This is a genomic window from Dickeya zeae NCPPB 2538 (assembly GCF_000406165.1).
Classification (GTDB): domain Bacteria; phylum Pseudomonadota; class Gammaproteobacteria; order Enterobacterales; family Enterobacteriaceae; genus Dickeya; species Dickeya zeae.
This window is the reverse complement of sequence record NZ_CM001977.1, coordinates 954,789-1,065,040: the sequence shown is the minus strand read 5'-3', so window position 1 is coordinate 1,065,040 and position 110,252 is coordinate 954,789. Positions and strand designations below refer to the sequence as shown.

The following is a 110,252-nucleotide window of genomic DNA, read 5'->3' as shown; positions in this document are numbered from 1 at the left end:
TATAACCAGCCAGACCATGGATTCGAGGGGAAGCTTACGCTTACGTAGCGTCACGGTATCCGTGAGGGTAAAGGCCTGCTGAATAAGGTCGGGGGAAAGGAGGTCGGCAAGACTCTGAACTTCATCGGGAGCGGTAAGGTTGATAATGCCGAGGGCCTGTGAAAGTTCCATTAAAAAGGGTCCATGTGAAGACATGAACCCTTTTTACATCAGCCACCGGATCGGTCAACCGATCCTTAAACGATCGGCATTAGCCGGACGGCGGGTTTTTCGTTACCAAAGCGCAAGTGCAAACAGGGTTACGGCAACAGCGACGGCTGATCCGCACCTTCTTTTTCCACTTTCTGTACCAACATGTGCTCACGCTTCATACCCAGCTTAAGCGCCAGCGCGGAAGCCACATAGATGGAAGACGCCGTACCGATGGTCACACCGATCAGCATCGTCAGCGAGAACCCTTTCAGCATCGCGCCACCGAACAGGTACAACATCAGGATCACCACCAGGGTGGTTCCTGATGTGATTAAGGTACGGTGCAGCGTTTGGGTCAGTGACACGTTGAAGATTTCGTAAGGCGTTCCACGACGAATTTTGCGGAAGTTTTCACGAATACGGTCAGACACCACGATACTGTCGTTCAACGAGTAACCGATGACCGACATTAACGACGCCACAATGGTCAGGTCGATTTCAATATTGAATAACGACAGCACCCCCATCGTGATGATCACGTCATGCGCCAACGCGATAACCACCCCTGCCGCCAAACGCCATTCGAAACGGAAGCCGACGTAGATAAGGATACAGATTAACGCCGCCATCAGTGCCATCGCACCGGTCTGCGCCAGATCCGCCCCCACACTTGGCCCAACGAACTCAATGCGTTTAACGACCGCATTCTGGCTGGTTGACGCGTTGATGACGTTAACCACCTTGCTACCCAGAGCCTGGCCGCCAGATTCATCGTGAGCAGGCGGCATACGCACCATGATGTCACGACTGCTACCGAAGTTCTGCACCAGTGGATCGGCAAAGCCAGCCTTTTGCAGCGCTTCTCGCATCTGCTCCAGATCGACCGATTTCTCAAGCGAAATCTCAATAACCGTACCACCGGTGAAATCCAGCCCCCAGTTGAAACCGCGCACGCCCATCACGACGATAGACAGGATCAACAGCAGACCGGACAACGCGAAGGCCCAGTAGTCCCAGCGCATAAAGTCATACACTTTACGGCCGTAGTTCAATTGTTCAACAGTATATTCCTGTGCCACAACGCACTCCTCAGATAGACAGCTTTTTGATGCGCTTGCCGCCGTACAGCAGGTTTACGATGGCACGGGTTCCAACGATAGCGGTAAACATGGATGTCGCTACACCAATACCGGTCGTGATAGCAAAGCCTTTAATCGAGCCGGTGCCCACCGCATACAGGATAATGACTTTAATCAGCGTCGTGACGTTGGCATCAAAGATGGAGCTAAATGCCCCCCGGTACCCTTCATCGATCGCCTGCTGCACAGAGCGTCCGTTGCTGAGTTCTTCTTTGATACGCTCGTTAATCAGTACGTTGGCATCCACCGCCACCGCAAGGGTTAACACGATACCCGCAATACCTGGCATGGTCAGCGTTGCCCCTGGCAACAGCGACATCACCCCGACCACCAGCACCAGGTTCAGCAACAGCGCAGAAGTCGCAATCAGGCCGAACTTCTTATAGAAGAAGATCATGAACAGGATAGACACCGCCAGACCTGCCAGACAGGCTTCCAGCCCCTGAGTGATGTTTTGCATCCCCAGCGTCGGGCCGATGGTACGTTCTTCTACAATCTGAATCGGCGCAATCAGCGCACCGGCACGCAGCAGCAGTGACAGCTGGCGCGCTTCGTTCGGGTTGTCGATACCAGTAATACGGAAGCTATTGCCCAGACGTGACTGGATAGTGGCGACGTTAATCACCTCTTCCTGTTTTTCCAGAATCGCGCGACCGTTGGCGTCTTTCTTACCACTATCCTTGTATTCCACAAACAGGGTCGCCATCGGTTTACCGATGTTGTCCTTGGTGAAATTGGACATCATGTTGCCGCCAGCGCTATCAAGCGAGATATTGACCTGCGGACGGTTGTATTCATCATTACCGGAGGTAGAGTCGGTAATATGGTCGCCGGTAAGAATCACGCGTTTGTACAAGGCGATCGGGCCACCGTCACGCATGTTCATGACTTCGGTATCGCCCGGCACACGACCGCTGGCTAACGCCGCTGGGTCAACATTGCTGTTTACCAGACGGAATTCCAGTGTGGCGGTCGCGCCCAGAATTTCTTTCGCACGCGCCGTGTCCTGAATACCCGGCAGCTCTACCACGATACGGTCAGCACCCTGACGCTGTACCAGTGGTTCTGCCACACCAAGCTGGTTGACACGGTTTCGCAGGATGTTGATGTTCTGCTGTACCGCGTATTCGCGGGCTTCGCTCAGCCGCGCATCACTCATCACCGCACGCAGCGCATCACTGCCGCTATTGTTGAACACCAGATCGCGATGGCGCGGAGTCAGGTAGTTCACGGCGTTGTCACGCAGTTGACCGTCGCGGAACAGAATTTCCACGCCATAATTATCTGCTTTACGAACAGACGCATATTGGATGCCTTTCTCGCGCAGATCGCTGCGCAGGGAATCCATGGTCTGTTCCTGCAACTTGCCTAACGCGGTATCCATATCCACTTCCATCAGGAAGTGCACACCGCCACGCAGGTCAAGACCCAGTTTCATCGGTTCCGCTCCCAGCATTCTCAGCCAGGTAGGCGTAGCAGGCGCCAGGTTTAGGGCAACCACGTATTTCTCGCCCAACGCACTCACCAGCACTTCACGAGCACGAAGCTGGATGTCCGGTGTAGAGAAGCGTGCGAGAATAGCACCGTTTTCCAGCGCAATAGATTTGCTGGCGATATGTTGTTCTTGCAAAACATTCTGGATCTGGACCAGCGTAGATTCACTGGCGGCGGTTCCTCGCGCGCCAGTGACCTGAATTGCCGGATCCTCACCATACAGGTTAGGAAGTGCGTAGAGCAGACCGACGACGATCGTCACGATCAGCATCAGGTACTTCCACAGAGGATAGCGGTTTAACACGGTAGTTCCCTTCGGGAAAGTCGAAAAATTACAGGGCCTTCATGGTACCCTTCGGCAGTACGGACGTCACGTAATCGCGCTTGATCACGACTTCGTTGGTGTCGTTCAGGGCAATGGTGATAAATCCGTTATCAGCCACTTTGGTCACACGCCCAACCAGACCGCCGTTAGTCAGCACTTCATCACCTTTGCCGATCGAATCCATCAACTTCTTGTGTTCCTTGGCACGTTTTTGCTGAGGGCGCAGGATCATGAAGTAAAAAATCAGACCGAACACGGCCAGCATAATCACCAGAGAGTACGGGCTTCCTTGAGCCGGAGCACCTGCAGTTGCTGCCACAGCGTCGGAAATGAAAAAACTCATTTAAATGTCCTCTTTAGTTATCAAAACAACAGTTATCTATAAAACGTTCATGCCACGCAAACGTGCTTATTGCGGTACATGACCTTCATGGTCATTTCCCGCCGCGCTATCGGCCAACGGCGGAACCGGTTTACCGATGCGCTGGTAAAACTCAGCCACAAAGCTCTCTAATCTACCTTCCCCGATAGCCTGGCGTAAACCCGCCATCAGGCGCTGATAATAGCGCAGGTTATGGATGGTATTGAGGCGCGCGCCGAGTATTTCGTTACAACGGTCGAGGTGGTGCAAGTAGGCACGGCTATAATTGCGACACGTGTAGCAATCACAGTGCTCATCCAGCGGTCCGGTGTCGTCTTTATGTTTGGCATTACGAATTTTGACCACGCCGTCCGTCACGAACAGATGGCCGTTACGAGCGTTGCGCGTCGGCATTACGCAGTCAAACATGTCGATACCGCGGCGAACCCCTTCCACCAAATCTTCCGGTTTGCCTACCCCCATCAGGTAACGGGGTTTATCCGTCGGCAACTGAGGACAGACATGCTCCAGAATACGGTGCATATCGGCCTTCGGCTCGCCGACCGCGAGGCCGCCCACAGCGTAACCATCAAAACCGATGTCCACCAGCCCTTTTACCGACACATCACGTAAATCTTCGTAAACACTGCCCTGAACGATGCCGAACAGCGCGTTTTTGTTGCTTAATTCGTCAAAACGCTGGCGACTGCGCTTCGCCCAACGTAACGACATCTCCATCGACCGTTTGGCATAGTCCCAGTCTGCGGGGTAAGGCGTACACTCGTCGAAAATCATCACGATATCGGAACCGAGATCGTACTGAATTTCCATGGATTTTTCCGGGCTCAGGAAAATGGCGTCACCATTGATCGGGTTGCGGAAATGTACCCCCTCTTCGGTAATCTTGCGGATATCGCCGAGACTAAATACCTGAAAACCACCGGAATCGGTCAGGATCGGGCCATGCCACTGCATAAAATCATGCAGATCGCCATGCCGCTTCATAATTTCCTGCCCCGGGCGTAACCACAGGTGGAAGGTGTTACCTAAGATTATCTGGGCACCGGTCTCTTTAACTTCTTCCGGCGTCATCCCTTTGACGGTGCCATAGGTCCCGACGGGCATAAATGCCGGGGTTTCCACCACACCACGTTCAAAAACCAGACGACCACGGCGCGCGCGGCCGTCCGTTTGCAACAGTTCGTACTTCACTTAACCTCCAGCATCAGAAAACAGTCTGATGGCATCATTGATATACCCACAGAACCTGGCCTGCGGTATGAAAAAGTTAGGCGGCGGATTATCCCACTTGTTCCTGTTCCGCCGACGGGTTACGGGTGATGAACATGGCATCACCGTAACTGAAAAAGCGGTATTGCTCAGCCACCGCCTGATGGTAAGCATCCATCGTATGGCGGTAACCCGCAAACGCCGACACCAACATAATCAACGTCGATTCCGGTAAATGGAAATTGGTCACCAGCGCATCCACCACCTGATAGTGATAACCGGGATAGATGAAGATGCGGGTATCGCCGAAAAACGGGGCGATCACAGCTTCCGCACTGGCCTGAGCCGCACTTTCCAACGAGCGCACCGACGTGGTACCGACGGCGATTACGCGATTGCCGCGCGCTTTACAGGCCAGTACCGCATCCACTACCGTCTGCGGCACTTCGGCATACTCGGCATGCATCACATGGTCTTCGATAGACTCAACCCGCACCGGCTGGAAGGTACCGGCACCAACATGCAGAGTCACGAAGGCCATTTCCACGCCTTTTTCTTTCAGAGCAGCCAGCAACGGCTCATCAAAATGCAGACCCGCGGTGGGTGCTGCCACCGCACCTGGGCGCTGACTGTACACAGTCTGGTAAAGCTCACGGTCTGCGGCTTCATCCGGACGGTCGATATAGGGTGGCAGCGGCATGTGCCCGATGTCATTGAGAATGGTCAACACATCGCGCGTATCATCGAACTGAATCTCAAACAAGGCGTCATGGCGCGCCAGCATGGTCGCTTTCACGCTCTCGTCTTCGCCGAGCAACAGCGCTGTACCGGGTTTAGGTGCCTTGGAAGCGCGTACATGCGCCAGCACACGCTTATCATCCAGCATGCGTTCTACCAGCACTTCCAGCTTGCCGCCGCTGGCCTTACGGCCAAACAGGCGCGCTGGAATCACCCGGGTGTTGTTAAACACCAGCAGGTCACCAGGCTGGAGTTTATCGAGCAGATCGGTAAATACGCCGTGCGCGACCGCGCCTGTCGGGCCATCCAGCGATAACAGTCGGCAACCGCTACGTTGTGCCTGCGGATAGCGGGCAATCAGGGATTCAGGCAATTCAAACGAAAAATCGGCAACACGCATGACTATTCACTTACATTTCGGCACAGTGGAACAAACGAAGCGGCTTAGTCTAGAGCCCGTCGGGACCGGCTGCAAGAAATAAGCGGGACATCCCCCCACCTTCCTCTATACTTGCCGCACTCATCCTATTTTTTATGCCTTGTGGGAGTGCGCGTCGACGCCATGAATTTTCTTGCACATCTGCATCTCGCCACGCTGGCGCAAAGCTCGCTGACCGGAAACCTGATGGCAGACTTTGTGCGTGGTAACCCCGATGAGCTTTACCCACCCGAGATGGTCGCCGGTATTCGCCTGCACCGGCGTGTTGATGTACTGACCGACAGTTTGCCGGAGGTGCGCACGGCCTGCCGCCATTTCAGCGCGGACTATCGCCGGGTCGCGCCCATCGCGCTGGATGTGCTGTGGGATCATTTTCTGGCTCGCCATTGGTCGATGATAGAACCGGCAACACCTCTGACGCACTTCGTCAGCGAGGCAGAACAGCAAATCGCCCCCCACCTGCCTGACACCCCGGAGCGCTTTCGTAATCTGAATCATTACTTGTGGCCGGAACGCTGGCTGGAACGCTATGCCGAGTTGCCGTTTATCGCCGAGGTGCTGCACCGTATGTCAGTGCGAAGGCCGAAGCTGGCAACGCTTTCTGGCTCATTTATCGATATTGAGCGTGGCTACCATCAATTTGAAACATTATTCTGGCAGTTCTATCCTCGTATGATGCATCTGGCAAAAACAGGTCAGTTGGATGGCCCGGCTAACGCCGCACAGTAACACAGGATAAAAGGAGGGACAGCGCGCCAGGCTGTTCCCACGTCAGTGAAAAGGATCATCAATTGTTCCGATAGGCAAAAGCTATCTTATTGATTGGTCGCTTTTGCTTTATTCACTGGCAGGCTGTACCTATACTTACGGCGTTTACTACATTCACCTATCATTAACAGCTATTTACAGGAGTAATTATGGTCCTGGTAACTCGTCCTGCCCCTGACTTCACTGCCGCCGCCGTACTGGGAAGTGGGGAAATCGTTGAGAATTTCAATCTGAAGAAACACATCAACGGTAAAGCGGCTGTGATCTTCTTTTGGCCGATGGACTTCACTTTCGTATGTCCGTCTGAGCTGATCGCCTTCGATCACCGCTACGAAGAGTTTAAGAAACGTGGCGTTGAAGTGGTTGGTGTGTCTTTTGACTCTGAATTCGTACACAACGCCTGGCGTAAAACCCCAGTCGACAACGGCGGTATCGGCGAAGTGAAATACGCGATGGTCGCTGACATTAAACGCGAAATCCAGAAAGCCTACGGTATCGAACATCCGGAAGCGGGAGTGGCGCTGCGCGGTTCTTTCCTGATCGACAAAAACGGCATCGTGCGTCATCAGGTCGTGAACGATCTGCCGCTGGGTCGTAACATCGATGAAATGCTGCGTATGGTCGATGCGCTGCAATTCCATGAAGAGCACGGCGAAGTGTGCCCGGCTCAGTGGGAAAAAGGTAAAGCCGGTATGGGCGCTTCCCCGGACGGCGTAGCAAAATACCTGAAAGAAAACGCCAACAACCTGTAATCAGCTCTCGCTATTCAGGCATCAGCCAGCGGTCTTGCCGCTGGCTTTTTTATGCCCGTCATCCTGTAATGAGGGGCAATCCACGACACGACGACTCAGCGCCGACGGCGAAGGGCGTAGCTTGCCAGCAACAGCAGGATCCACACCATCCCTGCGTACAGCGCAATGCGCGTATCCGGGAAATAACCAATCAGGCCGATGATAAAGACCAGGAACACCACGCCAACCACTGCGGTCGCCGCACCGCCCGGCAGAGGAAACGCCAGCGCGTTCACCTGCTCGCGGTTCAGTTTGCGGCGAAACGCAATCTGTGAGCACAGGATCATGATCCATACCCATACGGTGGCAAAGGTGGCTAGCGACGCAATCACCAAAAACACTTTCTCCGGCATGATGTAGTTGAGGTACACCGCCACCAGCAACGCCAGCACCATCACCACCACCGTTACCCATGGGGTGCCACGACGGGACAACCGGGCGAACACCTGTGGTGCATGGCCTTGCTCCGCCATGCCGTGCAACATACGCCCCACGCCAAACACATCACTGTTGATGGCAGACAGCGAAGCGGTGATTACCACGAAATTCAGGATACCGGCTGCCGCCGTGATGCCCATGTGCTGGAAGGTCAGCACAAACGGACTACCGTTGGTCCCCACCTGATTCCACGGGTAAATCGACATAATCACGAACAGGGTGCCGACGTAGAATACCAGAATACGCCAGGGTACAGAGTTGATGGCGCGCGGAATGGACTTGTGCGGTTCTTTAGCTTCACCCGCGGTGATCCCGATGATCTCGACACCACCATAGGCAAACATCACCATCTGCAATGACAGGATCATTCCCATCACACCGTTACTGAAGAAACCGCCGTTACTCCATAGATTATGGATACCAGTAGGCTCGCCGCCGTTGCCAATCCCCCAAACGATGATGCCAACCCCGGCCACGATCATGACCACAATGGTCGCGACCTTGAAAAACGAAAACCAGAACTCCAGTTCGCCAAACACTTTCACATTCATCAGGTTGATGGCACCGATAATCAGCACCACGCTTAATACCCAAATCCAGTGCGGCACCTCCGGAAACCAAACCCCCATGTAAATGCCGAAAGCGGTCACATCGGCAATCGCGACGATCAGCATCTCAAAGCAGTAGGTCCACCCGGTGATATAGCCAGCCAACGGGCCGAGATAATCGCGGGCATAACGGGAAAAAGAACTGGCTTGCGGATTGCTAACAGACATCTCTCCCAGTGCCCGCATAATGATATAAGCGAACACGCCACCAATCAGATACGCCAGCAGTACGCTAGGACCAGCCATCTGAATAGCGCTGGCCGAGCCGTAAAACAATCCGGTACCAATAGCGGAGCCCAGCGCGATAAAACGAATATGCCGCGTACTTAAGCCACGCTTGAGTTTGGATTGTTGTTCCATAGGTTTGGATTGTTGTTCCATAAATGAGCAACCCTGTCTTTATAAACGAAAAAACCACAGGCAAACGCCTGTGGTGAAAAGCATCCGTTCCACTGCCACTCAGGAATGTGCCGTGACTTCCTGACGACCGGTGATGCGGTCATAAATCCCTACTACCAGCAGAATGAGTAAGGATGGCGGCAACCAGGCCAGCCCCTGCTCGCTCATCGGCAGGCTCTGTGTCCAGCCGGGCAGTAATGACTGAAAAGCCGACGACTTGACGCCGTCCAGCAGGCCAAAGACCAGACTGACCAGCATCACAGGAGCAATAACATGCGTGCTGTTATTCCACCAACGACGGGTAAAACTCAGCAGCACCAGCACGATGCACGGCGGATAAATAGCGGTCAACACCGGCACAGACAGTTGAATCAGGTGGCTCAGCCCGAGATTGGACACCACCATCGAGAACAGCCCCAGCACAAACACCAGTGCACGGTAAGACAATGGCAGGTACTGCGCGAAGAATTCAGCACAAGCGCAAGTCAACCCGACCGCAGTGACCATACAAGCAATGAAGATCAGCAACGCCAGGAAACTGCTGCCCATGTTACCAAAGGTGTACTGTACATACGCATGCAGGATTTCAGCACCGTTTTGCGCGTTCGGCACCAGCGAGCCGCTGAAAGAACCGAGGTGGAACAGGCTCAGATAAACCAGCGTTAATCCCAGCCCCGCAATCAGACCGGCCAGAATGGTGTAACGGGTTAACAACCCAGCATCACTCACGCCACGGGAACGGGCCGCATTGACGATGACGATACCGAACACCAGCGCGCCCAGCGTATCCATGGTCAAATAGCCATTCACGAAACCGGTGGAAAATGGCACCTGCTGATAGGCTTCCGCAGTCGGCGCTGGCGTGCCTGCCGGCCATACCAACGCGGCAATCCCCAGCACCGTCAGGGCGATAATTTTCACCGGTGCCAGAATGTGGCCAACGGTATCCAACAGGCGGCCGGGATAGAGCGAAATCGCGATCACGATAGCGAAGTAGATCAGGCTGTAAACCAGCAGAGGCGTCGCGCCCTCACCCACCAGCGGCGCAATACCGACCTCGAACGAGACCGTCGCGGTACGCGGCGTAGCAAACAACGGCCCTACCGCCAGATAGCAGACCGTCGCCAACAGTACACCGGCTTTCTTGCCGATCGGGCTACTGAGCGTATCAATACCACCACCTACACGCGCCAGTGCTATCACCGTCAACACCGGCAAGCCGACAGCGGTAATCAGAAAACCGAGTGCGGCGACCCACACGTGTTCGCCAGCCTGTTGACCGACCATCGGTGGGAAAATGATATTCCCGGCACCGACGAACAAGGCAAAGGTCATGAAGCCCAATGCCACGATATCTTTGGAAGTTAAACGATGACTCATAATGTATGTTGTTGTTGCCTGTAAAAATGGTGTTGCCGGCATAAACCGGGCGCGTAAAGCGGCGCACGCAAGAAGCGGGAGCCGTGCGATGTGCAGGATTATGATGTGAGGTTTTATTGCACAGCGTTAATGGGGGCTAAGTAAAACGTTTATAGCAATAAAAGGCAATACGTGATCGGTAAACCAGAACATTAATCTGATCTTCAATATAAAGTCAGCATTAGAATTTATATTTTCACCCACAGACTATACATGATTTGTGCATGAAAATAGTTTTCAGCGCGAAAGATAAGCTCAAATTTCCAACAAAGAGCAACAAATAACCATATTAAAAACTTATGGGAATAAAAAACGCCGATAGGGCATATCGGCGTTATAAAAAAGCACAGCGCACTGACTAACAGCAATGACAGACGTGGTTAGCGATATTCACGACCAGTTTGAGTTTTTCCCATTGCTGCTCTTCCGACAACGTATTGCCCTCTTCGGTCGAGGCAAAGCCACACTGTGGGCTCAGGCACAGTTGGTCCAGCGCTACATAACGTGTTGCTTCGGCGATGCGTTTCTGTACGTCATCGGCGTTTTCCAATTGCCCGTTTTTGGTGGTGATAAGCCCCAACACCACTTTCTGATGACCTGGCTTGATGAAGCGCAGCGGCTCAAAGCCACCCGCCCGCTCGGTATCGTATTCGAGGAAAAAAGCATCCACATTCACTGTCCCGAACAGGGTTTCCGCCACAGGTTCATAGCCCCCTTCGGAAATCCAGGTAGAGCGGAAATTACCACGGCAGACATGCAGGCCCACCACTAAATCGTCCGGTTTGCCTTCCAGCGCTTTATTAAGCACTTGCGCATAGGTACGGCACAGATAATCCGGGTCATCACCACGCTCGCGAATCTGGCGTCTCTGGTCTTCAGAGCACAGATAAGCCCACACCGTATCGTCCAGTTGCAGATAACGGCAACCGGCGTCATAAAAGGCACGGATGGCATCACGCCAGGTCAGCGCCAGATCGTCGAAGTAGTCGGCCAGATCAGGATAAACAGTACTATCAATCACTTTACGACCGCCACGGAAGTGCAACACACTCGGGCTGGGGATCGTCATTTTGGCAACGGCGTCGCCAGACACACGTTGGAGGAAACGGAAATCCTCCAGCATCGGATGCTGGGGATTAAAGCTGACCTTGCCGGTAACTTTTACGCCACGGGCTTTCGTCTGTACACCCGTGAACTGGATGCCCTGCTCCGCTTCATAACGCTCCACACCATTGAGGCTGTCGAAAAAATCAAAGTGCCACCAGGCACGACGGAATTCGCCATCGGTTACCAATTGCAGACCTGCGGCACGCTGCAATTCCACAGCACGCTGGATTTCCTGATCTTCGACATGGCGTAACGCGGCGGCATCGATCTCACCGGCCTGAAACTGTAAACGGGCCTGCTTGATAGCCGCCGGACGCAACAAACTGCCGACCACATCGGCACGAAACGGAGGAAGGGCTTGTGTCATGTTTTGCTCCCGCACGTCTGACCCCGAATAGCCGATTTCAGGCGTTTGGTTTCAGACAAGTCGATTTTTAGATGAATTAGTTTTCAGAAGAAATAGTTTTTAACTAAAATAATTTCGCCACTGAATTTTATAGCCATCCAGACGGCTAAAAGTAAAACTATCCTGTCATGCATTTTTCTCAACGACAATGGAGGAATTTTCACGACACATGAAATATATTCATCTTTATCATCAATTTGTTGCAGAAGTGCTCATTGACGCCGGCGTCAGGTCATCAAGACCGAGCGATCGTCTGGTTTGCTCACGCACCATTTCTGGCAATGGCAGGTAGCCGTCCTGGCTGACCAACGCCTGCCCTGACACTGACAGCACCCGGTCCAAAAACGCGGCTGTCAGTGGCTCCAGCGGCTGGCCCGGCGCTTTATTCACGTAGATATAGAGATAGCGGGTGTAAGGATAACGTCCGCTACGGATAGTGTCGGCGGTCGGTAACACGTAGTCGTCTTTGTCGCTGGCAGCCAGTGCCAGCACCCGCACCCCGCTGGCGCGAAAACCAATACTGGCGTAACCGATGGCATTCACCGATGCTGCCACCGCCTGCACTACCGATGCAGAACCGGGAAGCTCATTGACCTGCGGCAGAAAATCACCACCACACAACGCCTGTTGTTTGAAAAAACCATATGTGCCAGACGCGGAATTACGCCCATAACGCAGTAACGAACGCTGTTGCCAGACGCCGCTTAGCCCCAACTCCTGCCAGCGCTGTACCGTTTTCCCCGCGCCACAGCGGCGGGTTATGGAGAAAATGGCGTCCAGTTGGCGCACCGTCAACCCGGTTAACGGGTTATCCTGATTGACCAATACCACCAGTGCATCCAGCGCAACCGGCACCGCGGTCGGCGCATAGCCATAATGCTGCTCGAACGCTTCGATTTCGCTACTTTTCATGGGTCGGCTCATCGGCCCCAGTTGCGCCGCCCCTGCTGCCAGCGCCGTTGGCGCTGAGGATGACCCCGCCGCCTGAACCTGAAGATTGACACCAGGATGATGCTGGCTGAAATCCGCCGCCCAAAACGTCATCAGGTTCGCCAGCGTGTCGGAACCCGCACTGGAAAGGTTACCTGCCAGCATCGCCTGCGGCGCAGCAGCAAGCTGACCAGACAGGCACAACAGCAAAGCAAACAGGTAATAGATGGGTTTCATGTGCGTTTTCCATCGGAGTGAAAAGTGAAAGAAGTGAAAAACAAGAGCGCACTATTCTCGGCACTGCGGCGGGGACAATCAAGCCCCGCCGCATGGCTTAGCGCAGCGGATTCACAGCATTCTGACTTAATACTGAGCGGACAATAAGCCGATTTGGCAAGGTAAACATAAAGCGGGATCCCGCCCCTTCTTCGCTGAGGATCTCCAGACGAGAGTCATGATGACTGAGTGCGTGTTTGACGATAGCCAGCCCCAGTCCACTGCCGCCAGTCTGGCGCGAACGGGCTTTGTCGACACGATAAAAACGTTCCGTCAGACGGGGAAGATGTTCTGCGGCAATGCCCGGACCGTTATCGCTAACCTGGAACTGCGCGCCCTGCGGCGTTTGCTGCCAGCACACCTCAATACGCGTGCCTTGAGGCGTGTGGTTCACCGCGTTATACACCAAATTCGACACCGCACTACGCAACTGCTCCTCGTTGCCGAACACCTGTAGCTGTTCATTGACGCGAAACACTATCTCATGACGCCCCTGACTCAAGGTATCCGCTTCGCGTTTGAGCACTCGCAACATCAGCGGAATATCCACCTTCTCGCTAAGATCGATAGCCGCGGCGGCTTCAATACGCGACAGCGTCAGCAGTTGCCGCACCAGCCCATCCATCCGGCGGGTTTGTTCCTGCATGGTGTGCAACGCCTTAGCCTGCAAAGCACCATCCAGCGATTCGTCGTTCATCATTTCCAGATAGCCTTGCAACACCGTCAACGGCGTGCGCAGCTCATGGCTGACGTTGGCGAAAAAGTTACGCCGTGCCCCTTCGAGTTGGTGCATTTGGGTGACATCACGCGCCACCATCAGCAACTGCCCTTCGGAATACGGCATCACCCGGAATTCGACATGGTGGGCGTTTTTCAGCGTCAGCGTCAGCGGGCGGCTGAAATCTTGCTGTTGCATATACTGGGTAAATTCCGGGTAGCGCAACAAGTTGAGGATATTCTGACCATTATCTTCCGGCCAGCGAAAACTCAGCAGGTGCTGCGCCAGCCGGTTACACCAAATGATGACGCCCTCTTCGGTGGTGATGACCACCGCATCCGGCAGCGATTCAGCCCCACTGCGGAAACGTTTGATCAGCAGTGCCAGTTCGCGCCGACGACGGCGATTACGCAACTGCATTTGGTACAAACCGTAGAACAAAGGCTCCCAGCTCCAGCGGCCGGGCGGTGGGGTCATACTGCGGTCGACCCACAGCCAGTAGGACAAGCGCAGTTGGTTATAGAAGTTCCAGCACAGCGCCGTCAGTACCGACGCCAGTAGAAACCAGGGCAGATAACCGATAATCAGCCCCAGTAATAAGCCGGGCAAACAAAAAAAAGCCAGCTCCAGCGCCAGCTTTTTCCAGGACAAACGTTCTAGCACGTCAGATTTTCTCCGGGACTCACGCTATCAATAACGTGTTGAGAAACGGTATCCAGTTCCCCGAACGGTCTGAACCATCTTGTCGTGTCCACTGGTCTCCAACGCCTTGCGCAGACGGCGGATATGGACATCCACAGTACGATCCTCAACATAAACGTTAGTGCCCCACACGTGATTCAGCAACTGCTCACGACTATATACCCGTTCAGGGTGAGTCATAAAGAAGTGCAGCAGTTTGAACTCCGTCGGCCCCATGTCCAGCGCGTGCTCTTCCGTGGTCACCCGGTGAGAGGAAGGATCCAGGCTTAAGCCACGCATTTCGATCACTTCTTCCACCGCCATCGGCGAAATCCGACGCATTACCGCTTTGATGCGCGCCACCAACTCTTTCGGTGAAAACGGTTTGGTGATGTAATCATCGGCACCGACTTCAAGACCGCGCACACGATCTTCTTCTTCACCACGGGCCGTCAGCATCATGACCGGAATATCCCGCGTCAGTGCTTCACGTTTCATGTGCTTGATAAACTGTAAACCGGACCCGCCGGGCAGCATCCAGTCCAGCAGCACCAGTTCAGGATAAGGTTCAGCCAGGCGGTTCACCGCGCTGTCGTAATCCTCGGCCTCAACCGGCTGATAGCCGTTCTGCTCAAGCACGAAGCACACCATCTCGCGAATCGGCGCTTCATCTTCCACCACCAAAATACGTCTTGCCATATCAATCCTGCCGTTAATCGTCACGGTTAGCGTGCGGTGTGCATTATGCGTCAGTTTTATGACAGATTTATGAAAAATCCCCCGACAAACCACGCCCCTGACGCGGCCTTACCAGCACCTCCACCCGGCTGATTTTCTCCGCCCTACCACGCTATGTTGCCATGTTCATACAGATATTATGGGACATGCCCTAAACTGCACGCCTATAATCGCCGATGATAAAGACGCGGCGTTTCGCCATTAACTACGGTGCCCGCCTTGTGCCGTTGTCTGAACACCGCCAAAAACAACATCTCGTTTGCACTCACCTGCAGGGAGTCTCATGCGAATTATTCATACGTCTGACTGGCATCTCGGTCAGTACTTTTATACCCGTAGCCGTGCGCCTGAGCATCAGGCTTTTTTGCACTGGCTGGTGCAGCAGGTTGAGCAATATCAGGCCGATGCAGTAATAGTAGCAGGTGATGTGTTCGACAACGGCGCACCGCCCAGCTATGCCCGAGAAATGTATAACCAGTTTGTGGTGGCGTTGCAGCGTACCGGTTGCCAGTTGGTGGTACTCGGCGGTAATCATGACTCCGTCGCGACCCTGAACGAATCCCGCGCGTTGCTGGCCTGCCTGAATACCCAGGTGTTCGCCGGTTTTGACGGCGATATCCATGAGCAGGTACGGATCCTGAATAACCGTGACGGCGAGCCCGGTGCGATGCTATGCGCTGTTCCGTTCCTGCGTCCACGCGATGTGCTCACCAGCCAGGCGGGGCAGTCTGGTGCGCAAAAACAGCAGGCGTTACAGGACGCAATCGCCAGCCATTATCAGCGCTGCTACCAGCTCGCCTGCGAGCAGCGTGCGGCACTGGGGAAAGAACTGCCGATTGTACTCACCGGGCACCTCACCACCGTGGGCGTCGCCACCTCGGATTCCGTGCGCGATATCTATATCGGCACGCTGGATGCCTTCCCGGCACAGGCTTTCCCACCGGCTGACTACATCGCACTTGGGCATATTCATCGTCCACAGCGTGTGGCGCAATGTGAACACATCCGCTACAGCGGCTCACCGATCCCACTGAGTTTTGATGAGCTCAATCATGAGAAATCGGTCTATCTGGTGCACTTTGAGCAGGGAAAATTGCAGGAAGTCACCGCGCTGACGATACCGAGCGAACAGCCGATGCAACTGGTGAAAGGCAACCTACCGGAGATAGAACGCCGTCTGGCCGGGTTTCGCGATTATCATGGCGACAAACCGGTATGGCTGGATATTGAAATCGCCACGCAGGACTACCTGAGCGATATCCAGCAACATATTCAGGCACTGACCGAGCCACTCAATGTGGACGTGATCCTGCTGCGTCGTGCCCGGGAACAGCAGCAACAAATGCTGGTGCAATTGGAAAAAGAGACGCTGGATGAGTTACAACCGGCTGAGGTATTTGAACGACGACTGGCGCTGGAAGACGGTCTGGATGAGGCGCGCCAGCAACGTCTAAAGGGATTGTTCAATCGGGTTATGCAGGAGATTGACGCACAGCGACAGGAGACGTCCGCATGAAAATTCTTAGCCTGCGCCTGAAAAACCTGAATTCATTGCAGGGCGAGTGGAAAATCGACTTCACGCGCGAGCCGTTTGTCAGCAATAGCCTTTTCGCCATCACCGGGCCGACCGGTGCCGGGAAAACCACCTTGCTGGACGCCATCTGTCTAGCGCTCTACCATCAGACGCCGCGCCTGAAAGTCAGCCCCAGCCATAACGAATTGATGACCCGCCACACGGCCGAATGCCTGGCCGAGGTGGAATTCGAGGTAAAAAACGTCGCGTACCGTGCGTTCTGGAGCCAGCGTCGCGCCCACAACAGTCCGGAAGGCAATCTGCAGCCCCCCAAGGTTGAGCTGGCACTGTGCGCCGACGGCAAAATCCTGACCGACAAAGTAAACGACAAGCTGACGATGATAGCCGACCTCACCGGGCTGGATTTCGATCGATTCACCAAATCAATGATGTTATCTCAGGGGCAGTTCGCCGCGTTCCTCAACGCCGATGCCAATCAACGGGCAGAATTACTTGAAGAACTGACCGGTACCGATATCTATGGGCTGATCTCCGAGCGCGTCTTTGAGAAACACAAAGAAGCACAAACCCAGTTGGAAACCTTACGGGCGAAGGTCGCTACGCTGGAACTACTGAGTGACGAGCAGCGTCAGGCGCTGGAACAACAACTGGACGCTATCCGCCAGCAGGAGCAATCCCTGTCGATACACCGGGAAGAAGTCCTGGCGCATCAACGCTGGTACGACACGCTATTACAGCTCCAGCAGGCGCAAAAACACGTACAGCAACAGCACGTCGCACAACAGCAATTACAGCAACAGTCCCAACCGCAACTGGATAAACTAGAGCGCGGCGAACCCGCAGAAAAACTACGTCCCCGCTTCGACGAGCGTGGGCGGGCGCAGCGGGAAAAACAGCGGCTGAGCCAACAGTTGACCAACGTGCGCCAGCAAATCAGCCGCCAGCAGGAAGCCCAGAACCAGTTGAAGACACAGCTGGAAAAAGCGCTGTCTGCACGCCAGCAACATGCGGACTACCGTCAGCAACAAGAAACACTGATTAACGAGCGGATTTTGCCGCTGGATCATCACATCGCCACTCTGCAAACACAGCGCAACCAGCAACAGCAAGCGTTGGATAATCTGGTTGAACAGCAAAAAATGCTGATAACCTCGTTGGCCAGATTGCAGCGCCAGCAAGAACAAACGCGGCAACGGCTGGAAGATATCGATACCTATCGCCAGCAGCATAGCCGTCACCAGTATCTGGGCAGCCATATTCCACTGTGGCAGGCGCAATTCCCGCAACAGCATAAATGGCAGCAGGACCTGCACGTCGTGCAGGAAAAAGTGGCACAGCAGCAGATTCAGGCTGAATACCTCGACCAGCAGCGCGCTTCGCTGGTTGAGAAACAGCAGGCGCAGCAAAATGCCACTGAGCGCGCCCAACAACTGCTGAATGACCATCTGAAGCAGGATGAACAGATGGAGGCGGAACACCCGCTGGCAGGCTTGCGCCAGCAGTTGGCACGACGCATGGCGGAACGCCCGGAGCGTCAGCAACTGGCTACCAGCGCAGCGGTACTGCAACGGTTGATTAGCCAGCGCACCCTACTGGAAGCGCAACAGCTAGAGACGCTACAACGGATTCAAACGCTGGAAGAACTGCAAGTGCAGCAACGTCGGGATTATCAAAATCAGGCCAGCCATCTGGCGGATCTCGATAAACGCCACGAACTGGAACTGCACATCGTTAGCCTGGAAAAAGAACGCCAGCAATTGCAACCGGGCAAAGAATGTCCGCTGTGCGGTTCAACCCACCACCCGGCGGTGGAGCTTTATCAGGCGTTGCGCCCCTCAGAAACCCAGATTCGGTTGCACGCACTGCGTCAGGACGTCGAGACGCTGAAAGCCAACGTCGTGCAAACCGAAACCCAGCTTCAGTTGCAAAAACAGCACCGCCAGCAGCAACAAAACGCGCTTGAGAGCGTCCAGCGCGATTACGAGTCGCTGCGGCAACAGTGCCAGTCGGTGAGTGAGCGTTTACTGGTGAGCTTCGATCCACTTCAATTGCCGACGCTACACCAGTGGATTGAATCCTGCGATGCACAAGAACAGTCGCTGCAGGCGCAAATTGCCAGCCGTGAGCGCAACCAACGCCACATTCAGGAAAGTAAGGATTTACTCACGTCTGCCCAGCAACTGCTGGCGCAAACCGTGCAGCAGTTGGCGCTAAACAGCCAGCAGCAGGCTGCGTTGCAGGCATCACGGGATGAACAGCAGCTATTACTGGATAAAACCGAACGTGAATTGGCACGCCTGCACGACAGCCTGAGCCAAACGATGGAAACCTTCGGGTTGACTGCACCAACACTGGCACAGCAGGAAGAATGGTTACGCCAACGCCAGACAGAATGGTTACGCTGGCAGGAAAACGAGCACGAACAGAATCAGTGTCGGCCGCAACTGGCCGCGCTGGAAGCGGAAATCATCGCCAGCCAGCGACGGCTGGAAGAAACCGAAAACGCCATCAAAACTGGCCAGTTGCAACTGACTGAAACCCAACGCACGCTGGAACAGGCGCAGCAACAACGCTGGCAATTGATGGGCAATCAGGCGGTCAACGACGTGCTCAAGCAATTGCGGCAGGTCAGCCAGACACTGGAGCAGGAAGGCCAGCAAGCACAGCAGCAGTGGCAACAAGGCCAGTCACTGCAAAGCCGTCTTAGCGGGGAAGTCGACAGTCTGGAGCAACAAAGCCAGCATGCCGATACGGCGTTACAACAGCTTCAGGCTCAGTTTGCCGAAGAACTGGCCGCGGCCGGGTTCGATGACGAAACCGCGTTTCGCCAGGCCTTGTTGGATGAAACGGAACGCCAGCAGCTCGTCACCTTAAAAGAGCGTCTGAACCAGCGCCAGCAGCAGGTAGAGGCTTTGCTGCAACAGGCGAATAGCTCGCTGGAAAACCATCTGGCGTCACGCCCAGAATCCATGCCGGAAGGCATCAACGACTGGGATATCCGCCAGTTGCTTTCCGGACTCGGCGATATGGTAAAAGTCGAAGCCGAACGACAAGGCGAGTTACGCCAGCAACTGGTCAGTGACCAGCAACGCCGCGATAAGCAACGTCAGTTACTTGAGGCTATCGAACGTGGTCAGCACGTGTGTGATGACTGGGGTTATCTCAATCAGTTAATCGGTTCGCAAAAAGGCGATAAATTCCGCCGTTTCGCACAAGGATTGACGCTGGATCACCTGGTATTCCTGGCCAATCGTCAGCTCTCGCGGCTGCATGGGCGCTACCTGTTGCACCGCAAAGCGTCTGACACGCTGGAGTTGCAGGTGGTCGATACCTGGCAGGCTGACGCGGTACGCGACACCCGAACCTTGTCCGGCGGCGAAAGTTTTCTGGTCAGCCTGGCGCTGGCGCTGGCGTTATCCGACCTGGTGAGCGCGAAAACCCGTATCGATTCGCTGTTTCTTGATGAAGGGTTCGGCACACTGGATGGCGAAACGCTGGATACCGCGCTGGACGTGCTGGACAACCTCAATGCCTCCGGCAAAACCATCGGCGTTATCAGCCATGTGGAAGCGATGAAAGAGCGCATACAGGTGCAGATTCGGGTCAAAAAGCGCAACGGCCTCGGCATCAGCCAGCTCGACAGCGTCTACGCAGTAAAATGAGTCATGCCGTGAAATGAGTCATCAGGGGACGTCGACGACGTCCCCTGTCATCGTCATCTTGCTCGGTTATGATTCTCGCGGCCACAGCCAGGCTGCACCGCGCACACCGCTGGAGTCGCCGTGCATCGCCTGTCGAACCGGTGTGTCGCACTCGCCACCAAATACCCATTGTTTTAGCAGTGCGGGGACGGTGTCATACAGCCGCTTCACGTTACTCATTCCCCCACCTAGCACAATCACATCGGGATCCAGCACATTAACGATGTGCGCCAGCGACTTCGCCAGTCGCTGTTCATAGCGCTGCAATGCCTGCTCCGCCAGTTGGTCGCCCTGTTCAGCCAACGCAATAATTTCATGACCGTGCCGCGCATGACCGCTCAGACGTTGATAATCCATGCCAAAGCCAGTCCCGGAAATAAAGGTTTCGATACACCCGGTACGGCCGCAATAACAGGGCATGGCCTGCTGGTCGCGCCATTCATCCTCATCCATCCACGGCAATGGGTTATGACCCCATTCACCCGCGACACCATTGCGCCCACTGTGTACCCTGCCATCCAACGCCATACCCGCGCCACAGCCGGTACCGATAATAACCGCGAACACTTTACTGGCTCCTGCCGCGGCACCATCCACCGCTTCGGATACCGCAAAGCAGTTGGCGTCATTCGCCACCCGTACCGGTCGGCCCAACAGTTGCGCCAGATCCTGATCCAGCGGCTGCTGATTCAACCAGACCGAGTTGGCGTTTTTAACCCGCCCAGTTACCGGTGACAATGTCCCGGGAATACCAATACCCACACTGCCGCCTTGCCCGGTGGCCTGTTCCGCCATCTCTACCAGGTTGGCGATAGCAAGCAGGGTTTGACGATAATCGTGGCGCGGCGTCGCCACACGATGGCGAAAGGCCTCCTCACCGTCATTTGTCAACGCGATCACCTCGATTTTGGTGCCGCCCAAATCAATACCTATTCGCACGTTGTCTCCTGTTTATCTACCGAGCCCATTAGGTAGATGTCGATAATGGTCTACCGAACTCACGTCTGACTGACGATGACATTATCGTAATCGTACCGCCTCTCACCACAATTCGTTATTATGCCCGCTGCGATTAACCCTCGCGTCTTGAAACTCGCTTCGTGTTATCACGAGAAAGCACGCCAGAGACGCGCCAGTCTGGGAAAAAAAATGCTGTGGTTTAAAAATGTGATGATCTATCGCCTGAGTCGCGATATCAGCCTCTCTGCGGATGCCATGGAGACACAGCTGGCCTCCTTCGCGTTCACCCCCTGCGGCAGTCAGGATATGGCCAAAACCGGCTGGGTGTCGCCGATGGGCCCTCACGGTGATGCCCTGACGCACGTGACTAATGGTCAGATTCTGATCTGTGCGCGCAAAGAAGAGAAAATTCTGCCGGCTCCCGTCATCAAACAGGCACTGCAAGCCAGAATCGACAAACTGGAAGGCGAACAGCACCGCAAACTGAAGAAAACCGAAAAAGACGCGCTGAAAGACGACGTGCTGCACAGTCTGTTGCCTCGCGCCTTCAGTCGTTTTAGCCAGATTTCGCTGTGGATAGACACCGTCAATCATCTGATTATGGTAGATGCTGCCAGCGCCAAGAAAGCCGAAGATACGCTGGCGTTGCTGCGTAAAACGTTGGGGTCACTGCCGGTGGTCCCACTCACGATGGAAAACCCGATTGAACTGACGTTGACCGAATGGGTCCGCTCCGGTCAGACGCCCGCCGGTTTTACCTTGCAAGACGAAGCCGAGCTGAAAGCAGTGCTGGAAGATGGCGGCGTGATCCGCTGTAAGAAGCAGGAACTGGTTAGTGATGAGATAGCCACCCACATCGAAGCGGGCAAAGTGGTCACCAAACTGGCGCTGGACTGGCAGGAGCGTATCCAACTGGTGCTGGCGGATGATGGCTCGCTCAAACGGCTGAAATTCGCTGATACGCTGCGTGAACAAAACGACGATATCGACCGGGAAGACGTGGCTCAACGCTTTGATGCAGATTTTACGCTGATGACCGGTGAAGTTGCCGCATTGATAACCAGCCTCACCGACGCCTTAGGGGGCGAGGCACAACGTTGACCGGTCATCACCGTTGGCCTCTGGCGCCGGGTTTCCCGGCGCCTTGTTGATTTACAGCTTGAAGTGACTGATGGACGAGTGCAGTTCTTCAGATTGCGATTGCAACGACGCGAACGCAGATGCCGCTTCCTGCACCATAGCCGCATTCTGCTGCACCATCGAATCCAGTTGTGCGACCGCCTTGTTGATCTCCTGAATCCCTCGCATCTGCTCTCCCGATGCATGCGTGATTTCCGACATGACCGTCGTTACCGACGATACACCGCCGACAATCTCATTCATGGTGTTTCCGGCCTGGCGAACCTGACGCGAGCCGACATTCACGCTATCAACGGTAGATTCGATCAACGACTTAATCTCTTTCGCCGCCTGTGCACTGCGCTGCGCCAGATTACGCACCTCACCGGCCACCACCGCGAAACCGCGACCTTGCTCACCCGCACGGGCCGCTTCCACCGCCGCATTCAGCGCCAGAATGTTAGTCTGGAAGGCGATACCATCGATAACCCCGATGATGTCGCCAATCTTGCCGGACGCCACCTCAATCTCTTCCATGGTATTGATGACCTCAGAGACCACTTTGCCCCCAACACTGGCATCATTCGCCAGCGCCAGCGCCCGGTCATTCACCTGCTGGGCAGAACCGGCCGACTGTGTAACGGTGGCGGAAATCTGCTCCAACGCGGCAGCAGTCTGTTGCAGGCTGGCAGCGGCAGCCTCGGTACGGGAGGCCAAATCATTGTTGCCGGTCGCCACTTCATCGGTCGCCATTTGCAGCGACGCACTGATATCGCGAATCTGCAGCATGATCATGCTGAGCTTATCGACAAAGCTGTTGAACGAACGGGCGATCTGCGACACCTCATCATGACCTTCATCCGGCAGACGCTGGGTCAGGTCGTTATTGCCGTGGCTGATGTCGTCCATGGCGTCACGAATCTGCAGCAGGCGACGCAGCGACGCGCTGATAAGCAGCCCCAGCACCACCGAACCCAGAATACTGATGATTACCAGCGCGATAACCGATGTCCACAACAGCGACCCCATCCCTGCCGTGGCCTCCGCTTTATCCAGCGCCACCAGCACATACCAGTCGGTACCGGCTACTGACTGCGTTCTCACCAGCATGTCACGTCCACTGATATTCAGTGGTACCGGGCTACTGGATTTCAGCACCTGTGCCAGGTTCAACTGTGGGGCTATCTCAGTCAGCTTTTTCAGCGTCAGTTTGGCATCCGGGTGGGCGATAATCGTGCCATCGGCTTGAATCAGAATGCCGTAGCTGGACGGTGTCGGATGAATGGCTTTGACGTTGGCGATGACGCTATCCATCGTCACATCACTGCCCAGCACACCTTTGACGCTACCGCCATCCAGTACCGGAGCAACAAACGACACCACGATGGTATTGGTTGCCATGTCCAGATAAGGTGCTGTCGCGACAGCCTTCCCTTCTCTCACCGCCTGCTGATACCAGGGGCGAACGGTCGGGTCATAAGTCGGCGGGATACCGCCAGGGTCTGAAAATTTCGCCGTGTGATTGGCATACCCCATGTACACATTGATGAAACTGCCTGCGGCCGCCATCTGTTTGAAGACCGGGATGGGGTCGTCATTGGTTAACGCAACGGCGTTGAGTGAAGTAATAATTTGTTTTTTAGAGGCTACCCAATCACTGATCGCCAGACTATGACCAGCGGTTACGGCAGCAAGCAGATTATTGATAGATTCATCGTTATATTTATCGGTTACCCGGTAATTTAAAAACGTATTAATTACCAAAGCAACCACAATGATAGCCGTACACACGGCCAGAATTCGAGCGCGAATAGTTTTGAGCATAATGACCACGTTATTATTAAAATGCTTCCCTAGATAACTACACCGATCGCCTCATTGGTGACGAGGCATTCCATTCGAAGAAAAAAGGAAACCATCAGCCATAAGTATCACTTACCATCACGCGGACTCACGACATCGGAGTCCAAAGCAAGGTCTCCTCACAGGAAAATACAATGGCTGATACCAGATTTACAGACTTATCTGAAATTTTTTCTATAAGAAAAAAATATTAATTTTCCAATTAATAACAAATCAACAATATAGGCAAATATATATTCTCACTATCACCATCGGTTTTTCTGATAATTACCAAACGTCACTATCACTATAAAACGAAATAGCAAAACGTTTCGACGAAAATATGACAACAAAATGATCAGCAGATTACACCGATACTGAATGTGCAAAATACACGATTGGCGCAAAGAAAATGGCTGCCAGTCACGGCAGCCGATTATCACGCAAGGAAACGAGTGGGGATTACAGATAGCGGCACAGATAAGAGGATGGCTCGGATACTTTCAGTTTAAATTCGCTTTTTTCTGGCACGTTGAAAACCGCACCAGCTTCGAACAACTGCCATTCCTGTGCCCCCGGCAGCAACACATTCAACGCACCGCTGACGACCGTCATTTCTTCCGCCTGGCCGGTGCCAAACGTATATTCGCCTGCTTCCATCACCCCGACGCTGGCACGGCCAATGCGGCTACCGTCAAACCCGATGGATTTTACTTTTCCTTCAAAATACTCATTTACATTCAGCATAATGCCAACCCTTCTGTTAAAAAATCAGTTGTCCGTCAGGCCGCAGGCAAGCGCAGCGTCTGCATCAATTCGCAGACAATTGCGGCGGGCGGTTGGGTCGCATCGACCACATAGTGTGCCACGTCCTGATACAACGCTTCGCGTTCACGGAGCACCGCCTCCATTTCCTCGGCGATAGGCCGCCCGGTCAGTGTCGGTCGCTGGTGTGCCTGTGGGCTGGCCTGCAAACGTAACGCCAGCTCCTGGGCTGGCGCGAACAAATAAACGACCGTTCCGTGCGTGCGCATAAACTGGCGGTTTTGCTCCAGCAACACCATGCCGCCGCCGGTCGCCACCACGCGATTCGATGTCGCGACAGCCTGCAAAGCCTCACTTTCCCGGCGACGAAACCCAGGCCAGCCTTCCGCTGCCACCACGTCCGCCACCGTCATGCCGCTGGTGTGTTGCATAAAAATATCCGTATCGACAAACTCATAGCCAAGCGCCCGCGCCAGCTCACGGCCGACGGTGGTTTTTCCGCACCCTCTGGCGCCGACCATAAAAATGGGTTCTGTCATGTCACGACCTGTCCTTCTTTTTCTCAGGCCAGCTCCCCGCAGCAACGTTGCCGTCAGCCAGCGCCTGTCGTACCAAGAGCAGAATCATACAGGCAATAATCCTCATTAAGAAAGCCTCCGTACGGCTCTGGTACGGGGAAAGCCACTTCACGCCAGCTTTCCGCACAAATCCAGCACAACACGCCACGATTTACACCAGACATGGCTAATCTTCCCATGAAACATCGGCTGCTATTGATGGTTCTGTTACCAACAATAAGGCCGCCCAAAGGCGGCCTGCGTCTATCAAACAGCACTCACGCGTCAACGCGACGTTAATCAACGCGACAGCTATCGACGCGAAGGCAATCAACACAAAGACAATCAATAAGTATGGAAATACTCTTGAATGACTTTCGGATCACTAGTGCGAGTCAATGCCAGCATCAACAGAATGCGCGCATGTGCCGGGTTAAGAGAGTCAGAAACCAGACCTGGCAGCTCTTCATCCGGCGGCACAATACCATTGCCTGTGCGGGTAGAACGGATCACAACAACGCCTTTCTCCATCGCCTTGCGCATACCGGCGATACCGCGAACCGACACTGAGCCCGCGCCCATACCGGCATAGACGATACCTTTTACGCCATGCTGGATAGCCGCGTCATACAGATATTCCGGGTCATCCTGATAGCCATAAAGAATGTCGACTTTCGGCAGCGAGGTCAGGCCACGCACGTCGAACACAGACCGGGTGGTATGCAGCTTGTCGATACGGTTTTGGTAGTAAATGCGGTTACCAATGATGACGCCCAGGTAGCCTTCTTCATTCGCCTTGAACGTATCGAGCGTAGAGGCGTTGGTCTTGGTGATGTAGCGGGCAGAGCCGATACGATCATTGATCACCACCATTACGCCACGACCGCGAGACTGCTTGTCACCCGCCACGCGTACCGCTTCCAGCAGGTTCATCGGGCCGTCAGCACTGATGGCCGTTGCCGGACGCATCGCCGCGACAAACACCACCGGCTTGTCACTTTTTACCGTCAGATGAAGAAAGTAAGCCGACTCTTCCACAGTGTCGGTCCCGTGGGTGATCACCACACCATCCACATCATCCCGTGCCAGCAGTTCATTTACACGCTGGCTCAGTTTGAGCACCACATCACCGGTCATGTTTTCGCTGGCCATGTTGGAGAATTGCTCCCCCTTCACATTAGCCAGTTTCTTCACCTCAGGCACAGCGTTGATGAGCGTATCCACGCCAAGCGCGCCAGCCTTGTAACCCGTGGTTTGGGTACCCGTTGCCGCTGAGCCGGCAATTGTACCGCCGGTCGCCAGGATAACGATATTGGGCAGCTTATCTGCCGCACTCGCCGTAAAAACAAAAAATAAAACCAGAACAAACAGAGATTTAAACCATCTTTCCATAACAGATTCTCTTTATTTGGTCAGAGGATGATCGGTCTGTTTTGCCATAACACCGGCACCAGCCGATCATTTTTTCTCGTGAAACGCATTAGCTGCCAGTCTGCAGGACTGGCATCGGCGGTTATGTTGCAGTGCCATAAGAATTATGTATAGCACCTGATAATCAACAGGAGAGCCAGATCACTGAATGACCTAACTATTTTCAACCAACACGTTTCAGGGGGAGAGACGAACCGCTGACGAACCCGCGTCACGCGCATGCCATCAACGCTGACGCAACATCACAGAACTGTTTCACCAGGCAGGCTATTCCGGCAAGGTCCAGACGTTATGAGCGATATTCACCATATGCCGCAGCTTGGCCCATTGCTGTTCTTCCGTGATCCCGTCCTGCTCGCCGTGCCCAAAGCCACACTTCGGGCTGATGGCTAACTGTTGTAACGGTACATACAACGATGCGGTATTGATGGCCATCTTGACTGATTGTGGCGCATCCAGCTCAGCGCTATGGGAATCGATGACACCCAGCACCACCTTTTGGCTACTCACCTGGCGCAACGGTTCCAACCCAACCGGACGGCGGTCATCGTACTCGATAAACAAGCTGTCTACCGACAGGTTCGCCATCGCATGCCCCATGACTTCCCGACCACGGCCATGCACCCAGTTGGGTGAAAAACGACGACAACACATGTGCAGGCTGATAAACATATCCTGCGGACGTTGCGCCAGTGCCTGATTCAACGTGCGGGTGCAGCGCTCCAGTAACTCAGATAATTCAAACCCGGCGGCATTTTCTCGCGCCATCATTTGGCTGTCGCACAGGCGAGCCCAAAACAGATCGTCGAGCTGGATATAACGGCAACCCTGGCGGTAAAACGCCTGGATAATTTTGCGATACACCGCGGCCAGATCATCGCAAAATGCATCCAGTAACGGATAAACTTCATTGGTGCGAATGGCCGGGTACATCAGCATATTCGGGCTGGGTAGCGTCTGTTTCGCCAGGTTTTCCCCACCCTCGCCCACCGCCTGATGCAAAAAACGATAATGGGTCAGAAACGGATGGCTGTCGTCAAAATCAAGTTTGCCCACGATTCGCAATGGGTGGGGCATATCACCGTCAGAGGAAACGGCGTCATCAACGTCGACCCCTGCCAGACAAGAGAAAAAATCGGTAGTGCCATTGCGAACGCGCAGTTCACCGTCGGTAATCGCGTGCAGACCGCACGCTTTCTGGCGCTCGACCACATTCAGCACTTCTTCATTTTCGATTTCAGTTAACCGATCACGGGTCATGAGCCCTTGCCGCCACGCCAGCCGAGCCTGCTTTAAACGAAGCGGCAGCACAAAACTGCCTACATGTTCGGCATGAAACGACGGGTAAGGTTTTTTTACTGTGCGCATCTCACGCGTCCTTTTGGTTTACACGACACTGTTGGCTTATACGAGGGTTTACACAACACTGTCAGCGCTTCAATGCGCTTTGGTTTGTTCAGATTATCATTAAGGTGGCGAACTGTTACCGCTCCGCCCACCGGCGTCAATAGATGAAAGCGGGTGATTGTCGCATTGATTACTTACTGATAACAAATAACAAATTTAATTATTTTTATGCTATCGATTAACCCGATGGAAGACATGATGACTGTCTGCCACCACGGGCGGCCAAACCGCTGGTTCGTCCACAATAAAAATGTCCATAAACTAACCGCCATCTTTATGATTCAACGGATGATTCTCGTCAATCAGCTTGTTATATCTCATTGCGATTGTGCGCGCTTGCTCGCAAGGTTGAAGTTATCGCCATACGCTACAGGCTGGTCGTATTCATGCCGGATGCCTTTTGTTGACGCGCCGTTGTCATCATTCGCTGATAAACTGGGGTCAATGCGAATGCCCGCAATACCGACAGTCCGATACGCTCTGTTTTGACTATCCGTTCTGATTTCCCCGGAGGACCCCGATGGATTTAGCCCTGTTTGATCTGGACGAAACCCTGATCTGCGCCGACAGCACCGGCTTGTGGTTACGCTGGCTCGAATCACAGGGATTCGCTGGCAAAGAGCTGCTGCAACGGGAAAAACACCTAATGCAGAGCTACTATGAAGGTACATTGGCGATCGAGGATTATATGTATCTCTCACTGTCGCCACTGATTGGGTTGACGACAGAGACCGTGTCCGGCTGGATAGAACGCTTTATCCAGCGCGATATTCTGCCCCGCCTCTACCCGGCAGCACGCGAACAGATGGCATGGCACCGCCAGCGCGGCGATACCCTGGTAGTCATCTCCGCCAGCGGCGAACATCTGGTTGGGCCGATTGCGCGTCACCTGGGGGCCGATCACGCGCTGGCGATTGGTGTAACCCTGGAAGACGGCCGCTTTACCGGCGATATTCACGGGGTGCCGACTTATCAGCACGGTAAGGTTACCCGCATCCGTGAATGGCTGACCCAGCGTGATGCCGAGCCTTTTGGGCAACTTTACGGTTACAGCGACTCGCTTAACGACCGCGCCATGCTGGAATTCGTTGATCAGGCTTATGTCGTCAACCCGGTGCCTGAACTGGCGGAATTAGCCCAAGAGAAAGGCTGGCGTATCTGCCGCTGGGAACGGTAGATCAATCTAGAGCAGTAGTTCATTTGAAGGATGCTCAGTCTGAATGTGCGAGTTGAGCAACCGCCATACTGATTCTGCAATAGCAACATTGTCAAAATCTCTGCTACCCACGCTCCTCAGTCAGACGTGGACTCACTGTTTTACCCTAGCCAGCCCTGAGGGACTGATATACGTGGATAACAACATTATCCACATCAACAATAGTTATAATACGCAACGCTGGCTGGAAACCAAGCCAACGTTCAGGGGTATTTAAACCTGTTTACTCGTCGTGGGCGAATCACATAAAGGCAGTTGTGGTCGGTATAACCCAATACACAGAACCATCAGTGCAGTTCGATGTGGAAACAGCTGAGACGGTGTATCAATTTATGGCATAGGCCGGGCCATTTCCCGGCCATAAGGATGGACTAGCTAAAATTTAGCCGCATCAAAAACAGCTATTTAGAGAAAAAATTCCACTATTTAAAACAGCACCACCACATCGGATAGACGAATTACTTTAATGCAACATACCTATATATCACGGGTTTTATTGCTCTCACTGTAAAACCTAGCATCAGAGAGATAAAACAGACTCCAGTTATTGTCAATAATGTCTCACTAATTCCTAGCGGTGGATGCCCTACTACTTTTCTCACAATGAGAAATAATGGAAAGTGAAAAATAAACAGATCAAAAGAGGCACTCCTCCAAAATGTAAATCTTTGACCAAGAGATGAAAGAAAATTCGAAACCAATCCTTGATTGGATACTAAAAAATACAAAAACAAGAAGCCCAGCGGTAAAAAACTAGTGTCCATCTCCACACTAGCCGGATGCTTTAAAAATATATAAAAACACAGAAAAATGATTACAATTTCAAAAATTGAAATTATTGACCTTTTTAGTTCTATTCTTGGTAAATGTCGATATGTGGCGTAAAGAGCAATACCTAACCCAATACCTGCCATTGCTCTTATTATTGATGGTGGCAGAAAGCCGATTATCACCTCTGTTGTATAGTTAAGCCCTTTCGCTGGAGTTAATGAATACAGACAGACATACCCAACGATAGCAGAAAATATACTAAAAGCATATAAATCCCTATCTGAGATACGTGAGTGTAAAAATGAATAAAAAAACCAAACCCACAAATAGCAAGTCAAAAACCAAGCTGGGATATTTATTAATTTTTCATTTAATCCGATAGCCTGCAATAATGAAAAGGAAAGTATTACATCATGTAACCTTGCCGGCGATACCATTAACATTAATAGTATCGACAAAAAATATGATGGATATATTAATGATATATTTTTTAAAAATCGAAAAAAAACACTTGATGTATCTTTTTTGCGAGAAGCAATTAAAAATCCACTTATCATGAAAAATAGTTCTACAGCTAGATATCCTTGGGGGGCATATTGAAAATTCGCATGCAATACAACCACTATTATTGCCAATAAAACACGAACAGGTTCAATTCCTGGCCAATATGTTACATTTACTTCCACCGCGCTGGCCGAATATACACTCTTGGTCACAAGCAATTCCTTTATTTGATGTATAATCATTCTTATGCTTTACATTTTTATAGCGTTCAATAATAACATTTTTAAAGACAAATCAACAATGGGTAACCAATAATTATTATTAAAAAATAAAGATATGAAATTAGTATACGCTCACATCGAGTTGGATTCAGCACACCGATATGCAACGGCAGGCTCTACTAAGTGCAGATTGTGAGAAAATTCACGATAAACATGCTGGCAAGAGAAAAACGAACAACCTCGTATTGAAAAAACTGCTCAATGATCAACAACCAAGCGATGAACTGGTGGTTTACCAATATCAGATGCCGCTATTTAGGTTTACCCGCTACTCCAGTCCGATATCTGCCGCCAGTCTCGCGTGCTCGCGGCCCAGTTCGTCAATCACAAAAGTGATAAAGTGGCTTAATGCGGCAGAACGGTGCTTACCTGCAAGTGTCTGCACCTGCAGGCTGCGTTGAGTCAACGGCTCGCTGTGTACCGGCTTAAGCAACAAGCCGTCTTCTCTGGCACGATACAGTACCGAGAAATGGCTACAGGCGGTGACGGCATCCGGCGTTTGCTGCATAAAGTAGTACAGCGCGGAGAAGTTGTTGCAACTGAGTGTCGGCTCCAGAAACGTGCCACTCATCCGGCAAGAGAGATCGAACAATTGGCGGATAGTGGTCCCCTGCTGCGGCAGTACCAGCGGAAACCCATGCAGGTCCGGTAGCTGGATAGATTTGTTCGCCAGCGGATGATCAGGCCGCATGAGCAATAGCACCGGTGCGGGGTAAGACGCCATGACTTCAACACCGCGATCCGGGGACAAACTAAACTGTAGCGCCACATCGCATTCGCCGTTGCGTACCATTTCTGATACCTGTATCGCGCTGCCGACTTGCAGGAAAAACGTGACCGCCGGGTTATCCCGCCGAAAACGGGCAAATAACCCCGGTAGCAGATCAAATGCCATCCCGTCAGTACAGGCGACCCGGACAAACGTGCGCCGTACCGCTTTTAACCCTTGAATCTCCGCGATGGCGTATTCCATGTCCATCATGCTTTTACGCACATGGTTTTCCAGTATTTGCCCGGCATCGGTCAACACCATACCGCGAGCGTGGCGCTCAAATAGCGGCGCGCCGATGCGTTCCTCCAGTTTATGAATCTGTCGGCTGATAGCGGATACCGCCACAAACAGCTGCTGGCTGGCGGCGCTCAACGAGCCAGTATTGGCCACCGCCAGAAAATACCTGATTTCACTGTTATGCATCGCCTTTTTGTCTGCCTCGTTTTTGTGCAATCTAGCTTTATATTAAAAGCAAAGCTCGCTTGCAATTATTATTATTGTGGCAATGCTGGTGATGATTTAGAACAGGATGAATAGAACGATATAGAACAGTACGACACGAATTCGTTCGATAAAAATCAGTTCAAAAAAGTTATCCGACATAAAAAACACAACATCAAACATCATCACAGACAGGCATCACATGACAACACCACAGGTTATTCAACATGCTCTGGCGTACTTCGATAGCGGTCGCTTTCGCGACGTTTTAGCCCGCCGCGTCGCCATTGCCAGCGAAAGTCAGCGAAACGACCGGGACGCCGAGCTACACCACTATCTCACCGGGGAAATCATACCGGCACTACAGGCATTAGGTTTCGAATTACAGCAAATCGATAACCCGACAGGCGCTAACCGTCCGTTTTTAATCGCCTCTCGTATTGAAGACGACAGCCTGCCCACCGTGCTGTGCTACGGCCACGGCGACGTGGTATTCGGTGATGATGAGCACTGGAGTGAAGGGCTTTCCCCGTGGCAACTGGTGGAGCGGGAAGGCCGCTGGTACGGTCGCGGCAGCGCCGACAACAAAGGCCAGCACTCCGTCAATATAGCGGCGCTGGAGCAGGTATTTCAGGCTCGCCAGGGACTACTAGGCTTTAACTGCAAATGGCTGTTCGAGATGGGCGAAGAAATAAGCTCACCAGGCCTGGCCGACGTATGCCGCCAACATGCGCAAGCGCTGCAAGCCGACCTGTTCATTGCATCAGACGGCCCACGCCTGAACGCAGAACGTCCGACGCTGTTCCTCGGCTCACGCGGCTGCGTCAATTTTCGACTGACCATCCACGCCCGCGAGCGAGATTACCACTCCGGCAACTGGGGCGGATTACTGAGTAACCCCGGGACGCAACTGGCCAACGCGATTGCCTGTCTGGTCAATCAGCACGGTCAGATGCAGGTAGAGGCACTGAAGCCGCCGCATCTGACGCCAGCCCTGCGAACTATCCTCTCGGATATTACGCCCGGCGGGCAAACCACGGATCCGGCTATCGACCCGAACTGGGGTGAAGCTGGGTTAAGCGCATCCGAAAGGCTGTTCGGCTGGAATACGTTGGAAGTACTGTCGTTTCTGACCGGTAACCCACAGCGGCCAATGAATGCCATTCCCGGCCACGCCACTGCAGTCTGTCAGTTGCGTTTCGTGGTCGGCACCGACTGGCAACAACTGACACAGCATTTACGTCAGCACCTCGACACTCACGGTTTCACCATGGTGGAAATCAGTGACGTGCGTGGCACACCAGCCACCCGCCTTGACCCTACCGACCCGCTGGTCAACTGGGCGCTCGACCTGATGCGCCAGACCAGCGATAAAAAACCGGCGTTGCTGCCCAACCTCGGCGGTTCGCTGCCCAATGAAGTGTTTGCCGATATCCTCGGCCTGCCGACACTGTGGATCCCTCACTCTTACCCGGCCTGTGGCCAGCACGCCGTAGATGAACACATGCTGATCAGCGTCGCCCGCGAAGGCTTGCAGATCATGACCCGCCTGTTCTGGGAACTGGGTGAACAAGGCCATACGGTTCTGGCTGCGCATCGCGCACACCGTGACGCCAATACACCACGCTGAGGGAGACATCTATGACGACTGCATCGGTTTCACACCACAGTACCGCGCGCCCCAGCCTGTATAAAACGCTGTTTGCCACCTGCATCGGCAACGCGCTGGAGTGGTTTGACATCGCGGTATACGGCTTTTTTGCCAATTACATCGCCCATGCGTTTTTCCCTACGCAGGATCCAACCGTATCCCTACTGCTGGCTTTCGGCAGCTTCGGCGTTTCTTTTCTCATTCGCCCGCTGGGTGCCATTGTGCTGGGTGCTTATGCGGATAGAGCCGGACGCAAAGCCTCTTTGTTGTTGTCCATCAGCCTGATGCTACTGGGCGGCGCAATGATAACCCTGATGCCCACGTATGCCAGCATCGGCGTAGCCGCACCGATCCTGATTATGCTGGCGCGACTGATTCAGGGGTTTTCCGCCGGTGGTGAGTTCGGCAGTTCCACCGCGTTTCTGGTGGAGCATTTCCCTGAACGTCGCGCCTTTATCGCCAGTTGGCAGTTTGCCACCCAAGGGGCAAGTACTCTGATGGCATCGGCATTCGGCCTGGGATTATCACAGTCATTGAGCGAAGTCCAGATTCAGGACTGGGGATGGCGTCTTCCGTTCGCTTTCGGTTTGTTGATTGGCCCGGTGGGGTTGTATATCCGCCGTCATGTGCATGAACCGACGAACTTTGCGCAGGCAGAGAAAACGCAGGCACCGATCAAAACCCTGTTCACCCGACAGAAAGCACTGTTCCTGATTGCCGTCGGCCTGATGGTGATTTCCACCGCCATCAACTACATGCTGAATTATGTCCCTACCTATGCCACCAAAACGTTGCATTTGCCGTCAGGCGCAGCGTTTAGCGCCACGCTGATTGCCGGCATTATCCTGACGGTGATTACGCCGCTGGTGGGACTGTGGGCGGAAAAAATCGGACGCCTGCCGCTGATGTGGGGATCACTGCTGTTGCTGGCGGTGACTATCTATCCGGCATTCTGGTTGATGACGCAATATCTGTCGGCCATATCACTGATTATCGTTGTCGGATGGATGGCGTTGTTGAAGTCGGTGTATTTCTCCACCGTGCCGTCGATGATGGCCGATCTGTTCCCAATCTCGACCCGTGCCAGTGGCATGGCGATCAGCTATAACGTAGCTGTCACCGTGTTTGGCGGCTTTGCCCCATTCATCTGTACGTTGTTGATCAGCGCCACCGGCAGTAGCCTGGCACCGAGCTACTACCTGATGATCACCGCGTTGGTGAGCGTGCTGGCGCTGTGGAAAGCCCAGTTACATCATCGTTGATGACTGCCGATCCCCGTCAGAGCTGCCACGCTGTTCTGACGGGCTCCACCACCGTTATACGTTAAGCGAACTCGCTCACACCGTTCAGGCCAGTGGCAATGAACTGTCGCCTTCGCCTAACGTACGCTGCAACAAGGCCGTATCCAACCAGCGCCCGTGCTTCATGCCCACGGAACGTAACGTACCAGCCAGTTCGAACCCCAGCGACAGATGCAATTTCAGCGAGGCTTGATTGCCGCTATTAGCCACGACCGACACCACCTGACGGTATCCCTGCTGCTCTGCCCGTAATAAGGCTTCGGATAGCAAGCGTTTACCTAAACCTCTTCCCACCTGATCCGGGTGCAAATAGATAGAATCTTCCAGTGTAAAACGATACGCGTAGCGAGGGCGATAAAACCCCAGATAGCAGTACCCTAACACCTGTTGATTTTCCGTTGCCACCAGCCAGGGCAAGCCAGCGTCATGAATTTTTCGCCAGCGGGCCAGCATCTCCGCCTCATCGGGCGCTTCAGTTTCAAACGTAGCGGTACCATGTAAAACATGATGGGTATAAATATCCCTGATAGCAGCAATGTGTTCTTCCCTGGCATCCTCAATGAGAATCGTGGTCATTCTTGTATCCTTGTCAGCACAGCGAGCGAGATTAAGCCTGGTGTTGTTGCCCCATAACTCACTGAAGGGTCAACCAATAACCTCTAGCTTAACCAACGCCCGAACGGAGCAACAGAAACAATTACTTATATCGATAATGAGAACATCTTATTGCAACCGACGATGGAAATAAGCGCGATGAGGCCATCAGAGATAAGAACGCACTGGGATGGGATAAGGCTGAGCAAACAGGGGAAACCGGTGTTCATGAAAAACCGATATCCATGAAAAACCAGTGACATGAAAAAGCGTTGTTCATGAAAAAGCATGAACCTTGGTTTTGGAAAGACCAAAGGAATAAAATTTAAAAATAGATAACCACCTGATAATAAATCAGGCTATTAATGCTATTTAATATAGAATAAAGCGTCAGCAATACGTTTGCATATCAACTGGTTCGCGGCAATTCGCTGCTGCCCGGCAATTTCCAGGCAGCGTCACCGGAACCCGAGTTCAATAGCTGCTGTATTTTCTCATACACTTCCGCTGCCGACATGCCGCTATATAAGCCCTGGCTATAATAACCAAACTCTGCCGCACTCGCTGGCGCACGCTCGCCACTTAGAGTGGGATCCGTAGATGAAATACGTTTCCCGGTAAATACATTATAACTTTCACTTTGACCATCAGGATATTTCACGACAGACACCAGCACACCGCCATATAGCGGGATACCCGTCATCCGCAATGAGCGCTCCACAGAGGATTCATTTTGCTGTTTCTGTAATTTTTCTTTAGCTAAACGCTCATCCAGTGATGATGCACTGCGATCACGCGTATCGGTAACATCGCCGGAATTATTATCCTGAAACTGATTATTTAGCGAATCATTTGTTTTCCCTGTTTTCAGGGAAACAGATTGATTAGCGCCGAGCGTATCGGTGCTGTCGCTTGAGTTACTATTCGCAACATAAGTCTGCTGTGGATAGGAAGACGATGTAATGTTTTGATTCTGAATGCCTGATATAACCACGATATCACTCCTTTTTTCTAACGAAAACATGCCTCTAAGGGCACTGATTTACTACCGCGACGTAACACCAACACACCGAAAAAAAACAACATACCTGCCAAAGCATGTATCAAACAGGCGGCTTAACAGATTTACCCCCTTATACGTCAAGTGGTATTGACCTTCACTCACGTTATTTAGGGCAGTGCCGTCTAAAACTATCAGGAAATAGAAAGAGTGGTTTACAAACCACACGGTGCCGTCTCATTTTTCGCACCGCGTGAACGAAATAGAAAAGACAGATCCACTCCTAAAATATATCGGCCATTTTATTTTTCATTAATACGAAAAAAGCATAAAAACGCTCAGGAAACGAGCACATCAGAAATATTTAGCCATGACTGTAAAGAGAAACCTGACAGTTCCTTAGCATTTCAGCGCGCTGTCATGTTCCCGTCATCTGCGGCTGCTACCGTGACGATAGCCTATTTCCCCAGAAAGACAAGACAATGAGCGCCTTACCGCCACAGGAACATCGGTTACATTTCGTTTCCTTTCCAAGCGCACGCGACTTGTGTATCACCACGCCGGATGTCTCTCCCTCCACCGATAACGCCACTGTATTGCAGTTGTTCAGCCGCCACAAAGACCTGGTTAGCCTGCCAGTCGTGGAAGACGGACGTCCGTTTGGCCTGATCAACCGCCATAGTTTCCTGTCGCAAATGGCGCGACCTTATTACCGTGAGCTGTATGACCGGAAAAGCTGCATCGCGTTTATGGATAAAACGCCGCTTATCGTCGAGGCCTCAGCCTCGTTGAGCGATGTCGCGGACAAGGCGGTCATCAGCGGTGAACGCTTTCTGGCTGACGGCTTCATTATTACCGAAAACAGTCGCTACCTCGGCATCGGCCTGGGTATCGATTTGTTCCGCATTGTCTCAGACACCCATGTGCGCCAGCACCAGCAGATCGTCCAAAGCATAGAGTACGCCAGCGTCATTCAAGGGGCGATGCTGACCCCATTCCGTCAAACGCTGGAAGCTACCTTGCAGGATTGGTGTCTGGTGTGGGAACCGCGCGACTGCGTCGGGGGTGACTGCTATGCCTTCCGGCGATATGAACAGGGCTGGCTAGCCGTACTTACCGATTGCACCGGGCATGGCGTACCGGGTGCCTTTATGACATTGATATTCAATTCAGCGCTGGAGCAGGCCCTGGCGCAACACCGTCCGGACCAGACAGGGCAATTGCTGGGCAGCATCAATCGATACATCAAAGACACATTGGGTCAAAAGAGCAGCTACCCGGGACAGATGTCCGCTTCCGATGATGGGTGCGATGCGCTGGTGGTCTACGTGAATACTACCGAACAGACCCTTAACTGGGCCAGCGCGCGTATGACCGCATTCGTGACCGATGCGCAAAGCGGTGACCTGCTGACGCTGGATAGCGACCGGATGGGCGTGGGTTATACCAACACGCCATATGACTACAGTTGGCCGGCGTTTCAGCGCCCGTTGTCAGCGCAGGATCTGTTCTTTGCCGCCACCGATGGTTTACTCGACCAGATAGGCGGCGAACGACAGATAAAATTCGGCAAACGCCGTCTGCAAAATCTGCTGCAACGCCTCGGGGAATTGCCGATGAGTCAGCTTGCCACTCAACTCTTACAACACCATCGCGCCTGGCAGGGAACGCAGGCTCGACGAGACGATCTTACATTTTGGGGCTTCAGGCACCATGAACACGCTTAACCAGGTAAAACCGGAACATGTCTGAAACGAAGTACGCTGAATTCTTTGACCTCACCCAACAGCAGGATATCGCGCTGTATTATGTGGGGTACTTTTCACAAAACATTATCTGCTCGCTGGCGGAAACAGTGCGATTGCAACTGGAAAAAAGCCGGGTGCCGCCCAGCGTGCGCCGCAAACTGTTTTCCAGTTTTGTCGAAATGGTGCAGAACATCATCCACTATTCTGCCTCAGCGCTGACGACAGAAGAGCAGACCAATGAAATCCGTCATGGCTCGGTGTGTATCGGCGTTGAAGCGGGGAAATACTTTTTATTGAGCGCCAATCGGGTATACCCGGCAGATGCGGAGATACTGCGCCAGCGGCTGGAACCGTTGTGTACGATGACACTTGATGAAATCAGACTTGCCTATAAGACCTCGCTGCGTGAAGACATTCCGGCTTCCAGCAAAGGGGCGGATATCGGCCTGTTGACCGTAGCCCGCGACGCCAGCGAGCCACTGCAGTTCACCTTTCGTAGCGACGACGCCACCGGGCTCTCCACGTTTTATCTGAAGGCGGTGATTTAACCATGACAGACATAATAACAACGAACAATCTCCATATTACCGGCACAGCCAGCACGCCGACGGTGGATTTTCGCTTTGATACACATCAGCTTTCACTTTCCGGCGAGTCTTACCCGGAAAACGCGGCGGCATTTTATGGCCCGCTGATTGAACGGGTACAACATTACCTGCAGACGTGTCTTGCCGCCCTGCCCGCTTCGCCAACGCGCATTGACGTGCATGTATCACTGCCTTACTTCAACAGCTCCAGCACCAAGATGCTCTTTAGCCTGTTCAATATTCTCGATAAAGCCGCCCAGCAGCAGCTTCCTATCGCATTGCACTGGTACTACGACCAGGACGATGACATCGCCGAGGAGTTTGGGCAGGAACTGCATATCGACTTTTCGGCACTCGAATTCCACCCTCACATTCTGGAGTAACGGCATGAGTAGCTACGAACTGTTCACCCCCGAATATGACATCCTGCTGTCGGCGCGTAATATCGCCGCCCAGGCCGACATGCCAGCGGAGGTGTACCGGGAAAGCCTGATTATGCTGGCAGAACACTACCAACGTCTGGTACGTGAAACCCACCGGTTGATCACCCGTAGCGATCGGGCGGAGCGCGAGCTGACCCGCCTGAATACCCAATTGCATCAGTTGGCGGTAGAGCTGGAGTACAAAGCCACCCATGACCCGCTGACCGACGTCTTCAACCGCAGCGCAATCATCGACCTGGTCGATCACGCACTGGAGCAGGATCAGGCCGCATTGATCGTGCTGGATATCGACCATTTCAAACAGGTCAACGACGCCTACGGCCACCCAACCGGTGATGCCGTCATCTGCTCGCTGATTGCTCGTATTCGTGATGTATTACAAGGGAAAGGCAGTATTGGCCGCGTCGGCGGCGAGGAGTTCACCATCCTGCTGGATGGCTACACGCTGATGGCGGCGGTGGATATCGCCGAGCATATCCACGCCAGTCTGAATCACACACCACTGGAGCCGCTGCCTGACCATCAGGTCACCGCCAGCTTCGGCGTCAGTTGGGCGCCGCCACACACCGGATTCGATACGCTGTACGGCACGGCCGACGCCGCGTTATACCGGGCCAAGCATCAGGGCCGTAACCGGGTGGACTATATACCGATCGATACTGCCAGCTAACTCACGGGTAGCCCGCAGTACCTCACCGTAATATCCCACACAATGTCAGGCAGCACGCCCCGCCGGATGAGGCGGGGAACGGCTTAGTTTTTCTTCACGAATTCAGATTTCAGTTTCATTGCGCCAAAACCCTCGATCTTACAATCGATGTTGTGATCGCCTTCCACCAGACGAATCCCTTTCACCCGGGTGCCGATTTTCAATGTCGATGAACTTCCTTTAACCTTGAGATCCTTGATGACGGTAACGGTGTCGCCGTCTGCCAGCAGGTTACCGTTGGCGTCACGCACCACCAGCCCTTCCTCCTGCGCCCCCGCGTCACCGTCCATCGACCATACATGCCCGCATTCCGGGCAATTCAGCATCGCATCATCCTGCCAGGTGTATTCAGACTGACATTTAGGGCAAGCAGGCAACTGTTGCATAATAATCCTCATTAATACCAAATAAGTTAGATAAATTTTAAATATATCAATGCATAATAAATCTCGTGTTTATTATTTTATCGCCTTTTACTCAACACTGTCAGCAAAAAGAGCCGGACAAACTGATATTCGTTCGCTATTTTCATAAAAGTCACTCAATTTATTCACTTTTCTCACTACCACAACGCGCCATGAAAGACATGGATCATTCGTTATCTTTTCCTTACATCTGTGGAGTAAACTTCAGTTTAATAAAACAATAAGTTGGGTAAACTGAACACTTCTCATTACAACAACTGGCATGGATAACACCCTGTGGAAATCGCGTCCCCACTCAAAAACCCCACCTTTCTGTGCTTTTGGTTAGGACAAATTGCTTCCTCTTTTGCATTTCAGATGCTGGTGGTCGGGATTGGCTGGCAAATGTATGACCTGACCAACAGCGCGCTGAATTTGGGTCTGGTCGGGCTGGCGCAGTTCCTGCCACAGTTGGCGCTGACGCTGGTTGCCGGTCATACCATCGATCAGTACAACCGCCGGGTGATTATCCTTTGTTGCCGCTTGTTGATGGCAGCCACCATACTGGTGTTGGTGCTGGGCAACGTCACCCACACCATCAGCGCCACCATGATTTATGCGTGTTCCGCGCTGCTGGGGGCGACACGAGCCTTCGAAATGCCAGCCACCCAAGCGCTCTTGCCTAATCTGATCGCCCCCAACCAGTTGTCCCGCGCAGTGGCGTTGATGGCCTCGGCCCGTGAAGCAACGGTGATCGTCGGCCCGGCGCTCGGCGGGGTGATTTACCTCATCGGCGCTACCACGCTGTATAGCGCCAGCGTAGCCTGCTTTCTGATGTCATTTCTGGTGTTGCTCAACCTGCGCTATGAATACAAAGCACTGGCTCGCACACCGGTAAGCCTGGAAACGCTGTTTGGCGGCATGAATTTTATCCGCCGTAATCCGGTGATTCTGGGGTCTATCTCGCTGGACATGTTTGCCGTGTTGCTGGGTGGCGCTACTGCGCTACTGCCAATCGTCGCCAAAGATATCCTGCATACCGGCCCGTGGGGATTAGGGTTGCTGCGCTGTGCGCCCGCGCTTGGTGCCGTACTGATGTCGGTGTACCTGACCCGACGCCCGCTAACCCGTCATGTCGGAAAAATCATGTTTTCCGCCGTCGCGATGTTTGGCATCGCCACCATCGCCTTTGGCCTGTCCACCAATCTGTTGGTGTCGTTGCTCGCTCTGCTGTTGTTGGGCGCATCCGACATGATAAGCGTCGTCATTCGTTCAACGCTGGTGCAACTGGAAACACCGGACGAGATGCGTGGCCGGGTAAGTGCCGCTAACTCCATCTTCATTGGCACATCGAATCAACTGGGGGAATTCGAATCCGGCGTGACGGCGGCCTGGCTGGGGGTCGTACCGGCTATCGTCGTCGGGGGAATTGGCACCTTGCTGGTCGTCGCGCTGTGGATGAAATGCTTCCCCACACTCACCCAGCGCCAAACGCTTGAGGCCGGAGAAAATGCCTGAGACCGGCCGTAGAAGGGGGGATTATCCTCTTTCACGGCCGCTCTTTAACCTGTGGTTTTCAATCAGGGATGACAATCTCAGGTGCGCCAGGGTGTTGGCTCCAGCATCGCTTTGAGTATATTAACGAACCGTTCCATACGAGCCGCCCGGCCAGCACGTGGCCCCAGTAACGCAACAACATCGGCGTTTGGCAGGCCCCACTCTGGCATGACTTCAACCAGCCGCCCGGCGTTTAAATCATCCGCGACGGCCCACTCGGAACGCTGAATCAGGCAAAGCCCGGCAACAGCCCAATGCCTGACCACTTCGCCGTCATTACTGGTGAAAGCCGGTCTGATACGCACCGTGTTCGTTTCGCTACCATCACGGCGGACAAAACCCCACAACGACGCATCCGCACGGTCTTCACGCAACACCCCGCAGACATGATGGTGCAGATCCCGCGGATACTCAGGCCAGCCGTATTTCGCCAGATAGTCCGGTGCGGCACACAGAATACGGCGGTTGGGTGCCAGTGACCGCAATGCCAGACTGGAATCCGTCAGCGGGCCGACATGGATCAGCACATCCCAATCATCGGTATCCAGCGTACCCATCGGCGCGTCTGACAGCATCAGTGAAGGTTGAATCGTCGGAAACTGTTGGCACATGCGTGCCACGGCTTCGGCCACATAAGCTCGCCCAAATCCCAACGGGGCCAGTACCCGTAGTGGGCCAATCACCTCATTTCGACGCTCGGCGAGTAAGGCGGCAATTCCCTCAATCTGATCAAGCACATCGGCCCCTTTCTCCGCTAATAGAGCGCCTTCTGCGGTCAGGTGATAGCGGTGACTGGAGCGATCGACAAGCTGGACGCCTAAACGCTGCTCAAGCGCTTGCAGCCGTTGTGTAACGGCCGGTGCCGTAACATCAAGCGCCCGTGCAGCCGCCGCCAGAGACGGCGAATTGGCCAGAATAGAAAAGAAATGCAGGTCTCGTGAGGTGATCATTAATACTCATCTTAATGATGGATACAGTTTTGATAAATTCCATTCTAAATGCCAACACAGTAAAAATCTCATACCGACAGAACAAAAATGAGAGCCGCATTTATGACGTGGGACGAAAAACCAACACGCACCGAACAACTGGCGACATTACCGACACCGTCGCTTATCCTCGACGAAAGCATCATGCTGTCCAACATCGCCCGACTGCGACATCGCCCGGAACTGGCTGGTATCACCCTGCGCCCCCACCTGAAGACGGCAAAATCGCCAGAGGTTGCCCGTCGTCTGCTGACTAACGGCACCGGACCGGCAACCGTCTCGACGTTACGTGAGGCCGAGGTTTTTTTTGAATCCGGCATTAACGACATTCTGTACGCCGTTGGGATTGCACCGCAGAAACTCGCTCGCGCCGCACACCTGATAAAAGCCGGTTGTAACCTGACCGTATTGCTGGATTCCATCGAACAGGCGCAAGCTGTCGTTGTGGCCTCTCAAGCCTACGGTGTCAGCATTCCGGCCTTACTGGAGATCGACAGCGACGGTCACCGCAGCGGTTTATCGCCAACATCACCGGCGCTAGTTGAAGTAGGCCGTGTACTGCATGAAGGCGGTGGGTTGCTGCGCGGCGTTCTGACCCACGCAGGAGAAAGCTACAACGTAGCCGGTGCCAGCGCCCACGCCGCCTTTGCCGAGCAGGAGCGTAGCGCTGCCGTGACGGCGGCCGATAAGCTGCGTCAGGCTGGGTTGCCTTGCCCTATCGTCAGCGTCGGCTCCACGCCGACCGCACATGCCGCCCGCAATCTGGCTGGTGTGACCGAAGTCCGTGCCGGTGTCTACGTCTTTTTCGATCTGGTCATGGCCGGGATTGGCGTATGCCGCACTGACGATATCGCCCTGTCGGTACTGACCACCGTTATCGGCCATCAGGCGGCGCGTGGCTGGATTATGGTCGATGCAGGCTGGATGGCGCTCTCACGCGATCGCGGTACCGCCAATCAGGCGGTCGATCAGGGCTATGGCCTCGTCTGTGATAGCAATGGACAAATAATCCCCGACCTTATCGTCACGGCAGCCAATCAGGAGCACGGCATCATTGCATTACGCCCCGGTAGCAACGCTGCGTTGCCACATCTGCCAGTCGGCACACGACTGCGTATTCTGCCGAATCACGCCTGTGCGACGGCAGGCCAGTTCGACACCTATCATGTCATTCCCGCTCAGGCCGATGCGCCGCTGGCGCAATGGTCACGTTTTGGTGGATGGTGAGGACATCAGCATGCTTATGATTAACGAAAAAACCAGTGCCGCATTAGCCAGCCATGCGATGGCTTATGAAGCGGTGCGCGCCGCACTGATCGATGCGGTACACCCTGCTACCACCCTTTTTCCCGTCGTTCACGGCCATGGTTCCAATACCGACAACCGCTTTACCGTGAAGTCAGGCGCAACGCCGGATCTGGCCGGGCTCAAAGTGGGTTCTTACTGGCCGGGTAATGCCACTGATGGCCTGCCGTGCCATAACTCAATCATTTTCCTGTTCGACCAGTCTCGGGGGGTTATTCATGCGGCAGTTGAAGCCGGTACGCTAAACGCTTACCGCACCGCGGCAGCCGATGCGGTTGCCACCGACGTGCTGGCGCGCGACGACGCCTCAGTACTGGCGGTTTTCGGTACCGGCCATCAGGCTCGTTACGATGTTGAGGCAGTGGCACGCCTTCGCCCGATTACAGAGATTCTTGTCGTCGGTCGTTCCGAAGCCGCCACGCAACGTCTGGTGGATACGCTGCGCGCCAGCGCCCTGCCAGCGCGAGCGAGCCTGCCAGAGGCGGCCTGCCGGGCGGCGGATATTATCATCACCGCCACCACTGCCAGAGCACCGCTTTTTGATGCCGCCTGGGTTCGCCCCGGCACCCACATCTCCTCAATGGGGTCGGACGCGGTCGGCAAACAAGAACTGCCAGCAGGCCTGCTGGCAACCGGCCGATTGTTTTGCGATCTTCCGGTACAATCCCGCCGTATCGGTGAATTCCAGCATGCCGATGACGATAAAACTGTGTTCGCTATTGGTGATGTGCTGGCCGGTAAAATCAGCGGTCGGGAAGCGGCATCAGATATCACCGTTTTCGACAGTTCAGGCCTGGCGATTCAGGATTTGTATATTGCGCAAGCAGTGATTAACGCCCACCGTCATCAAGGTGGCGGGTTCGCTCGACTAGTAGAGCCCAAAATGCCCGGGTCGCCGCCGTCATCGCCTGACTACCGGGATGAATAGCAAAAAAGGTGACGGACTCAGGACGCCACGACGTTAACACCTGTGTCAGGTTGCCTTTTTTTGCAGGTCATCCTGACACAGTAAAGTGGATAACGAGGCAACCCCCAGCCCTTGAAGCGCAGCCTGTAACAGTGCGGTCGGTTGGGTAGAGGTGAAAACTGTTTTCACCAGGCTCGATAATCCTCTGAACATCAAACATAATGAAAAACCAGATAGCCATTTCAGAATATGACCTAATAAAAATAACGGACCTAAATAAAAAGCATATTCAATCTAAAAAACCCACCCAATAAATAATACCTTAACGTAATTATATCGCTATAAAAACCAAGAGAATGAGTAACTACCACACATTTTTAGACAAAAAATATAATCATGATAATTATTTTATTTGATATTTTGGCTTAGTATTTAATTACAAAAATAATTAAAAATAAAAGTTATTATTTTGTATAAAGAAGAGATTAACCTCTGATTTTCAGCCCAGAAAAGACACAAACACTTCGTTAACCATATCAACACCAGTCGAACAAGATTTTATCCCAAATTAAAAAACATCATTTAACATTATTGACACAATTATTCATTGTAAATAATATTTGTTACGCAGAATAAACATGCTCTGCGTAATTCAAAAAAATCAATGTGCAACTATAAGGAAAGTTATATGGATAAGGCTCAAGAATTAGAGTTGGCTGTTGCTGAACTGAATGCAGAAAATGCTGAAGCAGAAAATGAAATTCTGCTGGATGTAACTTGCACTGTTTCTAACAAAGAGTGGCAAGAGTAAGAAAAAGTGGCCGCAATGCGGCCACCTTTCTTTAATTTCTTATCTAAACATGACATCAAAATTACACCTCACTTTCAACAATCGAAAGGTATTTATTTATGAACAACATAGTCGATGGAATTGACAGTATCCGTTCAATATCTATAGATGAGTTGAAAGACAACACTGGTTTTCTTTTGATTGATGTAAGAGAAAGCCATGAATATCTTGATGGTACTATTCCCCAGGCACTGACTATAGGTCGTGGTTTTTTAGAAATAGAACTAAAGAAGAGAAAAATAGAATTAGATAAACCAATAGTCCTCTTTTGTGCCAGTGGCTTACGCTCCCGATATGCAGCATTAAATTTAATGCTACTTAATTACTCTAACATTTATTCCCTCCAAGGTGGCTTTGAAGCCTGGAAAGCCCAGGGGAATCCCATCGAGTATCCACTGAGTCTGAGCGAAAATGATAAAAAGCGTTATGCAAGACATTTGTCCCTGCAAGATATCGGTACCGATGGCCAGTTAAAAATCATGCAAGCGAAGGTATTGGTTATTGGTGCAGGTGGTCTCGGCTCATCATGCCTGCTATATCTCGCAGCAGCTGGTGTTGGTGAAATTGCAGTCGTCGATCATGACATTGTCGATCTAAGCAATTTGCAACGACAGGTTATTCATAACGAAAAAATGCTTAAAAAGAAAAAGGTTGATTCTGCATTGCATACGCTACGGGCACTAAATTCAGAAATCACAGTAAATACTATCGATGATCGAATCACACCAGACAATGTTGATGGATTAGTAGACGGTTACGATATCATCGTCGATTGCACAGATAACTTTAACGCCCGGTATATTATCAATGACTCAGCTGTCAAAGCAGGGAAACCCGTAGTCTCTGCAGCTGTGTTTCGCTATTCAGGGCAAGTCATGACACGTTCTAATAACCAGGCCCCCTGCTATCGTTGTGTCTATCCTGAAGCCCCTCCAGCAGAACTTGCCCCATCCTGCACTGAAAATGGTGTTATTGGTGTTATCCCTGGAATGCTCGGGATATATCAAGCAAATGAAGTACTGAAAATTATTCTTGGGATTGGTGATTGTTTGAATGGGAAATTATTAAAAATAGACATGCTTAACAATCAACATCAGTTATTGACTACAAAAAAACGCCCTGGATGCCAATGCCATAATCATTAATGGAGCCGCACAACAATGATTGAGATATCACTGCCCGAATCATTAAAAATCACGAGCAAGATAAAAACGGAAGCTAAAAGCATTAATGAAGTTTTATTTGAAATCAGGAGCATACATCCAGAGGCATTCAAATTAATAGCCATTGAGAAAGATGAAAGCTGTAAGTTAAAACCTTTCATTACACTTTTCATTAACAACATAATGTCAGTTGATAGTAATCCAGTCCTAGCCGATGGCGATCATTTGACATTCGAAGTCGCTATTTCGGGGGGTTAATCTTGGACGCAAAAAAATTACAGAAAGCCTATGTATCAATGCTATATAGTGACCGCTATCGGATAAAGGATGCAGATAAAGAATATCAATATCTTGCTAAAACCATGGACGGCGAAAGACTGCTCGTTGAACGCGCGGCAAGGCAGCGAAATTTACGAACAGTGCTTTATTCAGATATGCACTTTTCCCCACGTTTTTTTAGCAAAGAACAGTTTCTTTCTTTGGTAAGAGCTTATTGTGAATCTGACAGCTTCTGGAACTGGAATAGCCGAACCCTCATCGAAAGTTTTTGCTCATTTGTTGTCGAAAAATCCGATTTGACTGAAGAAGAGAAAACGATATTCCTGATTGATGGCATTTACTCTGGCATATCAACAAACTCAAAAAACTCACCATGGCAATCGGATATAAATCATATTAACGGTAAATCCATAACTGAAGAAATTACTCTCGATAAATATTTTTCATTATCATCATTGAGCAAAGCAGCTCATCTTTCCGACATCAAATTTGAAAATAAAGCAGCGTGTTTACGATTGCACAATGAAAATGGGAAGGTAGCAATTTCACTTAAGGAGACAGCATGAGCTCACTTGTAGGATTAGGCATTGATTATACCCACAGCTATGGTCATAAATTAAGTGAGTTATTGCTATTATCTAAAAAGGGTATTAGTCATCTATCCGTTGTCGCCATTCCAGACATTGCGGTAGCCAAAGCATTTCGCCAGAGCTTCATCGACTATCCCATCATTCACCATTTTTCAGGTATGGAGCCTGCTGGCATTGATGGACTACGGCCTGATGTATTGGAACATCAGAATGGCATCAGTAATGCGCTGAATGCTGCGTGGTGTCTGGAGGATATTGGCATCTGGAACATCGGTCCTTATAACCTCCCCTATTTTGCAGCGCCGGTACTTTGTGAGCCAGTCCTTACCATGGCAATCGACGGGGTCAATCGCATCCAACAAGTCTCCAGCATTCCATTTAGTGCTGAAATACCCTCCTTCAGTATTGCTGCTGGTGATATGACATTAGGTGAGTTCTTTCATCGACTGGTTGATGCTACCCGGTGTGGTGTCGTTCTCGATATCAGCCATGTATTTTCTTATGCCATCTATTGTGGTCTTAAGCCGGAAGATGTCCTGAATAGTTTGCCACTTCACGCTGTCAATGAAATTCATATTGCCGGTGGCAGCGTTCACCCGACACATCACTGGCGATACCGTGACACTCACTCAGAAAAAATTGTTGATGGCGTTTTCCCGCTGCTAGAACAGGCACTAGAAAAGTGTACCAACCTTAAGGCTGTCACCTATGAATTAGGCGTAGGCATCTCATCTGAAGTCATCGTGGCAGATTTAGCAAATATAGAAAATTCCTGTCAAAGAATGAACTTCACCCCTTCATTTTGACTTTAAAAATATAACAACACCGGTTGATGAGGCAATATATGGACATTAACAATACGAATATCCTTCTATTTGATAGTGCAATAAAAAATGAAATCGCACGATTGGCTGAAGTATCGAATAAAGAGATATTAAACCCTCACACCGTCAAAATCGCCAGTTTATTAACGAGTTATCTTTTTTCTTACTCTGGGGAGGATTTCTCCCGCATTATTTCTGCCAGCTACCTTGATGCTTTCTCCCAAGGTTATGACAGCGTAAGACATCGTGCCGCTAAGCAATTTGGACACTGCCATATTGAAGCTCACGCGTATTCTTCTGCTGAAACTGAATTTTCTCATGCACTGCATGCGACGTTGTCCACGTTTTCCGACAGCGCTGAAAAGCCTTATATCCTGGCATCAGTAGGCCATGATTTTGGTCGTCAGCGTTTTCCTGGCTCTTCACCAGCTGTGATCGGTGTCGCCCTATTGTTAACAAACAATACGATCCCAGGAAAAACCCCCATCGGTAATGGCAATATAGAGTTTATTGTCAGAGAATTTGACTACCCAACCCATAATCACACGGGCGAGACCGATTCGGTAAAAGGAACGTCTGCTGCTGTTGTTTACCTCGCGGGGCTGGCAGCCAATCTACGCGACAGTCTTATAAAATCGGGAAGTACGCACGATCACCTTGCGCTGCACGCCGGTATGATATCGCTCAGTGAGAACTATCACGGGTTGTACTTATTTGCGAATGAGCCACTTTCTTACCTGATGCCGCATTGTTGGCATCTGAATGTAGAGAGATCGACGCACATAGAACTCAGGCTCACATTGCCCCAGGAAAACACTGGAGCAAAAATCGGTCTGGTCGCCAGTTTTCAGGGAAGCATCGCACGCACCACCCAACTGACGGCAATCATCGATGGCCAGAAGATTGTCGGAGAAAACGGAACACTGCTCATTTCGCCCGATAAACTAAGTCGTACCAACGAACAGACACTCTATCTTCAGGCTGACGGATTGTTCGATCGGATCACCGTTGCTTCTCAAGCAAGCATCACCACAGACATTACATCCTCAGTCCCCCTTATTAGACCTGATGATGATGTGATTGTCGGTATTTCCGCCAGCCATGACGCATCAGCATGCCTGATGGTCAACGGTAAAATTCGTTATGGTATTCAGCTAGAGCGCCTGACACGGATTAAACATGATGGCAGAAGCATCCTCGATAGTACCCTTGCTGTCGATTATTGCCTTTCAGCGGCTGGTTTGACTTATCATGACGTGAATTGCTTTGCCTATAATATCCAGTCTGCGACGCCTGAATATATCGGCCTTAATCAGCCAGTCCATGCAGCTGATTTCACGCTGTTTGATCCATTCTCTGCCAACGCGGTATTTGCCAGTCATCATCTATGCCATGCCTTTGCAGCCTGGTCTGGTTCAGGATTCGACCAAGGTAATGCCTTGGTCGTTGATGGTTCAGGTGGCACCGTCGTGGGCTGCGACGATCTTCTGTGCAGCGGTCAAGAGTTTGCTGCGTACCTCAATGCTGGTCTAAACGGTATTAAGCCACAATTACATGTCGTATCGCACTATGCTTTTGATCAGCAGGGTTATCGATTGGTCAATAGGGAATACAGCCCATCGTTTAATATAAGAAACGGCAGTTTTTCCCTTGGCGAAGCCTATGCGTCGGTAAGTCAGTTCGTCTTTAACTCCTGGCAGGCCTCCGGTAAGTTGATGGGATTAGCGCCGTATGGCATCCCCGAGTATGCAGATGAAATCGCTATTGAAACACCTTCAGGTATCTCATATGGCTATTCGTGGAAGCAAAAATTCACTGAAAAGAAATCCAATCCTATGGATTATGCCAATCTGGCCGCATCGGTACAGGCAGTGTTGGAAAAAGGCATATTTTCTCGCCTCGAGCGTTACCAGATTACAAATAGCACGCCGTTGGTCATGACTGGCGGAATAGCCTTAAATTCCGTTGTTAATTTCAAAGTCCGTCATCACCTTAAATTAAAAAATTTCTATCTATTCCCAGCACAGCACGATGCCGGTATTTCAATCGGAGCAGCCAGCGCAGCTTATTATAAAAGGCATGGAAGAATCCTGAACGATGCGTTTAGCCACGACTATCTGGGTAAAGTGTACCATTACCGGGACATCGCTTTTGCCACCAACCGCGTTGCCGACAGAATAACCGTTACGCCGATTGACACTACCGCATTAGCGGAACGATTAAACGCCGGACAAATCATTGGGTATTTTTCCTGCAGTAAAGGTTCTGAATTTGGTCCACGCGCCCTTGGCGCTCGTTCATTGCTGGCAAGCCCATGCTCTATCGATACCTGGAAGTTTATTAACAAATGGGTGAAATTCCGTGAAGATTTCCGCCCATTTGCTCCAATGGTCGCCGCTGAACACCTTAACCATTATTTTGAAGGGGATGGTGAACATAAATATATGCTCGAAGTACTGCCAGTGAAGCAAGCATATCGCGACAAGCTCGCGGCAGTCACCCATGTTGATGGTACCGCGCGGGTACAAACAGTCTCAGAGCATGACAATAGCGAAATCCATACATTGTTGAATGCTTTTGGCAAACTCTCTGGTTTTCCCGTTCTACTCAATACTTCATTCAATGTGCGCGGGCAGCCAATCGTTGAAGAGCCACAACAAGCAATAGAGATGTTGCTTTCAACACATATTGATGCCGTCGTCTTTGGTGACCATATCGTTGAACTTCGCCAGTGGGAATTAGATGAAACAAACCTGCAAGGGTTGTTACGTCTTAGCCCTGGTTGCAAGCTACACAGTGCACTAGAAAAAAACGAAATAAAGTACTGGCTTACTCATGACTATCAGGGAAAGTCACAGTTAATTAGCGCACAACTTTATCATTCACTAACAGAGTTGGTCAGAACCCATAGTTTAGTCGATGCACAGAAAATCTACGCCGACCTTCCTTTAACAGTCAGAAAACAGATAAACAAATATATTCAATTGAAGTGTCTGAACCTTGCCCATGATTTTTTAACTGGGAGGAATGATTGTTGAAGACAGCATCCCATCCCAGTTTAAGACGTTATACAGAAAAAGAAGTATTAGCGCTTGCGCTACCATTGCGTAAACGTTTAGGTATTTCAAGACTCACGTCAGTTGGCGAGTTCATTAATCTTCCTGGAATATCCATCGTTAATGCGGTGAGAACGGAGATAAAAAGAGGTCAGATATCATCCACACAAGGTAAAGGTCGTAGCTTAACTGCAGCAACCTGCAGCGCATTGATGGAGGCGTATGAAAGGTACTGTGCTTGCTGGTGTGAGCAGGCTATTTTTAACCATCAGGCAACCGAGGATGATAAAAACACACTACAGCAATTAGGTTTTACGCCAGAGTGCGCCATTGAGCAATGGATAAAAGGGTATGAGTATCATACGGGCCGTGAACGGCTTATCCCGGCTATTGAGGTTCAATTTCCCTATCATGGTCCTGACAGACATCACTCTACTATACAGGCTCATACATCCGGACTGGCCTGCGGAGGAAGTCAGGAAGAGGCCATCTGTTTTGCGATCATGGAATCAATCGAGCGTAATACGACATCCTTGTTCTATAAAAACTGCTTGTCCCAGATATGTGCCGACTTTGTTGACCTCTCGACTATTTCCAGACAATCCACCATGACACTGTGGGAAAACCTTAACAATAAAGGGTACGAAAGCTTCGCGTTGCGTATACACGGCCCCTTGCCAACTTACTATGTCGCACTGTATGACCCCGTCAGTATGGGGCCGAAATTTATGATTGCGGGTTCTGCCTCAGGTTTTACAGAATCTGAAGCGCTGGATGCCGCGATGATGGAAGCGGTTCAGGGGTTGGTCGTAGCTCTACAGGCATCCCGAGAAGACCTAAATCGGCAGGAAAAAAAGTACCGTTCTCAGTCTTTGTTTGATACCTCTAAATTTAGCAAATTGAGGACGTTATTCCACAAACACTATGCTGGTGTCACGATGCCACCATCAGAACAGCCTCCTGCCAACCTGACAGTAGCGACGCAATTTCTTACTGACGCACTCAAAAAGCAAGGGTTAGACGATGTTTACATTGTGGATTTATCGCTAAACGACCTGCCTTTTCATACAGTTAAAGCCATTATTCCTGGCCTCTATGACTGGCACGTGAATCCAGGCCGAGTGGGGTAATTTATGCTTTTTTCACCGAAACGGAAACCGATCGTATTTGGGGGTCCGTCAGTTTCTGCAATTAAAAAACATGATGATGTTATCGAGTATCGCCCGCCGATCCAGGGTGGGGAATTAGCGGCATTGGCGGGCTGTGGTCGCCCGGTATTAATCGCTGATGGTTTATTCGGCACTAAAATGTCTGTAACGGTAGTTGAGTGCCTGGAATTTATTCAGGCAGGTGGTTTATTACTGGGTTGTTCCAGTATGGGGGCACTGCGCGCAGCTGATTGTTATAACGTAGGGATGGTAGGCGTAGGGCAAATTTTTCATGGCTATATTATGGGGTATTACCACTCTGATGCTGATGTGGCAGTACGCTATCACTCAGGAAGTTATGAGGAAATAACGCTTTCATGGGTACATATAGACCATATTACTCGCCATCTTGTGATGCAGAAAAAATTCTCATCACTGACTGCCAGGCTCATTTTGGCAAAAATCCGTGCTATTAGCTGGTATGAGCGTTATATCGACCAGGTGATAGAAATCATTCGCTCTTTTTCACCACAGCTCATAGAAAGTGAATTAAGGTCATTGTTTCATGACAATGCTCTGCATCCGAAGAAACATGATGCGCAACTCGCTATTAACTACCTAACTCAATTTTATCTGGCAAGACGTGAGCAATAAAAATGAAGAATAGTCATTGGTTAAAAGGCATCGGTTATCTGGATAGTACTTTCCGTGCGATGCAATCGACATCAAATCAGTTAAGCCATCTCTTGGTTGGTGCTTTAGGAGGGATGTTTAACTCTGCAGTATCACTACGCGTTTCTATCGCATTCTACTCCTCCATTCTTCTTGAAATTCCTTCAGGCTTACTCGCCGATAAGCTAGGGCATTTTAAAAGTGTTGCACTGGGTAGCTATTTTACTGCCTCCGCACTGCTCACACTATTTTTCTCTCTGACGAGCACTCACGATGCCAGCTTGCAGATATCGCTGTTGATCCTCAGCTCATTTCTCAGTGCTATTGGTATGAGTCTGATTTCAGGGGCCTATCAGGCCATGCTGCAAGATATGATAGATAGTCAAATAATTAAACACGGAGAGGAAAGTAGTCTACGCACCAAAGCGCTTCTGCTTTCTCAACGCTATGGTAAGGAAATTGTATCTATTGTTCCAATTATCTTCCTCCTCATTTTACTTATCATGTATCGTACTATCGGATATGCAGAAGCGATGCTGTTTATTCCGGCAATTATGTTTATTGCCTTAGGTCTCTGGTTATGGCGTTATCCACAGAAAAATAAAACTAAAGAATCAGATAACCAATACCACCATACAAAGGCAAGTAATAAAAACACACTTAAGACATTTATTTACCATCTCAAGGCAATGAGTCGAGAACAGTTGATCATGTTAATGAAGATATCATTGATAATTGTTTTACTTAATTTCTCAATGGTACATGTTCATACTTATCTGATGGTGGCAGAGTTCAGAGAGTATAACATTATGGATATCAGCATTATCTATCTAATTCCATTATTCTTGTTTATTGCCTCTTTTGATGCGGCTCACTATGTTAAAGGCATCATTGTTCCTCGTGCCGCAGCGAAGTTCAATGATAAGACTCTGGTTATGTTATCTTTTGGTAGCCTGGCGTTATTATCTGCTGGTTGTTACCTACTTTATATACATGTGGATGGAATATTTTCACTCATCTTATATGTTTTATTTTTCCGCGCCTGTGTGACAATGGGACAAGATGTGGCCATCAGTAACTTACTGGCTCGTCTTCCTGAAGAGATTCGTGCATTTACGCTTAGCCTGGTAATGAGCTCAGTCATTGTGTTATACGGGGCTTACTCTGTCTATTTAACATTTATCGGCATTGGTGCGGAACCCGCACAAAATGTTTTGATAGAAATCCTTGCGATTGCTTTAATTGGTGGGATTTTTGCCCTGTCGCTAAAAATAGTGCCATTAGATGAACCTGATGCTTCTGAGTTGCAGCCATCTAACTAACAATTGATCGGAAAAAGAACCATGAGTACAGAAAAAGCCAAGTTATTCTCTACCGCCAGAACCGATGTATACCGTCTTACTGAGGATTTTTCCGAGCAACTCCAATGCTTCTTAATTGAGAATAGGGAAAATTTCGCACCGTTTGAGCCATTGCGTACAGAAGACTACTTCTCACTTGAGAATATTCGGCAACGTATTATTGACTCTCAACCTGATTTTAAAGCCAAAAAATGCCTGCTGCTCGTGTTCACGGTTAAGGGAGAATACAAAATCATTGGGAGTATTAATTTCACTAACTTTGTTTATGGTGTATTTCAGGCGGGATATTTAGGTTTCTCCATCGATAAGTCCTATCAAGGAAAAGGGTTGATGCGTGAAGCGCTACAAAGTGCAATTGCCTACGTCCATGAGAACTATGGTCTGCATCGTATTATGGCGAATCATCTCCCCGAGAATATACGCAGCCAGAATATATTGGCAAGCCTGGGGTTCGAGAGAGAAGGATTCGCAAAATCCTACTTAAAAATAAATGGGAAGTGGCAAGATCACGTTCTGAACTCATACATAACCGCTGAAAAATAGAGGGATAAACAACATGGACAAGCGCGAATTAAGCCAATATCTCAGAAAATCCTTTTCCGAGATATTGGCAAAGGTATCTGATATCTATGGACTTAACTCAACAGAGCGATTATCAGATTTTATGGCCGGCATATTGGGTGAATCACACCATAAGCCATTGCATCCTTTACAAAAACCGCGTTTACTATTTTTCCCCGGACTGAGCAATGGACCATGGATTGACGAGTGCGCCAGTGACAAAACCGCGTCAATCGCCAGGCTATTAGCCGAAAATTTTCAGGCAATTAAAGATGAGTTCACCGCTGCAACAGATCAGCTTAAGGTCTATTCCTCCAGTAATCTTTTCAAGAATCTCTCAGAGAAAGATTGGTCATCCATTTCACTCTGGAGTCGTGGAGAGTTCAGTGAAAAAATAATTCACTTTCCCCATTTAAAAAAATTAATTGATAGGGTTGAAGAGAGTCTCTTTCCATGGCGTGGAGAGGTCACTTTTATGCGACTAAAAGGCGGTGCCTGGCTTCCTGAACATTATGACTGGACCAATGCACAAATAACTTGCCACTTTGGCATTAATATTCCAGAAGATTGCGGCCTGGTTGTGGCCGGCGAGGAGCGTCGTTGGGAAGAGGGAAAGTCTATTTTCTTCGATCATAGTTTTCTCCATCACGTCTACAACCATGCGGATGAAGACCGGGATATTCTATTGATAAATTTTTTACATCCTGAACTTACTGACGCGGAAGTACACGGTATTAGATTATTAGGTCCGGTTCTGGCAAAAATAAGCGATTCCGCTCAATAGTACAGCGGTCGGCAAACGAGACAACCACCGTCTCTCAGTGTAAGCAAGTTGGGTAGTAAACGGTGATTATCGTCAAAGGATAGACTGGCCCATTCCTTTTCAAAATCTCGCATCACAGGTTCCCCCCCAATAAATATCCCCGCCTTCTGACGGGGAAAACCGGATAGCCATTATTGCGCCGGACGGCCGTAGTAAGCCGTGAAACTGGCTTTGGCCAGCGTATTGGCGTTGATCATAAAGCCGCCAAGTGCCGGATTCGCGTCTTTAGGCACATCCAGCGTTTTGGTTTTCAGTGCGTACACGGTGAAAATATACCGATGCGGTTTATCACCTGCTGGCGGGCAGACACCACCCCATGCCGCCACCCCGTAGTCAATACGCACCTGGCTGGCACCGGTTGGCAAGTGCTTACCGCTAATCTCGCCTGCGTTAGTGGCAAGGCTTTGTACATTCGCGGGAATATTGATAACCATCCAGTGCCACCAGCCAGACCCTGTCGGTGCGTCCGGGTCATAAACGGTAACGGCAAAACTCTGGGTACCTGCTGGTGCGCCATGCCAGTTCAGCGCAGGGGACTGGTTCTGCCCGCTGCAGCCAAAACCGTTAAATTCAAAGCTGGCAGGCAGCGTACTGTTCGGCGCGATTGCCGGGCTGGACAACGTCAGCGTATCCGCATGGGCTGCGGCAGCAGTCATGATGGCACCAGCAAATAACGAAACGCAGGAACGGGTCATCCGCAAACCGGTTTTCATATCGATACTCCTGTTATTCATGGTAGGCTTGGGCCGTCACTCACCGCGTTTTTCAAACGGCAACGCCTTGACGATGAGTGTCAGCACACACTAAAAACTGTGATAACAATAGTAGCGAACCACCCTTGTTCCCGTTGTTCCGGTTCGTGCAATCTCTACTCCATTTTCACCACGGATAACGATACGGGATGACGCTCACCCACCATCATGCTGCCTTGTCCCTGACGAATCCCGTCGAGCCTATCCCTCGACACGCTGCAACCAGCCCGCTGCTTTTACATCAGATTATTGCCCGTAGCCAATACGCATTGCGCACCGTGGTCATTCGGGCTGACCTGATTGGGCTAGTCGTTTCCGGCACCAAGCAGCTGCTGGCACCGGAAGGCCGCACTGATTTTGCGACGGGAGAAATATTCATCTTGCCACGCGGCACCCAATGGGATGTTGTCAACGACCCCGCGCCACAAGGGCGCTATGTGGCGCAGATCCTCAACCTGCAACCCGAGACGATAACCCATTTTTACCAGTCTTTCGGTCAGTTTGCCGCACTGGAACCGCTACGCCGTGTTGCCAGAGTGGCGGATAACGCCGCTATCAAAACCGCATTTTTACGCACTGTCGATGCACTACGCGATGTAGGCGGTTCAGCCACACTGAGCGAACACCGAATGCTGGAGGTGTTGTTACTACTGGCTGAGCACGCTGGCGTGGTACTGGCCCCGCCAGTGACGATGAACTGGAGTGAGCGCGTGCGTCGGCTGGTGGCACAACGCCCGTATGATGACTGGTCGGCTGGTCGGGTAGCACAGGCGCTCTCTACCACCATCAGCACCCTGAACCGCCGACTGGCGCAGGAAGACAACACCATTACCCGCTGCGTACGCGAAACCCGGCTGGAAACCGCCATGGTGCTATTACAGTCATCCGAACGCTCGGTTGCCGCCATCGCCCTTGATGTCGGTTACGAATCTCACAGCAAATTCACTGCCGCTTTCCGCCGCCGCTTCGGCATCGTGCCATCGGCATTACGCAGGTGAATGACTTTAGACAGATTTTTATTATCTGGAATACGGTAAAATTATTTCACCCACCCAATAAATAAATTACCCATAATAGTAGGATGTTTTATGAAATCTCTATTCGCTCTGGTCGTAGCCGTAACCACTATAGGAACGGCCCAAGCCAAGACGCTCCCAGAAAGCCTTCTGCACTGTGACAGTAATTTTTTCAGCGAACTCTATAGCCAGCAGTCCACGTTTAAAAATGTTGTACCACTAACCACCGACAAATCACAGCACGCCTGGTTCACACCCCCCAAAGGTGGCGGCGATATGCTGTGGTTCTCGCAACCGGTTCGTGTAGGGCAATTAACACTCTCCGGTTATTGGTCGGAAAAGAGTGACCTTGCAGAGCTAGGGAAATATTATTTCTGGGGATTAATTATCGAGGAATCACCGAAAGCAGTGATGGCGGCATTACCGGAAGCTAACTGGCAGAAAGCGGGCGACGAATATATCTCTAATCCAATGATTAAACGTCCTGATGATCATGAATGGCGATCAAATCTAGGTGCAGCCAGTGGCATTGCTCCGGCCAAAGGCAGCATAGAAAAACTTGCTCTACTGGACACGAATAATGGCAAAACCCGGTTACTCTGTTCGGTGCAAGGCAGCGTAACCCAAGGTGATTTACTTCCACTGCGACCGGACCTGGCTGGAAACAAATAATGAAATACTTAATTCTATGTACTGCATTAACGCTACTTGCGGGCTGTTCCAGCTCTAATAAAGTACCTACTGTTGGTCCACGCCCTGCGGGGCTACTAAAGATGCTTGAAGACAGTACGGGAGGCACGTATGCCGACATGCGTAGTATTTCAAGCTATCAGAACAACACACATTTGCGCCGTTTCTTTCTCATTAATAACTATATAGGGCCCAAACGAGTGCAAACCGAGCCACCTATTTATGTCTCCAGCTCGCGTGTAATTAACGTTGTTAACTGCGATACTCAAGAGCGTGCACAGTTTGAGCGCATCTACTTTTCTCAGTATTGGGGGCAAGGTGATGCCATCTTAAAGCGAGAGACTGTCGGGCAATGGGAAAAATATCCAAAAGAGTCATTAATCGGTATCGTCGCTGATAGCATTTGCAAGATTGATCCAACCCATCTGAAGCCAGAACCACCAAAGGATACACGCGTCCCTCTACTCGGCAATATGTTATAAATACGCCTATTTTTAATTCTGCGTACCTTTGGAAATTCTGGAGTTTCAGTTATTCGCTGAGACTCACCTGGCTCCGGGCTATTTAGGGTTCATAGGGCGCTTGTGCTCCTCTAACAAGCGCCCCATGATTCCCAGTCCAATGCTTAACAGGTAATTATCCAGTATTTCTTTCATCTGATTAAAACGTTCAACAAGCACACCTGTACCAACGCTACCCAATTGCGCTCGACGATGACTACCGGCACACTGGTGATGAATTAGTCAAATCCGGAGAGACAAGATGCCAGACCATCCTTCAATTGCGCTTATTGGCCCCGGTGCTATCGGCACCACTATCGCGGCGCTACTGCATGACGTTAACCGTACGCCAGTCCTTTGCGGGCGCACCGCGCATCCTCAGTTAGTTCTGCGCCACGATGACGGTGAAGTGGTGGTGCCGGGCCCGGTACTGAGCAACCCTGCGACGATCAATCATCCATTCGATTTGGTGTTTCTGGCGGTGAAAACGACCCAGGTGGCTGACTGCACCGACTGGCTGGCGACACTGTGCGATGAAAATACCGTCGTGTGTGCACTGCAAAATGGCGTCGAGCAGAAAACCCAACTGACTCCTTTGGTCAACGGCGCACAGGTACTGCCATCAGTCGTCTGGTTCCCGGCACAACGCGAGCCAGATGCCTCTGTCTGGCTGCGCGCCAAACCACGTCTGACACTGCCGGATGTGCCTCAGGCACAACGAGTCGTTGATGCGCTCAACGGCACACGCTGCGCAGTGGAATTGTCATCGGACTTTACCTCGGTAGCCTGGCGCAAACTGCTGCAAAATGCCGTCGGCGGCCTGATGGTTCTGGCGAATCGCCGTGCCGGGATGTTTTCACGTGACGATATTACTGAGCTGGCGCTGTCCTATCTGCGTGAATGTCTGGCGGTCGCACGTGCGCAAGGCGCGGTACTTGACGATAGCGTTCCTCAGGAGATCGTTGATGTTTTCCATCATGCTCCTGCGGATTTAAGCACCTCAATCCTCGCCGACCGCCAGGCTAATCGCCCGCTGGAGTGGGATATCCGCAACGGCGTGATCCAGCGCTACGGTCACCTACATGGTATTCCCACCCCCATCAGCGATGTACTGGTCCCTTTGTTGGCAGCAGCAAGCGAGGGGCCGGGTTGACGGCAGGCAGACCACGTATACGGACGTACCCAGCTCAGCCTATTTCAGGGCAAGGCCAAAGTCATTAGCAGACATTACTGATTCTGGGCTGCATTAATCGATGGGAAGCAAATCGATATAACCAGCCCACGGTAGTGGACTGGAATCTTTCTGACAACAACCCTCTGACAAAAATATTGTTTTACAAAAATAAAATCCTCAACCAAGCAGATCATCCCCCTTAAAAATAACCTGAAATGACCGATTATCATGGCTGTTGCCCAGAGCAATATATGCCAGAACGATTACAATTATTTTAGGAATTCATGAGCCGCATTCAGGAATGACGAGCAGGATGATGAGTCTGCTATTTGACCATGTGTGCTTAGTCAGCCACGAACCTCTCGCTGGCAACGAATTCGGGTGCAGAAAAACTCTCTGCCAGGACGCTACTCAGAGGATGTCCCCATGAAATCGATAAGATCCATCCTGCTTTTTTTGCTGCTTGTCGGTCTAGGATCTGTATTAACGCAAGGTGCTGTCAATTGGTGGTCAGGGCAGCAGATGCTCAAGCAGGCCAACAAAATCTTCACTGCCAAAGACATCACTGCGGATATCCTGCCACCGCCGCTATACCTGATTGAGGCCCGGCTGACGTTATCGCAAGGGCTTGATGGCTCGCTATCACCGGGCGAAGCGACAAAAACGTTCGACAAACTGGCCCAGGACTATACAACCCGCGTGGACTATTGGCGCAAGACGCCGACCTTCGGTATTGAGCAATACCTTTTGGGAGAACAACATGATGCCGCGCTGAAATTCCTTGAGGCCGCACGCCGTGACGTACTGCAACCGCTGGCCGCCGGCAATAACGCAGCCGCGCGCGCGGGACTGGCTGGCGTACACAAGCTCTATGAAGCGCATCGCACCGCGGTGGACAAGACGGTGGAGGTTTCCAACGCTTTCGCTGATAAAAATTTAGCGGCCTTTGATGCCATCGAAGCATCAAACGCCAGAACAAGCATGGGCGTACTCATCGGTGCGCTATGCGTGTGTTTAGCCCTTTACATCGGTGCACGCCGTCGTCTGCACACCGCAGTCGCCTCACCGTTATTGAATGCCTGCGAAACTGCACAGAAGATTGCGGGGGGTGACCTGACCTGCCACATCCACGTACATGGCCGCGACGAAGCCCGGCAGATGCTCAACGCGTTGGCAGAAATGAAGGATAGTCTGCTGAGTATCGTCTCTATGGTGCGTACCAGTTCCGACGCGATTTTCACCGATTCGATGCTGATATCCACAGGCAACGTTGATCTGAGCAAACGCACGGAAGAGCAGGCTTCCAGCTTGCAGCAGACTACAGCTTCAATGATGGAGATTCGCTCTGCGGTACAAAAGAATGCGGAAACAGCTGAGCAGGCCACCATGCTGGTGTCATCAACCCGTGATACGGTGCAACAAGGTGGCGACGTGATGCATCAGGTAATATCAACCATGCAAGACATCACTACCAGCGCCCAGCAAATCACGGAGATCATCGCTATCATCGACGGCATCGCCTTCCAGACTAATATCCTGGCCCTGAACGCTGCGGTTGAAGCGGCTCGCGCCGGTGAACAAGGACGCGGTTTCGCCGTTGTTGCGGGCGAAGTTCGCTCACTGGCCCAACGCAGTGCAGAAGCTGCTAAGGAAATCAAAAAACTGATCAGTTCCAGTATGGAAAAAGTCGAAAACGGCTCGCATCTGGTTGAAAGCGCTGGCGCATCAATGGACAGCATCGTTTCACAAGTACGCACAGTCTCGGACTTCATCACAGAGATCAGTTCCACGGCAAAAGAACAGGTCTCCGCCATCAGCCAAATCACCGATGCCGTAGGGCAGCTCGACCGCGTGACACAACAAAACGCATCGCTGGTCGAAAAAGGTGCAACAACGGCGAAAAACCTCACCCACCAGTCGCAATTGCTTGCCGGGTTGGTGGGACGATTCCAACTGGAAAACACGACAACGCTGGCCAATACCGAACATGGATACCTGACAGTCGTGGATCAGGCAACGCCTCTGTTGACGTCCAGCCAGAGCTCTTCAAGGGGAAGAAACGCTACACGCAAACACTCAGAACCTGCGGCCGAACATTGGTCAACATTTTGATACAGACGCCACTGAGACGGCATCACGTTCAGAACGTCATATTTGATCATTGAGGTATAGCTGGCAACAATGGGAGAAGTGTTGCCAGCTATGCAGTCCAGGCCTCGATTTGCATCGATAACCACGTCACCGCCATCACCAAACGCGATTGTTTCGAGCACGCTCGAAGAATGCGGCGTCCCCTCTTGTTTTCCTGCCTCGAAGACTCCGTTATCATGCAGCCTGCATACGAATGAAAGCCACGCAGGTCGGCTATGTGCCCAATCACCGGGTGATAACCAAACCGGCCAGCAGTACAACACAGGATTTCATGCGCGCTAATGAGCATCGCCGGTATCATTAACGCATTAAAATTTAAGAAGATGGACATCACAACGCGATGAGTACACCAGAGAGTTTAGACGCCCACACCCCCATGATGCAGCAGTATCTGAAGTTGAAAGCCCAGCATCCCGATATTTTGCTGTTTTACCGTATGGGCGACTTCTATGAGCTGTTTTATGACGATGCCAAACGCGCGTCACAATTGCTGGATATCTCGCTCACCAAACGTGGCGCGTCAGCGGGTGAGCCGATTCCAATGGCCGGTGTCCCTCATCACGCGGTAGAAAACTATCTGGCCCGGCTGGTGCAGTTAGGCGAATCCGTAGCCATTTGCGAACAAATTGGCGACCCGGCGACCAGCAAAGGGCCGGTAGAACGTAAAGTGGTGCGTATCGTTACCCCCGGCACCATCAGTGACGAAGCGCTTTTACAGGAAAAACAAGATAACCTGCTGGCCGCTATTTGGCAGGAAAACCGGGGATTTGGTTACGCCACGCTGGATATCAGCTCCGGTCGTTTTCGTCTGGTAGAACCGGTTGATAAGGAAACCATGGCGGCTGAGTTGCAGCGCACCAACCCGGCGGAACTGCTCTATCCGGAAACGTTTGAAGCGATGTCCCTGATTGAACACCGCCACGGGCTGCGTCGCCGTCCGTTGTGGGAATTCGAGCTTGATACCGCACGCCAGCAGCTCAACCTGCAATTTGGCACCCGTGACCTGACCGGTTTTGGCGTAGAGCAAGCCCGACTGGGCCTGCGTGCTGCGGGTTGTCTGTTGCAGTACGCCAAAGATACCCAGCGCACATCGCTGCCGCATATCCGTGGCATCACCATGGAACGCCAGCAGGACGGCATTATTATGGATGCGGCAACCCGCCGTAATCTGGAGCTGACGCAGAACCTGTCTGGTGGGGTCGACAACACACTGGCCTCCGTTCTCGACTGTACCGTGACCGCGATGGGCAGCCGTATGCTTAAGCGTTGGTTGCATGCCCCTATTCGCGATACTCAGGCGTTGCTGCAACGTCAACAGGCTATCGGCGCGCTGCAGGATACCGCCGCCGAACTGCAACCGTTTCTGCGGCAGGTCGGCGACCTGGAACGTATTTTGGCGCGTCTGGCGTTACGCTCCGCACGCCCGCGTGACTTAGCCAGAATGCGCCATGCGTTTCAGCAACTACCGGATATCCATGCCCTGCTGGAAACCGTCAACGCCGAAGCCGTACAGCAGCTGCGCGCCTATGTCGGCCATTTCGATGAACTGCGCGATCTGCTGGAGCGCGCCGTGGTAGAAACACCGCCGGTGTTGGTGCGCGACGGTGGGGTTATTGCCAGCGGCTACAACGACGAGCTGGATGAATGGCGCATGCTGGCTGACGGCGCCAGCGATTATCTGGATAAACTGGAGATCCGTGAACGTGAGCGGCTCGGTATTGATACGCTGAAAGTCGGCTTTAACGGTGTACACGGTTATTACATTCAGGTCAGCCGTGGGCAAAGCCACCTGGTACCGATGAACTATGTCCGCCGCCAGACGCTCAAGAACGCCGAGCGTTACATCATTCCCGAGTTGAAAGAATACGAAGATAAGGTACTCACCTCAAAAGGCAAGGCGCTGGCGCTGGAAAAAGCGCTGTATGAAGAGCTGTTCGACCTGTTATTGCCGCATCTGGCGGAACTCCAGCAAAGTGCGGCAGCACTGGCGGAACTGGATGTGCTGAGCAATCTGGCCGAGCGTGCCGACACACTGAATTACGTCTGTCCGACCCTGAGTGACAAACCGGGGGTCAGAATCAGCGGCGGCCGTCACCCCGTCGTCGAGCGGGTACTGAGCGAGCCGTTTATTGCCAACCCCTTGTCACTGTCACCCCAGCGTCGACTGCTCATCATCACCGGCCCCAATATGGGCGGGAAAAGCACTTACATGCGCCAGGCGGCGTTAATTGTCTTACTGGCACATATTGGCAGTTACGTCCCGGCCGAACAGGCCGTCATTGGCCCGGTTGACCGTATCTTTACCCGCGTTGGTGCTGCTGACGACCTCGCGTCTGGCCGATCCACCTTTATGGTGGAAATGACGGAAACCGCCAATATTCTGCATAACGCCACCGAACACAGCCTGGTTCTGATGGATGAAATCGGGCGCGGCACTTCCACCTATGATGGTTTGTCGCTGGCCTGGGCTTGTGCCGAAGCGCTGGCAAACAACATCAAAGCCATGACGTTGTTCGCCACCCACTACTTCGAGCTGACCAACCTGCCGGAGAAAATGGAAGGGGTGATCAATATCCATCTTGACGCACTGGAGCACGGCGACACGATAGCCTTTATGCACAGCGTACAGGAAGGGGCGGCCAGCAAGAGTTATGGACTGGCAGTGGCCGCACTGGCTGGCGTCCCCAAAGAGGTCATCAAACGGGCCAGACAAAAGCTGAAAGAACTGGAGTCACTGGCTGGTCATGCCTCCGCCAGCCATGTTGATGGCTCGCAACTGGCGCTACTCACGCCGGAAGAGCCGTCACCAGCGCTGGAAGCGCTGGAGTCTATCGACCCCGATGCGCTGACGCCGCGACAGGCGCTGGACTGGTTATATAAATTAAAAGGCATGCTGTAACGGTAACACACCGAGCGGAGAACTGTGCGACTCGGGTTCTCCGCTCACGCAAGCCGACTCATTCGGCTCACGTCGTTGTTTAAAAAATAAAATTAAAACAATGAGATTAAGACGATGAAACAGGATAAGCGATCACACGGGAGTGGGAGTAATAGCTCACGCGGATAGCTGCTACCCCTTGCGTGGTCGTCACCGAAAGCACATACCCATACGGCTGTTTCGTTATAGGACGCTCTGCCACGGTAGTCCCCGCCCTCGTGTCGACATTCGAAAGCCAGCTAATGCAGTCGGGTGCGGCCAACTTTTCCTGCTTATCTACCGCCAAAAGCCGGTAACGCGCAGCCGTCGCCAGCGGATGACCATCATCACCCAACACTTCCAGATCATTGTTCGATGGGCGGAAATAGCGCTTCTCACCATGACTATCGGTCAACACCAGGCGCTCGGCAGTGCGACTCCAGCGACCGGACTCTGCAACCGTCGTCTTACCATCAGCCCCGGATGGATAGCTCTCCTGCATAACAAAACTGCCATCCGCACTCAAAAAAAGCGATGTGTCCGCCTCGCCGCAGGTACCACAAGGCAGCTTACCGCGATAATACTGCGCCATCGGGCGTAGCGGCTCATCCTGAACCTGAGAACGGGAATGACATCCCATCAGCCCCGATAACAAAACAACAAGCATCACCCCTGTCGCCAGTTTTTTCATCCTTATTCTCCTGCTGTGTTGTGCTGGCATGCCGTCAGATCATCCCTAACCTTGTGCAATTTGCCAGTCACTGAACGACAATTCCAGATTATTCTGATCGTCGGACAGCCAAATAGTTCCCTCCTGCAACGTCGCTTGTAACGTCATGGTGCGTCTGGCTAACGCGGCCAGGCTCGCCAGTTGCTGATCATCCAAAAAACGTACCGTCAGGTTAGTCAGGGCTCGCGCTTTATCGGCCATGCTTTGCCACCACACCCGGGCAGCACGCTCACCGTAAGCATAGAGCACCACGTCAGGCGACAGACTGCAGGCTTTTTTCAGACGCTTCTCGTCCGGCAACCCTAGTTCAATCCATAACATCAATTGACCGTCGTCGCTGTGTCGCCAGATTTCTGGTTCGTCATCCGCGCACAATCCTTTAGTAAAACGCAGTTGCTCATCAGCATGACAGATCCATGCCAACAGTCGCAGCATCATGCGTTGGTCGGTTTCCGAAGGGTGCTGAGCCAGCGTCAGGCTGACATCCTGGAAAAACGCGCGATCCATATCGGCGATGTTAACACTGGCTTTATAAACCGTTGCTTTTAAGGCCATTCTCTACCCCTTGTCACAGAACCGGTAGTCTACCCCAGCAGCGACCGACATCACAGTCGCGCGCGTCAAACCGGTGGTAACGGCAGAATATGCTGTTGCATTATGCTGATAACCTGCCGGGGCCTATGCTATAGTCGGAAAGAAGAGGAGAGTTTATCTTCGTAGAATTACATTGCAGTCGCGATAACAACGAAGGGTGCATGAATCTCTACCGGGTTAAGCTCTAAGGGAGGATATTGTGCAACAATACAGTGAATTAGTACGCCGTCTGTACGCGGAGATCGCCAGTGGTGATCTGGGGTATATACCCGACGCGCTGGGTTGTGTGTTGAAAACCCTGGATGGCATCGCGACAAACAGCGAGTTACCATCCTCTGTCAGGGAACAGGCGGCCTATGCCGCCGCTAACTTATTGGTGAGCGATTATGTCAATGAGTAATGAATATCAACCCATTAATTGTGATGACTACGATAACCTGGAAGCCACCTGCCAGCAGCATTTGACGTTAACGGTAGAACTGCGTAACGGCGAAGTCGTGGTGGGTAAAGCCAGCGATATGATCTCTCGAAAGAACATCGAATATCTGGTGATTGATGACGCGGGCCAACAACGCGAACTCCGTCTCGACCATATCCTCAGCTTCAGTCACCCAGAGATTGGAAAAGTTGTCGTCAGTGAACCCTGACCCCCTTCCTCGCAACACGAACGGACAACCTTAGGTTGTCCGTTTTCATTACGCTTTGCACCAGTCGATAAACCATTCGCCATCAATAAACAGCTTGCCGTCATCCGGCATTGCCTGCCCATCACGCGTCACGAACCGCCCCACCGCGGCAATCAACTGCTCGTTGTAAAATATCAGCGGTGTACGATCGCGCAACCACGGCGGTACACCCAGCTCCTGCCACAACTTCTTTATCGGACGGCCGTGCTCGCGCCCAACTATCTGTACATAGCCCTGAAAACCAAAACGTACCGTCACACTTTCATCGCGACGCGGCTGCCGCACCCGGGTCCCTGATGTCGAGAGCGTCAGTTGCCCGAGACCATCCGGTAGGGATAACGGCGCGACGGTCGGTTGCCACGGCAACACATAATCGGTTACCGGCCGCATTATCGGCAGCCAATAAAGATAACGACGAAATCGTCTGACCTGCCATGGGCCAAGTTGTAACTGCGGGTTGGCATCATCACGGCTGAGTGCCACCTCGTGCCATAATCGCATCAATTGCTCGCGGGACGGCATACGCGCCCCCTGCTCAGACAGCCAGCGACGCAGCAACGCAAATCGCCGGGTCGCGCTCATGGGGATCAGAGCATCCACACTTAATGCGCCATCGGCATTACGCAACGTTGCCAGCGACTCCGCCAGCAATTCATCCAACAGTTGTTCCTGCTCGGCACATAATGCCGCACTGCGCGCTACGGCAGAGGGGAAATGGGGCCAGCGCTGCCTGAGCACCGGCAGCACTTGCCGACGCAGAAAATTACGGTCGTAACGCTCATCGGCATTACTGTCGTCCTCCACCCAAACCAACTGCTGCGACCTGGCATACCCCTCCAGTTGCTCACGACTGATTCCCAACAGCGGTCGCAACAACGACACACCGTTCAGGGTGGCGCTTGCCGCCATCGACGCTAATCCCGCCGGGCCGCTGCCGCGTTTAAGCGCCAGCAGAAAGGTCTCGCTCTGATCATCCTGATGCTGGGCTGTCAGCAGCGTTTCCCCTTCACACAGATGTTGATGCAAAACCTGATAACGCGCCGTTCGGGCCGCCGCTTCAATACCGCCATCTCGTGCATCCACCTTCACAGCCAGCACATCAAACGGCACCTGCCAGTTAATACACTGAGTACGACAATGCTCGGCCCACGCATCAGCATTCACACTCAAACCGTGATGCACGTACACCGCCCGTAACGACAGGGCGTGAGGCAAACGCAGGCGTATCATCACATGTAGCAGCACAGTGGAGTCCAGACCGCCACTGTAAGCCACCAGATAACGGCCGCCGGTAGCGAGCTGTTCGCCAACGGTGGCCAACAGTGTGGAGGAAATATCGGTCTCAGCGTTCATACAATTCGAGCGGTAACCCATCAGGATCAGCGAAAAACGTAAACCGACGCCCGGTATACTCGTCCGTCCGTACCGGCTCGCAATCTACGCCTGCAACGTGCAATGCAATTACCGCCTGTTCGATATCGTCAACCGCAAACGCCAGATGGCGCAGCCCGCAGGCTTCCGGTCGGCTAACCCGTACAGGAGGTGAGGGAAATGAAAACAGTTCGATCAGGTAGCAGTCATTGAGCGCCAGATCCCCTTTCCAGGAATCACGGGCTGCCCGGTAAACTTCTTGTTGCAGCGTAAAACCGAGCACATCGCAATAAAAACGCTTACTACGCTCATAATCCGAGGCAATAATCGCGATATGGTGAATATCCAGCAGTGTCAGCATAAGGTTGGTTCTCCGAAAAGGCGTACCACCACGCTTGTCGATACGATGCCATGAAACAAGGGGAAAGGGTCTAATCAGGTAATTCGAGCAATCACCTTAATGGAAATCAGGCATCGCCTAAAACCGTTACTAACATAACAAAAAGTCCGCGATCGTTCCCAATCGCGGACTTTTCTGGCGTCAAATGAGCTAAATCAGCAGTAGCCGTAGTTCATCAAACGCTGGTAACGACGGTTCAACAGTTCCTGTTCGCTCAGTGTATCCAGTTCTTTTAAGTCAGACAGTAACTGAGACTTCAGAGACGCCGCCATCGCAACCACATCGCGATGAGCAGAGCCCAGCGGTTCCGGGATAACGGAATCAATCAGCTTCAGCTCTTTCAGGCGCGGTGCGGTAATGCCCATGGCTTCTGCTGCCAACGGCGCTTTATCGGCGCTCTTCCACAGGATCGACGCACAGCCTTCCGGCGAAATCACCGAATAGGTACTGTATTGCAGCATGTTAACTTTATCGCCAACACCGATGGCCAGTGCACCGCCGGAGCCACCTTCCCCGATAACAGTACACACGATCGGCACACGCAGACCAGACATTTCACGCAGGTTGCGGGCAATCGCTTCAGACTGACCGCGTTCTTCCGCGCCCACGCCCGGATAGGCGCCAGGGGTGTCGATAAAGGTGATGATCGGCATTTTAAAGCGCTCGGCCATCTCCATCAGACGCAGTGCTTTACGGTAGCCTTCCGGAGCCGGCATACCGAAATTGCGGCGAATTTTTTCTTTGGTTTCGCGGCCTTTCTGATGACCAATAATCATCACTGGCCGATCATCGAGACGGGCAATCCCGCCGACGATCGCTTTGTCATCGGCATAAGCGCGATCACCTGCCAACTCATCAAAGTCGGAGAAAATATGCTGAACGTAGTCCAGGGTATAAGGACGCTGCGGATGGCGAGCCAGTTGGGCAATCTGCCAGGCACCCAGATCGGCGAAGATTTTACGCGTCAGTTCTACGCTCTTTTCACGCAGACGCTTTACTTCCTCGTCCAGGTTAATATCCAATTTTTCATCTTGGCGACTGACTGCGGTCAGGGAATCAATCTTCGCTTCCAACTCTGCAATCGGCTGCTCAAAATCAAGAAAATTCAGACTCATAGTATTCCTATTTTAGTCAAATTCCAGCTCAACCTGTTCATTACCAACCAGGGTGCGTAAATCATTCAGCAACACGTCGGTAGGCGTCACACGCCATGCGGCACCAAAACGTAGCCGGGCGCGCGCATCCTGACGCTGGTAGTAAAGATGCACCGGAATCGTCCCCGATCGATGGGGTTCCAACGACTGACGAAGACGGTTTAACAACTGGTCATCAATTTGCCTGTCAGTCAGCGAGATAGCAAGCCCACGCGCATATTTTTCACGCGCTTCGCTGATATCCATTAACTCTCTGACTGTCATTTTAAGTCCACCGCTGAAGTCATCAAAGCTGACCTGTCCGCTGGCTATCAAAATGCGATCCTGTTCCAGCAGGTGCTGATATTTTTCCAGCGCATCGGTAAACAACATAACTTCCAGACGACCGGAACGATCATCCAGCGTGCAGACCCCAATGCGGTTACCCCGCTTGGTCACCATCACCCGGGCGGCAAGCACCAGCCCAACGGCAGTGGTCATTTTTCCCCGCTCCGTGGGATGCATGTCTTTCAAACGCACGCCCCCGGCGTAACGTTCGATTTCCTTCAGATACTGGTTGATGGGGTGGCCGGTCAGATATAACCCCAGCGTTTCCCTTTCCCCATCCAGCACCACCTGTTCTGGCCACGGCGGCACGGTACTGTAGGATTGCTCTACCTGTTCGGGGGTTTCCGCCAGTACGCCGAACATATCCGCCTGACCGATAGCCTCCGCCTTCGCATGCTGATCGGCGGATTTCATGGCATCTGCCAGCGAATTCATCAGCGCCGCCCGATGGGGACCAAGACGGTCAAACGCGCCGGACATAATCAGCTTTTCCAATACTCGTCGGTTCAGCTTCTTAATATCCGTACGAGCGCACAGATCAAATAAATCGCGGAAATAACCGCCATTGTTGCGCGCATCGATAATCGCTTCGATCGGCCCTTCGCCCACCCCTTTGATGGCGCCGATGCCATAGACAATCTCGCCGTCATCATTAACGTGGAAATGGTACAGCCCACTGTTAATGTCTGGCGGCAGGATCTTCAATCCCATACGCCAGCATTCATCCACCAGCCCGACTATCTTATCGGTGTTGTCCATATCAGCGGTCATCACCGCCGCCATGAACTCTGCCGGGTAGTGCGCCTTCAGCCATAGCGTCTGGTACGATACCAGCGCGTAAGCAGCCGAATGCGATTTGTTAAACCCGTAACCGGCGAACTTTTCCACCAAATCGAAGATCTTCATCGACAGTTCACCGTCGACGCCCATCTTCTCAGCACCCTCTTTGAATACCGAGCGCTGTTTGGCCATCTCTTCAGGTTTTTTCTTACCCATCGCACGGCGCAACATATCCGCACCACCGAGGGTATACCCCGCCAGTACCTGGGCAATCTGCATCACTTGTTCCTGATACAGAATAATACCATAGGTCGGTTCCAGCACGGGTTTCAGCGTTTCATGCTGCCACTGGATATCCGGGTAGGAGATTTCTTCACGCCCGTGTTTACGGTCGATGAAGTTATCCACCATCCCCGACTGCAGCGGCCCCGGACGGAACAGCGCCACCAGCGCTATCATGTCTTCAAAACAGTCCGGCTTGAGACGCTTGATCAGGTCTTTCATGCCGCGCGATTCAAGCTGGAATACCGCTGTGGTTTCCGAACGCTGCAGCATATCGAAACTTTTCTTGTCGTCCAGCGGAATGGCGGCGATATCGACCGGTTCCAGTCCTTGTTTTTCACGCCGGGCGTTGATCATCTCCAGCGCCCAGTTAATGATGGTCAACGTGCGTAAGCCGAGGAAGTCGAACTTCACCAGACCGGCGTATTCTACGTCGCTCTTATCAAACTGGGTAACCGGGTGATTGCCTTCCTGATCGCAATAAAGCGGCGCAAAATCGGTGATTTTGGTCGGCGAAATCACCACCCCACCGGCGTGTTTACCAGCGTTACGGGTCACCCCTTCCAGCTTGCGCGCCATATCGATCAGCGCTTTGACTTCCTCATCCGCCTCGTAGATCTCACCTAATTGCGGCTCGGCCGCAAAGGCTTTCTCCAGCGTCATCCCCGGATCAGGCGGCACCAGCTTGGAAATTCTGTCGACAAAACCATACGGATGCCCCAACACGCGGCCCACATCGCGGATTACCGCCTTGGCCGCCATGGTACCGAAGGTGATGATTTGCGACACCGCATCACGGCCATACATATCCGCGACGTGGTCTATCACCAGATCGCGTTTTTCCATGCAAAAGTCGACGTCGAAGTCAGGCATCGACACACGTTCCGGGTTGAGGAAACGTTCGAACAGCAGGTCAAACTCCAGCGGATCCAGATCGGTTATTTTCAGTGCATACGCCACCAACGAGCCTGCGCCGGAGCCTCGTCCCGGTCCTACCGGTACGTCGTTATCCTTTGACCACTGGATAAACTCCATCACAATCAGGAAGTAGCCGGGGAACCCCATCTGGTTGATGACGCCGAGTTCGATATCCAGACGTTCATCGTATTCCGGGCGGCGCTGAGCGCGTACGTCTTCATCCGGGAACAGAAACGCCAGTCGCTCTTCCAACCCTTTTTTGGCGCACATCACCAGATAATCTTCGGTCGACATGTCACCCGTCGGGAATTGCGGCAGGAAATACTCACCGAGCCGGATAGTCACGTTACAGCGTTTGGCGATCTCTACCGTATTAATCAGCGCCTCAGGGATGTCGGCAAACAGCTCGCACATCTCGTCTTCGCTACGCATGTACTGCTGCGGGCTGTAATTGCGGGGGCGCTTAGGGTCATCCAGCGTAAAGCCGTCATGAATCGCTACGCGGATTTCATGTGCATCAAAATCATCCTGGCTGATAAAGCAGACGTCGTTAGTCGCAACGACCGGCAGGCCATGCGCGGTCGCCAGTTTTATTGCCGCATGCAGGTAGCTTTCTTCATCCGGTCGACCGGTACGCGTCAGTTCGAGGTAAAAACGCTGAGGAAAATGTTGCTGATAAAACGCGACGCACTGCTCCACCAGCACCTGATTACCGCGCAACAAAAATTTGCCGATATCACCATGACGCCCACCGGACAGCAGCAGTATCCCGGCCTGATGTTCCACCAGCCATTCACGGTCAATAGTCGGGCCATCAGCGCCATACCCGCGTTGATAAGCCCGCGAAATCAGCAACGTCAGGTTCTGATAACCTTCGTTATTCATCGCCAGAACGGTGAGATGCGCCAGTTCATCACCTAACTCTTCGCTCTGCAGATAAAAATCTGCCCCGATGATCGGCTTGATACCGGCGCTATGCGCGCCACCATAGAACTTCACCAGCCCACACAGGTTGGTAAAGTCGGTGATAGCCAGCGCTGGCATCCCCAGCGCAGCGGCTTTTTTTACCAACGGGCCGGTCTTTGCCAGCCCATCGATCATGGAATAGTCACTGTGAACACGCAGGTGAACAAAACGTGGTTCGGCCATTTCCGGATCCCATAATCTTTTCAGTAACTCGCCTGATGCATACTCTCAGGCACACGATGCGTTTACGTTACAGGCGCTTGTGTTACATACGGTTGCGTTACGCCAGACCCAGCACCCGCTTAACCGGGGCAAAACTGCGCCTGTGGTGAAGGGTGGCGCCCAACGTCGCCAGCTTTTCAAGATGATATGCCGTAGGATACCCTTTGTGCTGCGCAAATCCATACTCTGGAAATTGCTGGTCCAGCACTTCCATTTCACGATCCCGCGTCACTTTAGCCAGAATCGAGGCCGCACTGATTTCCGCCACTCGACTATCGCCCTTAACCACCGCCTGCGACGGCATCGGCAAAGCCGGACAACGGTTGCCGTCTATCAGCACAAAATCTGGCGTAACAGGCAACGCAGCCACCGCACGCTGCATCGCCAGCATGGTAGCGTGCAGGATATTAAGCGTGTCGATCTCTTCCGGCTCGGCACGACCCAGACTCCAGGCCAGCGCCTTTTCGCGAATCTCATCATATAACGCCAGACGACGTTTCTCGCTGAGCGTTTTGGAATCTGCCAGCCCGACGATCGGCCGACTCGGGTCCAAAATCACCGCAGCCGTTACCACTGCGCCAACCAGCGGGCCACGCCCAACTTCATCCACACCGGCAATACAACCTGCCGGTGGATAAACAAAAACTTCACTCATGACCGCCACAGCTCCAGTACTGCTTGCGCCGCCTGTTCATCGGCGTCGCATCGAATCTGCTCATGCAAATGTAAGAATGTCTGCTGCAAGTGTTGCGCCTCATCGCCGCCTTCAAGCCAGGGCAATAACGCCGCCGACAGTTTGTCAGGCGAACAATCATCCTGCAGTAATTCTCTGACCAGTTCGCGTCCTGCCAGCAAATTGGGCAATGAAACCCACGGTGTTTTCACCAGTCGTTTCGCCAGCCAATAGGTAAAGGGCTTCATGCGGTAACCGACGACCATCGGGCACTTCGCCAGCATACACTCCAACGCAGCCGTACCGGACGCCAACAGCGTGGCATCACAGGCTATCATCGCTTCACGCGCCTGCCCATCCAGCAGTCGAACTGTCATATCGGGTGCAACGTCAGCTTTGATTTTTTCAAACTGCTCACGGCGACGCGAGTTAACCAGTGGTACGACAATCTCCAGTTCCGGATAGGTTTGCCGCAGCATCTGCGCTGTTTTCAGGAAATCCGCACTCAGCATGTCCACTTCGGCACCACGACTGCCTGGCAATATCGCCAGACAACGCCCCTGCTCCGGCAATCCCAGCGCACGCCGGGCCGCCGCTTTGTCCGGATGCAACGGCATCGCATCCGCCATGGTGTGACCAATAAAACGGCAAGGGACATTGAAACGGTCATAAAAGGCTTTTTCGAACGGCAGAAACGCCAGCACCAGATGTGTCGCTTTACCTATCGTGAAAACGCGCTTTTGTCGCCACGCCCATACCGACGGACTGACATAGTGGATGGTTTTAATACCATTGCGCTTGAGGCGGCCTTCCAGGGTGATATTGAAATCAGGCGCGTCGATACCGACAAACACATCGGGTTGCAGTTCGCTGAAACGCTGCGTCAGGTCACGACGGATTTTCAGCAAGCGGGGCAGGCGCTCCAGCACTTCAACTACGCCCATTACCGCCAGCTCTTCCATCTCATACCAGGCTTCGCAGCCTTCTGCCTGCATCAGTGGCCCCGCCACACCGACAAAGCGGGCATCAGGCACGTGCGCTTTTAGCGCACGAATCAAACCGGCACCAAGAATATCGCCGGAGGTTTCTCCGGCGACCAGTCCGATAGTCAAGGGACGTTGAGTCATGTCTTATCGAATAATGCCGCGCGTTGAGCGGGTAAAGAAATCAAGATAGGCCTGTACCGCTGGATGCTCTGCCGCCAGAGCCTCAAGGTCAGCTTTTACCTCATCCAGCGTTTTACCGCTGCGGTAGATCAACTTGTAAGCATTGCGGATAGCGTGCAAAGTCTCTTTCTCAAACCCACGACGCTTAAGCCCTTCAATATTGATACCAAATGGCGTGGCATGATTGCCTTGAGCTATCAGATACGGAGGGACATCCTGCGCTACGCCAGAGCAACCGCCCACCATTACGTGCGCGCCGATGACGCAGAACTGGTGCACCGCTGTCATACCGCCGATAATCGCGAAATCATCAACGCTGACATGACCACCCAGCGTAGCGTTATTCGCCAGAATGCAGCGATTGCCGACAACACAGTCGTGAGCAATATGGGTATTGATCATCAGCAGGTTATCGTTACCGACTTTAGTCAACCCACCGCCTTGCGCGGTACCACGGTGAATGGTCACACTCTCACGGATACGGTTACGATCGCCCACTTCAACACGGGTCGGCTCACCGGCGTATTTCAGGTCCTGATTGACCTCACCGATCGTGACAAACTGATAAATCTCGTTGTCACAACCGATTTTGGTAATGCCGTTAACAACGACATGGGACTTCAGTACCGTACCTGCACCGATCTCAACCTGCGCACCGATATGGCAAAATGGACCAATATGCACACCGGCACCAATAACAGCGCCGTCTTCAACAATGGAACTGGGGTGAATAAAGGCGGTTTGATCAATCACTAATCAGCCCTCCCGACGACGAGCGCACATCATTTCCGCTTCACAAGCCACTTCACCATCAACTTTAGCAACACCTTTGAAACGCGCAATACCACGGCGCTCCTTGATGAACTCAACTTCCAGAATCATCTGGTCGCCCGGCTCAACCGGACGTTTGAAACGTGCTTCGTCTATGGCAGCGAAGTAATACAATTCACCCGGCTCCAGTTTACCCATGCTCTTAAACGCCAGAATACCGGTAGCCTGCGCCATAGCTTCCAGAATCAACACTCCGGGGAAAATCGGTTTGCCAGGAAAATGCCCCTGAAAGAACGGCTCGTTAAAAGAAACATTTTTTACCGCTCGCAGGAATTTTCCTTTCTCAAAATCCAGTACACGATCCACCAGCAAGAACGGATAGCGGTGTGGTAGTAGATCCAGAATCTCTTCGATATGCAGAGTATGCGTGTCTGTATTCAAAATACTCTTCCTGTCAATAAAAATTGATAGCATTAACAACACGGCCTGCGTATTCCCCAACAAGGGAGGAACAACATGCAGGCCGCAAACAAAAATTGCGCACGTCGGCGTGAGTCTTACACCCGAAACACAGGGGGACGAATACGAACGATTAGCGGTCTTCGAGCTTACGCTCGACAGCCTTGAGTCGTTTACTCATTTCATCAATATTCATCACCAGCGCGGCTGTTTTGCGCCAGACTTTGTTCGGTTGTAATGGGATCCCGGATGAATAAACGCCCGGCTCGGTGATCGGCCGCATGACCATCCCCATCCCTGTGACTGTAACCTTGTCGCAAATCTCCATGTGACCATTGATCACACTGGCACCGCCAATCATGCAATACCGGCCAATCTTCAGACTGCCCGCCATGATTACCCCACCAGCAACTGCGGTATTGTCCCCAATCACAACGTTGTGTGCAATCTGACATTGGTTATCAATGATGACACCGTTACCAATAATGGTGTCGTCCAGCGCCCCTCTATCGATAGTAGTGCTGGCACCGATCTCAACACGATCGCCGATGATGACCGTTCCCAACTGGGGAATTTTGATCCAATTGCCACGATCATTAGCGTACCCAAATCCGTCGGAACCGATGACCGCACCAGACTGAATCAGGCACTGCTCACCCAATACAACGTTATGGTAAATAGTCACATTGGCCCATAAACGGGTGCCCGCACCAATACGGGCATGCTTACCGACGAAGCAACCGGCACCAATCACCACGCCGTCACCCAGCTCAACGCCGGATTCAATAACTGCGTTAGCCCCAATCGAAACCCCATCTCCTAAACGCGCATCAGGAGCAATCACCGCTGAAGGTGCGATCCCCTGTGCAGGCGCCGGCGTTGTATCCATCAACTGCGCCATACGCGCATAGGCCAAATAAGGATTCTTTACCACAAGCGCAGCGGCATTATTGCAGAACGGCAAATCCGCTTGCGTCAGTACCACCGCCGAGGCCTGGGTGCTGCTCAGTTGTTCACGATAGCGGCTATCGGATAAAAATGTAATCTGTCCAGCTTGTGCTGAATGCATAGAAGCAACAGCGGTGATGACGATATCGCCATCACCGTGTAATTGTGCATCCAACTGTTGAGCCAAGGCGTCCAGTCGAATTGAAAACATGGATTATTTAACCTGTTTCAGCACGTCAGCAGTAATGTCTTTCGCATTGTCGGCATAAGCAACCGCGTTAGCGTCGATAACCACGTCATAACCTTGCTTGGTGGCAACCGCTTTTACCGCGTCCTGAATACGGCTCAGGATTTTGTTGCGTTCTTCCATCTGACGACGGCGATTGTCTTGATCGAAAGCCTGAGCTTTGCTGGAGAACTGCTCACGCTGAGCCATCACGTCGCTTTCCATTTTGGAACGATCGCTGGCTTTCATGGTAGAACCATCACGCTGCAGCTTCTGCATTTTTTCCTGCAGAGAACGTTCCATGGACTGCAATTCTGTAGCACGGCCTTTGAACTCGTTTTCCAGCTGTTTGCTTACGGCTTCACGCTGCGGCAACTGTTGGAAGATGCTGGAAACATTGACAATCGCAATCTTATCAGCAGCCTGAGCACCAGCAGAAACAGCCAGCGTTAAACCCACCCCTGCGGCATACAACCACTTTTTCACGTTAAAACTCCTTACCCTAAGTATTTCTGCGCTGAACGCGCTTATCGTAATCACGGCATCGGCAGTCAAGCTATATGCTCAAATCGCCACCGGATGCCGATACATCTTCCTTTCAAACTCAAACCTACGCAGCCCGTTTACCAGGTCTTACCAATGTTAAACTGGAACTGCTCGGAGCGATCCCCATCATACTTCTTAAACGGCTGAGCGTAAGAGAAGACCAATGGCCCCAGAGGTGAAACCCACTGCACGGCAAGACCCGAAGACATACGGATGTTGCCAGGCTTACTGTAATCCGGTATGCCAGCGGCCAACGTCTGGGCGGTATTTTCCCAGTGCGTATCCCACACGGTACCGGCATCAACGAAGAACGACGTACGCACTGAGCTGGCGTACTTATCGCTAATAAACGGCGTTGGGACGATTAACTCAGCACTGGCCACCGCCATCGCGTTACCACCCACCGCATCAGTCGAGTTGGCGATGCTACACGATGACACATCCGATGTTGAACAAGACCCAGCGGTATAGTAGGCCGCTTTCGGACCGATGGTGTTGGAACGGAAACCACGAACAGTGTTGGAACCGCCCGCAAAGAAGTTATCGTAGAACGGCACTTCTTTGCCGCTCAGACCATCAGCATAACCCGCTTTGGTTTTCGCCAGCAGCACCCAATTGTGACTCTCGCTCAGCGGGAAATAACTGGCGGAATCAAAGGTCGCCTTATAGTACTCGTTATCCGAACCCGGCACCGTCACCTTGGTACTCAGGTTGACACGGTTACCTGCGGTCGGGAAGTAGCCACGGTCAAGGTTGTTGTAAGTCCATCCTGGCGTCAGGAAGAAATCGTTGGCACTAAAGCTGGCGCTAGACGTCGAGTTAGGATCAGGATCGACGCCCGCCTTATTCAGATAGCGCCACATTGCAACCTGAGGTTTCATATCCGACAACGAGTTATGCACGTAGTCCAGACCCAGGCGTAACGAGTTGTTTTCGTTGATCGGGAAGCCCAGCGTTGAACCGACACCATAGCTTTGGTTGGTATAGTCGGCCAGATCAGCATTCAGCGCTTTGAAGTTGTTGTAGAAAACACGGCCACCGAGACTCACGCCATCTACCGTGAGGTACGGATCCGTCATCGACAGTTCAACATAGGTCTGGTAGTCGTTACGGGTACCGCTAATCCCTACCGAGTTACCGGTTCCCAACCAGTTGTCCTGCTGCACGCCAGCCTGGAAGCTGATGCCGCTTTCTGTACCAAAACCAACGCCGAAGTTAAGGCTACCGGTATTACGTTCCTTAACTTTGTACACTACGTCGACCTGATCCGGGGTTCCGGGCACGCGCTGGGTCTCGGTGTCGACACTTTCGAAATAACCAAGACGATTCAGTCGCTCTTTACCCTGCTGCACCAGATCGTTGCCAAGCCAACCGCCTTCCATCTGACGCATTTCACGGCGCAGTACGGAATCTTTGGACACATCATTGCCTTCAAAACGAATACGACGCACGGTGAAGCGGTTACCCGCATCAACATTGATGTTCAAGCGTACGGTCTTGTCGGTATCGTTGATTTCCGGCTGAGTCACCACGCGGGGGTAAGCATAACCGTAGCGTCCCAGCAGTTTTTTGATGTCCTCTTCCATCCGGGTTACTTTGGTGCCGTTATACAGCTCCCCCGGTTGAATGCGGGTTAAATCTTCAATTTCAGTGGCGTGTCCCACCAGGTTGCCACGCACTACCACACCCGAGAGTTTGTACTGGTTGCCCTCGGTAATGTTGACAGTGATGTAAATGCCTTTTTTATCCGGCGTCAGGCTCACCTGCGTTGAGTCGATATTGAAACGCGCGTAGCCGCGGTCGAGATAGAAACTGCGCAGCGTTTCCAGGTCACCAGACAGTTTCTGCTTCTCGTATTTGCGATCTCCCACCACGTTCCACCACGGTACTTCATCGCGTAACTGGAAACGGGAAATCAACTCATCGGAACTGAAAGATTTATTACCGACAATATTGATTTGCTGGATTTTGGCGGATACCCCTTCGGTAAACACCAGTTTGAGATCGACACGATTGCGAGGCAGCGGCGTCACTACCGCCTTCACTGTGGCGCTATATTTACCTACGCTGTAGTAGAAATCTTCCAACCCTTTTTCAATGTTGGACAAGGTGGTGCGGTCCAGTGCTTCACCGACGCGCACACCTGATGCCTCAAGGTTCTCCTTGAGCATTTCTTCCTTCACCGCCTTGTTGCCGGAGAAGGTCAGGCTGGCAATGGTCGGACGCTCTTTGACCTGAATCAGCAGCGAATTCCCATCACGCAGGACACGGACATCCTCGAAGTTCCCGGTCGCAAACAAAGCCCGAATGGTGTTACCGATATCCTCGTCAGTGACAGTATCCCCCACCCGAACAGGCATGCTGAGCAATGCCGCACCGACGGCAACCCGCTGCAGGCCCTCGAAATGAATATCTTTCACTACGAACCCGTCTGCACCGTATACGGTGGCGCTGCTAAACAGCAGCGACGCTATGAGCAACTTTTTCATCGCCATCGTTGTTATGCGTTTTTCCTAACCTAATCCACGCCTACAGGCGGGAGAAATCATTGAAAAGTGCAAGCCCCATTAACATCACCAGCAACACCGTGCCAATGCGATAACTGACGTCCTGCACACGCTCGGAAACCGGTCCACCCTTTAGCTTTTCGATCGCCAGAAAGAGCAGATGACCACCATCCAGTACCGGCAGCGGGAACAGATTGATAATCCCCAGATTGACGCTAATCAACGCCAAAAACATCAGGTAATACACCAATCCGTAATCTGCTGACATGCCCGCCCCCTGTGCGATAGAAATCGGACCGCTCAGGTTATTCAGCTTCACGTCGCCGGTAATCAACTTACCCAGCATACTGACTGTCAGTTTCATCAACAGCCAGGTTTTATTCCCAGCTTCATAGATGGCGCTGAACGGCCCATACTGGCGCACGGTTTTGTACTCATCAGGCAAAGGGGTTACTTTCGGCACCACGCCGGCAAACCCTTCCAGCCGCCCTTTTCCCACCGTTTTACTATCAGGTGTTAGCGTAACGGACAGCGTATCTCCGCCTCTTTCCACCTCCAGCGTAATCGGTTTGCCAGGGTTATCACGCACGGCAATGACAAACTGCTGCCAGCGAGCCAGCAATTGACCATCGACTTTAACGATCCTGTCCCCGACTTGCAAACCCGCTTTTTCAGCGGCAGAACGGGGCTGGACCTGAGTCAACACCGCTTCAACCTGAGGCCCTTTCGGTACAATCCCCAGCGACACCGCCGGATCCTGCCGTTCAGGATCGAAATGCCAGCGTTGCAGATCAAGCCGTTTGCTCTCTGTACTGGTAGAACCTAACGGTGCGGTTTCGAAAACAACGTCAGGTTCGCCAATCCTGCCAATCAAGGCCAGACGCGCGCTATCCCAGTCAGGCGTTTCGATGCCATCAATTGACTTTAGTTCCATTCCCGGTGAAATTTGCGCCTGTGCGGCAATCGATCCGGGCAAAACCTCACCCACTACCGGACGGATACCCGGCACACCAATGATAAACACCAGCCAGTAGGCAATGACAGCAAACACGAAGTTGGCAATCGGTCCGGCACTGACAATAGCCGCACGCTGCCAGACCGTTTTGTGGTTGAATGCCCGATGCCGAAGTTCTTCAGGGACCTCATCGACCCGACCATCGAGCATTTTCACATAGCCGCCCAGAGGAATCAGCGCGATGACATACTCGGTGCCCTGACGATCATGACGGCGCCACAATGCCTTCCCGAAGCCGATGGAGAAACGTTCGACGCGAACGCCGCAACGGCGGGCAACCCAGAAATGCCCAAACTCATGCACAGTGATAAGCACACCGAGTGCGACGACGAATGCAGCCAGGCTCCAGAGAATATTCAGCATAAACCGACTCTACCTGTATTCCTAAACAGCCTTGAACAATAGCAGCATCAGACAGGCAAATACCGGTATGGCTGCAGTCAGGCTGTCAATACGATCCAGTACCCCACCGTGACCCGGGATCAGGTGACTGCTATCCTTGATACCGGCCTCACGCTTGAACATGCTTTCAGTCAAATCTCCCAATACCGAAGCCAGTGTCGCGACAATAGAGCACACCAACAGGGTAAAGGTTGAGATAGACAATGGCGCATAATGGCTAAACAGTAACGCAATCATTGCAGAGGTTGCCAGTCCGCCGATGAATCCTTCCCAGGTTTTTCCCGGTGACACTTTGGGTGCCAGCTTACGCCGACCAAACAGCTTGCCAAACAGATAAGCACCACTGTCAGCGCCCCACACCAGCACCATCACATACAGCAACCACCAGGCACCGCTAAAAGGATTGGATTCATATTCGAATTGGCGCAGCGCCAGCATACCCCAGAAAAACGGCACGATAGTCAGCAGGCCAAAGCACAAACGCAGTACGCGGGAATGGCGCCACATCGCAGCGGAGGAGGGATAAAACAGCACCAGCAATAGCGCCACGCTCCACCAGGCAAGAGAGATCCATAGGGACAGGCAGACCGGCACAAACGTGATGGAATAGTGGTAATCCGGTAAGGTCAGCATCATCGCTGCCAGCAGGAAACCACAGGCAATGGAAAGCCAGATTCGCTGTGAGTAAGAAACCAAACCAGCCAGTTGGCCCCATTCCCAGGCAGCCAGCATACACACAGCCAGCGTCACCAAAGAAAAAACCAACGGCGGCAGGAAAAAAAGCGCCGCAATAACCAAAGGAATAAGAATCAGCGCAGTAATCAGGCGATACTTCAGCAAAAATCCCCCCTACGATGCATCTGCATCGTCAGGCGTAGTTCCCCCAAAGCGACGCTCACGTTGAGCAAAGGCATGAATGGCACCTTCAAAGGTTTGTTCGTCAAAATCCGGCCAGAGAACATCGGTAAAATAGAGTTCTGCATACGCAATCTGCCATAGCAGGAAATTGCTGATGCGATGTTCTCCACTGGTTCTTATTAGCAAATCGACCGGAGCCAGATCGTTTAAGCACATGTAACGATTCAGAGTCGACTCATCAATGGTATCAGGACGCAGTAACCCTTCCTGAACCTGCTCGGCGATTTTTCTGACCCCGTGGATAATATCCCAACGCCCGCCATAATTCGCAGCAATATTCAGAGTCAGGCCCGTATTATTTTCTGTCATCGCTTCGGAACGCTGGATCAGTCCCTGTAATCGACTACTGAATCGACTAATATCACCGATAACTCGCAAACGGACATTGTGCTTGTGCAGGCTTTTGACTTCGCTATTCAATACGCGCACAAACAGCTCCATCAACGCAGAAACTTCCTGCGCCGGACGGTTCCAGTTTTCGCTACTGAATGCGTATAGCGTCAAGGCTTCAAGGTTCTGGCTGACCGCATAACTGATCGCTCGGCGTACTGACTTCACTCCTGCCTGATGACCGGAGATCCGCAGCTTTCCCCTCTGTTTAGCCCAACGACCATTGCCATCCATGATAATTGCGACATGGCGGGGGCCGTTAGGTAACAACTTTTGATTACCGTGTTGATTTTCGGAGGGCATAGCGTGTATTGATTTCCTCGAGCAAGAAAATGATTATCCAGTCGCAGCCAAACCTGACAGCATAAAAAAAGCTGTGAACACACAGCTTTCATCACCGTGGTATTTTATTAATAACCACCTGCATCAAGCGGCGCAGACTATACCATTTCAGGCGCATGTGAACAAACACACCCGCGTCAGGTCACTGATAACGCCGCAATACATTTTCTGCGGCTTGTCTTGCCCAGGTATCGATAGACAACACATCATCAACGCTTTGCGGTTCAGGTAATGTCAGTTGTTCCATCACGCACTGATTGACTGCGGCGATATCGGTAAACCGAATACCGGATTGTAAAAATGCCGCAACCGCAATTTCATTTGCTGCATTGAGAGTCGTCGTGGCAGCCTGCCCTTGATTACATGCCTCAATCGCCAGGCGCAGGCAAGGGTAGCGCTGAAAATCCGGCTCAGAGAAGGTCAACGCGCCCAGGCGGCTGAAATCAAGTGCTGCCGCACCGGAAAAAACACGATCAGGATAAGCCATCGCATAGGCTATAGGGGTTCGCATATCGGGTGTACCCAATTGCGCCATCACACTGCCATCCCGGTAGCGCACCATAGAGTGGATAACGGATTGGGGATGGATAACCACTTCCATCTGTGATTCCGAGGCATTAAACAGCCATCGCGCCTCGATATATTCCAGTCCCTTATTCATCATGGTGGCGGAATCCACCGAAATCTTTCGCCCCATAGACCAGTTTGGATGGGCGCACGCCTGTTCAGGAGTGACACTCTCCAATGCAGCAAGCGGAATCTCACGAAATGGCCCACCCGAACCGGTCAGCACCACTCGCTCAACCCCGTATTGCGTTAACGAAGCATATCCCAGTTGCCGCTGGATTGGCTCAGGTAAACTCTGAAAAATCGCACTGTGTTCACTATCAACTGGCAACAGTCTCGCCCCGTTCTTCGACACTTCGTCCATGAACAGGCGACCACACGTCACCAGCGATTCTTTATTCGCCAGCAGAACTTGTTTACCCGCACGAATGGCCGCGAGTGCCGGCAATAGCCCTGCTGCACCGACAATCGCCGCCATCACCTGATCGACCCCATCCAGCGCAGCCAGCTCGCAGGCAGACTGTGCGCCTGATAACACAGCCGTCCGACTCCCCGCGTCACGTAAGCGGATACGCAGTTCATGTGCGGCATCTTCATCCGCCATTGAGGCATACGCCGGGCAGAACTCCAGGCACTGTTCCGCCATCAGGGAAACATTACGCCCGGCGACCAATGCCATTATCGAAAATTTGTCTGGATTGGCCCTGACCACGGCCAGTGAACTAACGCCAACAGAACCGGTGGAGCCGAGGATTGTCAGTTGCTTCATGAATATGACCTGATAAAGCTGGGGTTGATGACAGGCGTGGTGCCAGTCTGTAACGTCAGCGCCGGCCTGTCGATGAGGCTGGTGTGAAAATGCGTGGCGTTACACAAAACATCCCGCATCAAAAAAGCTGAAAAACAAAACGCCGCGGAAGGGGCAGACAACACTGCACACCTGCCAGCGGCGCTGTACCGAATCGATGAATCAGAAATCCATCAGTTCTTTTTCTTTCTCCGCCAGAGCGGCGTCAATCTTCTTAATAAAACCGTCAGTCAGTTTCTGGACGTCATCCTGAGCGCGACGCTCTTCGTCTTCGCTGATGGTTTTGTCTTTCAGCTGCGCCTTGAGCTTGTCATTCGCGTCGCGACGAACGTTACGCACCGAAACTCGCCCTTGCTCTGCTTCACCACGCACCACTTTGATCAGATCTTTACGGCGTTCTTCCGTCAGCGGCGGCAGCGGAACACGAATAACCGTACCGGCAGACATCGGATTCAGTCCAAGGTCAGATGCCATGATAGCTTTTTCCACCGCCGGGCCCAGGGTCCGGTCAAATACGGTGACGGCCAGCGTACGAGAATCTTCCACCACGATATTGGCTAACTGGCGTAACGGGGTTGCGCTACCGTAATACTCCACATGGATACCATCCAGAAGATTAGGGGACGCTCGGCCAGTACGCACTTTGCTGATCTGGTTTTTGAAAGCCTCTACGCATTTATCCATGCGAGTTTCGGCGTCTTTTCTGATTTCATTAATCACGTTGTGAACCCTTGAAAACTGGTTGCCAGTCAGGTCACGCACGGCTTGCATGACCCAGCGAATCATCGATTGCCAGCAGCAGGCTGGCAATATAGGCGCAATCTTGTGTCACCAAAACAAGATATTACCTTAAATTAGACGTTAGCCGTTATTACTGATCAACGTCCCTTCTTTTTCGCCCATCACGACACGACGCAGCGCCCCTGGCTTGTTCATATTGAACACACGGATTGGCAGATTATGGTCGCGCGCCAGCGTAAAGGCGGCCAGATCCATGACTTTGAGCTCACGCTCCAGGACTTCCTGATAATTCAGTGATTCGTAGAGCGTTGCATTAGGATCTTTAACCGGATCAGCTGAGAAAACGCCGTCTACTTTGGTGGCTTTCAATACCACGTCGGCTTCGATTTCAATGCCACGCAGGCAAGCAGCAGAGTCAGTGGTAAAGAAGGGGTTGCCAGTACCGGCAGAAAAAATCACCACACGGTTGTTACGCAGCAGGCTGATAGCTTCAGCCCAGCTGTAATTGTCGCACACGCCATTAAGCGGAATGGCCGACATCAGACGGGCGTTGACATAAGCACGATGCAGCGAATCACGCATCGCCAAACCGTTCATCACGGTGGCCAACATCCCCATATGATCGCCCACCACGCGGTTCATGCCTGCTTTGGCCAAACCCGCGCCGCGGAACAGGTTACCACCACCGATGACTACACCGACCTGAATGCCCAATTCAACCAACTCTTTTATTTCCTGGGCCATGCGATCGAGGATGCTCGCATCGATACCGAAACCTTCAGCTCCCTGCAGCGCTTCGCCACTCAGCTTCAGCAGGATTCGTTGATATACGGGTTTTGCGTTGGTTGCCATGGTGTTCTTGTCCTAACAGGCTGTCATCGTACTGGGGGTTATTACTGCCACACCCGGCGCACCATTGATAAGGGGCCAGATGCCATGAAATTGCTTGTATCACGAATTACGGGTATCGCGAATAGCTTGGCTGGATAAAAAGGAACCGCCAACTGGCGGCTCCCTTTTTATTAAGACTGTTTGCTCATTGCTGCGACTTCAGCAGCAAAGTCAACTTCAGCTTTCTCGATACCTTCACCCACTTCGTAGCGGATGAAGCTGCTTACAGAAGCGTTGTGCTCTTTCAGCAGTTGGCCAACGGTTTTGTTCGGGTCCATCACGAAATTCTGACCGGTCAGAGAGATCTCGCCGGTGAATTTACGCATACGGCCTTCAACCATTTTCTCAGCGATTTCGCGCGGCTTGCCGGACTGCATGGCGATATCCAACTGGATCTGATGCTCGCGGGCAACCACGTCAGCCGGTACGTCTTCAGCGTTGACGTATTCCGGTTTGCTGGCAGCAATGTGCATAGCGATGTGCTTGATCAGCTCTTCTTCAGCACCGGTAGCAGCAACCATAACGCCGATGCGAGCACCGTGCATGTAAGAACCCAGCGCGTCGCCAGTCATCACTGCGATACGACGGATGTTGATGTTTTCACCGATTTTCGCTACCAGCGCAGTACGCTGTTCTTCGAATTTCGCTTTCAGAACGTCAACGTCAGTGATGCGTTCGTTCAGTGCAGCGGTAGCCACTTCTTCGCCAAACGCTTTGAAGCCAGCGTCTTTTGCTACGAAGTCAGTTTCGCAGTTCAGCTCAACGATGATGCCGTATTTGCCGTCAGCGGCAATTTTGGTCAGGATCACACCTTCAGCGGCAACACGACCCGCTTTTTTCGCAGCTTTAGCCTGGCCAGATTTACGCATGTTGTCGATTGCAAGCTCGATGTCGCCGTTGGCTTCAACCAGAGCTTTTTTACATTCCATCATGCCTGCGCCGGTACGTTCGCGCAGTTCTTTTACCAGGGCAGCGGTAATTTCAGCCATTATCTTTTCCTCGGTTATCTCGTGGCGGAGATAAGTAAGAGATAAGTAAAAAGGGGGCCCGACAAGGCCCCCTAACCAACATATGTCAATACCTGGTTAATAAGGGCTCAACAGAGCTGGCCTTATTATTCAGCTTCGACGAAGCTCTCTTCTGCCTGAGCAGCCAGATCCTGAGAACGGCCTTCACGGACAGCAGCAGCAACAGCATTCAGGTACAGGCTTACTGCACGAATGGCGTCGTCGTTACCAGGGATGATGTAATCAACGCCATCCGGATCGGAGTTGGTATCAACAATTGCAAATACCGGGATACCCAGGTTGTTTGCTTCTTTGATAGCAATGTGTTCGTGATCGGCGTCGATAACGAACAGCGCGTCAGGCAGACCGCCCATGTCTTTGATACCGCCCAAGCTGTTTTCCAGCTTGTCCAGTTCACGGGTGCGCAGCAGCGCTTCTTTTTTGGTCAGCTTGTCGAACGTGCCGTCCTGAGCCTGGGTTTCCAGATCTTTCAAACGCTTGATGGACTGACGAACGGTTTTCCAGTTAGTCAGCATACCGCCCAACCAGCGATGGTTCACAAAGAACTGGTCGCAGTTGTTAGCAGCTTCTTTTACCGCTTCGCTTGCTGCGCGCTTAGTACCAACAAACAGAATCTTGCCTTTACGGGAAGAAATTTTGTTCAGCTCAGCCAGGGCTTCGTTGAACATCGGTACTGTTTTCTCAAGGTTGATGATGTGAACTTTGTTACGAGCACCGAAGATGAACGGCTTCATTTTCGGGTTCCAGTAACGTTTCTGGTGACCAAAGTGTACGCCAGCCTTGAGCATGTCGCGCATGGAAACAGTTGCCATGATTACCTCTATAGATTAAGTATGGGGTTATGCCTCCACGTGTCCCATTACACCGACCAGAATGGAAAAACCATTACAGGCACCCCGGCGAATGTGTCGACACGTGTGTGTTATACACATAGTGAGTTCAGTTTGAACCGACAGGAACTCAGTCATCTGAAATTCCAGCCGGAACACCGGCGCGCTTTATACCATAAACCGCCCACGGACACCAACTTTTGTTGCATTCTACCGCCGTACATCCTGCCGACGATGACAGTCCCATGAAGGAATGATGATTTGGCAGTGTCAGGCTGGGCTGATACCATAAATCACTATTTACTGACCCTCTTTCGTCGAAATGACGATACCTGCGGACTGAATGCAATGGCAATTTCAATAAAGACCTCTGAAGACATCGAAAAAATGCGTGTGGCTGGCCGCCTGGCGGCGGAAGTGCTGGAGATGATCGAGCCCTATGTGGTGCCCGGCGTGAGCACCGGTGAACTGGACCGCATTTGCCATGACCACATCACCAACAAACAAAATGCGATTTCCGCCTGCCTCGGCTATCACGGCTTTCCTAAGTCCGTCTGCATTTCTGTCAATGAAGTGGTGTGTCACGGTATTCCGAGCGATGATAAAACTCTCAAGGACGGCGATATCGTCAACATTGACGTTACGGTGATCAAAGACGATTTTCACGGCGATACGTCCAAAATGTTCATCGTCGGCAAACCGACGATTCTGGGGGAACGCCTGTGCAAAGTGACGCAGGAGAGCCTGTATCTGGCACTGCGGATGGTAAAGCCGGGTATCCGGTTGCGCACTCTGGGCCGCGAAATCCAGAAATACGTTGAAGCGCAGGACTTCTCTGTGGTGCGCGAGTACTGTGGGCATGGTATCGGCCGGGGTTTCCATGAAGAACCGCAGGTACTACATTATGATGCCGACGACGGTGGCGTCGTGTTACAACCGGGTATGGTGTTTACCGTAGAGCCTATGGTTAACGCTGGTGATTACCGCATTCGTACCATGAAAGACGGCTGGACGGTAAAAACCAAGGATCGTAGCTTGTCGGCGCAATACGAGCATACTATTGTGGTGACTGAAAACGGCTGCGAAATAATGACGTTGCGTAAGGATGACACCATCCCCAACATCATCACGCATCAGGAATAATTGAGCATAAGCCGGCTAGCGCCGGCTTTTTTTTGTTTATGGTGGCGCAACATGATCGATAACAACTCCCCGCATGATATCACCGGCTCTCCGCCCTCCACGGCTCACCCTATCCCCGCTTCACCGCTGACTTTCACGGATGACATGCTGAAATGCCAGACGCTGAAAACCCATATGGAACAGTTCCAAAACTGGCTGTCGGAGGAGTTCAAAGCGGGCGTGAGTGCAGAAGCCCTGATTGATGCCCGCACGCTATTTATCGACCACCTGATGCAACGGCTGTGGCGGTTCTATGGGTTTGAATGTACGCCGCAAACTGCACTGGTCGCGGTAGGTGGCTACGGGCGAGGAGAATTGCACCCCCTGTCGGATATTGACCTGCTGGTGCTAAGCCAGCACAAACTCACCGATGTGCAATCCCAGGCGATCGGAACGTTTATCACTCTGCTGTGGGACTTGCGGCTGGAGGTCGGCCACAGTGTGCGTACGCTGGATGAATGTCTGGAAGAAGGACGGGCGGATATTTCCGTCGCCACCAACCTGATTGAATCCCGTATGATTTGCGGCGATGTGGCTCTGTTCCTCATGCTGCAAAAGCACATTTTCAGCGATGCGTTCTGGCCATCAGAAACCTTCTTTCCCGCCAAAATAGCAGAACAACGCGAACGCCATCAGCGCTACCACAGCACCAGCTACAACCTTGAACCGGATATCAAAAGTAGCCCGGGCGGATTGCGAGACATTCACACCCTGCTCTGGGTCGCTCGTCGCCACTTTGGTGCGACATCGCTTAACGAAATGGTGGGATTCGGGTTCCTGACGGAAGCTGAGCGTAACGAGCTCAACGAGTGCCAGAGTTTTCTCTGGCGTATTCGCTTTGCTTTGCATCTGATCCTGCCGCGTTACGATAACCGCTTGTTGTTCGACAGACAGCTCAATGTGGCACAGCTGCTGCAATATCAGGGCGAAGGCAACGCGCCAGTTGAGCGCATGATGAAGGATTTCTACCGGATGACACGCCGGGTCGGTGAACTCAATCAGATGCTGCTGCAACTGTTTGATGAAGCGATACTGGCGCTGGATACCAGCGAGAAACCCCGCCAGTTGGATGAAGATTTTCAGTTACGTGGCCAGCTTATCGACCTGTGTGACGAAACCCTGTTTGAGCGCAAACCTGAAGCCATTATCCGCATGTTCCACCTGATGGTGCGCAATCAGGAAATCACCGGAATTTACTCAACCACGCTACGGCATTTACGCCACGCGCGCCGTCACCTGAGTCAGCCGCTGTGTACCATACCGGAAGCTCGTAGCCTGTTCATGAACATTCTGCGCCACCCGCGCGCCGTCAGCCGGGCGCTGTTGCCGATGCATACCCACAGCGTCTTGTGGGCCTACATGCCATTGTGGGGCAACATTGTCGGGCAGATGCAATTTGACCTGTTCCACGCCTACACCGTGGATGAACATACCATCCGGGTACTGCTGAAACTGGAAAGCTTTACCGAAGAAGCGACCCGCGCGTCCCACCCACTGTGCGTAGAGCTGTATCCACGTCTGCCGCAGCCGGAATTATTGCTGCTGGCAGCACTATTCCATGATATTGCCAAAGGACGTGGTGGCGACCACTCGGAACTGGGAGCCAAAGACGCGCTGGAGTTCGCCGCACATCATGGGCTGAACTCACGAGAAGCGCAATTGGTGGCCTGGCTGGTGCGCTGCCACCTGTTGATGTCAGTCACCGCTCAGCGACGCGATATTCAGGACCCTGCGGTCATTCAACAGTTTGCCGAACAGGTTCAAAGTGAAACCCGGTTGCGTTACCTGCTGAACCTGACCGTAGCCGACATCTGTGCCACCAACGAAACGCTGTGGAACAGTTGGAAACAAAGCCTGTTGCGTGAACTGTATTTCGCTACCGAAAAGCAGCTACGCCGCGGCATGCAGAACTCGCCAGACTTGCGCGAACGGGTGCGTCACCATCGTTTGCAGGCGCTGGCGTTACTGCGTATGGACAATATCGACGAAGAAGCGCTCTACCACATCTGGAGTCGCTGCCGTGCAGACTATTTCCTGCGTCACTCGCCCAATCAACTGGCCTGGCATGCCCGCCATTTACTGGAGCATGATACCAGCAAGCCGATGGTCTTAATTAGCCATCAGGCCAGCCGCGGCGGTACCGAAATTTTCATCTGGAGCCCGGATCGCCCTTATCTGTTTGCAGCGGTTGCAGGCGAGCTGGATCGCCGGAATCTCAGCGTACACGACGCCCAGATCTTCACCAGCCGCGACGGGATGGCGATGGACACATTTATCGTGCTGGAGCCGGACGGCAGCCCGCTGGCACCGGACAGGCATGATATGATTCGCCATGCCATCGAGCAGGCATTGACCCAGCGGGATTACCAACATCCCAGGGTGCGACGCCCCTCTTCCCGCTTGCGCCACTTCAGCGTACCAACGGAAGTCAGTTTTCTGCCAACTCATACCGACAGACGCAGCTATATGGAGCTGATTGCCCTCGACCAGCCCGGTTTGTTGGCTCGGGTGGGCGAAGTGTTTGCCGACCTCAACTTGTCGTTGCACGGCGCGCGCATTTCCACCATCGGCGAACGGGTCGAAGACCTGTTTATTTTGGCTGATAGCGAAAGGCGGGCATTAAGCCCCGAATTGCGGCTTAAATTGCAACAACGGTTGACAGAAGCCCTCGACCCAAACGATAAAGTAGCTTCTTAACTATTAAGCTGTGTCCCGCCGTCTGGTATTGGCGGCACGCGGCCTGGTTTGATTAATCACGAAAGAGAAACAGGATGCAGCAATTACAGAACATCATCGAGACCGCATTTGAGCGTCGCGCAGAAATCACCCCGGCCAGTGTGGACGCGGTAACGCGCGAAGCGGTGAATCAGGTTATCAGCCAGTTGGACAGCGGTGCGCTGCGCGTGGCTGAGAAAATCAACGGTCAGTGGGTGACGCACCAGTGGCTGAAGAAAGCGGTGCTGCTCTCTTTTCGCATCAACGACAACCACCTGATGGAAGGTGCGGAAACCCGCTACTACGACAAGGTACCGATGAAATTCGCCGGTTACGACGAAGCGCGCTTCCAGCGTGAAGGGTTCCGCGTCGTCCCGCCAGCCAGCGTACGTCAGGGCGCGTTTATCGCCCGCAATACCGTGCTGATGCCTTCTTACGTCAATATCGGTGCCTACGTTGACGAAGGCACCATGGTGGACACCTGGGCAACCGTTGGTTCCTGCGCTCAGATTGGTAAAAACGTACACCTGTCCGGTGGTGTGGGTATCGGTGGCGTGCTCGAACCGTTACAGGCCAACCCGACCATCATTGAAGACAACTGCTTTATCGGTGCGCGCTCTGAAGTCGTAGAAGGTGTGATCGTCGAAGAGGGTTCAGTGATTTCGATGGGTGTCTTCATCGGCCAGAGCACCAAGATTTACGATCGTGAAACCGGCGAAGTACATTACGGCCGTGTACCGGCTGGCTCTGTGGTCGTTTCCGGCAACCTGCCATCCAAAGACGGCAGCTATAGCCTGTATTGCGCCGTGATAGTGAAAAAAGTAGACGCGAAAACCCGCGGAAAAGTGGGCATTAATGAGTTATTGCGCACTATCGACTAATACCACTATCGACTAAACTGAATGGCGGGTAAGCAACCCGCCATTTTTTTTACGGCATCCCGCCGTCACGACCAACAGTACTGGCCCAGTTTTTCAGGCCGACGTAAAACAAGAAAGGTGGTGTTATGTACGACAATCTGAAAAGTCTTGGGATTTCCAACCCGGAAGATATCGACAGGTACAGTCTTCGTCAGGAGGCCAACAACGATATTCTGAAAATTTACTTTCGCAAGGATAAAGGGGAATTCTTCGCTAAAAGCGTCAAATTCAAGTATCCGCGTCAGCGTAAAACCATCGTGGCAGACAATGCCGGGCAGGGTTACAAAGAAATCAACGAGATCAGCCCCAATCTGCGTTATGTCGTGGATGAGCTCGATCAGATTTGCCAGCGAGATCAGGTTGAAGTGGATTTGAAACGCAAGATTCTGTCCGACCTGCGCCATCTGGAAAGCGTAGTCACTAATAAGATCAGCGAAATCGAAGCCGATCTTGAAAAACTGACCCAACGCTAAGCAATCAGGCATCCCGATGGCTATTGAGGCTGATGCCGTATCACAAACGCGGTTTGTGATACCACAACCACATGCCAGCCAGACAAGAAACGGGGCCATCAGGCCCCGTTTTCACAACCTGAAGACAGACAATCATTACGCCGTCAACATCGCCGCCCAGGACTCTACCCATGGGCAGGACACCACTTCCGGCTCCGGATGCTCAGCCGCGTCGATCTCCAACAACTCGCCGACACGTTTTGCACCCATCTCCTGTAACAGTGCATCAAACTGATGCCCACCGCCACAGAAGGTATCGTAGCTGCTATCGCCCAACGCAATCAGCCCATAATGCAGGTCTGGCTGATAACCGACTTTTTCGCGCAACCCCTCATACAACGGCAGGATAGACTCAGGCAAGTCCCCTTGTCCGGTGGTAGAGGTCACAACCAGTACCGTTTGCTGACTGTAAGCCAGCCAGTCATCCACTGAAGCATCCTCAAAAATTTTCACCTCGTGTCCATGAGCCTTGAGAATGCCTTCCGCTTCTTCCGCAACCAGCAACGCGTTACCGTATACGGTGCCAACAAAAATACCTACTTGCGCCATGACGCTGACTCTCCTTTTTTACGCTGACGTCAGGTTGCTATCCTGACCCGACGCCAATGGAAACTCAACCCTTTCAACATCAGGGAGATGGCCTTGCCAGCCAAACTGGGTCATGACACCTTGCCATGCCTCATCCCAGCGCGCGGTGATAACCAGTGGCTCGTTGGTCACCGGATGGATGAGCGATAACTGGCTGGCATGCAGCATCAAGCGAGCACAGCCAAAATGCGACGCCATACCACGATTCTGACGCAGGTCACCGTGGGTCGTATCCCCAATGATGGGATGACGCAAATGCGCCATGTGTCGCCTCAGTTGATGCTTGCGGCCGGTTTTAGGGGTTAACTCCAGCAGGCTGTAACGGGCGGTGTCATAACGCCCGATAGCTACAGGCAGTTCGGCATGGGCCAGCACCCGATAATGGCTGACGGCAGGCTGTGGCGCTTTATCCGGGTCGGCGAATTTATCAGCGATGCGGTCCAGCTCCTCCGTCAAGGCATAATCAATGACGCCATCTTCCATCACGTAGCCACGTACCACAGCGTGATACATTTTCTCCATATGATGCTGCTCAAACTGCTGCGCCAGCAGGCGCGCCACATCAGACGATAACGCCATTAACAACACGCCGGAGGTTGGCCGATCGAGGCGGTGTACGGTAAACACATGCTGACCAATCTGGTCGCGCACCGTTTGCATCACCACCACTTTTTCTTTGCGATCCAACCAGCTGCGATGCACCAGCCAACCTGATGGTTTATTTACCGCTATTAGATGCTCATCCTGATAAACAATCTCCAGCATCCTTATTCCTCAAACAATGCGTCAAGCACACGCAGTTGCGTCAGCAACTCACCCACTTCCGCCGAGCGGCCATCGAACGCCACCTCGAAATAAGGCAGAATCGCGAGCCGGGTCGGCAACGGCGCGTTACCATCCAGTAATGCATGCATACGCGGTAAAAAAACCCACTGCAGCCACTGTTCCGCCGCCATCGTATCGATACAGAACGGCTCCTGGCTGGCAAATGCGGTCTCGTCAGGCGCAGAAGGCTGCCATAGCGGGCTCGCTTTCAGCGCACGCTCAATAGCAAACAGCGATTGTCGAATCTGAATCTCTACACTCATGGGCCGGGTTCTCATCAGGCACAATAACAGGGCGGCAAAGCATAGCATCGTTACCGTATTCTGGCACTCCGATCCCCGATATCGGCGCAACCACGGCAAGCGAGATAATAAAAAAGGGATAAATCCCACAACGAAAAGAGGGAACCGATTTCTCGGTTCCCTCTGGTTCGTTTGCAGCAATCCCGCTACCTTGTTGCTTCCCTGCTCGTCCTTGAAAACTTGTCCTTTATGGTCGTCCTAACCCACAATCCTTGCTGGCGATCCCTCTTTCATCCGTGACGTTCGCTCCTTCACAATCATCCGTGATCCCATTCCTTTAGGCTCCTGCCCCACCGGCATTCCCAGGCCGGCTCTCATTCTCCTTCCTGGAGGTGTCCCTTATTTCATCCTGAAAAAAGAGTCTGGCTGTAACAACGTTTACGCGTCCTGCCATCCTGGCATGGTCGACATAACCTGTTACCGTGTTACGAAACTGAATAATAAGATGTATTAATTAAAGCGAATCAGCAAGCCACCCAAATGCCACAATAGCCATACAAAAAGTGCGCCTTGATGGCGATTGCCATTAATTCATTAATTAATAATACAAAAATCGAATGGAAATCTTAGTTTAATATTAAAGATAAGAGATCGCTTACACACAATGTAAGAGATCTCTCACACGCCGAAAAGCGAAACGCGATTCAGCATTATGGAATCAATGGCAACAGCTTATACAGAAAATCAGTTAGATTGGGTGACAACACCCGACGCTGACGTGTACCAAATTCTTCCAACATCACTTCACCGCTCAGGTTACATAAAGAGATTAGCGACATTTCAGCATCCGTTGTCCCCAAAAATAATGTAGGTGACAATTTTAGTCGTTTTTGTGTCAAAAGGTGACCAATCAGATTCTCCTGCAGACGAATGACATCATCCTCGCTCCAGGCCTGAAGCAGCGTGAAATCCAGCGTCTCAAAACGAGCCGTCATATCACCGGCAAATTGGCTGGTGTAAAAAGCATGAATATCCGGGTGTAACTGAATCTCCAGTGCCTTCTCAACGCCATCCAGTTGCACAGATGTGGCTGGCATCTGTGGCAACCAGTGCACCTGGTTTTCCAATGTTGCGACAATACAGGGTGAAGCCACGCCGTACAGCTCATCGCTCGCCGGTGGGTGCCCGGTTTCTCGTTGCCATAACTCGACATAATGCCGGGTGAACATGCTCAGCGCCTGTGATACCTGCTGCTCCATCTTGCCTCTCACTCTGTACCGGTTAACTGCTACTGACACGCATTTTATCCTGATTATGGTGCCCGTCGTCGACAGAATACGCATCAAAGTGCGTAACGCCGCGCAACTTTAACCGTTGGAGCATTCGCATACCTTGGCAAAAGACTACGCGACACGTTAAGGTGAGGTATCAGAGAAACATACCACACAAGCGCATTGAACCTGTGTTGGTATCCCGGTTATCTCGTATCGGCATCGTGTTGTATCTGCACGATATTGCATCAACCCGGTATTGTCTCAATACATAAGTCTGATAACTGTATGGTTTTATGAGTGTATGGATTTATCAATGAACTACACAAAAGTCTTGAACAACTGTAGCCGCACACTGCGTTTCAGGGAGTAGTATGATCACACATATCAGCCCATTAGGGTCCATGGATTTACTGTCGCAGTTGGAAGTCGATATGCTGAAAAGCACCGCCAGCAGCGATCTTTACCGGTTATTCCGCAACTGTTCCCTCGCCGTACTGAATTCCGGTAGTCAGACGGACAACAGCAAGGAGTTGCTCTCCCGCTACGAGGATTTCGACATCAACGTGCTGCGCCGTGAGCGTGGCGTCAAACTGGAACTCGTCAACCCTCCCGAAGAGGCGTTTGTTGATGGGCAAATTATCCGCTCGCTGCAAGCCAACCTGTTTGCCGTGTTGCGCGACATCCTGTTTGTGAATGGTCAAATAGCAAACGCCGGTCGTTATCAGAATCTGGATCTTGAAGATTCCACCCACATCACCAATCTGGTGTTTTCCATTCTGCGTAACGCCCGCGCCCTGCACGTCGGTGAAGAGCCGAACCTGGTTGTATGCTGGGGCGGTCATTCCATCAATGAAAACGAATACCTGTATGCCCGCAAAGTCGGCAGCCAGCTGGGTTTACGCGAACTGAACATTTGTACCGGCTGCGGTCCGGGCGCGATGGAAGCGCCAATGAAAGGCGCCGCCGTTGGCCATGCCCAGCAGCGCTACCGTGATGGGCGTTTTATCGGGATGACCGAGCCGTCCATCATCGCAGCTGAGCCCCCTAACCCGCTGGTGAACGAACTGATTATCATGCCGGATATTGAAAAGCGCCTGGAAGCCTTTGTGCGCATCGGTCATGGCATCGTGATTTTCCCCGGCGGGGTGGGTACAGCGGAAGAGTTCTTGTATTTGTTGGGCATCATGATGGACCCGTGCAATAGCGAACAGGTGCTGCCGATTATTCTTACTGGTCCACGGGAAAGCGCCGACTACTTCCGGGTGCTTGATGAATTCATTGTCAGTACCTTGGGGCGTCAGGCTCGCCGCTATTACTCCATCATCATTAACGATGCGGCCGAAGTCGCCCGGCAAATGAAGAAAACCATGCCGCAGGTGAAAGAGCACCGTCGCCACACCGGCGATGCTTACAGCTTCAACTGGTCGTTGCGTATCGCGCCAGACCTGCAGCTGCCGTTTGAGCCGACGCATGAGAACATGGCGAACCTCAACCTGCATCCCGACCAGCCCGCCGAACAGCTGGCTGCGACGTTGCGCCGTGCCTTTTCCGGTATCGTGGCCGGTAACGTCAAAGACGCAGGTATCCGCCTGATTGAAGAATTCGGCCCTTACAAGCTACACGGTAATGCCGACATCATGAAAAACATGGACCGCCTGTTGCAGGACTTTGTCTCTCAGCAACGCATGAAGCTGCCCGGCAGCGCCTATGTGCCATGCTATGAAATCTGTTCCTGACCATCACTCAGCCACCGGCATTAGCCGGTGGCGACCACTCACATGATCACCACTTATGGCCGTACACCTATTAATTGTCGACGCGCTCAACCTGATAAGACGCATTCATGCGGTACAGGGCTCGCCTTGTCTGACCGCTTGTCAGCATGCGTTGAATCAGTTGCTCCAGCACAGTCGACCCACCCACGCCGTTGCCGTTTTTGACGACGAACATCGCGACCAGAGCTGGCGCCACCAGTTGCTACCGGAGTACAAGGCCGGGCGCGCACCTATGCCGGAAGATTTGTCGCGCGAGTTGCCACAGATAAGAGAGGCCTTTCTGGCACTCGGGGTCGCGAGCTGGCACTCGCCAGGCAATGAAGCGGACGATCTGGCCGCTACGCTTGCCTGCAAAGTCACTGCCCAAGGGCACCAGGCCACCATCGTGTCGACCGACAAAGGCTACTGCCAGTTACTGGCCCCTACGCTGCGCATTCGAGATTACTTTCAAAAGCGCTGGCTGGATGTCCCGTTCATCCAACAGGAGTTTGGCGTGCAACCAGAGCAGCTACCAGATTACTGGGGACTGGCGGGTATCAGCAGCAGCAAAATACCCGGCGTCAGTGGTATTGGACCAAAAACAGCCGCACAGTTGCTACAACAGGCAGGCTCGCTGGAAGCGTTGTACCAGCAGTTGGAACAGATACCGGAGAAATGGCGTCGCAAGCTCGAATCACAACAAGAGATGGCTTACTGTTGCCGTCAGGTCTCCACACTCAGAACCGATTTGGTGCTGAATGGCAACCTGCAGCAATTGCGCCTGCCTGCGTCGGGTTAGACGCAGGTTAGGAAGCGTAAGTCAGGATGTCGTCGGGCCGTTGGCGCAATGGCGTCTTGCGGCCAACGGCAATCCTGTCACACACTTAGCGCTCGTCGCGACGACCGGGGGTCGCACCCCAAATACGCCGGGCGTGGACAGTAACCTCTTCACGGTCGTGATAGAGATGCTTGGCGTGAATCTCGAAGTTAATCCCGTTCTCTTCCAGCCGCTGCGCCAGCAGGGCCAGATTCTGGGTCACTTCCTCATAACGCTTTTTCATCGGCAGCTTGAGGTTGAAGATCACTTCACGACACCAGCCATTAACCAGCCAGTCCGCCATGCGGCTGGTGACTTTGGCCGGTTTCTCCACCATATCGCACACCAGCCAGTAGATATTGTTGCGCGGCGGTTCAAAACGAAAACCGTCTGCCTGATGGTGGATCACCTGTCCGGTATCCATCAGGCTCGGCGCCATCATACCGTTATCGACGGCATGCACCATCATACTGCGTTTGACCAGTTGGTAGGTCCAGCCCCCAGGGCAGGCCCCCAAATCCACCGCGAACATACCACTGCCGAGGCGCTCATCCCATTCGTCGGCTGGTACGAAAACATGAAATGCCTCTTCCAGCTTCAGCGTCGAACGACTGGGGGCATCCGCAGGGAATTTCAGCCGGGGGATCCCCATATAGAACGGCGAATTGTTATTGCTGTAGGAATAGCCGACATAGCAGCAACCGGGGGCAATGAACAACACATGAATCACCGGGCGGTTGGCTTTCTCCTGCGCCAGCAGGATACGGTTTTCCCGTAGTGCGGCGCGCAGCGGCACCGTGAACTTGCGGCAGAACTTCATCAGTTCCTTGCTTTCGTTCGTATCCGGTACTTCAACCCGCAACTCACCGGCGCGTTCCAGCGCCCCGGTCAGCATGCCCACTATCGGCGTGATGCGATCTTCCGGCGGCAAGTCACGCAATAACTCGCCACAGACCATCATCTGGCGTGCAAACACCAATTCCTGGAACGGTAACTCTTTAATCAGTCGATCGGCATCTTCATGCTGGTAGCACTCAAACACCACATAACCGCTGTTGTCTTTTACCCGTACAAAGCCATAAACATTATGACGCGCTGCTTTGTCGGTAATTTCCGCCGCGCACTCTTTCTCAAACCCAGGGCGGCAATACAAAATCACTTTATTCATGCTACTCAGCCTTTTTCTTTAAGCGTAAGGCTCCAATTAACAGTAACAGCCAGCCCGTCAGGAAGCAGAAGCCCCCTACCGGGGTGACAAATACCCATAGTTTGAGCTGCGACAAGGCCAGGCAATACAGACTGCCGCTAAACAGCAGCGTACCTAACGCCAGAAACGCCGCACTCCAGTAAAACCAGACATTCGCCCGTTGGTGCATCATCACCGACAACACCAAAATCGCCAGCGTATGAAACGCCTGATACTGGAGCCCGGTATGCAACCAGGACATTTCAGCTTCGCCCAGCGACTTGCTCAGTACATGTGCGCCAAATGCGCCCAATGCCACGTAGACAAACCCACTGACGGCAGCGAATATCAGCATAAAACGGCTGTTCATCGTTCGAGTGTATCCATCATCAAGAAAAAGAGACTGAACCCGGTGGGTTCAGCGTAAACGGAATGTGCAACGAAAACGGTCGATCAACGCGCCGTGTTATCGTAGCGGAAACGGAATTTTTCCTGTTCGCTGGCCGCCCGCGCCAGGATCCACTGACGAAAGGCGGCTATTTTACCCAGTTCCGCCTGACTGTCATGACAAACCAGATAAAACGCATTTTTACTGACCAACACGTCATTAAACGGGCACACCAATCTGCCAGCCTCAATTTCCGTCTGTGCCATCACATTGTTAGCCAGCGCCACCCCCTGCCCGTGGATCGCTGCCTGCAACACCATCGCACTATGACTAAAAATCGGCCCTTGCTGCACATTAATTTGTGCGATACCTAGCTGGCGGGTGTAAGCCAGCCAGTCGCGCCGAGAAGCATCATGCAACAGCGTATGCCATGCCAAATCCGCCGGCGTTTTCAGCGGATGCTCTCCTGCCAGTAACTGCGGCGCACAAACCGGTAGCAGATACTCAGCGTACAGCTTTTCCACTCGCAGCCCCGGCCAGTTACCCCGACCGTAAAAAATCGCCACATCCACATCGTCAGACAACCGCTCTTCTTCACGGTCAACAGCCTGAATTCGCACATCAATACCGGGGTATTCGGTATTAAAACTCGACAGACGGGGGACCAGCCAGTGGATGGCAAAGCTGGGCAGCAGGCTGACGGTTAGCGCACCTTTAGCACTGCGTGCCTGCAACTTGCGGGTTGCCTCATTGAGCGCGGAAAAAATTTCCTTGATATCCAGAAAATAGCTCTGCCCTTCCTCCGTCAGCAACAAAGAACGGTTACGACGGCGAAACAATTTCAGGCCGAGAAAATCCTCCAGCGATTTGATCTGATGGCTGACGGCAGCCTGGGTAACAAATAACTCTTCGGCCGCACGGGTAAAGCTCAGGTGGCGGGCAGCAGCATCAAAGACACGTAGGGCATTGAGAGGCGGCAATCGTTTCGACATAAACCGGATTCTTCATAAGCGGCTTATCCCGGTAGCAGTACCGCGATTTGCCATTAGTTTTTGTAATCCGATGCATTATAAATTGTCCGTTGAGGATGTACCAGCAAATACCTATAGTAGCGCCACTTCCCTGAGCCGGAACGAAAAGCGCACCAGCTAGCTGATGTGTTTTTGGCTTGTGGTTGTGATGTTGTGTTTGCTATTTATTTACTGTCTGCATTTCAGACGTGGTAGCGATGCTACCTTATCATTTCCTGTACATTTACCCTGTCTGTCTAAGTGATTTTTGCATAGCACCGCATTTTTGCGGTGCTTTTTTTTCGTCTGTATTGTCTACGCTGACGCTATCCGTCACTTCGCTTCCGTCATTGATTTCAGATCATTACGGTTAATTTGTTGATGATGACCGTAGGCGTCGGTGTAACTAATCAGGCCCGTTTCCTCATCCACTTTGGGTTTACCATTAGCAACGATAGTCCGCCCATCAGAGGTTTCTAACACATAGTTGCTGGAACAGGCTGACAACGACAACACCATACCCAGCGCGATAAGAGTGATAATCTTATTCTTCATAATTAACTCCCAGTGATTTTTAATGCCTGAATCACGGCACTTTTCGTTATTAAACGCTAAAACCAGCAAAGTTAAGGGTAGCAAGGTGTGCACAGTTTTCGTTCAGGATCGTCCTAAACTTGTTTCAGCCACAAAAATGGGACAGGATCTGTCGTTCAACAGAGGATCGACATGAAACCGTTCAATGCCCCATATTTTCGCCAGCACTTTCCTGCACTTCGTCAGCCAGGCGTCTATCTCGATAGCGCCGCCACTGCGCTGAAACCTGACGTCGTCATCACCGCAATTGAGCAGTGTTACGCCAGTGAAACAGGTAATGTGCACCGCAGCCAGCACCGTGCTGCCCGCCAGTTATCGGCATCGTTTGAACTGGCGCGCGAAAAAGTCGCCAGCTTCATTGGCGCGCAGCAGGCGCGCAGCATTGTCTGGACGAAAGGGACAACGGAAGCCATCAACCTGGTGGCGCAATGTTATGCCCGCCCCCGGTTGCAGCCCGGTGATGAAATTCTGGTCTGTGAATCCGAGCACCATGCGAACCTGATCCCGTGGCTGATGGTGGCGCAGCAAACAGGGGCGCGAGTGGTAAAACTGCCGATTGGGGCAGACCATCAACCACACCTCCATCTGCTACCCTCGTTGCTCACTACCAGAACCCGCCTGCTGGCAATTGGCCAGATGTCGAATGTGACCGGCGGAATGCCGGACCTGCGACTCGCGATTACACTGGCACATCAGGCTGGTGCTGTAGTGATGGTCGATGGCGCGCAAGGTATTGCGCATGGGCAAACGGATATCTCGGCGTTAGATGCCGACTTTTATGCCTTCTCTGGTCATAAACTGTATGGCCCGACCGGTATCGGCGTGCTGTACGGCAAACCTGACCTGTTGGAAAGCATGCCGCCCTGGCAAGGTGGCGGAAAAATGATGACGACGGTATCGTTTGACGGTTTTACGCCTCAATCGATCCCGCAACGGTTTGAAGCGGGTACGCCACATATTGCCGGGGTTATCGGTCTGGCGGCAGCGATTGACTGGTGGCAGCAACAGGATCGTATCGCCGCAGACAAGCACAGCATCACGTTAGCGAGCGACGCGGAGCGGCAACTGAGCGTATTGCCCGGCTTTCGCAGCTTCCGGGCTCCCAATTCCAGCCTGCTGTCCTTCACTATAGAAGGTGTACATCACCATGATCTGGTGACATTGCTGGCAGAAGACGGCATCGCGCTGCGGGCAGGCCACCACTGTGCCCAACCGCTGATGGCGGCGCTGGGGGTCGCGGGTACGTTACGTGCTTCATTTGCACCCTACAACCAGCAGCAGGATGTAGACCAGCTGGTCCATTCCACCCACAAAGCACTCGAATTATTGATGGATTAATTAATGACTACCGACTCCACACATCACCCGTTTGGTACCGATATCGATGAAGCGGCATTGATAGCACGGTTTAGCGCCTGTCGCTCCTGGGAAGAGCGGTATCGCCAGTTGATTCTGCTCAGTAAAACCTTGCCGTCCCTACCGGAAGCCTATCGTCAGGAGCAGATTGAACTGTCTGGCTGTGAAAACCGCGTTTGGCTGGGATATCAACGCCAGACGGACGGTACACTGCATTTCTATGGCGATAGCGATGGCCGCATTGTGCGCGGACTGCTGGCGATTATATTGACGGCTGTAGAGGGTAAACAGGCACAGACGCTACGACAGAGCGACCCGCTGGCGCTGTTCGATACGCTGGGTCTGCGCACCGAACTGAGCGCCTCGCGTGCAGGCGGGCTGGCCGCGCTGGCCAACCGCATCCAGGAGATCGCCAGTCACGAATCCTGATTGGATGCCGTAGCCTGACGGGCATCACGCGCCACCATTTTTTTCAACGCATGGGATACAGCCACAAAGCCAAACGTGGCAGTCACCATCGTCGCGGCACCAAAACCGGATGCACAATCCATGCGTTTTACACCATCAGCAGTGCTGCGTGAGGCGCAAACCGAGCCATCCGGCTGCGGATAGACCAGAGGCTCACTGGAAAACACACAGTCGATCCCTAGCTTACCTTTGCTGTTCTTAACGATATTGAAATCGTGCTTTAACCGCTCGCGCAGCTTGGCCGCCAGCGGATCCTGAATGGTTTTCGCTAGATCGACGACTTCAATACGAGTAGGATCAATCTGCCCTCCCGCTCCGCCGGTCGTCACCACCGGAATCTTGTTACGGCGGCACCAGGCCAGCAGTGCGGCTTTAGGGCGCACGCTATCAATCGCGTCAATCACATAGCTAAAACGCTTATCCAGCAGTTCCGCCATGTTATCCGCGCTGATGAAATCATCAACGCAAGTCACCTTGCATTCCGGGTTGATCGCCAGAATACGCTGTGCCATCACCTCGGTTTTCAACTGCCCGGTGTGCTGGCGCAAGGCGTGAATCTGCCGGTTGGTGTTGCTGACGCACACATCATCCATGTCGATCAAGGTTATTGCGCCGATACCGGTGCGAGCCAACGCCTCAGCAGCCCACGAACCAACCCCGCCGATACCGATGACACAGACATGTGCCTCGGCAAACAGCGACAACGCCCGCTGGCCGTACAATCGCGCCGTACCGCCAAAACGCTGCAAATAACTTTCGGATAACTGCGTACTCATCGCCCACCTTCTTTCAATCACAAACGGCAGCGATGATACCCCAGTCAAACGGTTTACGCAGCGTATACCTATCCAGAAGCGTTACCTGTGGGCCATCCTGTTGTCCAACCGCTCTCCCCGCTCCGTCATGGTCCCTATTTATCGCGCTGGCAGGTGACGAACTCCGGCGAGCTGTGGCACTTTAACGTTAGCTACTGAAACGTTAGTTACTGAAACGTTACTTACTGATGCATCATGAAACCCAGCGCTGCCGGAGAAAAACCATGCATGTTGACCTGATCCCCGCCACCGAATCCGATATCGACTTTTTGCTACAACTACGCTGGCTCACCATGGGGAAATACCTGACGGATATTGGTGCCGCGACAGACGCCGAGAGCCTGATGCGCCGTGTGCGTTATGGGTTCGAACACGCACATATCGTAGAGGTCGACGGACAACCTGCCGGGCTGTTCAAGTATTGTTTCATGCCGCAAGAGCAACATTGGTATCTGATGCAGATTCAAATCCACCCGGATTTTCAAAACCGTGGGCTTGGCAAACAACTGATTGAAAAGCTGCTCGCTCAGGCATCCACGCAACACCAGTCGGTGGTGCTGAGTGTGCTGAAAAATAACCCGGCCCGCCATCTGTATCACCGGCTGGGGTTTCGGGTCACCGACCAAAACGAGCGTGAGTTCATCATGACTTGCCTCCCCAACACACCATAAAACGCGGTTAAGGATTAGCATGAACATTGCCATTCTGGATGACTATCAGGACGTCGTCAGACAACTGGATTGCTTTTCGCTGTTGCAAGGCCATCAGGTCCGGATTCTGAATAAAACCTATACCGATACCGCCCAACTGGCGGCCCAACTGCAGGACGTTGACGCGCTGGTGCTAATTCGCGAACGCACGCGTATCACCGACGCGCTGTTGAGCCTGCTCCCTTCGCTAAAACTGGTCAGCCAGACCGGTAAAGTAAGCCAGCACCTTGATGTAGGCGCTTGCACCCGGCATGGTGTTGCGGTGGCTGAAGGAACCGGCTCACCGATTGCGCCCGCGGAATTATGCTGGAGCCTTATTATGGCGGCGTCACGCCATCTGCCTGGTTATCATGCGCAGTTGACTCAGGGTAATTGGCAGCAAAACGGCCCACTGGGGCTTGGTAGAACCTTACACGGTCTGACGCTCGGTATCTGGGGATACGGTAAAATCGGGCAGCGTATCGCCCGCTACGCTGCCGCCTTTGGAATGACGGTGTTAGTGTGGGGCAGTGATACATCGCGTGAACTGGCGCGCCAACACGGTTTTACCGCTACCGACAGCAAGGACTCTTTTTTCGCCAGCGCGGATATTCTGTCGTTACATCTGCGTTTGAACACCGCCACACGCCACTGCGTCACTCAGGAAGACCTCGCACTGATGAAACCGGACTCGCTGTTCGTCAACATCAGCCGTGCCGAACTGGTGGAGCCGGGCGCGCTCTGGCATGAACTCCGAGCTCATCCAGGCAAACAGGCAGCCCTGGACGTATTCGACAATGAACCAGCCACGTCAGAAAACGAGCCGCTACTAACGCTGCCGAATGTTCTGGCTACACCGCATATCGGTTATGTCGAACGAGGTAGCTACGAGCTGTACTTTAAAACCGCCTTCGAAAATGTGGTGGCGTTTGCTGCCGGTCACCCAACCAATCTGGTGAACCACGCCGCACTTGCCGACACACATTCTCATGATACCGCTGCAGGAACCGAGTAATGCACACGCCCACCATCACGCTGCGTAAGGCTCGCCGGGCCGATGCACCGGCCGCATTTGAACTGCGCAATCGCGCCATCTTGCACGGTTGCCGACACGATTACACGGCAGAACAGCTACAACTGTGGACCAGCGGTGAACTCAGCGAGAAATTTGAGAACACTGTCACCCACCATTTTCATCTGGCAGAGATAGCCGCCCGGGTTGTCGGGACCGGGATGATCAATCTTCATACCGGAATGATAGACGCGGTGTTCGTTGAACCGGATGTGATGGGGCAAGGCGTCGGTAAACGGATGATGCTGCATCTGGAAACACTGGCGCGCGCGGCGGGTCTGGCGGAAATCAGGCTCGATGCCAGCCTTAACGCCGCGCCGTTTTACCGCGCTCAGGGGTTCGAAGGCGATGAGGTCAGTCTTTATCAGTCACCACGCGGCTTTTCACTGCCGTGCATCCCGATGGTCAAAACCATTGATTAATAAAAGCTATCGGTTGATATATTCCCGCCAGCGTACAACGCTGGCGGGGTCACACATTAATTTTGATTGCTGCCCATCAGCCCACCGGGGCTTGCAGCTGCGCCATTGCTTGCACTGAGCAACGGCATGGCAGAGGAAGATTGCTCGTTTTTCAGCACCCATACCCGGCCATAATGGTTGTAAAACCCGGCGGCATGGCCCGCTTCCGGGCCGATCCCCTGATAAATGTCGAAGTGCTGTCCTTTAATCGCGCCTCCCACATCCAGCGCTACCATCAGGCGCATCTCATACTTACCGGTAAACTTACCTTGTGCGTCCAGCAGCGGGACTTCCGCCAGCAACGTGGTACCCGCCGGTATTAATGAACGGTCAGACGCGACCGACGCTCGCGCTACCAGTGGTACCGCGCTCGCCCCTTTCACGGGCATTGATGCCATAGACTTAAAGAACACAAAAGAAGGATTCTGCACCAGCAGGTCTCGCACTTCCGCCTCGGAGTGCCGATCGGCCCACTGCCGAATGGCCTGCATCGACATCTCTTCTCGGGGAACTTCGCCTCGGTCAATCAATATTTTGCCGATACTGCGGTAAGCATGGCCGTTTTTGCCGGCATAACCAAAAAAGGTCAAAGGACCACCATCACCAAAATCAACATAGCCGCTGCCCTGCACTTCCATCATGAAGTTGTCCATCAGCGAATTGGTCCAGGCGATAGCCAGTTCGTTGCTCAATGCGCCGGAATAAATGGCGGCACGGTCCGGTAAACGGCCGTTTTTACGCACACGCGGCATGGCATACAACGGGAAACGGAATTCCCCCTGACGGTAGCGACGCGCCTGCACCACCGGGGTGTAATAACCGGTAAATTGCACGTTGCCGAAACTGTCGACACCTTCCATCTGCCAGGCATTGAGACCGAATTGCGTCAGTTGGCGCGTGTCACCACCAGACTGGAGCCAGTTTTGGACAGCCTGAAAAATATCACTGTTACGGGAATAGAGGCCGGGAGAGGAGGCCTGGATCTGGCTAATCTGCTGAGAAAAATCGCCTGCATTCACCGGCTTGCCATTGGCATTCGGCGTATTTACCCACTCCAGCGGTTGATCAAGACGCCCATCTTTATACTGTTGACCGCGATCGCTGGGCCGGGTCTGGCAGCCTGCCAGAATCGCGATGACCACACCGGTCAACACGTATTTCCCCCACCATCCTTTCATTTTCCGTGCTCTCTTGTTTTCTTGAGTGTGAAACCACGCAAAACGATAGCAAACAGACGGAGGTAATAAAACGCATCATGACAAAACAGGCCTCAGCAGTCTAAAAAAGAAACACCATGATGAGATTTTCACCATCTATCTGTAAAAACGTAAACTATTTGAAAAAAGAGGTTGCATCGAATCGAACGCGGAGTATAGTGCGCATCCACGGACGCGGGGTGGAGCAGCCTGGTAGCTCGTCGGGCTCATAACCCGAAGGTCGTCGGTTCAAATCCGGCCCCCGCAACCAATTGATGTACCAGCATCATACTAAAAGTAAGAAGACGGA

Annotated in this window: 102 protein-coding genes and 1 tRNA gene; 46 read left to right on the top strand and 57 right to left on the bottom strand. The window is 52.4% G+C overall.

The window, feature by feature from the left end; genetic code table 11:
• From DZE2538_RS20610 to queA, 6 genes are all read right to left on the bottom strand, one after another.
• A partial coding sequence (locus DZE2538_RS20610; protein ID WP_201765546.1) for a transposase domain-containing protein occupies positions 1 to 171 on the bottom strand: 171 nt, incomplete at its 3' end.
• Positions 172 to 299: 128 nt separating this feature from the next.
• Positions 300 to 1,271: a protein translocase subunit SecF gene (secF, locus tag DZE2538_RS04785; RefSeq protein WP_038913355.1), complete on the bottom strand. Its 972-nt coding sequence runs from the start codon at positions 1,269 to 1,271 to the stop codon at positions 300 to 302.
• Between the two features lie 10 nt (positions 1,272 to 1,281).
• Complete coding sequence (gene secD, locus DZE2538_RS04780) at positions 1,282 to 3,129, bottom strand: protein translocase subunit SecD (protein WP_071603559.1); 1,848 nt, start codon at positions 3,127 to 3,129, stop codon at positions 1,282 to 1,284.
• 28 nt (positions 3,130 to 3,157) lie between these two features.
• Entirely contained in the window at positions 3,158 to 3,493 is a 336-nt protein-coding gene (gene yajC, locus DZE2538_RS04775) for a preprotein translocase subunit YajC (protein WP_015854583.1), read from the bottom strand.
• Between the two features lie 66 nt (positions 3,494 to 3,559).
• Positions 3,560 to 4,723, bottom strand: a complete 1,164-nt coding sequence (gene tgt / locus DZE2538_RS04770) for a tRNA guanosine(34) transglycosylase Tgt (RefSeq protein ID WP_012883732.1) — start codon at positions 4,721 to 4,723, stop codon at positions 3,560 to 3,562.
• A gap of 88 nt (positions 4,724 to 4,811) precedes the next feature.
• Positions 4,812 to 5,879, bottom strand: coding sequence for a tRNA preQ1(34) S-adenosylmethionine ribosyltransferase-isomerase QueA (queA, locus tag DZE2538_RS04765; protein ID WP_038915725.1), 1,068 nt, complete (start codon positions 5,877 to 5,879; stop codon positions 4,812 to 4,814).
• A gap of 162 nt (positions 5,880 to 6,041) precedes the next feature.
• Between queA and DZE2538_RS04760 the strand changes: the two genes are divergently transcribed.
• Positions 6,042 to 6,647, top strand: coding sequence for an ACP phosphodiesterase (locus DZE2538_RS04760; protein WP_038915724.1), 606 nt, complete (start codon positions 6,042 to 6,044; stop codon positions 6,645 to 6,647).
• A 188-nt stretch (positions 6,648 to 6,835) separates the two neighbouring features.
• Positions 6,836 to 7,438, top strand: coding sequence for a peroxiredoxin C (locus DZE2538_RS04755; protein WP_012883729.1), 603 nt, complete (start codon positions 6,836 to 6,838; stop codon positions 7,436 to 7,438).
• Positions 7,439 to 7,533: 95 nt separating this feature from the next.
• Here DZE2538_RS04755 and proY read toward each other — a convergent pair whose 3' ends face one another.
• From proY to phoB, 6 genes are all read right to left on the bottom strand, one after another.
• Positions 7,534 to 8,883, bottom strand: a complete 1,350-nt coding sequence (gene proY / locus DZE2538_RS04750) for a proline-specific permease ProY (RefSeq protein ID WP_038917107.1) — start codon at positions 8,881 to 8,883, stop codon at positions 7,534 to 7,536.
• 99 nt (positions 8,884 to 8,982) lie between these two features.
• The gene (gene brnQ, locus DZE2538_RS04745; protein ID WP_038915723.1) at positions 8,983 to 10,302 is read right to left on the bottom strand and encodes a branched-chain amino acid transport system II carrier protein; all 1,320 of its coding nucleotides are present in this window, start codon (positions 10,300 to 10,302) and stop codon (positions 8,983 to 8,985) included.
• A gap of 397 nt (positions 10,303 to 10,699) precedes the next feature.
• Complete coding sequence (locus DZE2538_RS04740) at positions 10,700 to 11,815, bottom strand: cobalamin-independent methionine synthase II family protein (RefSeq protein WP_023639141.1); 1,116 nt, start codon at positions 11,813 to 11,815, stop codon at positions 10,700 to 10,702.
• 231 nt (positions 11,816 to 12,046) lie between these two features.
• The gene (locus DZE2538_RS04735) at positions 12,047 to 13,021 is read right to left on the bottom strand and encodes a PstS family phosphate ABC transporter substrate-binding protein (RefSeq protein ID WP_038915721.1); all 975 of its coding nucleotides are present in this window, start codon (positions 13,019 to 13,021) and stop codon (positions 12,047 to 12,049) included.
• Positions 13,022 to 13,118: 97 nt separating this feature from the next.
• On the bottom strand, positions 13,119 to 14,441 hold the full coding sequence (phoR, locus tag DZE2538_RS04730; protein WP_019844674.1) for a phosphate regulon sensor histidine kinase PhoR: 1,323 nt from the start codon (positions 14,439 to 14,441) through the stop codon (positions 13,119 to 13,121).
• A 27-nt stretch (positions 14,442 to 14,468) separates the two neighbouring features.
• Positions 14,469 to 15,158 carry a phosphate response regulator transcription factor PhoB gene (gene phoB / locus DZE2538_RS04725; protein WP_012883719.1) on the bottom strand — a complete coding sequence of 230 codons (690 nt, stop codon included), beginning with the start codon at positions 15,156 to 15,158 and terminating at the stop codon, positions 14,469 to 14,471.
• Positions 15,159 to 15,480: 322 nt separating this feature from the next.
• On the opposite strand from phoB, the gene sbcD reads away from it, so the two are divergent.
• A complete protein-coding gene (gene sbcD, locus DZE2538_RS04720) occupies positions 15,481 to 16,713 on the top strand; it encodes an exonuclease subunit SbcD (protein ID WP_023639138.1) in 1,233 nt (410 codons plus the stop codon).
• A complete protein-coding gene (locus DZE2538_RS04715; protein ID WP_038915720.1) occupies positions 16,710 to 20,393 on the top strand; it encodes an SbcC/MukB-like Walker B domain-containing protein in 3,684 nt (1,227 codons plus the stop codon). The genes sbcD and DZE2538_RS04715 overlap by 4 nt, the downstream gene beginning before the upstream one ends.
• Before the next feature lie 66 nt (positions 20,394 to 20,459).
• Here the strand turns inward: DZE2538_RS04715 and mak are convergent, their stop codons facing one another.
• Positions 20,460 to 21,371: a fructokinase gene (mak, locus tag DZE2538_RS04710; RefSeq protein WP_038915719.1), complete on the bottom strand. Its 912-nt coding sequence runs from the start codon at positions 21,369 to 21,371 to the stop codon at positions 20,460 to 20,462.
• A gap of 210 nt (positions 21,372 to 21,581) precedes the next feature.
• On the opposite strand from mak, the gene rdgC reads away from it, so the two are divergent.
• Positions 21,582 to 22,493, top strand: a complete 912-nt coding sequence (gene rdgC, locus DZE2538_RS04705; RefSeq protein ID WP_019844678.1) for a recombination-associated protein RdgC — start codon at positions 21,582 to 21,584, stop codon at positions 22,491 to 22,493.
• A 51-nt stretch (positions 22,494 to 22,544) separates the two neighbouring features.
• Here rdgC and DZE2538_RS04700 read toward each other — a convergent pair whose 3' ends face one another.
• The 5 genes from DZE2538_RS04700 to DZE2538_RS04680 all read right to left on the bottom strand — a co-directional run bounded on the left by DZE2538_RS04700 (position 22,545) and on the right by DZE2538_RS04680 (position 28,474).
• On the bottom strand, positions 22,545 to 24,335 hold the full coding sequence (locus tag DZE2538_RS04700) for a methyl-accepting chemotaxis protein (protein ID WP_019844679.1): 1,791 nt from the start codon (positions 24,333 to 24,335) through the stop codon (positions 22,545 to 22,547).
• A 480-nt stretch (positions 24,336 to 24,815) separates the two neighbouring features.
• A complete protein-coding gene (gene ppnP, locus DZE2538_RS04695; RefSeq protein ID WP_012770784.1) occupies positions 24,816 to 25,100 on the bottom strand; it encodes a pyrimidine/purine nucleoside phosphorylase in 285 nt (94 codons plus the stop codon).
• Positions 25,101 to 25,135: 35 nt separating this feature from the next.
• A complete protein-coding gene (gene aroL, locus DZE2538_RS04690) occupies positions 25,136 to 25,657 on the bottom strand; it encodes a shikimate kinase AroL (RefSeq protein WP_019844680.1) in 522 nt (173 codons plus the stop codon).
• A 363-nt stretch (positions 25,658 to 26,020) separates the two neighbouring features.
• Entirely contained in the window at positions 26,021 to 27,067 is a 1,047-nt protein-coding gene (locus DZE2538_RS04685; RefSeq protein WP_019844682.1) for an asparaginase, read from the bottom strand.
• A gap of 306 nt (positions 27,068 to 27,373) precedes the next feature.
• Positions 27,374 to 28,474 (bottom strand): 5-methyltetrahydropteroyltriglutamate--homocysteine S-methyltransferase, encoded by a 1,101-nt coding sequence (locus DZE2538_RS04680; protein ID WP_038915718.1) that lies wholly within the window; start codon positions 28,472 to 28,474, stop codon positions 27,374 to 27,376.
• A gap of 559 nt (positions 28,475 to 29,033) precedes the next feature.
• Here DZE2538_RS04680 and DZE2538_RS04675 point away from each other — a divergent pair.
• A complete protein-coding gene (locus tag DZE2538_RS04675) occupies positions 29,034 to 29,690 on the top strand; it encodes an HAD family hydrolase (protein ID WP_038907256.1) in 657 nt (218 codons plus the stop codon).
• 497 nt (positions 29,691 to 30,187) lie between these two features.
• Here the strand turns inward: DZE2538_RS04675 and DZE2538_RS20140 are convergent, their stop codons facing one another.
• Together DZE2538_RS20140 and DZE2538_RS04670 are read right to left on the bottom strand one after the other, a co-directional pair.
• Positions 30,188 to 31,216 (bottom strand): acyltransferase family protein, encoded by a 1,029-nt coding sequence (locus DZE2538_RS20140; protein WP_161624049.1) that lies wholly within the window; start codon positions 31,214 to 31,216, stop codon positions 30,188 to 30,190.
• 337 nt (positions 31,217 to 31,553) lie between these two features.
• Positions 31,554 to 32,480 (bottom strand): LysR family transcriptional regulator, encoded by a 927-nt coding sequence (locus DZE2538_RS04670; protein WP_038915717.1) that lies wholly within the window; start codon positions 32,478 to 32,480, stop codon positions 31,554 to 31,556.
• A gap of 220 nt (positions 32,481 to 32,700) precedes the next feature.
• On the opposite strand from DZE2538_RS04670, the gene DZE2538_RS04665 reads away from it, so the two are divergent.
• Positions 32,701 to 34,128, top strand: a complete 1,428-nt coding sequence (locus DZE2538_RS04665; protein ID WP_038915716.1) for a M20 family metallopeptidase — start codon at positions 32,701 to 32,703, stop codon at positions 34,126 to 34,128.
• Between the two features lie 11 nt (positions 34,129 to 34,139).
• Entirely contained in the window at positions 34,140 to 35,411 is a 1,272-nt protein-coding gene (locus DZE2538_RS04660; RefSeq protein WP_038913343.1) for an MFS transporter, read from the top strand.
• 84 nt (positions 35,412 to 35,495) lie between these two features.
• On the opposite strand, the gene DZE2538_RS04655 is transcribed toward DZE2538_RS04660, so the two are convergent.
• Entirely contained in the window at positions 35,496 to 36,026 is a 531-nt protein-coding gene (locus tag DZE2538_RS04655; RefSeq protein WP_038913342.1) for a GNAT family N-acetyltransferase, read from the bottom strand.
• A gap of 427 nt (positions 36,027 to 36,453) precedes the next feature.
• Positions 36,454 to 37,038 carry a hypothetical protein gene (locus DZE2538_RS04650; protein ID WP_019844689.1) on the bottom strand — a complete coding sequence of 195 codons (585 nt, stop codon included), beginning with the start codon at positions 37,036 to 37,038 and terminating at the stop codon, positions 36,454 to 36,456.
• A gap of 488 nt (positions 37,039 to 37,526) precedes the next feature.
• On the opposite strand from DZE2538_RS04650, the gene DZE2538_RS04645 reads away from it, so the two are divergent.
• From DZE2538_RS04645 to DZE2538_RS04630, 4 genes are read left to right on the top strand one after another with little or no spacing between them, the layout of a single operon-like run.
• Entirely contained in the window at positions 37,527 to 38,771 is a 1,245-nt protein-coding gene (locus DZE2538_RS04645) for a SpoIIE family protein phosphatase (protein ID WP_038915715.1), read from the top strand.
• Between the two features lie 17 nt (positions 38,772 to 38,788).
• Positions 38,789 to 39,340 carry a SiaB family protein kinase gene (locus DZE2538_RS04640; protein WP_016941735.1) on the top strand — a complete coding sequence of 184 codons (552 nt, stop codon included), beginning with the start codon at positions 38,789 to 38,791 and terminating at the stop codon, positions 39,338 to 39,340.
• A 2-nt stretch (positions 39,341 to 39,342) separates the two neighbouring features.
• Entirely contained in the window at positions 39,343 to 39,762 is a 420-nt protein-coding gene (locus tag DZE2538_RS04635) for a DUF1987 domain-containing protein (protein WP_019844691.1), read from the top strand.
• 4 nt (positions 39,763 to 39,766) lie between these two features.
• The gene (locus DZE2538_RS04630) at positions 39,767 to 40,492 is read left to right on the top strand and encodes a GGDEF domain-containing protein (protein WP_012883701.1); all 726 of its coding nucleotides are present in this window, start codon (positions 39,767 to 39,769) and stop codon (positions 40,490 to 40,492) included.
• A gap of 83 nt (positions 40,493 to 40,575) precedes the next feature.
• On the opposite strand, the gene DZE2538_RS04625 is transcribed toward DZE2538_RS04630, so the two are convergent.
• Positions 40,576 to 40,917, bottom strand: a complete 342-nt coding sequence (locus tag DZE2538_RS04625; protein WP_019844693.1) for a zinc ribbon domain-containing protein YjdM — start codon at positions 40,915 to 40,917, stop codon at positions 40,576 to 40,578.
• A gap of 315 nt (positions 40,918 to 41,232) precedes the next feature.
• Here DZE2538_RS04625 and DZE2538_RS04620 point away from each other — a divergent pair, with 315 nt between their 5' ends.
• The gene (locus DZE2538_RS04620; RefSeq protein ID WP_038915714.1) at positions 41,233 to 42,453 is read left to right on the top strand and encodes an MFS transporter; all 1,221 of its coding nucleotides are present in this window, start codon (positions 41,233 to 41,235) and stop codon (positions 42,451 to 42,453) included.
• Positions 42,454 to 42,530: 77 nt separating this feature from the next.
• Here the strand turns inward: DZE2538_RS04620 and DZE2538_RS04615 are convergent, their stop codons facing one another.
• Positions 42,531 to 43,442 (bottom strand): LysR family transcriptional regulator, encoded by a 912-nt coding sequence (locus DZE2538_RS04615; protein ID WP_038915713.1) that lies wholly within the window; start codon positions 43,440 to 43,442, stop codon positions 42,531 to 42,533.
• 102 nt (positions 43,443 to 43,544) lie between these two features.
• Between DZE2538_RS04615 and DZE2538_RS04610 the strand changes: the two genes are divergently transcribed.
• Together DZE2538_RS04610 and DZE2538_RS04605 are read left to right on the top strand one after the other, a co-directional pair.
• On the top strand, positions 43,545 to 44,708 hold the full coding sequence (locus DZE2538_RS04610) for a DSD1 family PLP-dependent enzyme (protein WP_038915712.1): 1,164 nt from the start codon (positions 43,545 to 43,547) through the stop codon (positions 44,706 to 44,708).
• A gap of 10 nt (positions 44,709 to 44,718) precedes the next feature.
• A complete protein-coding gene (locus DZE2538_RS04605) occupies positions 44,719 to 45,714 on the top strand; it encodes an ornithine cyclodeaminase family protein (RefSeq protein ID WP_236617000.1) in 996 nt (331 codons plus the stop codon).
• A gap of 45 nt (positions 45,715 to 45,759) precedes the next feature.
• On the opposite strand, the gene DZE2538_RS21355 is transcribed toward DZE2538_RS04605, so the two are convergent.
• Positions 45,760 to 45,882 carry a hypothetical protein gene (locus DZE2538_RS21355; protein ID WP_269077914.1) on the bottom strand — a complete coding sequence of 41 codons (123 nt, stop codon included), beginning with the start codon at positions 45,880 to 45,882 and terminating at the stop codon, positions 45,760 to 45,762.
• A 499-nt stretch (positions 45,883 to 46,381) separates the two neighbouring features.
• On the opposite strand from DZE2538_RS21355, the gene DZE2538_RS21350 reads away from it, so the two are divergent.
• From DZE2538_RS21350 to DZE2538_RS20015, 11 genes are all read left to right on the top strand, one after another.
• Entirely contained in the window at positions 46,382 to 46,504 is a 123-nt protein-coding gene (locus tag DZE2538_RS21350; RefSeq protein ID WP_012883698.1) for a hypothetical protein, read from the top strand.
• A 98-nt stretch (positions 46,505 to 46,602) separates the two neighbouring features.
• The gene (moeB, locus tag DZE2538_RS04600; protein ID WP_050568653.1) at positions 46,603 to 47,688 is read left to right on the top strand and encodes a molybdopterin-synthase adenylyltransferase MoeB; all 1,086 of its coding nucleotides are present in this window, start codon (positions 46,603 to 46,605) and stop codon (positions 47,686 to 47,688) included.
• A 15-nt stretch (positions 47,689 to 47,703) separates the two neighbouring features.
• Entirely contained in the window at positions 47,704 to 47,964 is a 261-nt protein-coding gene (locus tag DZE2538_RS04595; RefSeq protein WP_038913333.1) for a ubiquitin family protein, read from the top strand.
• 2 nt (positions 47,965 to 47,966) lie between these two features.
• On the top strand, positions 47,967 to 48,551 hold the full coding sequence (locus DZE2538_RS04590; protein ID WP_152486121.1) for a hypothetical protein: 585 nt from the start codon (positions 47,967 to 47,969) through the stop codon (positions 48,549 to 48,551).
• Positions 48,548 to 49,381 (top strand): multinuclear nonheme iron-dependent oxidase, encoded by an 834-nt coding sequence (locus DZE2538_RS04585; RefSeq protein WP_023639116.1) that lies wholly within the window; start codon positions 48,548 to 48,550, stop codon positions 49,379 to 49,381. The genes DZE2538_RS04590 and DZE2538_RS04585 overlap by 4 nt, the downstream gene beginning before the upstream one ends.
• A gap of 38 nt (positions 49,382 to 49,419) precedes the next feature.
• A complete protein-coding gene (locus tag DZE2538_RS04580; RefSeq protein ID WP_038915711.1) occupies positions 49,420 to 52,437 on the top strand; it encodes a carbamoyltransferase C-terminal domain-containing protein in 3,018 nt (1,005 codons plus the stop codon).
• Positions 52,434 to 53,585, top strand: a complete 1,152-nt coding sequence (locus DZE2538_RS04575) for a YcaO-like family protein (protein ID WP_071603557.1) — start codon at positions 52,434 to 52,436, stop codon at positions 53,583 to 53,585. The genes DZE2538_RS04580 and DZE2538_RS04575 overlap by 4 nt, the downstream gene beginning before the upstream one ends.
• A 3-nt stretch (positions 53,586 to 53,588) precedes the next feature.
• Entirely contained in the window at positions 53,589 to 54,257 is a 669-nt protein-coding gene (locus tag DZE2538_RS20020) for a TfuA-like protein (protein ID WP_023639113.1), read from the top strand.
• Between the two features lie 2 nt (positions 54,258 to 54,259).
• Positions 54,260 to 55,597: an MFS transporter gene (locus DZE2538_RS04565; protein ID WP_038913328.1), complete on the top strand. Its 1,338-nt coding sequence runs from the start codon at positions 54,260 to 54,262 to the stop codon at positions 55,595 to 55,597.
• 21 nt (positions 55,598 to 55,618) lie between these two features.
• The gene (locus DZE2538_RS04560) at positions 55,619 to 56,179 is read left to right on the top strand and encodes a GNAT family N-acetyltransferase (protein WP_038915709.1); all 561 of its coding nucleotides are present in this window, start codon (positions 55,619 to 55,621) and stop codon (positions 56,177 to 56,179) included.
• A gap of 13 nt (positions 56,180 to 56,192) precedes the next feature.
• Entirely contained in the window at positions 56,193 to 56,981 is a 789-nt protein-coding gene (locus DZE2538_RS20015) for an aspartyl/asparaginyl beta-hydroxylase domain-containing protein (protein ID WP_023639110.1), read from the top strand.
• 170 nt (positions 56,982 to 57,151) lie between these two features.
• On the opposite strand, the gene DZE2538_RS04550 is transcribed toward DZE2538_RS20015, so the two are convergent.
• The gene (locus DZE2538_RS04550; RefSeq protein WP_019844698.1) at positions 57,152 to 57,733 is read right to left on the bottom strand and encodes a YbhB/YbcL family Raf kinase inhibitor-like protein; all 582 of its coding nucleotides are present in this window, start codon (positions 57,731 to 57,733) and stop codon (positions 57,152 to 57,154) included.
• Positions 57,734 to 57,921: 188 nt separating this feature from the next.
• Here DZE2538_RS04550 and DZE2538_RS04545 point away from each other — a divergent pair, with 188 nt between their 5' ends.
• The 6 genes from DZE2538_RS04545 (at position 57,922) to mutS (ending at position 66,202) form a co-directional block, all read left to right on the top strand.
• On the top strand, positions 57,922 to 58,770 hold the full coding sequence (locus tag DZE2538_RS04545; protein ID WP_038915708.1) for a helix-turn-helix transcriptional regulator: 849 nt from the start codon (positions 57,922 to 57,924) through the stop codon (positions 58,768 to 58,770).
• 90 nt (positions 58,771 to 58,860) lie between these two features.
• Entirely contained in the window at positions 58,861 to 59,460 is a 600-nt protein-coding gene (locus DZE2538_RS04540; RefSeq protein WP_038915707.1) for a hypothetical protein, read from the top strand.
• Positions 59,460 to 59,960 (top strand): surface-adhesin E family protein, encoded by a 501-nt coding sequence (locus DZE2538_RS04535; protein ID WP_038915706.1) that lies wholly within the window; start codon positions 59,460 to 59,462, stop codon positions 59,958 to 59,960. Before DZE2538_RS04540 ends, DZE2538_RS04535 begins: the two co-directional genes overlap by 1 nt.
• A gap of 280 nt (positions 59,961 to 60,240) precedes the next feature.
• Entirely contained in the window at positions 60,241 to 61,131 is an 891-nt protein-coding gene (locus DZE2538_RS04530; RefSeq protein WP_038915705.1) for an oxidoreductase, read from the top strand.
• Between the two features lie 447 nt (positions 61,132 to 61,578).
• Positions 61,579 to 63,264: a methyl-accepting chemotaxis protein gene (locus tag DZE2538_RS04525; RefSeq protein ID WP_038915704.1), complete on the top strand. Its 1,686-nt coding sequence runs from the start codon at positions 61,579 to 61,581 to the stop codon at positions 63,262 to 63,264.
• Between the two features lie 379 nt (positions 63,265 to 63,643).
• A complete protein-coding gene (mutS, locus tag DZE2538_RS04520; RefSeq protein ID WP_038915703.1) occupies positions 63,644 to 66,202 on the top strand; it encodes a DNA mismatch repair protein MutS in 2,559 nt (852 codons plus the stop codon).
• 106 nt (positions 66,203 to 66,308) lie between these two features.
• Here mutS and DZE2538_RS04515 read toward each other — a convergent pair whose 3' ends face one another.
• Positions 66,309 to 66,911 (bottom strand): copper resistance protein NlpE N-terminal domain-containing protein, encoded by a 603-nt coding sequence (locus DZE2538_RS04515; RefSeq protein WP_023639102.1) that lies wholly within the window; start codon positions 66,909 to 66,911, stop codon positions 66,309 to 66,311.
• 45 nt (positions 66,912 to 66,956) lie between these two features.
• Positions 66,957 to 67,505 carry a YaeQ family protein gene (locus tag DZE2538_RS04510; protein ID WP_019844303.1) on the bottom strand — a complete coding sequence of 183 codons (549 nt, stop codon included), beginning with the start codon at positions 67,503 to 67,505 and terminating at the stop codon, positions 66,957 to 66,959.
• A 238-nt stretch (positions 67,506 to 67,743) separates the two neighbouring features.
• On the opposite strand from DZE2538_RS04510, the gene DZE2538_RS04505 reads away from it, so the two are divergent.
• Positions 67,744 to 67,944, top strand: coding sequence for a YaeP family protein (locus tag DZE2538_RS04505; protein ID WP_012883680.1), 201 nt, complete (start codon positions 67,744 to 67,746; stop codon positions 67,942 to 67,944).
• Positions 67,931 to 68,191 carry a Rho-binding antiterminator gene (rof, locus tag DZE2538_RS04500; protein WP_012883679.1) on the top strand — a complete coding sequence of 87 codons (261 nt, stop codon included), beginning with the start codon at positions 67,931 to 67,933 and terminating at the stop codon, positions 68,189 to 68,191. Before DZE2538_RS04505 ends, rof begins: the two co-directional genes overlap by 14 nt.
• Positions 68,192 to 68,239: 48 nt before the next feature.
• Here rof and tilS read toward each other — a convergent pair whose 3' ends face one another.
• The 19 genes from tilS to rpsB all read right to left on the bottom strand — a co-directional run bounded on the left by tilS (position 68,240) and on the right by rpsB (position 89,860).
• Positions 68,240 to 69,583 (bottom strand): tRNA lysidine(34) synthetase TilS, encoded by a 1,344-nt coding sequence (gene tilS / locus DZE2538_RS04495; protein ID WP_038915702.1) that lies wholly within the window; start codon positions 69,581 to 69,583, stop codon positions 68,240 to 68,242.
• Entirely contained in the window at positions 69,573 to 69,962 is a 390-nt protein-coding gene (locus DZE2538_RS04490; RefSeq protein ID WP_038915701.1) for a VOC family protein, read from the bottom strand. Before DZE2538_RS04490 ends, tilS begins: the two co-directional genes overlap by 11 nt.
• A 194-nt stretch (positions 69,963 to 70,156) precedes the next feature.
• Positions 70,157 to 71,116 carry an acetyl-CoA carboxylase carboxyl transferase subunit alpha gene (gene accA, locus DZE2538_RS04485; protein WP_038915700.1) on the bottom strand — a complete coding sequence of 320 codons (960 nt, stop codon included), beginning with the start codon at positions 71,114 to 71,116 and terminating at the stop codon, positions 70,157 to 70,159.
• 12 nt (positions 71,117 to 71,128) lie between these two features.
• Complete coding sequence (gene dnaE, locus DZE2538_RS04480; RefSeq protein WP_019844307.1) at positions 71,129 to 74,611, bottom strand: DNA polymerase III subunit alpha; 3,483 nt, start codon at positions 74,609 to 74,611, stop codon at positions 71,129 to 71,131.
• 97 nt (positions 74,612 to 74,708) lie between these two features.
• Positions 74,709 to 75,305: a ribonuclease HII gene (rnhB, locus tag DZE2538_RS04475; protein ID WP_038915698.1), complete on the bottom strand. Its 597-nt coding sequence runs from the start codon at positions 75,303 to 75,305 to the stop codon at positions 74,709 to 74,711.
• Positions 75,302 to 76,450 (bottom strand): lipid-A-disaccharide synthase, encoded by a 1,149-nt coding sequence (gene lpxB / locus DZE2538_RS04470; protein ID WP_038915697.1) that lies wholly within the window; start codon positions 76,448 to 76,450, stop codon positions 75,302 to 75,304. Before lpxB ends, rnhB begins: the two co-directional genes overlap by 4 nt.
• A 3-nt stretch (positions 76,451 to 76,453) precedes the next feature.
• A complete protein-coding gene (gene lpxA / locus DZE2538_RS04465) occupies positions 76,454 to 77,242 on the bottom strand; it encodes an acyl-ACP--UDP-N-acetylglucosamine O-acyltransferase (RefSeq protein WP_019844310.1) in 789 nt (262 codons plus the stop codon).
• A 3-nt stretch (positions 77,243 to 77,245) separates the two neighbouring features.
• Positions 77,246 to 77,734, bottom strand: coding sequence for a 3-hydroxyacyl-ACP dehydratase FabZ (fabZ, locus tag DZE2538_RS04460; RefSeq protein ID WP_172640052.1), 489 nt, complete (start codon positions 77,732 to 77,734; stop codon positions 77,246 to 77,248).
• A 118-nt stretch (positions 77,735 to 77,852) separates the two neighbouring features.
• Positions 77,853 to 78,878, bottom strand: a complete 1,026-nt coding sequence (lpxD, locus tag DZE2538_RS04455) for a UDP-3-O-(3-hydroxymyristoyl)glucosamine N-acyltransferase (protein ID WP_016942174.1) — start codon at positions 78,876 to 78,878, stop codon at positions 77,853 to 77,855.
• 3 nt (positions 78,879 to 78,881) lie between these two features.
• Positions 78,882 to 79,379 (bottom strand): molecular chaperone Skp, encoded by a 498-nt coding sequence (gene skp, locus DZE2538_RS04450; protein WP_038915696.1) that lies wholly within the window; start codon positions 79,377 to 79,379, stop codon positions 78,882 to 78,884.
• A 137-nt stretch (positions 79,380 to 79,516) separates the two neighbouring features.
• Positions 79,517 to 81,934, bottom strand: coding sequence for an outer membrane protein assembly factor BamA (gene bamA, locus DZE2538_RS04445; RefSeq protein WP_038915695.1), 2,418 nt, complete (start codon positions 81,932 to 81,934; stop codon positions 79,517 to 79,519).
• Between the two features lie 34 nt (positions 81,935 to 81,968).
• Positions 81,969 to 83,324 (bottom strand): sigma E protease regulator RseP, encoded by a 1,356-nt coding sequence (gene rseP, locus DZE2538_RS04440; protein WP_019844314.1) that lies wholly within the window; start codon positions 83,322 to 83,324, stop codon positions 81,969 to 81,971.
• 21 nt (positions 83,325 to 83,345) lie between these two features.
• Positions 83,346 to 84,203 (bottom strand): phosphatidate cytidylyltransferase, encoded by an 858-nt coding sequence (gene cdsA, locus DZE2538_RS04435; protein ID WP_038915693.1) that lies wholly within the window; start codon positions 84,201 to 84,203, stop codon positions 83,346 to 83,348.
• Between the two features lie 9 nt (positions 84,204 to 84,212).
• Positions 84,213 to 84,974: a (2E,6E)-farnesyl-diphosphate-specific ditrans,polycis-undecaprenyl-diphosphate synthase gene (gene ispU, locus DZE2538_RS04430; protein WP_019844316.1), complete on the bottom strand. Its 762-nt coding sequence runs from the start codon at positions 84,972 to 84,974 to the stop codon at positions 84,213 to 84,215.
• A 181-nt stretch (positions 84,975 to 85,155) separates the two neighbouring features.
• Positions 85,156 to 86,349 (bottom strand): 1-deoxy-D-xylulose-5-phosphate reductoisomerase, encoded by a 1,194-nt coding sequence (gene ispC, locus DZE2538_RS04425; RefSeq protein WP_012883664.1) that lies wholly within the window; start codon positions 86,347 to 86,349, stop codon positions 85,156 to 85,158.
• 201 nt (positions 86,350 to 86,550) lie between these two features.
• A complete protein-coding gene (gene frr, locus DZE2538_RS04420; RefSeq protein ID WP_023639093.1) occupies positions 86,551 to 87,108 on the bottom strand; it encodes a ribosome recycling factor in 558 nt (185 codons plus the stop codon).
• A 141-nt stretch (positions 87,109 to 87,249) separates the two neighbouring features.
• A complete protein-coding gene (gene pyrH, locus DZE2538_RS04415) occupies positions 87,250 to 87,981 on the bottom strand; it encodes a UMP kinase (RefSeq protein ID WP_012883662.1) in 732 nt (243 codons plus the stop codon).
• Positions 87,982 to 88,151: 170 nt separating this feature from the next.
• On the bottom strand, positions 88,152 to 89,009 hold the full coding sequence (gene tsf / locus DZE2538_RS04410) for a translation elongation factor Ts (RefSeq protein WP_012883661.1): 858 nt from the start codon (positions 89,007 to 89,009) through the stop codon (positions 88,152 to 88,154).
• Between the two features lie 125 nt (positions 89,010 to 89,134).
• Entirely contained in the window at positions 89,135 to 89,860 is a 726-nt protein-coding gene (gene rpsB, locus DZE2538_RS04405) for a 30S ribosomal protein S2 (RefSeq protein WP_012883660.1), read from the bottom strand.
• A 366-nt stretch (positions 89,861 to 90,226) separates the two neighbouring features.
• On the opposite strand from rpsB, the gene map reads away from it, so the two are divergent.
• The 4 genes from map (at position 90,227) to DZE2538_RS04385 (ending at position 95,168) form a co-directional block, all read left to right on the top strand.
• Positions 90,227 to 91,021, top strand: a complete 795-nt coding sequence (map, locus tag DZE2538_RS04400) for a type I methionyl aminopeptidase (RefSeq protein WP_023639092.1) — start codon at positions 90,227 to 90,229, stop codon at positions 91,019 to 91,021.
• Positions 91,022 to 91,072: 51 nt separating this feature from the next.
• Entirely contained in the window at positions 91,073 to 93,757 is a 2,685-nt protein-coding gene (glnD, locus tag DZE2538_RS04395; RefSeq protein WP_023639091.1) for a bifunctional uridylyltransferase/uridylyl-removing protein GlnD, read from the top strand.
• Between the two features lie 74 nt (positions 93,758 to 93,831).
• Positions 93,832 to 94,656 carry a 2,3,4,5-tetrahydropyridine-2,6-dicarboxylate N-succinyltransferase gene (gene dapD / locus DZE2538_RS04390; protein WP_012883657.1) on the top strand — a complete coding sequence of 275 codons (825 nt, stop codon included), beginning with the start codon at positions 93,832 to 93,834 and terminating at the stop codon, positions 94,654 to 94,656.
• A 125-nt stretch (positions 94,657 to 94,781) separates the two neighbouring features.
• Positions 94,782 to 95,168, top strand: coding sequence for a DUF3461 family protein (locus DZE2538_RS04385; protein ID WP_012883656.1), 387 nt, complete (start codon positions 94,782 to 94,784; stop codon positions 95,166 to 95,168).
• Between the two features lie 135 nt (positions 95,169 to 95,303).
• Here DZE2538_RS04385 and DZE2538_RS04380 read toward each other — a convergent pair whose 3' ends face one another.
• The 4 genes from DZE2538_RS04380 to syd form a co-directional block, all read right to left on the bottom strand.
• Positions 95,304 to 95,756: a flavodoxin gene (locus DZE2538_RS04380; RefSeq protein ID WP_019844319.1), complete on the bottom strand. Its 453-nt coding sequence runs from the start codon at positions 95,754 to 95,756 to the stop codon at positions 95,304 to 95,306.
• Positions 95,757 to 95,774: 18 nt separating this feature from the next.
• A complete protein-coding gene (gene truC / locus DZE2538_RS04375) occupies positions 95,775 to 96,560 on the bottom strand; it encodes a tRNA pseudouridine(65) synthase TruC (RefSeq protein ID WP_038915692.1) in 786 nt (261 codons plus the stop codon).
• Positions 96,561 to 96,562: 2 nt separating this feature from the next.
• Positions 96,563 to 96,883, bottom strand: a complete 321-nt coding sequence (locus DZE2538_RS04370; protein WP_038915691.1) for a YqcC family protein — start codon at positions 96,881 to 96,883, stop codon at positions 96,563 to 96,565.
• Between the two features lie 689 nt (positions 96,884 to 97,572).
• On the bottom strand, positions 97,573 to 98,121 hold the full coding sequence (gene syd / locus DZE2538_RS04365) for a SecY-interacting protein (RefSeq protein ID WP_038915689.1): 549 nt from the start codon (positions 98,119 to 98,121) through the stop codon (positions 97,573 to 97,575).
• 386 nt (positions 98,122 to 98,507) lie between these two features.
• Here syd and ppnN point away from each other — a divergent pair, with 386 nt between their 5' ends.
• Together ppnN and xni are read left to right on the top strand one after the other, a co-directional pair.
• Positions 98,508 to 99,872 (top strand): nucleotide 5'-monophosphate nucleosidase PpnN, encoded by a 1,365-nt coding sequence (gene ppnN / locus DZE2538_RS04360; RefSeq protein ID WP_016942128.1) that lies wholly within the window; start codon positions 98,508 to 98,510, stop codon positions 99,870 to 99,872.
• A gap of 55 nt (positions 99,873 to 99,927) precedes the next feature.
• Complete coding sequence (gene xni / locus DZE2538_RS04355; protein WP_038915688.1) at positions 99,928 to 100,689, top strand: flap endonuclease Xni; 762 nt, start codon at positions 99,928 to 99,930, stop codon at positions 100,687 to 100,689.
• A gap of 85 nt (positions 100,690 to 100,774) precedes the next feature.
• Here xni and rlmM read toward each other — a convergent pair whose 3' ends face one another.
• The 4 genes from rlmM to DZE2538_RS04335 all read right to left on the bottom strand — a co-directional run bounded on the left by rlmM (position 100,775) and on the right by DZE2538_RS04335 (position 103,846).
• The gene (gene rlmM, locus DZE2538_RS04350) at positions 100,775 to 101,875 is read right to left on the bottom strand and encodes a 23S rRNA (cytidine(2498)-2'-O)-methyltransferase RlmM (protein WP_038915687.1); all 1,101 of its coding nucleotides are present in this window, start codon (positions 101,873 to 101,875) and stop codon (positions 100,775 to 100,777) included.
• 1 nt (position 101,876) lies between these two features.
• Positions 101,877 to 102,263 carry a DUF423 domain-containing protein gene (locus DZE2538_RS04345; protein WP_016942131.1) on the bottom strand — a complete coding sequence of 129 codons (387 nt, stop codon included), beginning with the start codon at positions 102,261 to 102,263 and terminating at the stop codon, positions 101,877 to 101,879.
• 83 nt (positions 102,264 to 102,346) lie between these two features.
• Positions 102,347 to 103,273: a transcriptional regulator GcvA gene (locus DZE2538_RS04340; RefSeq protein ID WP_012883647.1), complete on the bottom strand. Its 927-nt coding sequence runs from the start codon at positions 103,271 to 103,273 to the stop codon at positions 102,347 to 102,349.
• 351 nt (positions 103,274 to 103,624) lie between these two features.
• Positions 103,625 to 103,846 (bottom strand): YgdI/YgdR family lipoprotein, encoded by a 222-nt coding sequence (locus DZE2538_RS04335; protein ID WP_012883646.1) that lies wholly within the window; start codon positions 103,844 to 103,846, stop codon positions 103,625 to 103,627.
• 171 nt (positions 103,847 to 104,017) lie between these two features.
• Here DZE2538_RS04335 and csdA point away from each other — a divergent pair, with 171 nt between their 5' ends.
• Together csdA and csdE are read left to right on the top strand one after the other, a co-directional pair.
• Positions 104,018 to 105,223, top strand: a complete 1,206-nt coding sequence (gene csdA, locus DZE2538_RS04330) for a cysteine desulfurase CsdA (protein ID WP_038915685.1) — start codon at positions 104,018 to 104,020, stop codon at positions 105,221 to 105,223.
• Between the two features lie 3 nt (positions 105,224 to 105,226).
• On the top strand, positions 105,227 to 105,670 hold the full coding sequence (csdE, locus tag DZE2538_RS04325) for a cysteine desulfurase sulfur acceptor subunit CsdE (RefSeq protein ID WP_038915684.1): 444 nt from the start codon (positions 105,227 to 105,229) through the stop codon (positions 105,668 to 105,670).
• Here csdE and tcdA read toward each other — a convergent pair.
• The gene (tcdA, locus tag DZE2538_RS04320) at positions 105,658 to 106,485 is read right to left on the bottom strand and encodes a tRNA cyclic N6-threonylcarbamoyladenosine(37) synthase TcdA (RefSeq protein ID WP_038915683.1); all 828 of its coding nucleotides are present in this window, start codon (positions 106,483 to 106,485) and stop codon (positions 105,658 to 105,660) included. The two genes, csdE and tcdA, sit on opposite strands and share 13 nt — an antisense overlap.
• A gap of 263 nt (positions 106,486 to 106,748) precedes the next feature.
• Between tcdA and DZE2538_RS04315 the strand changes: the two genes are divergently transcribed.
• The 3 genes from DZE2538_RS04315 to DZE2538_RS04305 are packed head-to-tail and all read left to right on the top strand — an operon-like array spanning position 106,749 to position 108,707.
• Positions 106,749 to 107,195: a GNAT family N-acetyltransferase gene (locus DZE2538_RS04315; protein ID WP_038915682.1), complete on the top strand. Its 447-nt coding sequence runs from the start codon at positions 106,749 to 106,751 to the stop codon at positions 107,193 to 107,195.
• 19 nt (positions 107,196 to 107,214) lie between these two features.
• Positions 107,215 to 108,228 (top strand): D-2-hydroxyacid dehydrogenase family protein, encoded by a 1,014-nt coding sequence (locus tag DZE2538_RS04310; protein WP_038915681.1) that lies wholly within the window; start codon positions 107,215 to 107,217, stop codon positions 108,226 to 108,228.
• Complete coding sequence (locus DZE2538_RS04305; protein WP_023639078.1) at positions 108,228 to 108,707, top strand: GNAT family N-acetyltransferase; 480 nt, start codon at positions 108,228 to 108,230, stop codon at positions 108,705 to 108,707. The genes DZE2538_RS04310 and DZE2538_RS04305 overlap by 1 nt, the downstream gene beginning before the upstream one ends.
• Positions 108,708 to 108,763: 56 nt before the next feature.
• Here the strand turns inward: DZE2538_RS04305 and mltA are convergent, their stop codons facing one another.
• Positions 108,764 to 109,924 carry a murein transglycosylase A gene (gene mltA / locus DZE2538_RS04300; RefSeq protein ID WP_038915680.1) on the bottom strand — a complete coding sequence of 387 codons (1,161 nt, stop codon included), beginning with the start codon at positions 109,922 to 109,924 and terminating at the stop codon, positions 108,764 to 108,766.
• 212 nt (positions 109,925 to 110,136) lie between these two features.
• Here mltA and DZE2538_RS04295 point away from each other — a divergent pair.
• Positions 110,137 to 110,213: transfer RNA gene (locus DZE2538_RS04295), tRNA-Met, on the top strand.
• Positions 110,214 to 110,252: the final 39 nt, after the last annotated feature.

What these genes read in the sequence shown, in the direction of transcription:
- yajC (WP_015854583.1), bottom strand. Translation starts at nt 3,493, where the DNA reads ATGAGTTTTTTCATTTCCGACGCTGTGGCAGCAACTGCAGGTGCTCCG.
- queA (WP_038915725.1), bottom strand. Translation starts at nt 5,879, where the DNA reads ATGCGTGTTGCCGATTTTTCGTTTGAATTGCCTGAATCCCTGATTGCC.
- DZE2538_RS04760 (WP_038915724.1), top strand. Translation starts at nt 6,042, where the DNA reads ATGAATTTTCTTGCACATCTGCATCTCGCCACGCTGGCGCAAAGCTCG.
- DZE2538_RS04755 (WP_012883729.1), top strand. Translation starts at nt 6,836, where the DNA reads ATGGTCCTGGTAACTCGTCCTGCCCCTGACTTCACTGCCGCCGCCGTA.
- proY (WP_038917107.1), bottom strand. Translation starts at nt 8,883, where the DNA reads ATGGAACAACAATCCAAACTCAAGCGTGGCTTAAGTACGCGGCATATT.
- brnQ (WP_038915723.1), bottom strand. Translation starts at nt 10,302, where the DNA reads ATGAGTCATCGTTTAACTTCCAAAGATATCGTGGCATTGGGCTTCATG.
- DZE2538_RS04740 (WP_023639141.1), bottom strand. Translation starts at nt 11,815, where the DNA reads ATGACACAAGCCCTTCCTCCGTTTCGTGCCGATGTGGTCGGCAGTTTG.
- DZE2538_RS04735 (WP_038915721.1), bottom strand. Translation starts at nt 13,021, where the DNA reads ATGAAACCCATCTATTACCTGTTTGCTTTGCTGTTGTGCCTGTCTGGT.
- phoB (WP_012883719.1), bottom strand. Translation starts at nt 15,158, where the DNA reads ATGGCAAGACGTATTTTGGTGGTGGAAGATGAAGCGCCGATTCGCGAG.
- sbcD (WP_023639138.1), top strand. Translation starts at nt 15,481, where the DNA reads ATGCGAATTATTCATACGTCTGACTGGCATCTCGGTCAGTACTTTTAT.
- DZE2538_RS04715 (WP_038915720.1), top strand. Translation starts at nt 16,710, where the DNA reads ATGAAAATTCTTAGCCTGCGCCTGAAAAACCTGAATTCATTGCAGGGC.
- rdgC (WP_019844678.1), top strand. Translation starts at nt 21,582, where the DNA reads ATGCTGTGGTTTAAAAATGTGATGATCTATCGCCTGAGTCGCGATATC.
- DZE2538_RS04700 (WP_019844679.1), bottom strand. Translation starts at nt 24,335, where the DNA reads ATGCTCAAAACTATTCGCGCTCGAATTCTGGCCGTGTGTACGGCTATC.
- ppnP (WP_012770784.1), bottom strand. Translation starts at nt 25,100, where the DNA reads ATGCTGAATGTAAATGAGTATTTTGAAGGAAAAGTAAAATCCATCGGG.
- aroL (WP_019844680.1), bottom strand. Translation starts at nt 25,657, where the DNA reads ATGACAGAACCCATTTTTATGGTCGGCGCCAGAGGGTGCGGAAAAACC.
- DZE2538_RS04685 (WP_019844682.1), bottom strand. Translation starts at nt 27,067, where the DNA reads ATGGAAAGATGGTTTAAATCTCTGTTTGTTCTGGTTTTATTTTTTGTT.
- DZE2538_RS04680 (WP_038915718.1), bottom strand. Translation starts at nt 28,474, where the DNA reads ATGCGCACAGTAAAAAAACCTTACCCGTCGTTTCATGCCGAACATGTA.
- DZE2538_RS04675 (WP_038907256.1), top strand. Translation starts at nt 29,034, where the DNA reads ATGGATTTAGCCCTGTTTGATCTGGACGAAACCCTGATCTGCGCCGAC.
- DZE2538_RS04670 (WP_038915717.1), bottom strand. Translation starts at nt 32,480, where the DNA reads ATGCATAACAGTGAAATCAGGTATTTTCTGGCGGTGGCCAATACTGGC.
- DZE2538_RS04665 (WP_038915716.1), top strand. Translation starts at nt 32,701, where the DNA reads ATGACAACACCACAGGTTATTCAACATGCTCTGGCGTACTTCGATAGC.
- DZE2538_RS04660 (WP_038913343.1), top strand. Translation starts at nt 34,140, where the DNA reads ATGACGACTGCATCGGTTTCACACCACAGTACCGCGCGCCCCAGCCTG.
- DZE2538_RS04655 (WP_038913342.1), bottom strand. Translation starts at nt 36,026, where the DNA reads ATGACCACGATTCTCATTGAGGATGCCAGGGAAGAACACATTGCTGCT.
- DZE2538_RS04645 (WP_038915715.1), top strand. Translation starts at nt 37,527, where the DNA reads ATGAGCGCCTTACCGCCACAGGAACATCGGTTACATTTCGTTTCCTTT.
- DZE2538_RS04640 (WP_016941735.1), top strand. Translation starts at nt 38,789, where the DNA reads ATGTCTGAAACGAAGTACGCTGAATTCTTTGACCTCACCCAACAGCAG.
- DZE2538_RS04635 (WP_019844691.1), top strand. Translation starts at nt 39,343, where the DNA reads ATGACAGACATAATAACAACGAACAATCTCCATATTACCGGCACAGCC.
- DZE2538_RS04630 (WP_012883701.1), top strand. Translation starts at nt 39,767, where the DNA reads ATGAGTAGCTACGAACTGTTCACCCCCGAATATGACATCCTGCTGTCG.
- DZE2538_RS04625 (WP_019844693.1), bottom strand. Translation starts at nt 40,917, where the DNA reads ATGCAACAGTTGCCTGCTTGCCCTAAATGTCAGTCTGAATACACCTGG.
- DZE2538_RS04615 (WP_038915713.1), bottom strand. Translation starts at nt 43,442, where the DNA reads ATGATCACCTCACGAGACCTGCATTTCTTTTCTATTCTGGCCAATTCG.
- DZE2538_RS04610 (WP_038915712.1), top strand. Translation starts at nt 43,545, where the DNA reads ATGACGTGGGACGAAAAACCAACACGCACCGAACAACTGGCGACATTA.
- DZE2538_RS04605 (WP_236617000.1), top strand. Translation starts at nt 44,719, where the DNA reads ATGCTTATGATTAACGAAAAAACCAGTGCCGCATTAGCCAGCCATGCG.
- DZE2538_RS21350 (WP_012883698.1), top strand. Translation starts at nt 46,382, where the DNA reads ATGGATAAGGCTCAAGAATTAGAGTTGGCTGTTGCTGAACTGAATGCA.
- moeB (WP_050568653.1), top strand. Translation starts at nt 46,603, where the DNA reads ATGAACAACATAGTCGATGGAATTGACAGTATCCGTTCAATATCTATA.
- DZE2538_RS04595 (WP_038913333.1), top strand. Translation starts at nt 47,704, where the DNA reads ATGATTGAGATATCACTGCCCGAATCATTAAAAATCACGAGCAAGATA.
- DZE2538_RS04585 (WP_023639116.1), top strand. Translation starts at nt 48,548, where the DNA reads ATGAGCTCACTTGTAGGATTAGGCATTGATTATACCCACAGCTATGGT.
- DZE2538_RS04580 (WP_038915711.1), top strand. Translation starts at nt 49,420, where the DNA reads ATGGACATTAACAATACGAATATCCTTCTATTTGATAGTGCAATAAAA.
- DZE2538_RS20020 (WP_023639113.1), top strand. Translation starts at nt 53,589, where the DNA reads ATGCTTTTTTCACCGAAACGGAAACCGATCGTATTTGGGGGTCCGTCA.
- DZE2538_RS04565 (WP_038913328.1), top strand. Translation starts at nt 54,260, where the DNA reads ATGAAGAATAGTCATTGGTTAAAAGGCATCGGTTATCTGGATAGTACT.
- DZE2538_RS04560 (WP_038915709.1), top strand. Translation starts at nt 55,619, where the DNA reads ATGAGTACAGAAAAAGCCAAGTTATTCTCTACCGCCAGAACCGATGTA.
- DZE2538_RS20015 (WP_023639110.1), top strand. Translation starts at nt 56,193, where the DNA reads ATGGACAAGCGCGAATTAAGCCAATATCTCAGAAAATCCTTTTCCGAG.
- DZE2538_RS04550 (WP_019844698.1), bottom strand. Translation starts at nt 57,733, where the DNA reads ATGAAAACCGGTTTGCGGATGACCCGTTCCTGCGTTTCGTTATTTGCT.
- DZE2538_RS04545 (WP_038915708.1), top strand. Translation starts at nt 57,922, where the DNA reads ATGACGCTCACCCACCATCATGCTGCCTTGTCCCTGACGAATCCCGTC.
- DZE2538_RS04540 (WP_038915707.1), top strand. Translation starts at nt 58,861, where the DNA reads ATGAAATCTCTATTCGCTCTGGTCGTAGCCGTAACCACTATAGGAACG.
- DZE2538_RS04535 (WP_038915706.1), top strand. Translation starts at nt 59,460, where the DNA reads ATGAAATACTTAATTCTATGTACTGCATTAACGCTACTTGCGGGCTGT.
- DZE2538_RS04530 (WP_038915705.1), top strand. Translation starts at nt 60,241, where the DNA reads ATGCCAGACCATCCTTCAATTGCGCTTATTGGCCCCGGTGCTATCGGC.
- DZE2538_RS04525 (WP_038915704.1), top strand. Translation starts at nt 61,579, where the DNA reads ATGAAATCGATAAGATCCATCCTGCTTTTTTTGCTGCTTGTCGGTCTA.
- mutS (WP_038915703.1), top strand. Translation starts at nt 63,644, where the DNA reads ATGAGTACACCAGAGAGTTTAGACGCCCACACCCCCATGATGCAGCAG.
- DZE2538_RS04515 (WP_023639102.1), bottom strand. Translation starts at nt 66,911, where the DNA reads ATGAAAAAACTGGCGACAGGGGTGATGCTTGTTGTTTTGTTATCGGGG.
- DZE2538_RS04510 (WP_019844303.1), bottom strand. Translation starts at nt 67,505, where the DNA reads ATGGCCTTAAAAGCAACGGTTTATAAAGCCAGTGTTAACATCGCCGAT.
- rof (WP_012883679.1), top strand. Translation starts at nt 67,931, where the DNA reads ATGTCAATGAGTAATGAATATCAACCCATTAATTGTGATGACTACGAT.
- tilS (WP_038915702.1), bottom strand. Translation starts at nt 69,583, where the DNA reads ATGAACGCTGAGACCGATATTTCCTCCACACTGTTGGCCACCGTTGGC.
- DZE2538_RS04490 (WP_038915701.1), bottom strand. Translation starts at nt 69,962, where the DNA reads ATGCTGACACTGCTGGATATTCACCATATCGCGATTATTGCCTCGGAT.
- accA (WP_038915700.1), bottom strand. Translation starts at nt 71,116, where the DNA reads ATGAGTCTGAATTTTCTTGATTTTGAGCAGCCGATTGCAGAGTTGGAA.
- dnaE (WP_019844307.1), bottom strand. Translation starts at nt 74,611, where the DNA reads ATGGCCGAACCACGTTTTGTTCACCTGCGTGTTCACAGTGACTATTCC.
- rnhB (WP_038915698.1), bottom strand. Translation starts at nt 75,305, where the DNA reads ATGAGTGAAGTTTTTGTTTATCCACCGGCAGGTTGTATTGCCGGTGTG.
- lpxB (WP_038915697.1), bottom strand. Translation starts at nt 76,450, where the DNA reads ATGACTCAACGTCCCTTGACTATCGGACTGGTCGCCGGAGAAACCTCC.
- fabZ (WP_172640052.1), bottom strand. Translation starts at nt 77,734, where the DNA reads ATGCTATCAATTTTTATTGACAGGAAGAGTATTTTGAATACAGACACG.
- lpxD (WP_016942174.1), bottom strand. Translation starts at nt 78,878, where the DNA reads ATGTTTTCAATTCGACTGGACGCCTTGGCTCAACAGTTGGATGCACAA.
- bamA (WP_038915695.1), bottom strand. Translation starts at nt 81,934, where the DNA reads ATGGCGATGAAAAAGTTGCTCATAGCGTCGCTGCTGTTTAGCAGCGCC.
- rseP (WP_019844314.1), bottom strand. Translation starts at nt 83,324, where the DNA reads ATGCTGAATATTCTCTGGAGCCTGGCTGCATTCGTCGTCGCACTCGGT.
- ispU (WP_019844316.1), bottom strand. Translation starts at nt 84,974, where the DNA reads ATGCCCTCCGAAAATCAACACGGTAATCAAAAGTTGTTACCTAACGGC.
- ispC (WP_012883664.1), bottom strand. Translation starts at nt 86,349, where the DNA reads ATGAAGCAACTGACAATCCTCGGCTCCACCGGTTCTGTTGGCGTTAGT.
- pyrH (WP_012883662.1), bottom strand. Translation starts at nt 87,981, where the DNA reads ATGGCAACCAACGCAAAACCCGTATATCAACGAATCCTGCTGAAGCTG.
- tsf (WP_012883661.1), bottom strand. Translation starts at nt 89,009, where the DNA reads ATGGCTGAAATTACCGCTGCCCTGGTAAAAGAACTGCGCGAACGTACC.
- rpsB (WP_012883660.1), bottom strand. Translation starts at nt 89,860, where the DNA reads ATGGCAACTGTTTCCATGCGCGACATGCTCAAGGCTGGCGTACACTTT.
- map (WP_023639092.1), top strand. Translation starts at nt 90,227, where the DNA reads ATGGCAATTTCAATAAAGACCTCTGAAGACATCGAAAAAATGCGTGTG.
- glnD (WP_023639091.1), top strand. Translation starts at nt 91,073, where the DNA reads ATGATCGATAACAACTCCCCGCATGATATCACCGGCTCTCCGCCCTCC.
- dapD (WP_012883657.1), top strand. Translation starts at nt 93,832, where the DNA reads ATGCAGCAATTACAGAACATCATCGAGACCGCATTTGAGCGTCGCGCA.
- DZE2538_RS04385 (WP_012883656.1), top strand. Translation starts at nt 94,782, where the DNA reads ATGTACGACAATCTGAAAAGTCTTGGGATTTCCAACCCGGAAGATATC.
- DZE2538_RS04380 (WP_019844319.1), bottom strand. Translation starts at nt 95,756, where the DNA reads ATGGCGCAAGTAGGTATTTTTGTTGGCACCGTATACGGTAACGCGTTG.
- truC (WP_038915692.1), bottom strand. Translation starts at nt 96,560, where the DNA reads ATGCTGGAGATTGTTTATCAGGATGAGCATCTAATAGCGGTAAATAAA.
- DZE2538_RS04370 (WP_038915691.1), bottom strand. Translation starts at nt 96,883, where the DNA reads ATGAGTGTAGAGATTCAGATTCGACAATCGCTGTTTGCTATTGAGCGT.
- syd (WP_038915689.1), bottom strand. Translation starts at nt 98,121, where the DNA reads ATGGAGCAGCAGGTATCACAGGCGCTGAGCATGTTCACCCGGCATTAT.
- ppnN (WP_016942128.1), top strand. Translation starts at nt 98,508, where the DNA reads ATGATCACACATATCAGCCCATTAGGGTCCATGGATTTACTGTCGCAG.
- xni (WP_038915688.1), top strand. Translation starts at nt 99,928, where the DNA reads ATGGCCGTACACCTATTAATTGTCGACGCGCTCAACCTGATAAGACGC.
- rlmM (WP_038915687.1), bottom strand. Translation starts at nt 101,875, where the DNA reads ATGAATAAAGTGATTTTGTATTGCCGCCCTGGGTTTGAGAAAGAGTGC.
- DZE2538_RS04345 (WP_016942131.1), bottom strand. Translation starts at nt 102,263, where the DNA reads ATGAACAGCCGTTTTATGCTGATATTCGCTGCCGTCAGTGGGTTTGTC.
- DZE2538_RS04340 (WP_012883647.1), bottom strand. Translation starts at nt 103,273, where the DNA reads ATGTCGAAACGATTGCCGCCTCTCAATGCCCTACGTGTCTTTGATGCT.
- DZE2538_RS04335 (WP_012883646.1), bottom strand. Translation starts at nt 103,846, where the DNA reads ATGAAGAATAAGATTATCACTCTTATCGCGCTGGGTATGGTGTTGTCG.
- csdA (WP_038915685.1), top strand. Translation starts at nt 104,018, where the DNA reads ATGAAACCGTTCAATGCCCCATATTTTCGCCAGCACTTTCCTGCACTT.
- csdE (WP_038915684.1), top strand. Translation starts at nt 105,227, where the DNA reads ATGACTACCGACTCCACACATCACCCGTTTGGTACCGATATCGATGAA.
- tcdA (WP_038915683.1), bottom strand. Translation starts at nt 106,485, where the DNA reads ATGAGTACGCAGTTATCCGAAAGTTATTTGCAGCGTTTTGGCGGTACG.
- DZE2538_RS04315 (WP_038915682.1), top strand. Translation starts at nt 106,749, where the DNA reads ATGCATGTTGACCTGATCCCCGCCACCGAATCCGATATCGACTTTTTG.
- DZE2538_RS04310 (WP_038915681.1), top strand. Translation starts at nt 107,215, where the DNA reads ATGAACATTGCCATTCTGGATGACTATCAGGACGTCGTCAGACAACTG.
- DZE2538_RS04305 (WP_023639078.1), top strand. Translation starts at nt 108,228, where the DNA reads ATGCACACGCCCACCATCACGCTGCGTAAGGCTCGCCGGGCCGATGCA.
- mltA (WP_038915680.1), bottom strand. Translation starts at nt 109,924, where the DNA reads ATGAAAGGATGGTGGGGGAAATACGTGTTGACCGGTGTGGTCATCGCG.